Raw genomic sequence first — 114,425 nt, 5'->3', positions numbered from 1 at the left:
TCTCGCGCTTGACCGACACCTTCAGCAAGCTGAACGGCGAGCGCTCGCAAGCGTTGTGCTTGAAATGCAGATCGGCAAGACCGGGTTGCGCTTGCAGCTCGCGCTCAAAGACGCGGACCGCCTCGATCTCGCCCGCGACAGCCGCACTCAAACCCTCTTCGGCGACGAGAACCACGCCACCAAGCGCCAGCGCTGCGCCGCGCTCGCGCAGCCATTCGGCAAACCCGGTCGGGTCCGGCATCGGGGTAAAACGGTAGAAGGAGCTGTGCAGCAGGGCCATGACGGCGAATTGTCGACTCGTACACTGGCCCCGCTATGTCCCGCCTCAAAGTCCTTCCCCAATACCTGATGCCCAAAGGGGCCATGACGCGCCTGGCCGGCCGCATCGCCAGCAAGCCGCGCGGCGGCATGACGACGTCGACGATCCGCCGTTTCGTGGCGCGCTATGGCGTCAACATGGACGAGGCCGCGGAGCCCAGCATCGCGGCCTACGCGACCTTCAACGACTTCTTCACCCGGGCGCTGAAGCCCGGTGCACGGCCGCTGGCCCAGGCGCCGCTGATCAGCCCGGTGGACGGCGCCATCAGCCAGGTCGGCCGCATCCAGGGCCACCAGGTCTATCAGGCCAAGGGCCAAGCCTTCACGACGACCGCGCTCGTGGGCGGCGACGCCAAACTGGCGGCGCAGTTCCAGGACGGCCTGTTCGCCAACCTCTACCTCAGCCCCAAGGACTACCACCGCATCCACATGCCCGCCGACGGCAGGCTGGTGCGCATGGTGCATGTGCCGGGTGCGCTGTTCTCGGTGAACCCGACGACGGCGCGCGGCGTGCCGGGGCTGTTCGCGCGCAACGAGCGCGTGGTGTGCGTGTTCGACAGCGACACCCTGGGCCGCTGGGTGCTGGTGCTGGTGGGCGCCACCATCGTCGGCAGCATGGCCACCGTCTGGCATGGCGGCATCAGCCGCAAGGGCCCCGTGCGTGAATGGGACTACGAGCCGGGCCAGGTCAGCCTGAAGCAGGGCGACGAGATGGGCCGCTTCCTGCTGGGCTCCACCGTGGTCATGCTGTTCCCCAAGAGCGACCTGCAGTTCAACCCGGCCTGGCAGCCGGGCGGCACCATCCGCATGGGCGAACTCATGGCGCGCTGAGCAAGGCGCCGGCGGCGTCCGCGCTCAGCGCGCGCGACAGCAGCCAGCCCTGCAGATGCGTGCAGCCCAGCCGCTCGACCTCGGCGGCCTGAGCCTCGGTCTCCACCCCCTCGGCGACGATGGCCAGGCCCAGCGCCTCGGCCACCACGCAGGCCGCGCGCACGACGGCACCGGCCGAGGGTTCGGGCAGCGGGTCGACCATGCTGCGGTCCAGCTTGAGCGTCGTGATGGGCAGGCGGCGCAGCAGCGTCAGTGAGCTCTGGCCGGTGCCGAAGTCATCGAACGCCACGCCCGCGCCGGCCTCGCGCAGCCGCGCCAGTTGCGGCAGCACGCGGTCCAGGTGGCTCATCGCGGCGGTCTCGGTGATCTCGACCTCGATGAGCGCCGGGTCCACACCATGCGCGCGCACCAGGTCCAGCAGCCAATCCGCGAAGCCGGCGTCCTCGAACTGCAGCGGCGACACGTTGACGGCCACCGGCAGCACCGCCAGGCCTTGCCGCTGCCAGGCGCGCAGCTGCTGGGCGGCTTCGCGCAGCACCAGCGCGCCCAGCGGCACGATCTGGCCCGTGCGCTCGGCGGCGGGGATGAAGTCCGCCGGGCTGACGCGGCCGCGGCCGGGCCGCTGCCAGCGCACCAAGGCCTCGAAGCCGGCGACGCGCCGGCTGCCGGATTCGAACTTGGGCTGGTAGTCGAGCTGAAACTCCTGTTGCTCGATGGCGGCGGCCAGCGCCTGCTCGATCTCCAGCAGGCCGCCGGCGCTGGCCGCCATGCCTGGACGGTAGATGACGACCGCCGCACCGGCCTGCTGCTTGGCCTGGTGCATGGCCATGTCGGCCGCGCGCAGCAGCGCCGCGCCGCCCAGGCCATGGGCCGGGAAGCGTGCGATGCCGACCGACAGATGCACGTACAGCTCGCGGTGCGCCACGACGAAGGGCGCGTTCATCAGCGCCAGCAGACGCTGGCCGGCGAGCTGCGCACCGGCGTCGTCGTCGACGCCGGGCTGCAGCAGCAGGAACTGGTCTTCCCCCAGCCGGGCGAGCAAGGCCTCGGGCGCCAGCGCCTCGCGCAGCCGCGCGGCGATGGCCTGCAGCAAGGCGTCACCGGTCTCGTGGCCCAGGCTCTCGTTGACGAGCTGGAAGCGGTCCAGGTCCGCCGACAGCAGCACGAAGCCGGGACTGCCGGGCGCGGTCAGCTCGGCCAGGCGGGCCAGCGCCGCGTGGCGGTTGGGGAGGTCGGTCAGCTCGTCATGCAAGGCCTGGCGGCGCAGCGCCTCGGTGGCGCGCTGGCGCGCGGTGTCGTCCAGCATCAGCACCAGCAGCGCCGGGCCGCCCTCCCATTCGATGTAGCTGGAGCTGCCGCGCAGGTAGATGGCGCTGCCGTCGCGCCGGTAGCGCTCGCCCTCCCAGCCGATCTGGCCGCTGCCCTCCTGCAGCAGGCGCTGGTAGCGCCCGCGTGCGGCCTCGATGTCGGCCGTGGCGATCAGCGGCGCGACCGGGCCGATGTCGTCGATGCTGTCGAAACCGAACATGGCCAGCGCCGCCGGGTTGGCGTAGACGGCCTGGCCCTCACGCACAACCAGCAAACCCTGCATGGACTGCTCGTACAGCTGGCGCAGCCGCTCGCCCATGCGCTTGGCCTCGCCATGCGCGCGCCGCACGGACAGCAGGATCAGCGCCATCGCCAGCGTGCCCTGCACATAGGTGCCGACGACATGCGTGGCCGGCGAGCGCGCCAGCGGGTCCAGCAGCGGGCCGCTCAAGTGGACGAACCCCAAGCCGACAAAGCACACGGCGACGAAGCGCTCCGCCGGCTCGCCATCGCGCCACAGCCACCAGGCCGCCAGCCAGGCGCCGCCGGTCAGGATCACGGCCGCGGCCACGACGCCCAAGCGTTGCTCCACGATGGCCAGCACCAGGATGACCAGGAGCAGACCGACGAAGTACGGCACGGCGCGCCGCCAGCGCCACGGCCTGCCGCGGTAGTGGCTGGCGCCGGCCAGCTGCCAGGCCAGCGACGCGACGATGCTGGCGGTGGCCACGGTGGCCTGCACGCGGTAGTGCAAGGACTGCGTGTCCGCCGGCACCAGCGCCACGCCCAGCGCCAGGCCGAAGGCGAGAAAGATCTGGCTCCAGCCCCAGTCGCTGATGTGGCTGTGGGCCGGCTCCAGCCTGGACAACACGAGCATCGCAACCCCGAGCATCAGCAGGAGGCTGGAGCTGATCAGCAGCAGCCAGGTCATGAGGCCATCCTAGCGAGGATGGGCTGCTGACCGAGCGTCTATGCAGGCGCCGCGTCGTTAGAACTCCGGACGAATATCACGCGTGGCCAGCGGCCAGCGGTCGCTGCGCCAGGGCGAGGCGGGGAGGCCGGCGCCGTCCACGAGGTTGGCCTCCAGCGGCGTGTCGCCCCAGGCATAGCGCACGGCCACGGGCTTGGTCACCGCGTCGCTCCAGACGCGCACGCGGTCCTTGCCGACGATCTCGGCGCGCGCCGGCACGAAGCGCTGATCGGCGCCGGCCAGCGCAAAGCCCAGCAGCGGGTCGCCGCCGCGCGCGGCCAGGCCACCGGCGACATCGCTGAAGCTCAGCTCGAAGCGCCCATCGGGCAGCGCGCGGCTGACCTTGAGCGTCGGGCCCTTGAAGGCGATGGGCTTGCCGTACTGCTGCGCCAGCGCGATGCGCGCCAGCCGATCGCCGACGGTGCGCTTGTCGCGCGGGTGGATGTCGTTGGCGTCGCCCACGTCGATGCTGACGGCCATGCCGGTGGCGGGCAGGCGCAGGGTCTGGCGCTGGGCGTCGCGCAGCTCGGCGAAGGCACTGCCCTCGGGCAGCGGCGGGCGCGGGCCGAAGGAGGACAGCTGCACGAAATAGAACGGCAGGGCCCGCTGATGCCACTGCGCCCGCCAATCCTCGATGAGGCGCGGGAAGGCCTGGGCGTAGCGGGCGGCGCGCGGCGCGTTCGTCTCGCCCTGGTACCAGATGACGCCGCGCACGGCCAAGGGCGTGAACGGCTGGACCATGCCGTTGAACAACAGGCTGGGCAGGTCGTTGGGGCCGGGCTCGGTGAGGGGCTGCAGCGCCTCGACGCGGGCCTGCCAGCGGCCGGCCAGGGGCTTGGCGCCGGCCGCTGTTTCCAGCCGCAGGCCGGCCGCAGGACCATCGATGCCGCCGTCGCCGCCGGTGTCGGTCACGCGCACGGCGATGACGTTGTCGCCCGCGCGCAGCAGGCCGGCGGGCAGCGGGTAGGCGCGCGGCGTCTCCCAGCCGCAGGTCTTGCCGACGGGCTGGCCGTTGACGAAGGTCTCGTCGCAGTCGTCCACCGCGCCCAGGTGCAGCGTCGCCGCGCCCAGTTCCGCCGCCGTCAGCGTGACGTGGCGGCGCAGCCAGACCTGGCCATCGAAGCCGGCCAGGCCTTGCGTCTCCCAGACCTGGGGCGCGTTCAGCGTGGGCCAGGCCTTGTCATCCAGCGTCGGGTCGGCGCCGCCACCGGCGGGGAACGGCTCGGGCGGCCCGCCCTGCCAGGCGCGCACGCGGGCCAGCTGGGTGTCCTGGCGGCGCTGCACGAAGGCGGCGACATCGGTGGGGAAGGCCTTCATCGTCTCGGCCAGGTCAGGGTCGGTGGCCGCAGCGCGCGGGCTGGTCCAGGTCTCGACGTGGGTGCCGCCCCAGCTGAGGTTCAACAGGCCGATGGGCACGCCGACGTCGGCCTGCACGCGGCGCGCGAAGTGATAGGCCACGGCGCTGAAGTCACCGGCCGTCGCCGGGCTGCTGACGTCCCACCGCAGCGGTGGCGCGTCGGGCAGCGGCGCGACGCTGACGCGGTGCGGCATCTTGGCGTGGCGGATCTGCGCGTGGTTCGCCGCGGCAATCTCGGCGGCGGCGTTCTGCGAATCGGCCAGCCGCCATTCCATGTTGGACTGGCCGGCGGCGATCCAGACATCGCCGATCAGCACGTCGGCGAGGGCACGCTGCTCGTTGCCCGCGTTGACCTGCAGCTGGTGCGGGCCGCCGGCCTTCAGCGGTGCGAGACGGGCCAGCCAGCGGCCATCCGCACCGGCCACTGCGTCGGCATGATGGCCGCCGATCTGCACGCGCACGCGCTGCCCCGGCTCGGCGCGGCCCCAGACGCGCAGTGGCGCGTCGCGCTGCAGCACCATGTGGTCGGCGAACACGCCGGCCAGTTCCAGCGCCTGGGCGGCGCCGCTGGCGGCCATCAACGCGGCGACGAGCAGCGTGCGCATCGCGATCACCACGTGAAGGTCACGACGCCGCTGGCCGGCAGCTCGTAGCTGAAGCGCTGGCCCGGCGCCTGCACCGTGAAGCGGCGCGGCTGCTTGCCGGAGTTGGCGACGATGAGGGCCGTGCTGCCGTCCGGGTTGGTGAAGGCCACATGGTCCAGCCCCTTGGCCTCACCGTGGGAGTCCACGCGGCGTGCGCCCTGCACCACGAAGCGGCTGGCATGGCCGAAGGCGTAGTACTCGATGTTGCGCGTGACCTTGCCCGTCTTCGGGTCGATGGTGACGACGCCGCGGCAGTCCTTGCAGCCGCCCAGGTGCGGGCCGTAGGTGGGGTCCAGCGCCAGGTTCCACATCAGCACGCCGCGCGCGCCGTGGCGGGTGCTGCCGATGATGAGGTTGCGCGTGATCCAGGGCAGCGTCTCGTCCCACTGCGGTTTCCATTCGCCGCCGGAACACTCGGTGAACCAGACGTCCAGCTCGGGGAAGTGCTGCGCCACCTGCGACTGCGCGGACACGTCGCCCGCGTAGCAATGCCAGGCCACGCCCGACACGTACTGGCGCGCGGTCTTGTCGGACAGCATGGACAGCGGGCTCCAGGGCTCGTCCCAGTTGTGGTCCCACTCCAGCAGCTGCGTGGTCATGCCCTTGCGCTTCAGCAGCGGACCCAGGTGCTGGCCGACGACGGCCGCGCGCGTGGCGGGCGTCATGCGCATGCCGGGGTAGTCACCGGGCTCGAAGTGCGGCTCGTTCTGCAGCGTCAGCGCGAAGACGGGCACGCCCTCGGCCTTCATCGCGTCGACATAGCGCACCATGTAGCGCGCGAAGGCGTCGTGGAACTCCGGGCGCAGCTGGCCCTGGACCAGGCTGTCGGTGGTCTTCATCCAGCCCGGCGCGCTCCACGGCGAGGCCATGACCTGCAGCTTGGGGTTCAGCGCCAGCGCCTGCTTGACGGCCGGGATGACGTCGGCACGCTCGGGCGCCAGGGAGAACTTCTTCAGCTCCGGGTCGGTCTGGCCCGGCGGCATGTCGTCCAGGCTGTAGTGGCGGCGCGAGAAGTCCGACGCGCCGATGGTCAGCCGCGTCAGCTCGAAGCCCAGGCCCTTGCCGTCGTTGCCGTCGCGCGTGAACAGCTCGCGCATCAGCGCGTCGCGCTGGGGCTCGCTCATGCCGTTGCGGATCAGCCAAGCCGAGCCCTCGGTGATGGCGGCGCCGAAGCCGGCGATGCGCTGGTGCTGGCGCCTGGGGTCGATGCGGATGACGGCCTCCACCTTGGCGGCCGGCTTGCCGACCTCGCTGGGCGCCAGCAGATGCTGCTGGTCGGCGGTCGTCAGAAAGGCCCGTACAGGTGCGGCGTTGGCCATGCCGGCGAGCGCGGCGGTCAATGTCAGAAGCAGTGTCTTCATGGTCCTGGCTCAAGAGGCCGCGCAGTGGGCGGCGATGAAATCAGCGTGTGATGGCATGACGGCCACGCAGCGGCGCACGACGTCTCGGGTGTTGTCGACAAAGGCCTGGGCGCGCTCGCGGGCGCTCAGCTCGGCCAGCGCATGGTGCCGGCGCGGGCGCAGGCCCTGGCCGACCAGCACCTGCAGCCAGCTGGGCTCGGAGAACAACTCCTGGCCCTGGCGGTGGATGCGGCCGCTGGCGGAGAACAAGTCCATGCGCGCCTGCAGCGCGTCGGGCACGGCCATGTCGCGGCAGTGGCGCCAGAACGCCGAGTCGTCGCGGCGCGTCAGCTTGTAGTGCAGGATGACGAAGTCGCGCACGGCGTCCATCTCGGCGGCGGTCTGGCGGTTGTACTCGGCGATGTCGGCAGCGTCGGGCTCGGCATGCGGGAAGCAGTCGATCAGCCGCAGCACCGCGCTCTGGATCAGGTGGATGCTGGTCGACTCCAGCGGCTCCAGGAAACCGCTGGCCAGGCCGATGGCGACGCAGTTGCCGACCCAGGCTTCGCGGCGCCGGCCGGTGCGAAAGCGGATCAGCCGCGGCTCGGCGAGCGGCTCGGCCTCGAGGTTGCGCAGCAACGTGTCGCGCGCCGCGGCCTCGTCGACGAAGGCGCTGGCGAACACATGCCCGTTGCCGGTGCGGTGCTGCAGCGGGATGCGCCACTGCCAGCCGGCGTCGTGCGCCGTGGCGCGCGTGTACGGCAGCAGCGGGCCGACGGACGGCGTGGGCACGGCCCAGGCGCGGTCGCAGGGCAGCCAGTGCGACCAGTCCTCGAACGGCACGCCCAGCGTCTTGGCCATGAGCAGCGCGTGCAGGCCGGAGCAGTCGATGAAGAAGTCGCCGTCGATGACGGCACCGCCTTGCAGCCGCAGCCGGCGGATGCCGCCCTCGTCGCGCTCGACCTGCTCGATGCGGCCCTCAATGCGCAGCACGCCCGCTGCTGTCGCATGCCGGCGCAGCAGCGCCGCGTAGCGCGCCGCGTCGAAATGGAAGGCGTGGACGATGTCGGCCAGCGGCGAGCCGGCCATGTCGGGGCGCGGCCGCATGAAGCGGCCGGCGAGCGCCGCCTGGTTGTTGATGGAGAACTCGGCCAGCGGCGCTTGCGCACCCAGGCGCAGCCAATGCTGATGAAAAGGCAGCTCGTCCAGCGGCCGACCGATGTCGCCAAAGGCGTGCATGTAGCGCTCGCCCGGCGCGCCCCAGTTGACAAACTCGATGCCCAGCTTGAACGTGCCGCCGGTCTCGCGCAGGAACTCGTCCTCGTCCAGCCCGATCAGCGCATTGAAGCCGCGGATGGGCGGGATCGTGGCCTCGCCGACGCCGACGATGCCGATGTCGTCGGACTCGACCAGCGTGAGCTGCCAGCGAGCCTCGCCGTCCTTGCCCAGCAGGCGCGCCGCCAGCGCCGCCGCGGTCATCCAGCCGGCGCTGCCGCCGCCGACGATAACGATGCGGCGCGTGGCGTCCATCAGCCCAGGCGTTGCTCGCTGGCAGCGTCGAAGACGCTCAGCGCGGACTCGTCGATGTCGAAGGCCAGCTCGTCCCCGGCCGCGATGCGGCGGCCATCGTGCACCAGCACGGAGAAGCCTTGCTCGCCCAGCTTCATCCAGACGACCTGGTGGTTGCCCATGGGCTCGACCAGTTGCACCGTCGCGCGCCAGCGGCCGTCGGACTGCAGCCGCACATGCTCGGGGCGCACGCCCAGCACGAGGCTCTGGCCGGCCTTCACGCGGCCTTCGGCCAGCTGCAAGGGGAGCGCGCCTTGCAGCGAGCGGCCGTCGGCAGCGACCTTGGCAGGCACCATGTTGATGGCGGGCGCCCCGAGGAAGCCCGCGACGAACAGGTTGGCCGGGCGCTCGTAGACCTCGCTGGGCGTGCCGATCTGCTGGATGACGCCGCTCTTCATGACGACGATGCGCGAGGCCAGCGTCATGGCCTCGACCTGGTCGTGCGTCACGTAGATCATCGTGTTGCCCAGCGTCTGGTGCAGCAGCTTCAACTCGCGGCGCAGCTCGGCGCGCAGCTTGGCGTCCAGGTTGGACAGCGGCTCGTCGAACAGGAACACGCCAGCCTCGCGCACCAGCGCCCGGCCGATGGCGACGCGCTGGCGCTGGCCGCCGGACAGCTGTGACGGCTTGCGGCTCAAGAGCGGCGTCAGCTGCAGCATCTCGGCCGCGCGCTTGACGCGTCGCTCGATCTCAGGCTTGGGCACGCCCGCCACGCGCGGGCCGAAGGACATGTTGCGCTCCACCGTCATCGTCGGGTACAGCGCGTAGCTCTGGAAGACCATGCCGATGCCGCGCTCGGAGGGCTCGGCGTTGGTCATGTCCTGGCCGCCGATGTGGATGCTGCCGTCGCAGACGTCGATGAGGCCCGCGATGCTGTGCAGCAGCGTCGACTTGCCGCAGCCCGAGGGGCCCAGCAGCACGAGGAACTCCCCCTCGTGGACCTGCAGATCCAGCCCCTTGATGACCTCGTTGGCGCCGAAGCGGATGCTCAGGCTCTGGATGTTCACGCCACTCATTTGACTGCGCCCGCTGCAATGCCGCGGACGAACCAGCGGCCGGAAATCAGATAGACCAACAAGGGCACGGCGGACGTCAGGATCGTCGCGGCCATGTTGAGGTTGTAGAGCCGCTCGCCGGTCGTCGTGTTGATGACGTTGTTGAGCTGCACCGTCATCGGCTGGTTCTCGCGGCCGGCGAAGGTCAGGCCCAGGATGTAGTCGTTCCACACGCCGGTGATCTGCATGATGGCCGCGACGATCAGCATGGGCGTGGACATCGGCAGCACCAGCTGCACGAAGATGCGCCAGAAGCCGCCGCCGTCCACGCGCGCCGCCTTGAACAGCTCGGACGGCAGGCTCGCGTAGTAGTTGCGGAAGAGCAGCGTCATGACCGGCATCGCGAAGACGAGGTGGACCACCACGATGCCGGGCAGGCTGCTGTAGATGCCGACGGCCGCCTCCAGCTTGACGAGCGGGAAGATCATCACCTGGATGGGAATGAAGGCGCCCATCATCAGCACGGCGAACAGCCAGTCGCCGCCCCTGGGCTTCCACCAGCTCAGCGCATAGCCGTTGATGGCGCCCAGCAGGATGGGCAGGATGACCGACGGCACCATGATGGCGACCGAGTTCCAGAAGCCGCCGCGTATGCCCTCGCAGCTGACGCCCGTGCAGGCCTCGCTCCAGGCGGCGCGCCAGGCGTCCAGAGACGCCGATGACGGCAGCGCAAAGATCTGGCCGAGGCGGATCTCCTCCATGCTCTTGAACGACGTCGTCAGCATGACGTACAGCGGCAGCAGGAAGAACGCTGCGGCGAACAGCAGGAAGGCGTAGACGCCCAGGCGCGCCCAGTGGGCAGTGGCCTTGCGCTTCATGCGTGGCCTCCCTTCGCGGCCTGGCGGCTGCGCGCATAGGCCAGCGGCGCGACCAGGGCCAGCACGGTGATCAGCAGCATCACGGCGCCGGCCGAGGCGAGGGCCAGGTTGGCGCGGCCGAACAAGTGGTCCATGATGAATTTCGCGGGCACGTCGCTGGCCGTGCCGGGGCCACCCTGGGTCATCGCGACGACGGTGTCGAAGACCTTGACGACACCGGTGGCCAGCAGCGTGAAGACCGTCGCCAGCGTCGGGCCCATCATGGGCAGCACGACGGACAGGTAGACGCGCCAGGTCGGGATGCCGTCCAGCCGCGCGGCCTTCCAGATCTCCTCGTCGATGCCGCGCAGGCCGGCCAGCATCAGCGCCATCACGAGCCCTGCCCCCTGCCACGTGCCGGCGATGACGACCGTGTAGATGACCATGTCCTGGTCGACGATCCAGTCGAACTGGAAGCTGGTCCAGCCCAGCTGCTGCATCGCGTTCTGCAGGCCGCTGTCGGGGTTGAGCACCCATTGCCAGACCAGGCCCGTCGCGACGAAGGACATCGCGTAGGGGTACAGGAAGGCCGTGCGCAGCGCGCCCTCGCCGCGCACCTTCTGGTCGATGAAGACGGCGAGCAGGAAGCCGATCAGCATCGCCGCGACGATGTAGAGCACGCCGTACACGGCCAGGTTGTGGATGGCGTGCTGCCAGCGGTCGTTGTCGAGCAGGCGCTCGAACTGCTGCAGGCCGACGAAGTCGTCCTTGGGGAAGGTGCGCGAGCTGGACAGCGAGGTGCGCAAGGTCCACAGCACCGTGCCGACATAGCCGACGAGGACGATGACGGCCAGGGGCAGCAGGGCACCCCAGGCCGCGAGAGAGCGGCGCTTCATCGTCAGGACTTCAAGGCGTTGACGATGTCCTTCTGGACTTTTTCAACCGGCAGGTTGCGGTTCCAGTACGAGGTCAGCACGTCCTGCAAGGCGCCGTTCTGGTCGGGCGTGATGTAGATCTCGCCGTTGCCGAGCTGGCGCGACTTGTCCTTCATCGCCGCCACGCCCATCTGCGCGCACAAGTCCATCTTGCTGACGTCCACGTCGGTGCGGATGGGGATGGAGCCCTTCTTCATGCTGAAGGCCACCTGCGTGGCCGGCTGCGTGATGACGCTGGCCAGCAGCTGCTGGGCCTTGACCTGATCGGGCTTGTCGGTCTTGGGGAAGACCATCACGTCGCCCTGGATGACGTAGGGCGCGTTCGGGCCGAAGCCGGGCGCGCAGCCGTAGTCCTTGCCGGCCTCCTGCTTGGCCTGGGCGAACTCGCCCTTGGCCCAGTCGCCCATGATCTGCACGCCGCCGCGGCCACTGATCAGCATGGCGGTCGCATCGTTCCAGTTGCGGCCCGGCGAGCCCTTGTCGGTGTAGCTCTGCAGCTTCTTGAAGGCCAGCAGCACCTTCTTGAAGTCCTCGCCCATGATGGCCTTGGGGTCGCGGTCGCGGAAGATCTTCAGGTACAGCTCGCGGCCGCCGTAGTGCGCCAGCGTGGCGGTGAAGACGATGCCGTCCTGCCAGGGCTGGCCGCCATGGGCCAGCGGCACGACGCCGGCGGCCTTGAGCTTGTCCAGCGCGACAAAGAGCTCGTCGAAGTTCTTCGGCTCGTCGGCGATGCCGGCCTTCTTGAACGCGGCCTTGGAGAACCAGAACCACGTCATGTTGTGGATGTTCACCGGCGCGGCGTAGTAGTGGCCCTTCACGCGGATGGCCTGCAGCACGGTCTCGGGCAGGAACTTGTCCCAGCCGTCGCGCTTGGCGACGTCGTCGACGTTGTTCAGCAGGCCCTGGTCGACGATGTCGCGGAACTGCTGCGTGGTGTTGAACTGCGCGGCCGTCGGCGGGTTGCCGCCAGCAATGCGGTTGATGGCCACCGAGCGGGCCTGCTCGCCCAGGGCGATGGCCGTGTCCACCCACACGCCGCCCTGGGCGCGGTAGGCGTCGGCCAGCGTCTTGGCGGCGGCGGATTCACCGCCCGAGGTCCACCAGTGGATGACCTCGGCCTTCAGCGGCTGGGCGACGGCAGGGAAAGCGGCTGCGGCAAGCGCAGCGGCGGCCAGGGCGTGGCGGGGGAACTTCATCTTGTCTCCGGATCTTGTGGTGCGGCGAGGCGCAGTGTCCCTTGGGACGGGCGCGGCCGGCCTGAGGGACGACCCTGTAATCTTTCATTTAGAAACCGCCTGTACCCGCGGTTTTGTCACTCATATGAGGGGCCGCCTCCTTTAATCATTCATTCAGAAAGCGGCCATACCAGAGCCCGCTGTCCTTCAGCGTGCGCTGTTGCGTCGCATAGTCCACATAGGCCAGGCCGAAGCGGCGCAAGTAGCCCTCAGCCCATTCGAAGTTGTCCAGCAGGCTCCACGCGAAATAGCCCTTGACCGGCACGCCGGCGTCCATCGCCTGCCGGACCGCGCTCAGGTGGCGTTGCAGGTAGCTCAGGCGCTCGGCGTCGTGCACATGGCCGTCGGGCGTCAGCTGGTCCTCGAAGGTGGAGCCGTTCTCGGTCAGCTGGATGACCGGCGGGTTGTAGTCGCGCTGGATGCGGGTCAGCAGGTCGACCAGGCCTTGCGGCGACACCTCCCAGCCGAAGCCGGTGCGCTCCACGCCTTCGCGCTCGACGAGCTTGGCGCGCATGGGGCTGTGGGTGCCATCGGGGTCATTGCCCACCATCTCGGGGAAGTAGTAGTTCACGCCGAGGAAGTCGGTCGCGGTCGCGATGGCCGCCAGGTCGCCGGCCTGCACCTGGGGCGCGGCTTCGCCCAGCAGGGCCAGCGTATCGGCGGGGTAGCCGCGCCCAAACAGCGGGTCCAGGAACCAGCGGTTGCGCAGGCCGTCGTGGCGCTTCACGGCGGCGAGGTCTTCCGCACTGTCGGATGCCGCGGTGATGGGGTGCAGGCTCAGCGTGATGCCGACCTGCGCCCCGGGCGAGTTCTTGCGGATCACGGGAATAGCCTGGCCGTGCGACAGCAGCACGTGGTGGCAGGCCTGCATCGCGTCGGCCAGGCTCTTGCCGCCGGGGGCGTGCACGCCCTCCCAATAGCCCATCATGCAGGAGCACCACGGCTCGTTGTGCGTGATCCAGTGCTTGACGCGGTCGCCCAGGCGGCGCGTGACGATGTCGGTGTATTCGAGGAAGGCGCCCACCGTGTCCCGCGAGATCCAGCCGCCCTGCGCCTGCAGCGCCTGCGGCAGGTCCCAGTGGTACAGCGTCGCCCAGGGGTCCAGGCCGCGCTCCAGCATGCCGTCCACCAAGCGGTCATAGAAGGCCAGGCCCGCCTCGTTCACCGCACCACGCCCCGTGGGCAGGATGCGCGGCCAGGCGATGGAGAAGCGGTAGGCGTTGACGCCCAGCCGTTGGGCCATGTCCAGGTCCTGCGGCCACAGGTGGTAGTGGTCGCAGGCGACCAGCGCGTTGGAGCCGTCGCGGATGCGGCCGGGTTCGCTGCAGAAGCGGTCCCAGATGGACTCGCCCTTGCCGTCCTCGCGGCCGGCGCCTTCGATCTGGAAGGACGAGGTGGACACGCCCCAACGGAAATCGGCGGGGAAGTCTTTGCGGGTCGGGGCGTTTGAGGCGGTCATGGGGCGGATGTGGGGGCGCCGGCATGAAGCCGGCGCGGGTTCAGGAACGGGAAACGGAACTCAGAACTTGTAGGTGCCGCCCAGCAGGAACTGGCGGCCGTAGGACGTGTAGCGCTCGGGCAGGGTGGCGTTGGGGTCGGCCGAGCCGGTGGAAATGCCGACGCGGGTGCGGTAGGGGCGATCGCGCAGATTGTTGACCTGCAGCGTCAGCGACAAGCCCTTGAAGGCCCCGCTTTCGAACGAGTAGCCCACTTGCGCGTCGAGGATGGTCTCGGCCGCGATCATGCTCGGCACGTTCTCGCCGAAGGTGCCGCGCACCGTCGTCACGAAGGCCGAGCGGTGCCGGCTGCCGAGGCGGGCGGAGATGCCGTCGCGCTCGTAGTACACGGTGAAGTTGGTGGCCACGCCGGACAGGCCGTCCAACGGCTTGTTGGGGTTGTTCTCCTCATGCATCGTGCTGCGCGTGTTGGAGTAGCTCAGCGCCACGCCAATGCCGTCCAGCGCCGGGCTGAACAGCGACCCGTCGATCGACCCGCTCAGCTCGGTGCCGGCGATCATGCCGCCGGTGCCGTTGGCCGGCCTGGTCAACGTGCCGATGTTCCTGATCGGATCATTGGGCGTCGGGTTGGGGTAGCCGGTGAAGTCGAAATCGATGCCCTGGTTGTAGACGGAACTCTTGACGTTCTTGTGGAACGCCGCCGCCGCCACATAGCTGCGCTTGCTGAAGTAGTGCTCGACCGACAGATCCACGGCATCGGCGCGCCAGGGCTCCAGCGTGGGGTTGCCACTGCTGCCCGACCACTCGAAGGGCGCATTGCCGCTGACGCTGGTCGACATGCCGGCGCGCATGTCTTCCATGTTGGGGCGCGCCAGCACCTTGGCCAGACCAAAGCGCAGCACGGTGTTGGCAGTGATGTCGGCTGCCAGGTTCAGGCTGGGCAGCACATCCGTGTAGCTGGTGCCGCCGCTGACTGGATCGCCCTGCTTGGTGACGCCATTCCACAGCAGGCCGTTGCTCCACTGCTTGGCATGCACCACGCGCAGACCCAGGGTGCCGTGGATGGGCACGCCCCAGTCGAACTCCAATCCCAGCTTGGCGTGGGCTGCGGTGATCTTCTCGTGCACGGACCAGATACGGCCCGGCGCCTGGTCAAGCGCGGTCGGCACCACGTCGTACAGGCTGAGCGCGCTGGGCAGGTCGAAATTGACCATGCGGATGTTGCTGCCTGCAAAGGTCAGGTCCGTCGGTTCGCGCAGCAGCGCGGACGGGATCAGCATCGGCGCACGCGCGTTCTTGAGGTTGTAGTTCACCTCGGTGCGGTTCATGTCCTTGTCACGCTCGGAGTAGTCCACGCCGGCCTCGAAGCTGCTGAGCCAACTGTCGAAGGCGCGGCCGGCCGTGAGCTTGAGCGCCTTGATCTGATCGCGCACCTTGGGGAACTGGCTGCGGCCGTCGCGCCCCCAGTTGGCCGGGTCGGTCAGGTAGACGTTTTTCGGGTCAGAGAAATCGAACGTCGGCGCGAAGGTCGAGCGGCCGTCGCCGGTGACGATGTTGACCTGGCCCAGGCTCACGCGGCTGATCGAGCCGGCCTGCAGTTCGGCGTTCTGCTCGTCGCGTTTGGCCTTGGACCAGCTCAGGTCGCCCACCAGCTTCCAGTCGGCCAGCTTCAGCTCGTTGTTCCAGCCGACGGCGCGGATGTCGTCCTGGCGCTTGTTGTAGGTCGTCAGCGCCACCGGCGTCGTGTTGTTGACGATGCCGCTGGTGATGATCTTGTCGCCGTTGACATTGGTCGTCTGCGCATTGCTCCAGCTGGCACCCGACCAGGTCGCCATGTCGGACATCACCGTGCGGCGCGCCTCGGTCTGGTCGAACTTGGAGTAGTACAGGTCCAGCGTGCTGTGGAAGCCGGCGTTGGGCTTGTACTCCAGCACGCCCATCAGGCCGTCGCGCTTCTGGCGCGACGAGGCGGCACCCAGCTCAAAGCCTTGCAGCGCCACCGCGTCCAGCGGCGCGCCCGGCAGCGGCGCGCCCCAGTTGTTGGTGTTGGCCCACCACCAGCTCTTGTAGTGCTTCTCCTGGTTGGGCGAATCCAGGTGAGCAAAGCCCACGGCCGCGCCCCAGGTACGGTCGGCTGACTGCGTCACGTAGGAGGCGCTCAGACGGTTGCCCATGGCCGAGATCTCAGGGTTCAGCGAGCCGTTGGAATTGCGCTCCAGGCGCACACCCACAACGCCTTGCGTCTTGGAGAAATCCAGCGGCCGCAGCGTCTTCATGTTGACGGTACCGGACAGCCCCTGCGCCGACAGGCCGGCGTCCGGCGTCTTGTAAACGGTGGCCGCGTTGATCAGCTCCGACGGGAACTGGTCGTACTCCACCGAGCGGTTGTCGCCGGTGCTGACGATCTCGCGGCCGTTCAGCAGCGTCACGCCATAGCGCGGCGCCATGCCGCGGATGCTGATGACCGACGAGCGGCCGGCCACGCGCTGGGCCGTCAGGCCGGGCAGGCGCGAGATCGCATCGGCGATGGACACGTCGGGCAGCTTGCCGATGTCCTCGGCCGAGATGGCCTCGACGATGGCATCGGCATTGCGCTTGGTGCTGATCGACGACTCCAGGCTGGCGCGGAAGCCGCTGACGGTGACCGTGTCCAGCTTCTGCGCGTCGGTCGACGCCGGCGGCGTCTGCGCCATCAGTGGCGCGCTCAGCAGGCCGGCGCAGACGGCGGCGATGGGGCTCAGCCGCAGCCGCGGCGCGGCCGACCCGGGGGCACCGGCGGGAAGGGCGCGCACAGCGTCGCGCAAGATGTTGCGTTGCATTTCTTCTGTCTCCTGGTTCTGTCTTGTTCGCTCGCTGGCGGCCCTCTGCCGGCGTCGCCCCCTTGCCAGGCAAAGGGGTCGCGCCGCAAAATGGAACCGGTTCCAACCGCGGCGCAAATCTAATGCGTCACAGTTCGCGTTGTCAATCTCGCCGGCCGGGGTTGACGTTTTTTTGTGTCACCCACTACCGTCGCGCGCCCCAGCCGATCGATCACGATGACCCGCACACCCCTCTTTCTCGCCGCCCTGCTCGCCCTGACCAACCCCGCCATCGCCGCGGACACCGACCCCGTCGTGCAAGCCTGGCCCGCGCGCAAACCGGTGCGCGACGCGGCGCTGGAAGCCCGGGTCGAGGCGGCGCTGAAGACCTTGAGCCTGCGCCAGAAGATCGGCCAGATGACGCAGCCGGAGATCCGCGCGATCACGCCGGCCGAAGTGCGCGAGTACGCCATCGGCACGGTGCTGAACGGCGGCGGCGGCTGGCCCGGCGACAACCGCGCGGCCACGCCGGCGCAGTGGCGGGCGCTGTCCGATCAGTTCCAGGCCGCGGCGCTGCAGGCCACGCCGGGCATCCCGCTGATCTGGGGCACCGACGCCGTGCACGGCCACAACAACGTGCGCGGCGCGACGCTGTTCCCGCATCACATCGCGCTGGGCGCGACCGGCAATGCCGACCTAGTGCGCGACATCGGCCGCGCCACCGCACGCGCCGTGCGCGCCTCCGGCCTGCACTGGGCGTTCGCGCCGACGCTGGCCGTCGTGCAGGACGTGCGCTGGGGCCGCACCTACGAGAGCTTCGGCGTCGACCCGGCGCTGGTGCGGCGCCTGGGGCAGGCCGAGGTCGAAGGCATGCAGGAGGGAATGAAGGACGGCCGCGGCGTGCTGGCCACGGCCAAGCATTTCGTCGCCGACGGCGGCACGCGGCGCGGCATCGACCAGGGCCTGGCGCAGACGTCGCCCGCCGATCTCGCGCGCATCCACGGCGCCGGCTACCTCGGCGCGCTGGACGCCGGCGTGCTGACCGTGATGGCCTCGTTCAGCAGCTGGACCGACAGCGCCGGCTACGTCGCCCACGGCAAGATGCATGGCAACACCACGCTGCTGACCGGCGTGCTGAAGGAGCGGCTCGCCTTCGACGGCCTCATCGTCAGCGACTGGGACGGCATCGGCCAGATCCCCGGCTGCAAGGACGACGACTGCCCCGCGGCCATCAACGCCGGCATCGACGTCGTCATGGTGCCGTTCAAGTGGAAGGCCTTTTTCGACAACACCGTGCGCGCGGTGGAGCAGGGCCGCGTCCCGATGGCGCGCATCGACGACGCGGTACGCCGCATCCTGCGCGTGAAGTTCAGCATCGGCATGCAGCCCGCCGTGCCCGCCACGGTCGAGGCCATGCAGGCGCCGGCGCTGGCGCGCCAGGCGGTGCGCGAGTCGCTGGTGCTGCTGAAGCACAAGCCGGGGCTGCTGCCGCTCAAGCGCGACGCGCGCGTGCTGGTCGTCGGCACGGCGGCCGACAGCCTGGCCCACCAGAGCGGCGGCTGGAGCGTGACCTGGCAGGGCCGCGACACGAGCAACGCCGACTACCCGCAAGGCACCTCGCTGCTAGCCGCGCTGCGCCAGCGGCTGGGCCAGGCCCAAGTCACGTTTGACGCCGACGGCAGCCAGAGCGACCCGGCGCGCTTCGACGCCGTCGTCGCCGTGCTGGCGGAGACGCCTTATGCAGAGGGCGAGGGCGATGTGCGCATCACCGAGAACCTGCGCCACAGCCGCCGCCACCCCGCAGACCTGGCCGTGCTGCAGAAGGTCGCCGGCCGCGGCGCGCCGGTCATCACGCTGCTGTACTCGGGTCGGCCGCTGTACGTGAACGACCTGGCCGACAAGAGCGACGCCTTCATCGCCGCCTGGCAGCCGGGCACCGAGGGCGCGGGCCTGGCCGACCTGCTGGTGGCGCCCGCCGCGGGCGAGCCGGCCTGGCCGGGCTTCAAGGGGCGGTTGTCCTTCCCCTGGCCGGCCGGGCCCTGCCAGTTCAGCAGCCACGAGGCCAAGCCCTGGTGGCCGGTCGGCGGCGGCCTGAGCGGGCGGGAAACCACCGCCGCGACTGCGCGTTTGCCCGAGCCGGCCGATCCTCAACCCATCTGCCCCCTGTGATTCAATCCGCCCCTGTGAAAGCAGAGGGCGAATGGCAACGATCAAGGACGTAGCACGGCTGGCCGGCGTGGGCGTGGGCACCGCGTCGCGCGTCATCAGTGGGAACGGTTCCGTCGCACCGGCCACGGCCGAGCGCGTGCGCAAGGTCATCGCGCAGCTGAAGTTCCGCCCCTCGCAGACCGCGCGCTCTCTGGGCAACGGCACGTCCAAGCTGATCGGCGTCTACATCCCCTTCCTGCGCGGCACCTACTACACGCCCATCCTGCGCGCCATCGACCTGGTGCTGCGCGCGCAAGGCCTGCACATGGTGGTGGCGTTCGGCGAGGGCATCGAGGACGAGCGCGTCGAGACCAACGACGGCATGCGCTTCCTGCTGGACCGCGACTGCGACGGCCTCATCGTGCTGTCCAACGCGCTGCAGGACGAGGACATCAAGGCGCTGGGCCCCGCCGCGCGCCAGGTCGTCGTGCTGAACCGCCACTTCGACCGCATCAAGGAGCAGTGCTTCACCGCAGACCACGTGCAGGGCGGCGTGCAGGCGGCGCGCGCGCTGCTAGAGCGCAAGCACAAGGACATCGCCGTCGTCTCCGGCCCGACGACGTCGCCCGACAACGTCGCCCGCCTGGCCGGCTTCATGGGCGAGCTGGCGCTGCGCGGACTGGACACCGCCAAGATCCTGACCGTGCCCGGCGACTTCTCCAACCAGGCCGGCTGGGACGCGGCCGACGTGCTGCTGGCGCTCAAACGCCGCCCGACCGCCGTGTTCTGCGCCAACGACGAGATGGCCATCGGATTGCTGGCGCATTGCCAGGAACGCGGCGTGTCGGTGCCGCACGAGATGTCGGTGCTGGGTTACGACGACTCGCCCAGCGCCGAGTTCGCCGCGCCGCGGCTGACCTCCGTGCACATCCCCAGCCACGAGGTCACGCTGGCCGGCCTGCACTGGCTGCTGAACCGCTGCTACGGGCTGGCGCTGCCGATCTCGCGGCAGTTCGACATCACCGTCACCTGGCGCGCCTCGGTGGCCGCACCGGCGCCGCGCAAACGAAGCTGAGGCCACAATCCGGGCTGAACTCTGGCTTCAGCTCCATGTCCCAACGCGTCCTGACCGGCATCACCACGACCGGCACCCTGCACCTCGGCAATTACGTCGGCGCCATCCGCCCCGCCATCGAGGCCAGCCGTGCGCCCGGCGTGGAGAGCTTCTTCTTCATGGCCGACTTCCACGCGCTGATCAAGTGCGACGAGCCGGACCGCATCGCCCATTCCAGCCGCGCCATCGCCGCCACCTGGGTGGCCGCCGGCCTGGACACCGACCGCGTGACGCTCTACCGCCAGAGCGACATCCCCGAGATCCCCGAGCTGACGTGGCTGCTGACCTGCGTCACGGCCAAGGGCCAGATGAACCGCGCCCATGCCTACAAGGCCGCGGTGGATGCGGCCACGGCCGCCGGCGAGGAGCCGGACGCCAACGTGACGATGGGCTTGTTCAGCTACCCGGTGCTGATGGCGGCCGACATCCTGATGTTCAACGCGCACAAGGTGCCGGTGGGCAAGGACCAGGTCCAGCACATCGAGATGACGCGCGACATCGCGCAGCGCTTCAACCACCTGTTCGGCCAGGGCCAGGCCCTGTTCACGCTGCCCGAGGCCGTGACCGAGGCCGAGATGGAGCTGCTGCCCGGGCTGGACGGCCGCAAGATGAGCAAGAGCTATGACAACGTCGTCCCGCTCTTCGAGGGCGGCGCCCAGGCGCTGAAGGACGCGGTCGCGCGCATCGTCACCGACTCCAAGCTGCCCGGCGAGCCCAAGGACCCGGACGGCCAGGCGCTGGTCACCATCTACGACGCCTTTGCCACGGCCGAGCAGCGCGCCGCGTTCCGCGCGGCGCTGCGCGGCGGCCTGGGCTGGGGCGAGGCCAAGCAGCAGCTCGTGGCCCTCATCGACGGCCAGATCGGGCCGATGCGCGAGCGCTATGCCGACCTGATGGCGCACCCCGAACAGCTGGAAGCCATCCTGCAGGCGGGCGCCGCCAAGGCGCGCGCCATCGCCGTGCCGTTCCTCAAGCAGCTGCGCGCGGCGGTCGGTCTGCGCCCCTACACGACCACCGCCACGACCGCCACGGCCAAGACCGAGAAGGCCGCGCTGCCGGTGTTCAAGCAGTACCGCGAGGCCGATGGCCGCTTCTACTTCAAGCTGCTGTCGGCCGGCGGCGAGCTGCTGCTGCAGAGCAGCGGCTTCGAGCAGGGCCGCGACGCCGGCCAATGGGTGGCGCGGCTGAAGCGCGAAGGCTGGATCGCCGACGCGCCGGTGCAGCGCGAGGCCGACGACGCCGCGATTGCTTCGGCACTCGCCGCCTTCCAAGAAGACTGACGTGGTCACCACGCCCGCGATCACCGAGCTGCTCGCCGGCACGTCGCGCGGCGATGCGGCGTCGCTGCAGCAGCTCTACGCGGTGCTGTACCCGGAGATCAAGCGCGTCGCCCGCGTGCGCCTGGCGCAGAGCGGCCATGCGGCGGGGCTGAACACCACGGCGCTGGTGCACGAGGGCTTTCTGCGCATGGCCGACCAGCAAGGCCTGCAGGGCGACACGCGCGGCCAGTTCTTCGCCTACGTGGGCCGCGTGCTGCGCTCGGTCGTCATCGACCACCTGCGCACCGAAGGCCGTGACAAGCGCGGCGGCGACGCCGTCATGGTGACGCTGTCGGCCGCCAACGACGTGGCCGCCGTGCAGAGCCAGGCCGTCGACCTGATCGGCCTGGACCAGGCGCTGGAGCGCATGCGCGAGCTGGACGCCGGCCTGTACGAGCTGATCGAGATGATCGGCTTCGCGGGCCTGTCCATCGCCGAGGTCGCGGCGCTGCGCGGCCTGTCCACGCGCAGCATCAACCGCGAGCTGCTGAAGGCGCGCGCGCTGCTGCAGGAACTGCTGGGCGATCCGCCCCACACCGTCTACTGATGCAGGCCGAAGACTGGCAGCGGCTGTCGCCGCTGTTCGACGAGCTGGCCGAGCTGCCCGCGGCCGAGCGCGCCTCCCGCCTCGCGGCCCTTCAGCCCCCCGAGCTGGCCGCGCGGCTGGCCCGCATGCTGGCCTCGCTGGCCGACGCTGACGCCACAGCGACGGCCGGCGTTGGCGGCTTTGACCGCCACCTGGCCGACGCGTTGGCCGAGCCGCTCGACACGCCCCCGGCCCCCGAGGCTGGCGACCGCCTGGGCGCCTGGTGCCTGGCCGAGCTGCTGGGCGAAGGCGGCATGGGCCAGGTCTGGCGCGCCGAGCGGGCCGACGGCCTCTACCAGGGCGAGGCGGCCATCAAGCTGCTGCGCGACGACGTCGCCAGCGCCGGCCTGACGGCGCGGTTCGCCCGCGAACGCGCGCTGCTGGGCCGCCTGACCCACCCCGGCATCGCGCGGCTGCTGGACGCGGGCGAACAGCACGGCCGCGCCTTCCTGGTGCTGGAGTACGTGGCCGGCCGCACGCTGTCGGACCATGCCCGCGAAGGCGCGCTGCCGCTGACCGCACGCGTCAAGCTACTCGTGGAAGTGGCGCGCGCCGTCGAGCATGCGCACGCCCAGCTCATCGTGCACCGGGACATCAAGCCCAGCAACGTCATGGTGGACGACGCAGGGCAAACCAAGCTGCTGGACTTCGGCATCGCCGGCCTGCTGGACGACTCGGGCCACCAGTCCGACCACCAGCTGACCCAGCTCGCCGGACGGCGCCTGACGCCCGCCTACGCGGCGCCCGAGCAGATCACCGGCGACGCCGTGGGCGTGGCCAGCGACATCTACTCGCTGGGCGTCATGCTGTACGAGCTGGCCAGCGGCGAGCTGCCCTTCGGCCGCCGGGGCCTGAGCCGCACGGCGCTGGAGCATGCGGTGCTGCATGGCCAGGCGCGGCGCATCACGCGCGCGACCGGTGCGCCCGGCAACGGCGATGCGGGCAGTGGCGCCGAGGCCGGCCCCGGCAGGCCGCCCGACGCCGAGCGCGCTTTCGGCGACCTGGAGGCCGTCGCTGCCAAGGCCATGCGCCGCGACCCGGCCGAGCGCTATGCGAGCGTCGGCAGCTTCATCGACGACCTGGAGCATTGGCTGGCGCAGCGCCCGGTCAGCGTGCGCGCCGAGGACTGGCGCCACCGCGTGYGGCTGTGGGCGAGGCGCAATGCCGCGCTGGCCATCGGCGGCGGTCTGGTGTTGGCCGCGCTGAGCCTGGGCCTGGGCGTCAGCCTGTGGCAGCGCCACCAGGCCGAGGCAGCCGCGCGCCAGAGCGAGGAGGTGACGCGCTACCTGACCGAGCTGCTGGCCTCGGCCAACCCCGACAAGCATGGCGGCCACATCCCCACCATCTTCGAGGTGCTGGAGAAGAGCCGCGCCGAGCTGCGCCAGCGCTTCGCGAACGACGAGCTGACCTACGCCCGCGTGCTGGACGTGATGGTGGCGACCTACTCCGACATGAATCGGCACGACATCGCCATCCCGCTGGCCAAGGAGCTGATCGCCGTCAGCGCCCGGCAATGGGGCGAGACCGACGAGCACACGCTGATCGCCAGGCTGCGCCTGGCGCGCATCTACACGGCGCTGAACTCGCCGCTGGAGGTCATCGCGCTGGGCGAGCCCATGCTGCCCGCCTTTGCCAAGGCCAGGCCGGGCACGGTGATGGAGGACGAGTACGAGAGCCTGCTCTACCAGCTCCTCGTCGCCTACGCGGGCGCCGCGCGCTTCGCCGATGCCGAGGCCATCCACGCGCAGGCCTGGCCCATGGTGCAGCGCTTCTACAAGCCGAGCGACTACGAGTACCCCTACTACTACGCCTACATCTACCAGCTGCGCCTGGCCGAGGGCCGGCTGCTGGACGCCGAGAAAGCCATCGAGGCGACGCGCGAGTCCTGGGCCACGGCGCCGGCGCATCGTGCGCGCTTCGTGCAGCGCTCGCGCCAGCACCTGTGGAACATCCAGGCTCGGCTGGGGCGGCCCGAAGGCAGTGCCGACAACGCCCGCCAGCTGATCGCCGACATGGACGCGCTGCTGGGGCCTGGGAACTCCAGCAGCCAGCGCATGCGCGCCGACCTGGGGCGGTACTTCGTCGAACTGGGCGACTACGCGCAGGCCGTGCAGGTCTATGAAGAGCTCGAAAACCGGCTGCCGCGCGAGGCTGCCGGCCACCCGACGCTGCGCCTGCCGCGCGAAAGCGCCGCACTGCTGGCGCGCGCGCTGGCCCGGCCCGAGCGCGCGGCCGAATGGCTGCCCGCCGCGCGCCGCATGGCCGACGAACTGGCGCACAGCGACGACATCACCGGCCCGCCCTGGGCCGAGGCCGGCCTGGCGCTGGTGCGCGTGGGCCTGCGCCTGGGCGACCTGGCCCTCGCCCAGCAAGCACTGGCGCCGCTGCAGGACTTGCAGGCCCAGCCCTGGTTGTCGGTGCACCACCAGCTGCGCAGCCGCATCGAACAGGCGGCCGGCGAGCTGGACCGTGCACGCGGCCACCGCGCCGACAGCCTGCCCCGGCTGCGCCAGCGCGTCGCGCTGCTGGACAGCCTGCCGCCACCCCAGGGCCTGCCGCACTGGCGCGCTCAGCTGGACCTGGCGGCCAGCCTCGTCGGCACGCCCGACGCGGCCGCCGCGCTGCAGCGCGCCGACGCGCTGCGCCCCCAGTGGCTGACCAGCCATCCGCTGGACACGCTGCGCGCCGAACTGGGCCGCGGGCAATGGCAGCCGCACTGGGCGGGCCAGTTCTGAACTAGAGGATTGCCTCTAGGCCCACTGGGCAGCAGATCACGCTGCAAGGTGTTTTCCCGTAGCAGCCCCGGCATGACGGCCGGTTAACTTCGCGACTCACGAAGAACACCTGTTGGAGACACCGCATGGCCACCATCGCCGCCGACCAGCTTGCGCTGCAACGCCTGTATCACTGGGAACGCACGGCCGGCAGCAACGTCACGCTGACGCAGCCCATGGGCGGGACGGAGGTCAAGGACTTCACCTGGGCCCAGGTCGGCGACCAGGTGCGCCGCATGGCCGCGTTCCTGAAAGCGAAAGGCGCCGCCGAGGGCTGGCCGGCCGATGCCAAGGTGGCCGTGCTGTCCAAGAACTGCGCCTGGTGGCTGATGAGCGACCTTGCCATCTGGATGGCCGGTTATGTCTCGGTGCCGCTGTACCCCACGCTGGCGGCCGACACCATCACGCAGATCCTCACGCACAGCGAGGCGCGCTACATCTTCGTCGGCAAGCTGGACGGCTGGGAGGGCATGAAGCCCGGCGTGCTGCCCAGCCTGCCCGGCGCAAGCTATGCGCTGTCGCCCGACGACGCGAAGAAGACCTATGAAAGCTGGGACGCCATCTGCGCCCGCACCGAGCCGATGAAGGGCGAGCCCACGCGCGCCGCCGACGAACTCTGCACGCTGATCTACACCTCGGGCACGACCGGCAACCCCAAGGGCGTGATGCACAACTTCGGCGCCTTCGCCTGGGCGATCGCCGAGGGCCTGGCGCGCTTCCCGATGAGCGCGCAGGACCGCATGCTGTCCTACCTGCCGCTGGCCCATGTGGCCGAGCGGGTGCTGGTCGAGCACAGCTGGCTGAAGGTGGGTCTCAAGGTGTTCTTCGCCGAGTCGCTGGACACCTTCACGGCCGACCTGCAGCGCGCGCGGCCCACCATCTTCTTCAGCGTGCCGCGGCTGTGGGTCAAGTTCCAGCAGGGCGTGCAGGCCAAGATGCCGCCGCAGAAGATGAACAAGCTGCTGCGCCTGCCCATCATCGGCGGGCTGGTGCGCAAGAAGGTACTGAAGGCGCTGGGCCTGGACCAGTGCCGCATCGCCGTCGGCGGCGCGGCGCCCATGCCCGTCGCGCTGCTGGAGTGGTACGGCACGCTGGGCCTGCCCATCAACGAGGGCTACGGCATGACCGAGAACCTGGCGCTGTCGCACATGACCATGCCGGGCAAGAACCAGCGCGGCACCGTGGGCCCGGCCTACGGCGGCGTGCAGACCCGCATCGACCCCGCCAACGGCGAGCTGCAGATGCGCAGCCCCGCGCTGATGCTGGGCTACTTCAAGGAGCCGGGCCTGACCGCCGACGCGCTGACGGCCGACGGCTGGCTGCACACCGGCGACAAGGTCACGCAGGACGGCGACGGCTGCGTGCGCATCACCGGCCGCGTGAAGGACTTGTTCAAGACCAGCAAGGGCAAGTACGTCGCCCCGGCGCCCATCGAGGACAAGCTGGGCATGAACCCCAACGTCGAGGCCTGCTGCGTGGCAGGCGCCAACATGGGCCAGCCGCTGGGCATCGCGATGCTGTCGCCGCAAGGCCTGCAGCGCGCCAGCAGCGAGGCCGACAAGGCCGCGCTGATGGCCGAGCTGAGCAAGCACCTGGACGACGTCAACGCCCGCCTGGACCCGCACGAGCAGCTGGACGCGCTGGTGCTGATCAAGACGCCATGGACGGTGGACAACGGTTTCATCACGCCGACCTTCAAGGTCAAGCGCAACCGCATCGAAGAGGTCTATGCCGGCAAGTTCGACGCGTGGGTGGGCAAGCGGGCGAAGGTGTTGTTCGGGGATTGAGGAGCCCCTCGTCCGGTCAGGCCGCGCTGAACGCGGGCCTGCCCAGCCGGTCCCCGAGGGGACGGCGATGCTTGCGGCATGGAGCCGCAAGCACATCGCCGTGACGGGCCGGCTTGGGAGCGGCCCGGCGCTCGGCCCGAAAACCAGAGAACCGATCCGTCAGGCTGCGCCCCAGTAGTCCGCGCGGCCGTAGTGCGCACGCAAATGCTCCACCCAAAGCCTCACCCGCAATGGCAAATGGCGTGACTGAGGGAACACCGCGTAGATGCCGTTGGGCGGCGCCGCGAACGCATCCAGCACGCTGACCAGCCGCCCGCCCGCGAGGTCGGCCTCGACCTCCCAGGTGCTGCGCCAAGCCAGGCCCAGGCCTGCGACGCACCAGTCGTGCAGCACCTGGCCGTCGCTGCAGTCCAGCCGCCCGCTCGGGCGCAGGTGCTGCACGGCGCCGTCGATCTGGAAGGCCCAGCCGCGCGTCTGGCTGGCTTCCGAGCTGAGCGTCAGGCAGGCGTGGCGGCCGAGGTCGTCGGGATGCTTGGGCGTGCCGGCGCGCTTCAGATAGCCGGGCGCGGCGACGCACAGGCGCCGGTTGTCGGCCAGCCGCGTGCTGACCAGGCTGGAGTCCGGCAGGTCGCCGACGCGCACCGCGCAGTCGAAGCCCTCGTGGACGATGTCGACGACGCGGTCACTGAGGTTCAGCGACAGGCTCAGTTCGGCGTGCCCGGCCAGGAAGCCCGGCACCAGCGGCGCGACGTGACGGCGGCCAAAGCCCGCCGGCGCCGTCACGCGCAGATGGCCGCTGGCCTGCAGCCCACCGGCGCTCACCGCCGCCTCGGCGTCGGCCAGCGACGCGATGAGACGCTGGCAGTCCTCCAGGAAGGCCTGGCCCTCGGGCGTCAGCGTCAGCCGCCGCGTGGTGCGCAGCATCAGCTTGACGCCCAGGCGCGCTTCCAGGGCATCCAGTCGCCGACCCATGACAGCGGGGGCGACCCCCTCGGCCTGGGCGGCCGCCGTCAGGCTGCCCTTGCCGGCGACAAGGACGAAGGACTCCATCTGCTTGAGCTTGTCCATGCCGGGATTGTGCTGGCGCGACGACGCAAAGGCTGGCGTTTTTGCGGCGACCTTTGCGTTTTGGTCACGGATTCCCTGCGCTCGGCACAGTGAATCGCGACACGCGGGGGCGCTAGATTTGCGACATCTGTTCTTGCCAGGAGTTCCGCCATGCCGCGCACCACGCTTCACGGCCTGCAGGTCGATGCCGACCTCGCCCGCTTCATCGACACAGAGGTGCTGCCCGGCACCGGCGTCTCAGCGGACCGCTTCTGGGCCGGCTTCAGCCAGCTGGCCCATGAGCTGGCGCCGATGAACCGCGCGCTGCTGGCCGAGCGCGACCGCCTGCAGCTGGAGCTGGACGCCTGGCACGAGGCCAACCCCGGCCCCATCACCGACATGCCGGCCTACCGCGGCTTCCTGACCCGCATCGGCTATCTGGTCGAGCCGCCGGCCCAGGTGCAGGCGACCACGGCAAATGTCGACGCCGAGCTGGCATTGCAGGCCGGCCCGCAGCTGGTGGTGCCCATCCTGAACGCCCGCTACGCGCTGAACGCGGCGAACGCGCGCTGGGGCTCGCTGTACGACGCGCTGTACGGCACCGACGCCGTTCCCGAGACCGACGGCGCGACGCGTGCCGGCGCCTACAACCCGGCGCGTGGCGCCCGCGTGGTGGCCTTCGCACGCCAGGTGCTGGACCAGGCCGCACCGCTGGCCGAGGGCTCGCACGGCCAGGCCGTGGCCTACCGCATCGAGGGCAACCAGCTGTCCGTGACGCTGGCATCGGGCGACGTGACCGGCCTGGCCGACGCCGCGGCCTTCGCCGGCTACCAGGGCGCCCCCGAGTCGCCCAGCAGCGTGCTGCTGGTGCACCACGGCCTGCACCTGGACGTGCGCATCGACCGCGACACGCCCATCGGCAGCACAGACCCCGCCGGCATCAGCGATGTCATCCTGGAGTCCGCGCTGTCGACCATCCTGGACCTGGAAGACTCCGTCGCCGCCGTTGACGCCGAGGACAAGCTGCTGGCCTACCGCAACTGGCTGGGCATCCAGCAGGGCACGCTGACCGAGGAGGTCGCCAAGGGCGGCAAGAGCTTCACGCGCCGCCTGAATGCCGACCGCGTCTACACGGCGGCCGACGGCGGCACGCTGACACTGCACGGCCGCTCGCTGATGTTCGTGCGCAATGTGGGCCACCTGATGACCAACCCGGCCATCCTGCTGGCCGACGGCAGCGAGATCCCCGAAGGCATCATGGACGCGGTCGTCACGACGACCATCGCAATGCACGACCTGCAGCGCCGCGGCAACTCGCGCACCGGCTCGGTCTACATCGTCAAGCCCAAGATGCACGGCCCGGCCGAAGTGGCCTTCGCCGCCGAGCTGTTCACGCGCGTCGAGCAGCTGCTGGGCCTGCCGGACAGCACCGTCAAGCTGGGCATCATGGACGAGGAGCGCCGCACCTCGGTCAACCTGAAGGCCTGCATCGCCGCCGCGGCCAGCCGCGTGGCCTTCATCAACACCGGCTTCCTGGACCGCACCGGCGACGAGATGCACACCGCCATGCGCGCCGGCCCCATGCTGCGCAAGGGCGACATGAAGACGTCCAGCTGGATCCAGGCCTACGAGCGCAGCAACGTGTTGACGGGCCTGGCCTGCGGCCTGCGCGGCCGCGCCCAGATCGGCAAGGGCATGTGGGCCATGCCCGACCTGATGGCGGCCATGCTGGAGCAGAAGATCGCCCATCCCAAGGCCGGCGCCAACACCGCCTGGGTGCCGTCGCCCACCGCCGCGACGCTGCATGCGCTGCACTACCACCAGGTCAGCGTGAGCGCCGTGCAACAGGCGTTGGAAAAGGTCGACCTCGCCGCCGAAAGCGACAGCCTGCTGAACGCGCTGCTGACCATTCCCGTCGCCCCCAAGGCCGACTGGACGCGCGACCAGCGCCACCAGGAGCTGGACAACAACGTGCAGGGCATCCTGGGCTATGTCGTGCGCTGGGTGGACCAGGGCGTGGGCTGCTCCAAGGTGCCCGACATCAACGGCGTGGGGCTGATGGAAGACCGCGCGACGCTGCGCATCAGCAGCCAGCACATCGCCAACTGGCTGCGCCACGGCGTCGTCACGGCCGAACAGGTGCGCGAGACCTTCACTCGCATGGCCGCCGTCGTCGACGGACAGAACGCTGGCGACCCGGCCTACCGGTCACTGGCCGAGCACCCACAGGGCGCGGCGATGCAGGCGGCGCTGGACCTCGTCTTCAAGGGCGAGTCGCAGCCCAGTGGCTACACCGAACCGCTGCTGCATGCCTGGCGACTGAGAGTGAAAAGCCATTAATACCGCGCCGCAACGGCGCCACAACATTCGTTAACATTCAGTCTGCAGGGATTAAGTCGTCTCCTGACAACAGCCCACGGTCAGTTCGGGATGAACTGACCAAGCTTTCCCTCAGCTTTCATAGGGTTACAGCAACCTTGCAGGCCGCGCCCCAACTCAATTGGGGGGAACCCGAGGTATGCGTCAGGGTGGGTCGCTCAGACTACCGCCCTCGTTGCCGCGTCACCGCGGTACTGGGTCAAGCCTTGGCCACCACGCCGAGCGGGTGATCGATCCCCTTTGGAGTCTTATATGTTCAAACGAAATGCACTGAGCGCCGCGGCGCTGGCCTGCCTGACCGCGGCCGCCCTGCCGGCCCTGGCCCAGCAACAACTGGAGCGCGTCGAAGTGACGGGCAGCCGCATCCTGTCCATCAATGCCGAATCGGCAGCGCCCATCCAGGTGATGACGGCCGCCGACATCCAGGCATCAGGCACCACCAACCTGCAAGACCTGCTGCAGAAGAACCCAGCCTTCGGCACGCCGACCATCAGCCGCACGAACTCGAACTTCTCGACGTCCAGTGCTGGTGTGTCGACCATTAACCTGCGCAACCTGGGCGTCGACCGCACGCTGGTGCTGGTCAACGGCCGCCGCTACGTGTCCGGCGTCCCCGGCTCGATGGCCGTCGACCTGAACACCATCCCGACCGACTTCATCGAGCGCGTCGAGGTCATGACCGGCGGTGCTTCGTCGACCTACGGTTCCGACGCCGTGGCCGGCGTGGTCAACATCATCCTGAAGCGCAACTTCGAAGGCGTGAACCTGGATGCGTCTTACGGCCAGAGCGGCAAGCAGGACGACACGCTGAAGAAGTTCGGCATCACGTTCGGCACCAATTCGGCCAACGGCAAGGGCAACGTGATGGCGCACCTCGCCGTCAGCAAGCAAGGTGCCGTCTACTCACGTGACCGCGATTTCGCGGCGATTGACCAGAGCTCAACGGGCGCCTTGACTGGAAATGCCGCCGAGCTGTTCGACATCACACGTCCGTTCTATTCGAGCTTTGCGCCTCAAGGCCGTTTCTTCTACACGAACGGCGCGGGCACGGCGACCAGCCGCACCTTCGACGCCAACGGCAACCTGATCCCGTTCTCATCCAACGGCCCTGCCGGTGACGGTGTCGGCGCAACCGGCTACAACCGCTCGGCGGTCCGCACGATCGCGATCCCGACCACGCGCGTGCTGATGGCCACCAAGGGCGACTACGCGATCAGCGAGTCGCACAACCTGTTCTTCGAAGGCACCTACGCCAACACCAAGACCTTCACCCATCTCGAGCCCTTCCCGCTGGACTCGGACGTGCAGGTCACGCCTGGCGGCGGCCACATCGCGGCTGAAACCCTGGTCAACGGCGTCAAGGTGGCCAACCCGCTGATCCCGGCGGCCCTGCTGGCGCTGATGACGGACCGCAACGGCGATGGTCTGAAGGACTACAACTTCACCCGCCGCATGTCCGACGTGGCCGACCGCACCTCGTCCGCCAGCCGCGACACCTTCCGCGTCGTCGGCGGCTTGAAGGGTGACCTGACCAAGACCTGGTCCTATGAAACCTTCGTCGGCTACGGCTTCACGCGTGAAGGCCAGACCGGCACCGGCCAGATCAACACGCCCAACCTGTTCAACGCGCTGAACGTCGTGCCGGATGCCTTTGGCAACCCGGTCTGCGTGAGCGCCGATGCAGTCAAGCAGGGTTGCGTGCCGGCCAACATCTTCGGCGCCAACACGCTGAGCGCGGCCGCCGCCAAGTACATCAACGCCCCGAGCTCGCTGAACACCCGCGTGACGCAGAAGATGGCCGGCGCCTCGGTGTCGGGCGATGCCTTCGAACTGCCGGCAGGCCCCGTGGGCATTGCGGCCGGCTATGAATGGCGCCAGGAAGGTTCTGCCACCGAGTTCGACGCGCTGACGCAGTCCGGCCTCAACGCCGGCAATGCATTGGCCAACACGGCCGGCCGCTACACCGTCCGCGAGCTGTTCGTCGAAGCCAAGCTGCCGCTGCTGAAGAACCTGCCGTTGGTGAAGAACCTGGATGGCACCGTGGCCTACCGCCATGGCGACTACTCCAGCGTCGGCGGCACCAACAGCTGGAACCTGGGCCTGGATTGGGCTGTGAACTCGACGTTCCGCACGCGCGCCACACTGGCCCAGTCGACGCGGGCACCCAACGTGGGCGACCTGTACCAGGGCGCTTCGCAGACCTTCCCGACCGGCATCGTCGATCCTTGCGCCAACGTGCTGCAGAGCGACACCAGCGCGCTGGGTACGGCCTGCAAGAGCTACCCCGGCGTCGTCGCGAACATGGCTGCCAACGGCGGCAAGTTCACGCTGGGCCAAGCCGACGTGCAGGGCATCAGCGGCTTCGATTCGGGCAACGTGAACCTGAAGTCTGAAAAGGGCCGCTCGCTGACCGTGGGTATCGTGCTGACGCCCAAGAGCTTCGACCTGCTGAAGAACTTCACGTTCACGGCTGACTACTACGACATCAAGATCGCCAGCGCCATCAACAGCCCGGGCCGCGCCTACACGCTGGACCAGTGCTTCAACAAGGCCAACCCGCTGTACTGCGGCTTCATCACGCGCCGCACGGGCGTGCAGGGCGCCTACAGCGCCGGCTCGCTGGAGTACATCAACCAGGCTCCTGTGAACAGCGGCGGCCAGAAAGCCAAGGGCATCGACCTGACCTCCAGCTACGCCGAGCGCGTCGGCCCGGGCACCCTGTCGGCCCGCCTGACCTGGACCCACCTGCTGGACGCCTGGAACAAGCCGACCGACGATGCGGAGAAGGACACCTCGCTGAGTGAAGTCGGCAACTCGCGCAACCGCTGGATGCTGAATCTGGGCTACGCCTCGGGTCCCTGGGCCATCAACACGACGACCACCTTCATCGGCAAGGCTTACCTGGACGACCAGTTCATGAGTCAGCTTTGCAACATTGACCCGACGATCACGGATCCGGACGCTGACCCCTGCGTGCTACCTGCTCGCAAGGAGCAAGGCAAGATTGCATCCAAGACCTACTTCGACCTGCAAGGCAGCTACAAGTGGGGCAAGGCGCAGTTCTACGCCGGCATCAACAATCTGTTCGACACCAAGGCGCCTCCGATCCTCTCGAATCTGCCGGGCAACGTGACCGGTACGGAAACCGATGCGGGCACGTATGACGCCATCGGCCGCCGCTACTACGTGGGCGTGCGCTACAGCTTCTAAGGCCGTCCCCGCCTCGTGAGGAACTGATCCGTTCCTCCCCCGGCGAAACCGCCATGCTGGCAACGGCATGGCGGTTTTTTCATTGCCGGTCGTCGCGCGCCAACGACATTCGGACCCGCGTTCAGGTGGTTCCGCCCTGTCACGCCAGCGCGTTTTTCGTCAGTTTTCCGACAACCTGCGTCGCGTCCACGCCTCAGTAGGTGGCAACCCCGGGTTTCCAAAATTCACATTCCTTCACACTCCCGCCTCTTCGTGGCGCGAAGGGCGCGCCTTCGATTTCCGCGATGCCTCTCATCAGGGGGCGAGAGCGGATTCTTTTCCTTAGGAGTAGTGAATGTTCAAACGCAATGTCATCAGCGCGGCAGCGCTGATCGGCCTTGGCGCCGCCGGCTCGGCCATCGCCCAGCAGACCCTGGAGCGCGTCGAGATCACCGGGTCCGCCATCCGCCGCTCCGTGAGCGACGAAGGCGCGCTGCCCATCACCGTCGTCAAGGTCGACGATCTGCGCCAGCAGGGCGTGACCAGCGTCGAAGGCATCATGGAATTGCTGTCCGCCAGCCAGTCCAGCAGCCCCGGCACCAACTCCATCGGCTCCAGCACCGGCGGCGCCGCCTACGCCAACCTGCGCGCACTGGGCAGCAACAAGACCCTCGTGCTGCTGAACGGCCGCCGCATGACCTCGTTCGCGTTCGACGCCAACGCGGTCGACCTGAACTCCATCCCGTTCGCCGTCATCGAGCGCGTTGAAGTGCTGCGCGACGGCGCCTCGGCCGTGTACGGCACCGACGCCATCGGCGGCGTCATCAACTTCATCACCAAGTCCAACTACCGCGGCGGCCAGATCGTGGCCGAGATGACCAAGCCCAGCCAGGACGGCGGCAAGAAGGAAGGCGGCTCCGTCACGGTGGGCTTCGGCGACTTGGAGAAGGACAAGTTCAACTTCTGGGGCTCGTTCGACAGCCGCCGCCAGCAGCGCGTGCGCGCGCTGGACCGCGAATTCGCCAAGACCGGCATCATCCCCAGCCGCGGCGTGAACGGCAACTCGGGCACGACCTTCCCCGGCAACTTCACCGGCAGCTTCATCGTGCCCGTGTCGACCAACTTCCCGACCGGCCGCGAGAGCCGCGCCTACAACGTCACCGCGCCCAACTGCGCGCCGCCGCTGTCGCTGGTGAACCCGACGAACGCCAAAGCCTGCGTGTTCGACTTCAGCTCCACGATCGACATCATCCCGGACACGAAGCAGAACACCATCGCCGGCCGCGTGGCGGTCAAGCTCGCCGATGACCATGTGCTGACCTTCGAAGGCCTCGCCACCGAGAACAAGAACACGGCCCGCGTCGCGCCGGACCCGGTGACCGGCATCACGATCAACCCGGGCAACCCCGCTTACCCGACCGTTGCCATCACCGACCTGGACACGACCCGGCCGATCAACGTCGGCTGGCGCATGGTGCCGGCAGGTTCGCGCACCAACGAGTCCAACTCGGCCGCCAAGCGCGCCGTGGTCGACCTGAGCGGCGTCATCGCCAGCTGGGACTACCGCCTGGGCGCCATGCTGTCGCGCAGCACGGCCAACGATGCTGCGGTGGACGGCTATGTCAGCGCTCCCTTCGTGCGTGCCCAGGTCGCCGCCGGCAACCTGAACCCCTTCCGCGACGCCACCGCCGCTGAACTGGCCGTCATCCAGCAAGCCAAGCGCAAGGGCGTGTTCGGCTTTGCGACCGGCGAGACCAAGAGCATCGACGTCCGCGCCAGCCGTGACCTGTTCGCGATGCCCGGTGGCAATGCCGCCGTCGCCTTCGCGGCCGAATTCCGCAAGGAAAACTACCGCTTCGACACCAATGACGATGTCGTGAACAACATCCCGTCGGCAGGCCGCTCGCCCAACCACAAGGGCGGCGACCGCGACGTCAAGGCCTACGGCGCCGAGCTGCTGCTGCCGGTCTGGAAGAACGTCGAGGTCCAGCTGGCGCTGCGCACCGACGACTACTCGGACGCCGGCAAGTCGACCAACCCGAAGATCGGCATCCGCTTCCAGCCCATCAAGGAAGTCGTGCTGCGCGGCTCCTACAACACGGGCTTCCGTGCCCCGGGCCTGGACGACTTGTACGCGCCGCAAACCGTCACCTTCTCTTCCGGTGCCAAGAACGACCCGCTGCTGTGCGATGCCAACGGCAAGGCCATCGGCTCGCTGGGCGGCGTGCAAAGCCGTGACTGCGGCCTGCAACCGCAGGTGCAAAACGGCGGCGTCACGACGCTCAAGCCCGAGAAGTCCAAGACCTTCACCTTCGGTGTCGCGTTCGAGCCGCTCAAGGACCTGACGTTCTCGATCGACTACTGGAACATCAAGCTGCGCGACCAGATCAGCGTCCTGCCGCTCGACACCATCATCGCGAACCCGACCCGGTACGCGGCGAACTACGTGCGCTGCAACACGCTGCCCATCGCGGTCCAGAACACGCTGAACCGCTGCTCCGGCCTGGACAACAACAGCCCCGCCATCGGCTACATCATCCAGACCAACGACAACATCGGCAAGATCGAGACCAATGGCTTCGACCTGACCGCTGGCTACAACCTGAAGCTGGCCGGCTTCGGCTCGCTGGCGCTGGCCTACGACGGCACCTACGTCCGCAGCTACAAGTACCAGACGAACCCGGCTGACCCGTTCAAGGACAACCTGGGCATCTACAGCGACGGCAGCCCGGTCTTCAAGTGGAAGCACAACCTCAGCGCGGCCTGGAAGCTGGACAACCTGGGCGCTCGCGTCAGCATGCGCCACCAGAGCGGCTACCGCGACCAGAACGACCCGTCCACGGTCGTCGGTGGCGCGTCGTTCTATGGTGACGTCGATGCCTACACGCTGTTTGACGCGTCGGCGACGTACTCGTTCAACAAGATGACGTCGCTGACCATCGGCGTCAAGAACCTGTTCGACAAGGACCCGCCGTTCTCCAACCAGTCCAACCGCTCGCAGCGTGGCTTCGACCCGCGCTACACCGACCCGCTGGGCCGTGCGGTGTTCGTGCGCGCCGCCTACGGCTTCTAAGCCCACCGCGTCTCGCGACAAGGCCCGCTTCGGCGGGCCTTTTTTCATGGCCGCGCTGGTCGACAATCGCGGCCCGTCTGTTTCTCCGTTTGCTGCTTCGATGCTCGCTGAAGTCCTCATCATCGGCGCCGGCCCCGCCGGCAGCGCCTGCGCGCGGCTGCTGGCCCGTGCCGGCATCGACGTGCTGCTGGTCGACCAACATCCCCCGGGCCGCGACAAGATCTGTGGCGACGGCCTGATCCCGGATGCGCACAAGGCGCTGGCACGGCTGGGACTGCTGGACGACGTCATGCGCCTGGCCCAGCCCGTCGCGCATGTCGGCTGCATCGGCCCGCGCGGTGGCCGCATCGACGTGCCCGGGTCGCTGGCCGTGCTGCCGCGGCGCGAGCTGGATGCGCTGCTGTTGCAGGCCGCTCGGGACGCCGGCGCGCGCTTCGAGCAGGCGCGCTTCGACGCTCCGCTGGAAGCCGATGGCCGTGTCATCGGCGCGCGCCTCAAGCGCGGTGAGGAGATCATCGAGGTCGCCGCGCGCTGGGTCGTGCTGGCCACCGGCGCAGTGCCGAAGGCGCTGACCGCTGCCGGCATGTGCGAGCGCCACACGCCCAGCGGCGTCGCGCTGCGCGGCTACGTGAAGGCGCCGCAGATGGTCGGCAAGATCAAGGCGCTGGAAGTCGTCTGGGACAAGTCGGTGCGGCCGGGCTATGGCTGGATCTTCCCGGCGCCGGACGGCCACTTCAACATCGGCGTCGGCGTGACTGACTCGCACCGCGACCTGGGTGGCGGCAAGGGCGTCAAGAAGGACGTCAACCTGCGCGCCATCTTCGACGCCTTCGTCCAGAAGTACGCGCCGGCCGCCGAGCTGATGCGGGTCGGCGAAATGGTGGGCGAGCTGAAGGGCGCGCCGCTGCGCTGCACGCTCGCGGGCGCCAGGTGGACGCGGCCCGGCCTGCTGGTCACCGGCGAGGCGGCCGGCAGCACCTATTCCTTCACCGGCGAGGGCATCGGCAAAGCGATGGAGACCGGCATGCTGGCGGCCGACGCCATCCTGGCGCATCGCGAGGACGACACCGCCGCGCGCGCAGCGTACGAAGCCGGCCTGACGGCGTTGAAGCCCAAGTTCGAACTCTACGAACGCGCAAACCGCGTCAACGCCCACCCCTGGCTGGCCGACCTGCTGATCTGGCGCGCCAAGAAGAGCCCGCGGCTGCTCAAGCGCATGAGCGGCGTGCTCAATGAGACCAGCAACCCGGGCAACCTGGTCAGCCTGAAGGGCATCTCCAGGCTGTTCCTGGAATAGCCTGATCAGTTGGGGACAGCGCATGGCGCTGCGCGCCAAGGTCTGTCCCGCAAGGTCTTCAGGTTCGCTCGACCACCAGCGCGATGCCCTGGCCCACGCCGATGCACATCGTGCACAGCGCGTAGCGGCCGCCGGTCATTTCGAGCTGGTTGATCGCCGTCGTCACCAGCCGCGCGCCGCTGGCGCCCAGCGGGTGGCCCAGCGCGATCGCGCCGCCGTTGGGGTTCACGCGGGCATCGTCGTCCGCCAGGCCCAGGTCGCGCAGCACGGCCAGTCCTTGCGCGGCAAACGCCTCGTTCAGTTCGATGACGTCCATCTGCGCGAGCGTCAGGCCCGTCAGCGCCAGCACCTTGCGCGTCGCCGGCGCCGGGCCAATGCCCATGATGCGCGGCGCGACGCCCGCCGTGGCCATGCCGACGACGCGGGCGCGCGGCTTGAGGCCGTGGCGCGCAGCCTCGGCCTCACTGGCCAGCAGCAGCGCGCAGGCGCCGTCGTTGACACCGCTGGCATTGCCGGCCGTCACGCTGCCTTCGGGCTTGACCACGCCCTTGAGCTTGGCCAGCGCTTCCAGGCTGGTCTCGCGCGGATGCTCGTCGAGCAGCACGCGCAGCGGCTCGCCCTTCTTCTGCGGCACGTCCACCGGCACGATCTCGCGCTCGAAGAAGCCTCGCTTCTGCGCCGCAATGGCCTTCATCTGCGAGGCCAGCGCCATGCGGTCCTGCGCCTCGCGCTCGATGCCGAAATCGGCCGCGACGTTCTCGGCCGTCTCCGGCATCGCGTCGACGCCGTAAGCCGCCTTCATCTGCTTGTTGATGAAGCGCCAGCCGATGGTCGTGTCGTAGATGGCGTTGGCGCGGCTGAAGGCCGACTCGGCCTTGGGCATCACGAAGGGCGCGCGGCTCATGCTCTCCACACCGCCGGCGATCATCAGCCCGGCCTCGCCGGCGCGGATGGCGCGGGCCGCCGTGCCGACCGCGTCCAGGCCCGAGCCGCACAGGCGGTTCACGGTGCTGCCCGGCACATCCACCGGCAGGCCGGCCAGCAACGCGGCCATGCGGGCGACGTTGCGGTTGTCCTCACCGGCCTGGTTGGCGCAGCCGTAGATGACGTCGGCGACCTGGGCCCAGTCGACATTCGCGTTGCGCGCCATCAGCGCCTTGATGGGCAGTGCGCCGAGGTCATCGGTGCGGACGGAAGACAGCGCGCCGCCGTAGCGGCCGAAGGGGGTGCGGATCGCGTCGCAGATGTAGGCGTGGTTCATAGGACAGAGCTTCTCAGGTAGGGGCTGACGCGATAGCGCTCGCCGCGGTAATGGGTGTCGAGACGGTCCAACAGGGCCACGATGGGCTCGGCGCCCCACAGCGCCAGCCATTCGAACGGCCCGGCCGGGTAGTTGACGCCCAGCTTCATCGCCGCGTCGGCGCCTTCCTCTGAGCAAACGCCTTGCTGCACGGCGTCGTGCGCCTCGTTGACCAGCATGGCGATGGTGCGCGCGACGATCAGGCCGGGCACGTCGACCATCTCGCGCGGCGTGAAGCCCAGCGCCCTCAGCCAAACCACCTTGTCGGAGAGGTTGCCCGACGTGGCATAGGCCAGATCCTTGGCTTCACCCAGCGGCAGATCGAACACCACGACCGGCGCCTGGAAATCCCTCTCGGCGGCAATCTCGCGCGCGGTGCGGCCGTCGGTCATCCGGATCTGGGTGCGATCCGCCTCCAGGCCAATCCAGTCGCTGGCGTCGTCGCGCTCCGCCTCGGGCAAGGCCGCGTGGAGCCGCTCTGCCACCGGCCCGCGGCCGTGCACGACCAGCCGCTTCGCGCTGGGCTTGTCAAAGCCGGCAGGCGTCGGCAAAGCCGGCGCGCCTTCCGGATAGCGGTAGAACCCACGCCCGCTCTTGCGGCCGAGATAGCCGGCATCCACCAGCTCCTGCTGCACCAGCGACGGCGTGAAGCGGCGGTCGAAGAAGTTGGCCGCGAACACCGAGTTCGTCACCGCGAAATTGGTGTCGTGGCCGATCAGGTCCATCAGCTCGCACGGCCCCATGCGAAAGCCCGCCGCGCGCAGGCAGGCATCGATGATCTCGGGCCTGGCCGCGCCGTCCTGCAGCAGCATCAACGCCTCGGCGTAATAGGGCCGGGCGATGCGGTTGACGATGAAGCCGGGCGTGGAGCGCGTGTAGACGGCTGTCTTGCCCCAGCGGCCGGCCAGCTCGAACACGGCCTGCGCGACCTCGGGCGACGTGCCCAGGCCTCGCACGACCTCGACCAGCTTCATCAACGGCACCGGGTTGAAGAAGTGCATGCCCACCAGCCGCTCGGGCGCCTTCATGTCGCGCGCCAACGCCGTCACGGAGATGGACGAAGTGTTGGTCGCGATGACCGCGTCGGCGGGCAGCACGGCTTCCAGCTCGGCGAACAGCGCGCGCTTCACGTCGAGGTTCTCGACGATGGCCTCGATGGCGAGGTCGGCGGGCACCAGCGCGTCCACCGGCGTGATGCGCGCCAGCGTCGCCTGCACGGCGTCCGGCGTCAGCTTGCCCTTGGCGACCAGGCCGTCCAGCGTCTGCGCGAGCTTGGCCTTGGCGGCCTCGGCCGCGCCGGCGCGGGCGTCGAAGAGGGCCACGTCGTGGCCGGCCTGGGCGGCGACCTGGGCGATGCCGGCGCCCATCAGGCCGGCACCGATGACGAGGATGCGGGAGTCGTTCAAGTTCATTCGGGAGGCGTCCAGTTCGGCTTGCGTTTGGCCAGGAAGGCCGCGAAACCCTCGCGGGCCTCGGGCGTGGTGCGCACGCGGGCAATGGTTTGCGCGGTCAGCTCGCGCACCTCGGCCGTCACCGGGCCGGGCGCGAGCTGCGCGTACAGCTGCTTGATCTCCCCTTGCGCCTGCGGGCCGCAGCCCAGCAGGTCGGTGACGAGGGCGTCGACCGCCGTGTCCAGGCCCTCGGCCGGCACGACGCGCTGCACGAGGCCGATGCGCTGGGCCTCGTCCGCACCAATGCGGGCTGCCGTCAGCGCCAGGCGCCGCGCCTCGCGCAGGCCCACCGCGTTGACGAGGTGCGGGCCGATGACCGCCGGCAGGATGCCCATGCGGGCCTCGCTGACCGAGAAGCTGGCGGCCTCGGACGCGACGGCCATGTCGCAGGCCGCCACCAGCCCCACGCCCCCACCCAGCGCCGCGCCCTGCACGCGGGCGATGGTCGGCTTGGGCGCTTCGGCGATGCGCGCCAGCATGGCCGAGAAGCGACGCGCGTCGGCCAGGTTGTCGTCCTGCGACGCGGCGGCGGCGCGCTGCATCCACTGCAGGTCGGCGCCAGCGCTGAAATGCTTGCCGCTGCCGGCCAGCACGATGACGCGCACGCCGGCGTCACAGCCCAGCAGCGCGAAGGCCGCGTCCAGTTCGGCGATCAACGTCTCGTCGAAGGCGTTGAACACGGCGGGTCGGTTCATCGTCAGCACGGCGACGCCGTTGCCCCGACGATCCAGATCAAGCGCAGTCCAGGAAGGCATGCCGGGATTCTGCCTTTTCCCGACCGATCGGTCGACAAACCATCCATGCGCACCATCCTGCCGTTCGCCGCACCGGGGCGCCGGGGCCGGGCCGCCCTCCTAGACTGGCTGCCATGCGCTCCCTGCTCAACGCCTCTCACTGCCGCCAGTGGTTCTACCCCGGCCCGCTGCGCACCTTCACGCCCGCGGAGATGGCCCAGGCCGGCATGCAGCCGTGGCCGCTGGCCGTGGACAGCTATGTCGCCATCAACCTGCTGGTGCTGCTGCCCGTCGTGTTGTGGAGCGCGCACGGCAACGGCTGGGCCACGCAGGCGCTGTGGTGGGCGCTGTGCTGCGCGCTGGCCGCGGCGGCGCTGATGGCGGCGCGCTCGCTGTGGCGCCACCCCACACGCAAGCGACTCAACCTCTATTCCTATGTGGCGGCCATCGCGCTGGCGGTGACATTCGTGACGATGGCCAAGATGGGCGGGCGCGAGTGGGTGATGCGCGAGAACCCCTTCATCGTCGCCACCATGACGGGCGTGCTGAGCGCCTGGTGGATGCTGACCATCTTCCGCGTCCAGCAGATCGAGGCCCGGCTGCGCGAGCTGGCGGAACAGGACGCAGCGCTGCGCCTGTCCGCCCGGCTGGCCACGGCGCAGATCCAGCCGCACTTCCTGTTCAACACGCTGGCCTCGCTGCAGCACTGGGTGGAGACGGGCGACGCCCGCGCCGCGCCGCTGCTGCGCGACTTCACGGCCTACCTGCGCGCGACGCTGCCGATGTTCGAGCGCGAGACGCAGCCGCTGGCCGACGAGATCGAGATGGTCAGGCGCTACCTGGCCATCATGCAGGCACGGCTGGGCGCGCGGCTGGGCTTCGCCGTCGACGTGCCGGCCGACCTGCAGACCGAGCTGCCGCCCGGCCTGCTGCTGACGCTGGTCGAGAACGCGATCGCCCACGGCATCGAGCCCCAGCTGCGCGGCGGCCAAGTGGCCATCACGGCGCGGCGCGACGGCGCGCGCCTCGTGCTGACCGTGCAGGACGACGGCTCCGGCCTGGCGCCCGGCTGGCGCGAAGGCGTGGGCCTGTCCAACACGCGCCGCCGCCTGCTGCAGGCCTGCCCCGGCGCCACGCTGGCGCTGGCAGACGCCCACCCCGGCTGCATCGCCACACTCACGCTATGAACCCCATCACCGCCCTGATCGCCGACGACGAAGAAGCCCCGCGCGAGCAGCTGCGCGCCGCGCTGGCCCGCCTGTGGCCTGAGCTGCAGCTCGTCGCGGCCAGCAGCAACGGCGCCGAGGCCTGGGACGACTGCCTGGCGCACGAGCCGGCCATCGCCTTCCTGGACATCCGCATGCCCGGCCTGACCGGCCTGGAGGTGGCGCGCCGCCTGTCTGCGCTGGCCGCACCGCCGCTGATCGTCTTCGTGACGGCCTTCGACGACCATGCGCTGGCCGCCTTCGACGCCGGCGCCATCGACTACGTGCTCAAGCCCGTCGACGACGAACGCCTGGCGCAGACGCTGACCCGCCTGCGTGCGCGCCTCGCGCAGCCCACGGCGGACACGACGGCGCTGCAGCGCCTGCTCGCCGGCCTGGTGCAGCCCAGGCCCGCGGCCCGCCCCATCCAGGCCGGCGTCGGCCGCGAGGTGCAGCTGATCCCGCCTGACGAGATCCTCTACTTCGAGGCCGACGCGCGCTACACCCGGGTAGTCCACCAGGGCGGCGACGCGCTGATCCGCACGCCGCTGCGCGAGCTGCTGACGCAGCTCGACCCCGAGCAGTTCTGGCAGATCCACCGCAGCGTGCTGGTCAACAGCCGCTGCATCGCACGCGCGGTCCGCGTCGACGAGGGCACGATGGTGGTCACGCTGCGCGGCCGCGACGAGCGGTTGCCGGTGTCGCGCCAGTTCCAGGCCCTCTTCAAGGGTCAATAAGCCTTCAGCCCAGGGCAAACCCTTGCCGAACGGCCGGAGCGAGTTCCGACAATCCGCGCCACCAAAGATGCCCCTAGTTCTTGGGAGTCTCCCAGAACTTCACCCCCATGCCCTCAGCCCTGCCCAGCCCCCGCTTCGACCACTTCTACCGCTACGAGGAGCTGACGGCGCTGCTGTTCGCCTACGCCGAGGCGCGACCCAACCTGGTGTCGGTGCGCTCCATCGGCAAGAGCTACGAGGGCCGCGACATCTGGGTCGTCGTCGTGACCAACCTGGCCAGCGGCATGGACATCGACAAGCCGGCCATGTGGATAGACGGGAACATCCACGCGGCCGAGCTGACCGCGTCGACGACCTGCCTGTACTACCTGCATCAGCTGCTGAAGGAGCACGGCGGCACGACGGCCGAAGCGCAGCAGATCAACCGCCTGCTGGACACGCGCGCGCTCTACATCGTGCCGCGCCTGAACCCCGACGGCGCGGAGCTGGCGCTGGCCGACCGGCCGCGCCACATCCGCAGCTCCACGCGGCCCTACCCCTACACAGAGGAGGCCGTCGACGGCCTGACGGTGGAAGACATCGACGGCGACGGCCGCATCCTGACGATGCGCGTGCCCGACCCGCACGGCGGCTACAAGAAGCACGCCGCCGACCCGCGCCTGATGGTGGCGCGCGAGCCGGGCGAACATGGCGGCGAGTACTACCGCCTGATCCCCGAAGGCTTCGTGCGCAACCACGACGGCCTGACCGTCAAGGTCAATGCCGACCGCGAGGGGCTGGACCTGAACCGCAACTTCCCCGGCGAATGGCGCCAGGAGTTCCAGCAAGTCGGCGCCGGCCCCTACCCGACCAGCGAGCCCGAGGTGCGGGCGATGGTCGAGTTCATCACCGCCCACCCCAACATCGGCGCGGCCGTCAGCTATCACACGCACAGCGGCGTCATCCTGCGCCCCTGCGGCACGCGCCCCGACAAGGACATGACGCCCGAGGACCTGTGGACCTTCCAGCAGTTCTCGGCGCTGGGCGAGCAGCACACGGGCTACCCGGCCGTCAGCATCTATGAAGACTTCCGCTACCACCCCAAGGACGTCATCACCGGCACGCAGGACTGGGTCTACGAGCACCTGGGCGCGCTGTTCTGGGTCGTCGAGCTGTGGTCGCCCAAAAAGGAGGCCGGCATCGAGGACGGCAAGTGGATCGACTGGTACCGCGAGCATCCGGTCGAGGACGACGTCAAGCTGCTGAAGTGGAGCGACGAACGCTGCGCCGGCCAGGCCCATGTCGACTGGACGCCCTTCCAGCACCCGCAGCTGGGCGCCGTGGAGATCGGCGGCTGGGACAAGATGAACTACTGGCGCAACCCGCCGCCGGGCCTGCGCGAGCGCGAGGCCGCGCGCTTCCCGGCCTGGATGACGCAGATCGCGATGAGCCTGCCCAAGCTGGAGCTGATCCGCACGGAGGTGCGCGCGCTGGGCCCCGACATGTGGCGGGTGCGCCTGGCGGTGGCCAATGCCGGCTACCTGCCGGCCTATGTGACGCAGCGGGCGCTGGAGCGCAAGACCGTGCGCGGCGTCATGTTCGAGATCCACATGCCCTCGGGCGACCCGAGCATCAGCCTGGTCAGTGGCAAGGAGCGCATGGAAGGCCCGCAGCTGGAAGGCCATGCGCCCAAGCAGAGTCAGCTCGCTTTCCTGGGCAACAAGCATGTGACTGGCGACCGCGCCGTGGCCGAGTGGGTGGTGCGCGCGCCGGTGGGCACGCGGCTGGCATTGAGCGCCAGTGCGGAGCGGGCCGGGCTGATCAGGACCGAGGTGGTGCTGGACTGACCGGCGCGCGGCGCCTCAGCGCTTGCGCCTGTCGTCCTCGGCCGGCCAGCGCCCGGCCGGGATGTTCACGTACCGCGATGCCGCCTTGCGGCGCCGGCTCGGCCAGTCGCACCCGCCGCAGCTGCCACAGCAGTCGCTCCCCCAGCTGCATGCGCGGCTGAAACCGTTCGTGCTGCAGGCATCGCAGTCGGCAGCGCCCAGGTCGAGATCGCAGCCGGGGTCGCAGACGCCCCGCTGCGCCTGCATGCGCATCGACGCCGCGCGCCTGTGGGCCTCGCCGCACCGCCGCAGCCGAATCTTCAACACGGCCAACCCGCACCGGACGCCCCAACGCCGGATCACCCGCGCCCCCAGCGCGGAACAGCTCGCCCGCCCGGTGTGCACGCGGTAGGCGCAGCAAAAGCCCTTGTGGGGCGACACGTAGCGCTGATAGACGCCGATGGCGGCCAGCGCGAGGTCGCGCATCAGTCTGCGGCCCGTTCGCTTTCCTGCGCGGCCACGACCGCCTCGCGCCACAGCCGCGCCGGGATGAAGGTGCGCAGCTGCTCCATGGCCTTGGCGATCAGCGCCGGGTGCAGGCCATGGTCCAGGTGCGGCAGCAGGTCGGCCGTCACGTCGGCCCCCAGGTCGACCAGCGACTGCGCCGCGTCCACGACATGCCGGTACGGGAAGCGCTGGTCGGCCAGGCCGTGCAGCAGGTGCACGCAGACATCCTGCGGCGCGTGCTCGGGCCGCGACAGGTAGCCGCCGGCAAAGGCCAGCACGCGGCCCGCGAGTTCGGGTTCGGCCTGCACGGCCTCCAGCGCCAGCAGCGCGCCGTCGCCGACGCCGGCCAGCGCGACGCGCTGCCAGGGCAGGCCCAGCTTGTCGGCCTCCAGGCGCAGCCGCGCGATCAGGTGCGGCAGCGCCGCCGTCAGGCCGTCTAGGCTGGGCGCGTCCTGCGGCCACCAGCGGCAGCGGCCCTCGGCGTCGCGCAGCGGCGGGTGCAGGTTGAGCGTGACGGCATTGGGGTATTGCGCGTGCAGGGCTGCGGCCAACGGCGCCAGCGTATCGGGGCCGTCGGGCGCGATGCCGCCGTCGGTCAGCAGCGCGAACAGCAGGTCGGGTGCTGTTGCATCTTGGGGGTGACTCATGCCGGTATTTTCTGTCCAGCCCGCTATCCTGGGGCGCTGTTTCCGCCACCCGGGCCCGCCTTGATGGAACTGAAAGTGAACGGCCAGGCCGTGGCCCTGCCGGAGATCGCCAGCGACCCCGCGATGCCCTTGCTGTGGGCGCTGCGCGACGGGTTGAACCTGACCGGCACCAAGTACGGCTGCGGCATCGGCGCCTGTGGCGCCTGCACGGTGCACATCGACGGCCAGGCCGTGCGGTCCTGCGTGATGCCGCTGGCGGCCTGCCAGGGCAAGGCCGTCACGACCATTGAAGGGTTGGCCACCAAGGACCAGGCCCATGCCGTGCAGCTCGCCTGGCTGGCCGAACAGGTGCCGCAATGCGGCTACTGCCAAAGCGGCATGCTGATGGCCGCCGCGGCGCTGCTGGCCAAGAACAGCAAGCCCAGCGATGCCGACATCGACGCGGCCATGACCAACCTGTGCCGCTGCGGCACCTATCCGCGCGTGCGCGCGGCGATCAAGCAGGCCGCGAAAGGGCTGAAACGGTGAGGCGGGCCGAGCGCCGGGCCGCGCCCAAGCCGGCCCGCATCCCTTCGCGAGATCGGGTGATGACCTCATCGCCCGAGGGGACGACATGAGGCGGCGCACGTGGCTGCTCGCCGGGGCCGGGGCCGCCGGCGCACTGATCGTCGGCTGGGGCGCCATGCCACCGCGTTCGCGCCTGGGCAGCAAGCACCTGCTGGCCCATGTCGACGGCGAGGTGGGCCTGAACGGCTGGATCAAGATCGCCACCGACGGCACGGTGCTGCTGGCCATGAACCGCAGCGAGATGGGCCAGGGCGTGCACACGGCGCTGGCCCAGCTCGTGGCCGAGGAGCTGGGCGTGCCGCTGCGCAGCGTGCGCCTGACGGCGGCCGGCCATGACGCGATCTACGGCAATGTCGCCGCGGCACTGGGCAACATCCCCTTCGGCCCGCGCGACCGCGAGGCCGGTGGCCGCGCGTTCCGGCTGTCGTCCTGGGTGACCGCCAAGGTCGCGCGCGAGCTGGGCCTGAACCTGACCGGGGGCTCCTCGTCCACGGCCGACGCCTGGGACACGCTGCGCCTGGCCGCCGCCACTGCCCGCGCCCAGCTGCTGGGCGCCGCGGCGCTGAAGCACAAGCTGCCGGTGGCAGAGCTGACGGTGAAGGCCGGCGTCATCCAGCACGCCAGCGGCGCGCTCAGCCATTACGGCGAACTCGCCGCCCAGGCCGCGCTGACGCCGCCGGGCGACGTGGTGCTGAAGGACCCCAACCACTGGACGCAGATCGGCCAGGCGCTGCCGCGCATCGACCTCGCCGCCAAGGTGGACGGCAGCGCGCGCTACGGCCTGGACGTGCGCGAACACGGCCAGGTCTTCGCCGCCATCCGCCACTGCCCGATGCTGGGCGGCGGGTTGGGGCCGGCCAACCTGGACGCGGTCCGCGCACGGCCGGGTGTGCTGCGTGTCGTGGCGCTGGGGCCCGTCGCCGGCTCAACGGCCGCCTATGCCGTCGTCGCGCGCACCACCTGGCATGCCCGCGAGGCCGCCAAGGCACTGGACGTCGCCTGGCAGCCGCCACCGGGCGGCCGGCTGGACTCCAAGACCATCCTGGCCGACCTGGAGCGCCAGGCCCGCCACGCCCATGCCGCCGGCGCCGGCTTCGCCTTCCTGGCGCAAGGCGACGCGCGGGCTGCGCTGGCCTCGGCCGCGACGAAGCTGGAAGCCGTCTACAGCGCGCCCTACCTCGCTCACGCGACGATGGAGCCCATGAACTGCACGGCGCAGGTGCTGGACGGCCATGTCACCGTCTGGGCGCCGACCCAGGTGCCGGGCTTCGCACGCGACCTGGCGGCGCGCGTTGCCGGCGTGCCGCCCGAGCATGCGACCGTGCACGTCACCTACCTTGGCGGCGGCTTCGGCCGGCGGCTGGACGTGGACTTCGTCGGCCAGGCCGTGCGTGTCGCGATGGAGATGGCCGGCCTGCCGGTGCAGCTCGTTTGGTCACGCGAGGAAGACATGGCGCACGACTTCTACCGCCCCGCCGAAGTTGCCGTGCTGCAGGGCGGGCTGGACGCCGCCGGCCAGCCGGTCGCGCTGGCCGTCACGAACGCGGCAGACGCCATGCTGCCGCGCTGGGCCGAGCGCGTCATGCCCGGCGTCGCGCCCGTGCTGGACCTGCTCAACCGCAACGCCTTCCCCGACGCCCGCGCGCCGGCAGCCCTGCTGGCGCGCGGCGATGCGCCCGACAAGACGGCGTCCGAGGGCTTGTTCGACCTGGCCTACGCCATCCCCCACCTGCGCATCGCCCACCAGCCCACGCGCAGCGGCGTGCCGGTCGGCATGTGGCGCTCCGTGGGTCACTCCCACCACGCCTTCTTCAAGGAGGGCTTCATTGACGAGCTGGCCCACGCGGCCAAGGCCGACCCGGTGGCTTTCCGCCTGGGCCTGCTCGCCGGCCTGCCGCGCCACCAGGCCGTGCTCCGGCGCGCGGCCGAGGCGGCCGGCTGGAGCCAGCCGCCACCGGCCGGTGTCGCGCGCGGCGTGGCCGTGCACGAGAGCTTCGGCAGCATCGTGGCGCAGGTGGTGGAGGTGACGAAGCGGGGCGGCGAGCCGCGCGTGAACCGCGTCGTCTGCGCCATCGACTGCGGCACCGTCGTCAACCCGGGCATCGTCGTGCGCCAGGTCGAGAGCGGCATCGTCTTCGGGCTGACGGCGGCGCTGTGGGGCCGCATCGACATCGTCGGCAGCGAGGTGCAGCAGCAAAACTTCCCCGACCACCCGCTGCTGACGCTGGCGCAATGCCCCGTCATCGAGACCTATTTCGTGCCCAGCGACGGGCCGCCCAGCGGCGTCGGCGAACCCGCCACGCCTCCCGTGGCGCCCGCCGTGGCGAACGCCTGGTTTGCGCTGACCGGCGAGCGCCGGCGCCGCCTGCCGCTGAGCGGCTGATCAGCAAGCCGCAATTCGCAGGCAAAACGAGTGGGTATGCGTTGCGCATAGACCACGTTTGCGAGCGCCGCGACGCCCGCCCCAGGGGTCTTTCGCGCCTGCGCCGCCGCCCCTGGCAGGTGCCCTGTGCGCATGCTTTTGGGGCGTCATTACCCGGGCTACCCCCTAACTTGAACTGCTTTGACGCACCAGTAAAGAACTGCGAATTCCGGTGAAGCCTTGTCAAGGGGGGCATACCTGGCTTTGTCCCCAACGAAGGGGACCGTCAGACTGTCATGACGTATTTCACCCTGCCTTCACTCCATGAAATCCTTCGGACACATTCCCAAGCTCGCCGTGACGCTCACGGCTCTGGCTGCACAAGCCTATTGCGGGCAGGCCATTGCGCAGACCGGCAACCAGCTCGAGCGCGTTGAAGTCACCGGCACCAACATCAAGCGCATCTCGCGCGAGACCGAATCTCCCATCGACGTCATCACGGCCAAGGACATCCAGGCCAGCGGCGCCCGCACGGCGCTGGAAGTGATGAAGCTGATCCCGGCCATCGGCAACGACGGCTACAACGACACGGCCACGCAGAACGGCTTCTCGCGCGGCGTTGCAACGGTTTCGCTGCGCAACCAGACCGCCACGTCGACGCTGGTGCTGATCAACGGCCGTCGCATGACGCCGTCGGCCTACGCCAACCCGAACAACGGCACGACCACGCTGTACGACCTGAACTCGATCCCGGTGTCGGCGATCGACCGCATCGAAGTGCTGAAGGATGGTGCATCGGCCGTCTATGGCTCTGACGCGATGGCCGGCGTGATCAACTTCATCACGCGCAAGGACTACCAGGGCTTCGAGGTCAAGCTCCTGGCCGGCGCCAACGATGCCGGCGAATACAAGCGCCAGACGGTCAGCGCCACGGCCGGCTTCGGCGATTTCGCGACCAAGGGCTACAACGTCTTCGTGGGCATCGACTTCACCCACAAGGGTCGCAGCATGGTCGGCGACTCGACCGACGAAGACATCCAGGCGGCCGACTACCGCGCCATCAACCTGCGCCGCAACCCCTACGGCAGCTTCCTGTACAACAACCAGCCCTGGTTCATCAAGGAAAACGGCGCCAACGGCTCGCGCAGTTTCCCGCAGACGGCGGCGTTCGTCGCCAACACGGTCAACACCTCCACCTGCGCGGATTCCGAAAAGATCGTCGGCGAGACTGCCCGCTACAACATCACCACGGCTGCACTGCTGGGTCGCACGTTCTGCAACTACAACCTCGACCAGTTCGCCGAGATGCAGAGCCCGGGCGATGACCTGAACCTGTTGGGACGCGGCACCCTCAAGCTCGGCGGGACCATGGAAGGCTTCGCCGAGTTGATGTACAGCCGCAGCAAGCGCCAGTACCTCGGCGCACCCCGCACCATCAACGGCCTGAGCCCGTCGAACAACTTCAACGGCACCGGCCTGGCCGCGAGCTTCCAGCCCATCCTGGAAATCGGCCACCCCGACAACCCGTTCACCAATGCCCGCGCTGCCGTGCAGCTGCGCTTCCCCAGCGCCCCGGGCGGCTTCGACCTGACGAACACCGGCGCGCGCGCGCTGGTTGGCGTGCGTGGCACCGTCGGCGCCGACATCGACTGGGAATCCGGCCTGCTGTGGAACAAGTCGGATCGCGACGAGTACTACTACGGCTTCCTGCGCCTGCCGGTGCTGCGCCAGATGCTGGGCACCGCGTTTGGCGGCACGAACCGCTCGCTGGCCTCGATCTCGGCTGACCCGGACCTGTCGCGCCCGCTGCTCAACAGCGGCTCGGCCGAAGTGCTGCAATGGGATGCCAAGGCCAGCACCACGTTCGGCAATCTGCCTGGCGGTGCCATCGGCGTGGCAGGCGGTATCGAAATTCGCCGCGAAGCCATCGACATCAAGCCGGACCCCGAGAACGCCGCCGGCAACATCCTGGGCCTGGCCAACACGGCCGTGAAGGGCTCCCGCGTCGTCAAGTCGGCCTTCGTCGAAGTCGTCGCGCCAGTGCTCAAGGGCCTGGAGCTGAACCTCGCCGGTCGCATCGACAAGTACCCGACGCTGAAGACCAACTTCGTGCCGAAGTTCGGCGTCAAGTGGCAGGCGCTGGACACGCTGGCCTTCCGCGGCAGCTATTCGGAAGGCTTCCGCGCCCCGTCGGTGTCGCAGGTGAGCCCGGGCGGTGCCCAGTTCTTCCTGAACAACCTGCGTGACCCGGTGCGCTGCAACACGGAAGCCACACCGCCGGTGCCGAAGCCGGGCGCCGAGACCGCCGACTGCGCCAAGAGCGTGGCCGGCCTGGGCGGCGGCAACCCGACCCTGAAGCCCGAGAACTCGTACAACACCTCGGCCGGCCTGATCTTCAGCCCGACCACCGGCGTGGACTTCGTGCTCGGTTACTGGAAGATCCGCAAGAACAACGAAGTGGCCCTGACCGACGGCCAGTCCGTGATCGACCATCCGGAGGCCTATCCGCCCGGCACGGTGGTTCGTGACAGCAACCCGAACCTGCTGCTGAACGGCGTGGCCGGCACCGGCCCGCTGCTGACCGTGTCCACGCCTTGGGTCAACCAGGGCACCACGATGACCTCGGGTATCGACTTCGAGGCCCGCGTGGCGGCCACGGTGATGGACGGCGTGCGCTGGACCAACTCGTTGAACGGCCAGTACACGCTGAAGTACGAGCGCATCGAGCACCCCGGCTACGCCAAGAACAACCTGGTGGGCACCCGCGGCGGTCTGGCCGACTGGTCGACCTCGGCACCCGACGTGCCGCGCCTGAAGATGCGCTTCACGTCGGCGTTCGAAAGTGGCTCGCACACGCTGAGCGGCGCGATGAACTACGTCAGCGGCCTGTCCTTCATCCGCCAGATGGACGGCACCAACATCCCGGCCGCCGGCAACACGCCTGCTGTCGTGCCGCTGTATTACTCGGGCACGAGCTGCCATTACGGTGGTGCGTTGAACGACCAGAACCTGTTCAGCCGCGCCGTGCTGGGCGTCGCACCCACCGCCACCAACGGCCGCGACCTCTACATCAACCGCTACCCGGGTTGCTCGATGTCCAAGTGGGTCACCTTCGATGTGGGCTACACGTACCGGGGCTTCAAGGACCTGACGCTGAGCCTGAACATCCAGAACGTCACCGACGAGAAGGCACCCTACGACCCCATCGGCGCGACGGGATCGCAGCTGGGCTACAACACGGGCATGCACAACCCGTACGGCCGCTACTTCACGGTGTCGGCGAACTACAAGTTCTGGTGATCCAGACGCTGCCTGGCAGCAACCAAAAGGGCACCGCGAGGTGCCCTTTTTTTGTCTCCCGTGGCCAAACGATCCGCGAGGCCGTGGCGTGCACCGCCCAGGAAAATTGCTTCATGCGCGAGGGGTGGTAGTGCCGTTGGTGGCCGGCCTGCGTCGCCACCAGCGCTAGAAAACCCTCGCTCCATGAAAAACGGCGGCCGGATGGCCGCCGTTTGCCTTCAGGCGCCGATTACAGGCAGCAGGCGATCAGCTGCTGCATGCAGCAGGCCAGGTCGCCGCAGCAGTTCTGCGCGGCGAAGGCGACGGCCGAGACCGACAGCAGGCCGAGGGCGGCCGTGATCTTGATCAACTTGGATTTCATGGAAGTCCTTTGAAGTTTGGATGAGGGACAGGGGACGGCGCCGGCTTCTAGTCAGGCGGGGTCCAGATCTCGGCAATCCAATCGTCACAGGCGACGCTCAGCATCACGGGGCCCGTCGTCTTCGGCACGGCCATCTGAGGCAGCGGTTCGGGTGCCGGCCATGCCGCCGGGCTGGCGCACAAGGCGCAGACGCTGACGCAGGCCGGCATCGCGTCGCAGCCCTGCTCGCAGCAGGGCTGGCTGGCGCGCGCCATCGGCATCAGCACCAAGGCAGCGAGCAGCATCAGCATGAGAACCAGTCGGCGCGGCATGGGGCAACTCTAGCGGCGCGGCTTCAGACCTTGACGGAGAAGGGGTTGAAATCGGTGCCGCGGTCGTAGTGGTCCACGCCCTCGACGCGCTTGAGGAAGACCACGAAGCGCGCGGTGACCGGGTACAGCGCCGCCTCCCAGAGCAGCTTGAAGATGTACTGCGCGACGAACACGTTGAGCAATTGATCCTGTGGCCAGATGCCCCAGAAGGCGATGCTCAGGAAGAGACCGGTGTCCAGCAACTGACCCACGGCGGTGGAGCCGATGATGCGCGCCCACAGGTGTCTGCCGTTGCTGGCCACCTTCATCTTCGCCATCACGAAGCTGTTGGCGAAGCTGCCGGCAGCAAAGGCGATCATGGAACCGGCGACGACGCGCCAGGTGTTGCCGAACATCGCCTCGACGTGCAGCTGGTAGGCGTCCATGAAGCCGTTGCGCGCCGGCGGCAGGTGGACGATGACAAAGGCCATGAAGGCCGCGAACAGCAGCGCCCCGAAGCCGGCCCAGACGACGCGGCGGTCGCGGCCATAGCCGTAGACCTCGGTCAGCACGTCGCCAAAGATGTAGCTGATCGGGAAGAAGAACAGGTCCGCGCCGAAGGTGACCGTGCCGATCAGCGGCAGCTGCACCTGGGCCGCCTTGGCCGGGCCGATCAGGTTGGCGCACAGCAGCACGCAGACGCAGGCCGCCATGATCAAGTCGTAGTACTTGAAGCTGCGGGGCGCTGAAGCGTTCATGGCGGTGCGGCTCTCGGTCTCGGTTTTCAAGGCCCGCGCAGCTTACCCGCCGCCCAGCGCTATTTGACGAGGCGCAGCAGCGTCTGGTGCAGCTTGGGCGTGTCGATGGGCTTGGTCAGGAAGTCGTTCATGCCGGCGGCCAGCGCGTCATCGCGCTCCGAGACCAGCGCCGCCGCCGTCAGCGCGACGATGGGCAGCTCGGCCGGCTGGAAGTGCTTGCGCAGCTCGCGCGTCGCGTCGTGCCCGCCCATGACGGGCATCTGCACGTCCATCAGCACGATGTCGAAGGGCTTGCCGACGCTGGCGGCCGCGTGCACGGCCTCGACGGCCTGGCGGCCATCGCTGGCCTGTGCGACCTCCATGCCCCATTGCTCCAGCTGGGCCACGGCGATCAACATGTTGACCGGGTGGTCTTCGGCGATCAGCACACGCCGGCCGTGCAAGGCCTCGTGCGCGGCGCCCGGCGCGCGCGGCTCGCGCGGCTGATGCGCCATCGGCGCGGGCGCGCCGGGCAGCGGCAGCTCGGCCCAGAACACCGAGCCGTCGCCCAGCACGCTGCGCACGCCCACCTCGCCACCCATCAGCGTGGCGAGTTCGCGGCAGATGGACAGGCCCAGGCCCGTGCCGCCAAAGCGCCGCGTGGTCGATTCGTCCGCCTGCGTGAAGGGCTGGAACAGGCGCTGCTGCTGCTCAGCCGCGATGCCGGCGCCGGTGTCGCGCACCTCGATGCGCACCCACTCGCCGGCACTGCCCTGGCCGTTGACGGCCAGCGCCTTCACGCTGACGGTGATGCCGCCGTGGGACGTGAACTTCAGCGCATTGGTCAGGTAGTTGGACAGGATCTGGCGCGTGCGCAGCGGGTCACCGAAGACCCAGCCGGGCAGCGCCGGATCGATCTCGACGGCAAAGGTCAGGCCGCGTGCCTGTGCCAGCGTCAGATAGGCCAGGCGGATGGACGACAGCAGCTCGCGCAGCGAGAACGGCTGCGTCTCCAGCGTCAACCGGCCGGCCTCGATCTTGGACAGGTCCAGGATGTCGGAGATCAGGCCGGACAGGCTCTCGGCGCTGTCCATCATCTGGTTCAGGAAGTCGCGCCGCTGGGCCTCGGAGATGTCGGGCTGCTGGGCCAGCCGGCCCAGGCCCAGCAAGCCGTTCAGCGGCGTGCGGATCTCGTGGCTGGTGTTGGCCAGGAAGGCGCTCTTGGCGCGGTTGGCGGCCTGCGCCTCGTCCTTGGCGTGGGCGAGCTGGTCCTCGACGCGGCGGCGCTCGGTGACGTCTTCAATGATCCAGATCGTGCCGCCGCGGCTGGGGTGGGCCGGGTCGACGACTTGTGCCAGCAGGCGGGCCAGGAAGGTGGAGCCATCGCGGCGGCGCATCGTGCGCTCGGTCTCGACCTGCTCGCCCGCAGCCAGGCGTGGCCCGAGCTCGCGGCCGACGGCCTGCCAGTCTTCCACCGTGGGCCAGACGACGCTGCCATGCTGGCCGATCAACGCGCCGCGCTCCCAGCCGAACATGGACTCGACGCGCGGGTTGGACAGCACGAACTGCTGGTCGCGCGTCAGTGCGATGCCGATGCTCGCGTTCTCCAGGATCGCGCCGTGCACGAGGCGGGTGCGCTCGCTCTCCGACACGTCGCGGGCATACAGCACCAGGTAGTTCTGGCCGTCCATCTCGAACGGCGCGACCGACACCAGCATGGAGATCGCGCTGCCGTCCTTGCGGCGGAAGCTGATGGGCACGTTGCTGGCGATGCCGTCGCGGCGGATGGCGTCGCGGATGGCCGTGCGGTCCGACGCGTTGTGCCAGATGCCGATCTCGTCGGCCGTGCGGCCCAGGATCTCGGAGCTGGCCCAGCCGCTGAGCTGCTCGAAGGCCTTGTTGACCATCGCGTAGCGGCCGCTTTCGGCCTCGGTCAGCGTGATGACGTCGGGGCTGGTCGCGACGAGATGAGACAGCAGTCCTTCCGAGCGGCGCAGCGCGTCCTGCGCGCGGCTCTGCTCGGTCTGGTCGGTGAAGAAGGTCAGCGTGGCCGGGCCGCTCGCGGTCTCGACGCGCACGCTGGTGGCCTGCACCAGGCGGCGGCGGCGCGACAGCGTGCGCAGCCGGTACTCGGCCATGGGCTGCATCGCGCCGGGCGCCAGGCCTTCCAGCCGCGCGGCCTGCTGGCGCGCGGTCTCGTCGTCGCCGGGCTCGTAGTGGCTGAACAAGTCCTGGCCGATCATGCTGGAGCGCTGCGCGTAGCCGAACATGGCCATCGCGGCCGGGTTGGCGTCGACGACGCGGCCCCAGCGGTGCAGCACCAGCGGACTGGGCGAGCGGCGGAACAGCTCGCGGTAGCGTGTCTCGGTGGCATGCACGGTCTGCTCGGCGGCGACCTCGTGCGTCACGTCGCGGCCCACGCCCCAATAGCCGCGGAAGTTGCCCTGCGCGTCAAAGCGCGGCTCGCCGCTGATGGACACCCAGCGCGCACTGCCGTCGATGCCGGTGCGGCGCGCCACCATGCCGTGGAAGGCGCGGTGCGATTCGAGGTCGGCACGGTGGGCGTCGAGCTCGTCGTCGGACAGCCCCATGCCCTCGATCTCCCAGGGCGTCTTGCCCAGGCGCGACTCCAGGTCCAGCCCCGAGCTGCCGGCCCGCTCCTCGGCCACGTGGGTGAAGCGGAACTCGCGGTCCATCTCCCAGTACCAGTCCACCGCCATGCCCAGCAGGCCGCGAAAGCGCGCCGTGCGCTCGTCGGCCTCGGCCAGCGAGCGCTTGACCATCTTCAGCAGGCCCACGCCGGCCACCACGCCCGAGCCCAGCAGGCTGAACTGCACGATGGCGCGCAGCATCAGGCTGGACGAGGCCATCGGGTGCGTGGCCCAGCCCAGCGCCTCCCCCAGCCCCAGCCCCAGCAGGGCCAGCGCGGCCAGGCCGGCCAGCACCAGGCCCGAGAACAGGCCCAGCAGGCCGGTCGCGAAAGCGATGACCAGGCTCATCAGCGGCAGGCTCAGCGACCACAGGCCCAGGTCACGCGACACCGCGGCGGACACCGGCAGCGCCAGCACCAGCGTCATCATGCCCAGCGCGACGAAGGGCTGCTCGTGGCGGCGCGGCGTGCGCGACAGCATCACCAGCCGCAGCATGGCCAGCACGGAGATCAGCAGGGCCAGCGCTGGCGGCAGCCAGCCGTCCAGCCATTCCCTGGGCTGGCGCGTGAACCACAGCAGCACGGCCACCGGCACGAAGACCGGCCCGCAGGCCAGCAAGAACACGCGCGACGCCTGCCAGCGCATGCTGCTGTGCAGGCGCTCGCGCTGCTGCGCGGGCGGCGCCGCGTGGCCGACGAGGCTGCTGAGGTCGTCGCCGCCGCGAACCATGTCAGATGAGGCTTCTGCGCGTGGTCTCCGCCACGGCGCGGGCGCGCTCGGCGAAATCGGCGCCCCGGCTGGCGTAGAGGATGGCGCGCGAGGAGCTGACGACCAGCGGCACCTCGCGGCCCGCCGCCTGCACGACCGCCGCGGCATCACCGCCCTGGGCACCCACGCCGGGCACGAGCAGCGGCAAGCTCGGCGCGAGGGCGCGCACGCGGGCGATCTCGCCCGGGTAGGTGGCGCCCACGACCAGGCCCAGCTGGCCGTTGCGGTTCCACTGCGTCTCGGCCAGGTGCGCCAGGTGCTCGAACAGGCGCGGCTGGCCGGGCACGTCGGCCAGGCGCTGCATCTGCCAGTCGTCGCCGCCCTTGTTGGAGGTGCGGCACAGCAGGATGGCGCCCTTGCCCTCGTAGGCGAGGTAGGGCTCGATGGAATCGAAGCCCATGAACGGCGACAGCGTCACCGCATCGGCCTGGTAGCGCTCGAAGGCTTCGCGGGCGTACTGCTCGGCCGTGGAGCCGATGTCGCCGCGCTTGGCGTCCAGGATGACGGGCACGCCGGGGGCGACGTCGTGGATGTGTGAGATGAGGCGCTCGAGCTGGGCTTCCGCGCGGTGGGCGGCGAAGTAGGCAATCTGCGGCTTGAAGGCGCAGACCAGGTCCTTGGTCGCGTCGACGATGGCCGCGCAGAAGTCAAAGAACTTCGATGCATCCCCGGCCCAGGCCCCCGGCAGCTTGCTCGGCTCGGGGTCGAGACCGACGCACAGGCGCGATTGGGGTGTCAGGGCTTGGAGTTGGGCGACGAAGGTCATCAGTAGGCAGAAATGGGGGTGGTGCGGGCAACGACGAATTCTGCAAAAGCCTCGGCGGGCAGCGGCCGGCTGAACAGATAGCCCTGCACGGCCTGGCAGCCCTGGCGGCGCAGGAAGGCCAGTTGGCCCTCGGTCTCGACGCCTTCGGCCAGCGTCTCCAGGCCCAGGGCGCTGGCCATGCGGATGACGGCATCGACGATGGCGCGGTCTTCGGCGTCCTCGGTCAGGTCGCGCACGAAGGACTGGTCGATCTTGAGCTTGCTGACGCGGAACTTCTTCAGGTAGCTCAGCGACGAGTAGCCGGTGCCGAAGTCGTCGATGGACAGGCGCACGCCGCGGGCGTGCAGCTCGTTCATGACGGTGATGGCGACGGCCGGGTTGTCCATCGCCGCGCTCTCGGTCAGCTCCAGCTCCAGGCGCTCGGCGGGCATGCCCACGTCGCCCAGCACGCGCTCGACCAGCTCGGGCAGGTCGTCATGGCGGAACTGCACGGCCGACAGGTTCACGGCCATTGACAGCTCGGGCAGGCCGGCGTCGTCCCAGCGGCGCAGCTGGGACAGGGCTTCGTTCAACACCCATTCGCCGATGGGCAGGATGAGGCCGGAGGTTTCGGCGACCGGGATGAACTCGGCCGGCGACACCCAGCCCAGCTCGGGGTGGTGCCAGCGCAGCAGCGCCTCGGCGCCGACGATGCGCGACTCGCCATCGGCCTCCAGCGCGAACTGCGGCTGGTAGTGCAGGCTGAGCTGGTTGCGCTCCAGCGCGCGGCGCAGCGCGTTCTCCAGCTGCAGCGCGCGGGCCGACTGGGCCTGCATCTCGCTGGTGAAGAAGCGGTAGGCGTTGCGGCCGTCGCGCTTGGCGCGGTACATGGCGGCATCGGCGCATTTGCACAGCGTGTCGAAGTCGTCGCCGTCGGTCGGGAACATCGCGATGCCCATGGACGGCGTGACGGTCAGCTCCTGCTGCTCGACGTGGAAGGGGGCACTGGCCAGCGCCATCAGCTTGGTGGCCAGGTGGGCCGCGCCGGCGATGTCGGTCAGCGGCAGCACCAGCACGAACTCGTCGCCGCCCATGCGGGCGACCGTGTCCTGCTCGCGCACGGCGCCACGCAGCCGGCCGGCGAGCTGGGTCAGCAGGCTGTCGCCGACGCGATGGCCCAGCGAGTCGTTGACGTTCTTGAAGTGGTCCAGGTCCAGGAAGAGCACGGCCAGCGCCTCGTCGCCGCGGCGCGCGATGTCGATGGCCTGGCTGGCCCGGTCGGCCAGCAGGTGGCGGTTGGGCAGGCCGGTCAGGCCGTCGAACAGCGCCAGGCGCTCGGCGCGCGCCTCCGCGGCCTGCTGCTCGGCGATCTTGAGCTCCAGCGCCGCGACGGTCTGGCTGAGTTGCTGGGTGCGCTGCTCCACCAGCGCCTCCAGTTGCGCCTTGGCCTGCACCAGCTCCAGCTCGGCCTGCTTGCGCGCCGTGATGTCCTGCGTGATCCAGATCGAGCCGCGCGACAGGTCGCTGCGGTCGATGGCCTTGCTGCGCACCTCGCAGTAGATGGACGTGCCGTCCTTGCGGCCCAGCATCATCTCGGCGTGGAAGGATTCCCCGCGCGACAGCGGCGCGTAGCAGAGGTCGCCGGCGGCCTTCCAGTCCTCGTCGCTGAGGTACCAGGCCCGCGAGTACTGGCCGTCCAGCTCGCCGGGCTCGTAGCCGAACAATTGCTCGAAGGCGCGATTGCAGCGCGTCACGCGGCGGCCGCGCAGGAAGACGATGCCGACCATCGCGTGGTCGAAGATGAGCTGCTGCTCGGCGTGCAGGTCGGCCAGCGCCGCGTCGGCCTGCTTGCGCTCGCTGATGTCATCGACGATCCAGATCGAGCCGTCGGCCGGGTCCTCGGCATTGATGAGGCGGCCGGTCAGGTGGGCCCAGAACAGCTCGCCGCTCTGGCGGCGCATCATCTGCTCGCCGCGGAAGGTCTCGCCGGCCGCCAGCACGGGGTAGGCGCGGGCACCCAGGCCGCGGGCCTCCTCCTCGGTCTCGTAGAGCTCGTGGCTGCTCTTGCCGATGGCGGACTCGGGGGCGTCGAAGCCGAAGATCTCGGCGTAGCGCTGGTTGCAGCGCACCAGCGTGCGCGCCTTCACGAAGACGACCCCGACGCCGGCGTTGGCCAGGATGACGTCCAGCTCGCGCAAAGCCTGGCTGAGCGCGGGGTTGTCGCTGGAGTCGGGCGCGAGGCTCATGAAGCGTCTATGAGGCGGCGGTCGGGTGGGCGGCGGGAGATTTGAGCATGACCGGTTATTGTCTTGTCTCATGCACATCCTGGACACCGAACGCCTGTCGCTGCGTGAATTCACACCGCAAGACGCGCCCTTCCTGCTGCGCCTGGTCAACGAGCCCGGCTGGATCCGCAACATCAACAACCCCGGCGTACAAACGCCGGACGACGCGCTGGCCTGGGCCGAGGGACGGCTGTTCAAGGCTTACCGCGAACTGGGCCATGGCTTCTGGGCCGTCGAGCGGCGCGCGGACGGCCAGCTCGTCGGCATGTGCGGCCTGTTCAAGCGCGCCGCCTTGCCCGAGCCCGACCTGGGCTATGCGCTGCTGGCCGAACATGAGGGCCGGGGCTACGCGCTGGAAGCGGCGCGCGGCTGCGTTGCTCACGCGAAGGCGGCACTGGGTTGGACAACGCTGATGGCCATCACGGCCGTCGACAACGAGCCCAGCGTGGCGCTGCTGGGCAAGCTGGGCTTCGTCGAAGGCCCGCAGGAGCAGCTCGAGGGCTACGAAGGGCCCTCGCGGGTGTTCCGCTTGGCGCTCTAGACGCGCTTCGCGAGTTCTTGCGCCAGGCCGGTGTAGTTGGCCGGCGAGAGCTTGAGCAGGCGTGCCTTCTCGGCCTTGGGCAGGTCCAGCCCCTCGACGAAGGCCTGCAGCGACTCGCGCGTGATGGCCTTGCCGCGCGTCAGCTCCTTGAGCTGCTCGTAGGGGTTGGGCAGGCCGTAGCGGCGCATGACGGTCTGGATGGGTTCGGCCAGCACTTCCCAGGCGGCGTCGAGGTCGTCGGCCAGCGCGGCTTCATTGACCTCCAGCTTGGAGAGGCCCTTGGCCAGCGAGTCGTAGCCCAAGAGCGCATAGCCCAGGCCCACGCCCATGTTGCGCAGCACCGTGGAGTCGGTCAGGTCGCGCTGCCAGCGGCTCACCGGCAGCTTCTGCGACAGATGCGTCAGCACCGCGCTGGCCAGGCCGAAGTTGCCTTCCGCGTTCTCGAAGTCGATGGGGTTGACCTTGTGCGGCATCGTCGAGCTGCCGATCTCGCCGGCCTTGGTGCGCTGCTTGAAGTAGCCCAGCGAGATGTAGCCCCACACGTCGCGCGACCAGTCGATCAGGATGGTGTTGGCGCGCGTGAACGCGTCAAACAGCTCGGCCATGTAGTCGTGCGGCTCGATCTGGATGGTGTACGGGTTGAACGTCAGCTTGAGCTGCTTCTCGATGACCGTCTTGGAGAACTTCTCCCAGTCGTGCTTGGGCCAGGCCGACAGGTGGGCGTTGAAGTTGCCGACCGCGCCGTTCATCTTGGCCAGCGGCTTGACGGCCGCAATGCGCGCACGGGCCGTGACCAGGCGGGCGACGACGTTGGCGATCTCCTTGCCCACCGTCGTCGGGCTGGCCGTCTGGCCGTGCGTGCGGCTGAGCATGGGCACGGCGGCGAACTGGTGCGCCATCTTGCGCAGCGTCGCGACGATGCCGTCCAGCGCCGGCAGCATGACCTCGTCGCGCGCGGCCTTGAGCATCAGCGCGTGGCTGGTGTTGTTGATGTCCTCGCTGGTGCAGGCGAAGTGCACGAACTCGCTCGCCGCCAGCAACTCGGGCTGGCCTTCGAAGCTGCGCTTGATCCAGTACTCGACCGCCTTCACGTCGTGGTTGGTCGTGCGCTCGATGGCCTTGATCTCTTCCGCATCGGCCTCGCTGAACTTCTTCACCAGGCGGCGCAGGCGCGAGCGCGCGGCCGACGACAGCGGCTTGAACTCCTTGAAGCCCGCATCCGACAGCGCGATGAACCATTCCACTTCGACCTGCACGCGGCGGTGCATCAGCCCGAACTCGGACAGCAGCGGGCGCAATGCGGCCACCTTGGCGGCGTAGCGGCCGTCCAGCGGCGAGAGGGCGCTGATCGCGGAGTAGTCGGAGGTGGTCATGGCAGGCCGGCGGATCGTGGAAAACCCGCGATTCTAGTTTTTGACAGCGCCGGCGCCTTCGGCCTTGAAGAAGGCGATGCGCTCTTCGTCGGCGGGATGGCTGGAGAACGCCGCCGCGAACGCATGGTCCGCATCGCCGCGCTCCTCGTGCAGCTTCTGCATGCGCTCGAAGAAACGCACCATGACGGCGGTGTTGACGTTGGCGCCGCGCATCAGCGTGCGGGCGTAGTCGTCGGCCTCGCGCTCGAAGTCGCGCGAATAGCTTTGCTGCGCGAGCAGCGCCGGGGCACTGGCCAGCGCCACGGAGAAGTCGCCGACCAGCACCGTGGTGGCCAGGCCCACGGCGCTGGCGCGCAGCGTCAGCCGCATGCCGTGGCGGTGCTTCACATGGCCCAGCTCGTGCCCCAGCACGCCGACGAGGGCGCGGGGGTCGTCCTCCAGCAGCCGCACCATCTCGTCGGTCACGATGATGGTGCCGCCCGGCAGCGCCAGCGCGTTGGGCCCGAAGCGCGGGCCGCCCTGGCGGAACTCGAGATGGAAGGGCGTCAGCTTGGGCAGCGCGCGGCGGTCCAGCGCCATGTCGACGGCGATGGCGAAGCGGTCGAAGACGGCACGACGCTGCGCCCAGGTCAGGGTGCTGGGCTTCAGCACATGCCGGTCCAGTTCGTCCAGCACGCGGCGGCCGACCTGTTCGTCCACCGGCTCGGGGAGCCATCTGACGGCGAGGTCGGCGCCCAGCGGCACGCCCCAGCGCCAGCCCGCGAACAGCGTAGCGACGAGCAGGGCCAGCGTCAGCAGGGCCATCCAGCCGTTCTGCTGCCAGCGCGGGATGAGGCCGTGGCGGCGGCCGCTGCCGCTCAACCAGCTGTCGTAGGCCGCCGGGTCGGCGCAGGCCAGCACGCCGCCGTCGGGCAGCAGGATCTGGCGCTGGCCGTGGCGCAGCGGCTCGGGCCAGCGCAGCTTGGCCTCGGCGTAGTCGAGCAGCGCCGCGCCTTCGCCGGCCTGCACGCAGACGCGGCTCGCATCGAACCAGACCGTGGCCGCGCGGGGCACGGGATGCAGGGCGTCGAACCACTGCACGGCCAGGGTGGGGGAAGCGCTGGTGTTCATAGGCCGAGGTCGATGCCGAAGAAGTCGCCGGCGGCTTCGCCGGAGGCGTCGGCGTAGGCGGCGCTGTCGCTGCCGTCCCAGCCGTCCATGGTGCCGGTCACGTCGATGCTGATCGCCTCCAGGCGCAGCTTCCAGGTGTTGACGGCCGCGAAGGGCCGGTACAGGCCCAGCGTCAGCAGCGTCAGCAGCCAGTTCTTCGCCGTCAGCCAGGCCAGGCTGCGAAAGCGCAGCTGGCTCTCGAAGCGCAGTTGCTCGGACGCGCTGTGGTTCCAAACCAGGTTCTGCAGGCGCACATTGAAGAAGGGCCCGACCAGCACGAAGCCGATCAGGTAGACCCCACCCACCGCGGCCATCACCCCGCCGGCCAGCAGCTTGTTGCCGCCGGCGCCGAACAGCTCGCGGACCGCGGGAATGAAGAACAGCGCCGCCACGATCAGCGCCGGCACCAGCACCCAGCACAGGCTGGCGAAGGCCAGGCCGTAGAAGCGCCGCGTCTTCACCTGCATGCGCAGCCGCTGGTCGGCCAGCTGGAAGTGGTTGTGCTGGTAGGCCTTGACCTTGGCCAGCGCCAGCGGCAGCAGCACGATGTAGAGCACGGTGCCCACGCCGCCGATGACGGCCATGCTGCCGGCCACCCAGCTGGCCCACTGCAGGCTGACCGCGACGCTGCCGTTCAGGATGGCGCGGGCGAACTGCTGCACGCCGATCATCAGCACCAGCGGCCAGATGGCGATGCCGAAGGCCGAGTAGGCGTCGCTCAGGTCGCCGCGGAAGGCCATGCGCAGGCCGCGCCAGGACGTGTTGGCCAGCCGGAACTGCTGGCCGGCCCGCCACAGCGCCGGCCACAGCACGCACAGGCCCAGGAAGGCGACATAACCGGCCAGCGGCGAGAAGCGGCTGCCGATGCCGTACACGCCGAACAATGCCACCAGCACCAGGAAGCCGCGGAACATCTTCTTGGCGTCGCCATGGAAGGCCAGCGCATCGCCGTCGATCCAGGTGTTGGCATACAGGTAGCGGATGCGCCGCGCCTTGGCGAACGGCAGGTACAGGCCCAGCGTCAGCACGATGAGCAGCAGGTGCAGCAGCCAGATGCGGAAGTACTCCGCGCCGCTGCCGCTGAACTGCACGGACAGCCGCCGCTCGGCGGCCACCGGCGCTGGCGCGGTCTGCGCAGACGGCGCCTCGACCGCGGACGCCGGGTCCGCGGTCATGTCGGAATCAAGCATTCATCCTCCCTGGATGCCTCTGTCCCGGCTTCGTGGGACGCGAGCCAGGTGTCTGAGCGGGCAGAACTTTGCAGGCCCCCATGGAGACTGGCAACCCCCGTGTACGGTGGCTGTCGGCAGCAGCCGACAGGCCTTTTTCACGGCCGGTTTGTCAAGGCCCGCTCGCTAGAATCGTTTCGACTTGTGACCCCCGTATTTGCCCTATGACCGCGATGAAGTTGATCGGTTCGCTCGCCAGCCCTTACGTGCGCAAGGTGCGCATCGTGATGGCCGAGAAGAAGCTCGATTACCAATTGGTGCTGGAAGACGTCTGGGGTAGCGACGCGATCCTGAAGATGAACCCGCTGGGCAAGGTGCCCTGCCTGGTCATGGAGGGCCAGGACTCGATCACCGGCGCCGTGTTCGATTCGCGCGTCATCGTCGAGTACGTGGACACGCTGTCGCCCGTGGGCAAGCTCATCCCCGAACGCGGCCGCGAGCGCTGCGAGGTGCGCACCTGGGAGGCTCTGGCTGACGGCATCGTTGACGCCGGCATCCTCGTGCGCCTGGAGCGCACCTGGGCGCACCGCCCGCCCGAGCAGCGCAGCCAGGCCTGGATCGACCGCCACCTCGTCAAGGTCAACGCCGCGCTGGCCGCGATGAGCACGGGCCTGGGCGAAAAGGCCTGGTGCTCGGGCAACCATTTCTCGCTGGCCGACATCTCGTTGGGTTGCGCGCTCGGCTGGCTGGAGTTCCGCTTCCCGGAAATCACCTGGCGCGAGACCTACCCCAATCTGGCGCGCCACATGGACAAGCTGTCCCAGCGCCAGAGCTTCGCCGACACGGTGCCGGCGGCCTGATCAGGCGATCAGCAATTCCCTCGAACGGACGTGCAGCAGGCGCACCATGCGCCAGACGCGGCGTTCGATCTCGGCGATTTCCTGCGTCCACAGCGTCGCGATCTCGGCCAGCAACAGGCCTTGCGCCAGCAGCGTCAGCAGATGACGGCTGGCCTGGTCGATCTGGCGGCCGGCGGGCGTGGCGTCCAGTGCGGCGGCGGCCTGGCGGGCGATGGTCAGCGGGCTGCGCTCCATGCCGAACGCGGCCAGCGCCTGGCGGGCGAGCTGCGGGCTGAGCATCGCGCGACGGTCGTGCAGGCGGGCCAGCGCCTCGACGAGGCCGGTGCCGCTGCCATCGTCCACGTGATAGGCATTGGCGCCCGCGCTCAGGGCGGCAAACAGTTGCAGGTCGTCGGCCGTCGGTGCCAGCAGCAGCAGCTGCGGCCGCACCGGCAGGCGGCCCAGCTCATGGGCGACGCGCATTGCGTGGCTGTCCACCAGGCGCAGGTCGCTGGCGACGATGTCGGGCGCCAGTTTGGCAATCTCGGTCAGCGCATCCGTCAGGTGACTGCAGCTGCCGGCCAGCTCGACACCCGCGGCCCGCAGCAGCAGCGAGCGGGTGCGCTGCAGCGCATGTTCGCTGAGACGGAGGAGGTAGACGGTGGCCATGAAACGGCGAAGAAAACGCCGCGCATTGTGCGCGTTTCGGCCCTCATCCCCCTAACTTGTAGCCGTCACCCCCCGCGTCCAGGCGGGGGCGCTCCCTCAAGGTGAACGTGCGATGGCGCCCTGCGGCGCGAAGCTGTGCGCGCTGGCCAGCGGCCAGTAGATCTTGAAGGTGTTGTGCGGCATCTCGCCGCGCAGCACGGCGCCCGGTTCGACGAAGGGCAGCAGGTTGGCCAGCAGCTTGACCTCGTGCTTGTCCAGCCGGTGCACGATGTGCTGGGCCGTGATCTCCTGCGGGTGGCACAGCCCGGCGGCCTCGACGAGTTCCTTCAGCGCTTTCAGCGTGTTCTGGTGGAAGTTGGCGACGCGGGTGGCCTTGTCGGGCACGACGATGGCGCGTTGGCGCGCCGGGTCCTGGGTGGTCACCCCGGTGGGGCAGTGGCCGGTGTGGCAGGCCTGCGCCTGGATGCAGCCCAGCGCGAACATGAAGCCGCGCGCCGAGTTGCACCAGTCGGCGCCCAGCGCCATCAGGCGCACGATGTCGAAGGCCGACGTGATCTTGCCGGCGCAGCCGATCTTGATCTTGTCGCGCAGGTTCAGGCCCACCAGCGAGTTGTGCACCAGCAGCAGCCCCTCCTGCACCGGCGCGCCGACGTGATTGGTGAACTCCAGCGGCGCCGCGCCCGTGCCGCCCTCCGCGCCGTCGACGACGATGAAGTCCGGCGTGATGCCGGTCTCCAGCATGGCCTTGCAGACGGCGAACCATTCCCACGGGTGGCCGATGCAGAGCTTGAAGCCGGTGGGCTTGCCGCCAGACAGGTTTCGCAGCTGCTCGATGAACTGCATCATCTCGACCGGCGTCGAGAACGCGCTGTGGCGGGCCGGCGAGATGCAGTCCACGCCCACCGGCACGCCGCGCGCGGCGGCGATCTCGGCCGTCACCTTGGGGCCCGGCAGCACGCCGCCGTGGCCCGGCTTGGCGCCCTGGCTGAGCTTGAGCTCGATCATCTTGACCTGCGGATCCAGCGCGCCGGCCTGGAACTTCTCGGCGCTGAACGAGCCGTCGTCGTTGCGGCAGCCGAAATAACCCGAGCCGATCTCCCAGATCAGGTCGCCGCCGTGCTGGCGGTGATGCACGCTGATCGAGCCCTCGCCGGTGTCATGCGCAAAGCCGCCCTGCCTGGCGCCCTTGTTCAGCGCCAGGATGGCGTTAGCGGAGAGCGCGCCGAAGCTCATCGCCGAGATGTTGAAGACGCTGGCCGAATAGGGCTGTGGCCGGCCGGCGCCGATGGTGATGCGGAAGTCGTGGCTGGTGAGATGAGTCGGCGCCAGCGAGTGGTTGATCCACTCGTAGCCGCGCGCGCTGGTGTCCAGCTGCGTGCCGAAGGGGCGCTGGTCGGGGTCGCCCTTGGCGCGCTGGTAGACGATGGAGCGCTGCGCGCGCGAGAACGGCGCGGCGTCGTTGTCGCCCTCCAGGAAGTACTGGCGGATCTCCGGGCGGATGAACTCCAGCAGGAAGCGCAGGTGGCCGATGACCGGGTAGTTGCGCAGGATGGAGTGGCGCGGCTGGCGCACATCGCGCAGGCCCAGCAGGGTCAGGCCCAGGAAGACCAGCACCAGCACGCCATCCGTGAGCCCGCCCATCCAGCCGATGGCGAACAGCAGCGCCAGCAGGCCGCACAGCATCCAGATCAGGTAGCGCAGCGGGAAGTGCTCGTTGATGCGTCGCGTCCAGCGCGGCCAGGCAAGCATAGTGATTCCTCACAGACGGGACCGGCGCATGCTAAAGCCGGCGGCCCTCACAATCGCCACGCATCAACCCTCAAGGTAGCTGTCGATGAAGTCCCTGTTCTCCAAGCTCGGCTGGCTGTTCTCCAAGGCCTGGTGGCTGCTCGACGGCACGCGCCGCGCGCTGATGAACCTGTTCGTGCTGCTGCTCATCGTCATCGTCGTCACGGCGCTGCTGACGCGTGGCCCCAAGCCGCTGGCCGACAAGACCACGTTGGTGCTCAAGCTCGACGGCAACCTGGTCGAGCAGTTCTCGGGCAGCCCGCGCGATCAGCTGATGGCGCAGGCCCAGGGCCGCGGCAGCCCGAAGCAGACGCGGCTGCGCGATGTGCTGGCCGTGCTGGACGCCGCCGCCAAGGACGACAAGATCGGCGCGCTGCTGCTGGACGTCGACGAGCTGCAGGGCGCGGGCCTGGCGGGCCTGCACGAGGTCGCGGCCGGTGTGCAGCGCTTCAAGAAGGCCAGCGGCAAGCCCGTGCTGGCCTACGCCGACAGCTACAGCCAGCGCAGCTACTTCCTGGCGGCCCAGGCCGACGAGGTCTACCTGCACCCGATGGGCATGGTCATGCTGGAGGGCTTCGGCCGCTGGCGCACCTATTACAAGGACGCGCTGGACCGCGTGGGCGTGACGCCGCACGTCATCAAGGTCGGCACTTACAAGAGCTTTGCCGAGCCCTACACGGCCACCGGCCCCAGCCCCGCCACGGTGGAGGCCGAGGGCCTGGTCTACGGCGAGCTGTGGAGCGGCTTCACAGGCGCCATCGAGGCGGCGCGCAAGCTGGAAGCCGGCAGCATCGCCAAGGGCATCGACGAGCTGCCGCAGCGGCTGGCGGCGCTGAAGGGTGACACGGCGCAGCTGGCGCTGCAGGGCAAGCTCGTTGACGGGCTGAAGACGCGCGACCAGATGCGCGAGCTGCTGATCGCCAAGGGCGCCAAGGATGACGAGAGCAAGAGCTTCCGCCAGGTCTCGGCGACCGATTACCAGGGCTATGTGAAGGACGCCGGTGCACCGAACAAGCTGCAGCCGGGCGTGGGCATCGTTGTGGCCGAGGGCGAGATCGTCGACGGCGACGCCGGCCCGGGCCGCATCGGCGGCGATTCGACCGCGCGGCTGATCCGCAAGGCGCGCGAGGACGAGGCCATCAAGGCCGTCGTGCTGCGCGTGAACTCGCCGGGCGGCAGCGCCTTCGCGTCCGAGGTCGTGCGCCGCGAGCTGGAGCTGACCCGTCAGGCCGGCAAGCCGGTCGTCGTGTCCATGGGCGACGTGGCGGCCTCGGGCGGCTACTGGATCTCCATGGCCAGCGACGCCGTCATCGCCGACGCCGGCACCATCACCGGCAGCATCGGCGTGTTCGGCATCCTGCCGACGGCCGAGGGGCTGATGGACAAGCTGTCGCTGCACACCGGCGGCGTGCGCACGACCTGGCTGGCCGGCGGCTACGACCCGCGCCGGCCGCTGGACCCGCGCATGCAGGCGGCCGTGCAGTCGGGCATCGACAACGTCTACGCCCGATTCACGGGCCTGGCGGCGCAGGCGCGCAAGAGCACGCCGGAGCAGATCGACACCGTCGCGCAGGGACGCATCTGGACCGGCGCACAGGCCAAGGCGCGCGGGCTGCTGGACCGCATCGGCAGCTTCGACGATGCGCTGCAGACGGCCGTCCAGCTGGCCAAGCTGGAGGTCAAGGACGGCGAGAAGGCGCGTGTCGTCTACGTCGAGCGCGACCTCAGCCGCAGCGAGCGGCTGCTGGCGTCGCTGACCGATGTGATGGCGCCCTCGCTGGCGCAGGCTGTGGGCCAGACGCTGGGGCTGGACGCGCTGCCGGCGCCGGTCGTCGAGGAGCTGGCCGCGCTGAAGGAGCTGGCCCGGCTGTCGGCACAGGGTCGCTGGGAGCGCGCCGCGGCCGTGCACTGCCTGTGCGGAGCGCCCTGACGATTCACCCGGCGCGGCGCCGCCGCACCGCACTCGCCACCAGGCCCAGCCCCGCCACAACCAAGCCCAGGCTGGCCGGCTCGGGCACGGCCGTGGTGCTGAAGGTATCCAGCGCAAAGCCCGCGCCACCGGGGCCGGAGATGAAGACGCTGATGGCGTCGATGTCGCCCCAGTTCACCGGGCTGGGGTTGCCGGCGTCGTTCACGAAGGCGCTGAAGGGGATGAGCAGGGTCTGCGCCTGCGAGGCGCCGAGACCGGTGGCGAAGTCCGCCACGCTGCTGAACGTGCCGGGGCCGTGGGCGGTGATGACGGAAACCGTCAGTGACACCGGCGCGGACACGTAGCGGAAGTCGAGCCGGAAGGCGGCCTCGCTGCGCAGGTCGATGGACAGGTCCTGCCCCAGCAGGTTGGCCACGCCGTAGGTGAGGTTGGTGACCAGCGGCACGGCCGCGTCGGCCAGCGTGAAGTAGGCGCCGGCCTGGATCGCGGCAAAGCTGAACTTGCCGGCCTGCGCCACGCCCGCCTCGATGCTGTTGGCGATGTAGCGCCCGCCGCCCGGCGCTTGCGCCGAGGGCAGATAGGTCTCGGCATATGGCGCAGCGTCGGTCTGGATCAGGCCGGTGCCGTCGCTGAAGGTGTCCAGGATGGCGGCGGCCTGGGCGCTGCCCAGGGCGAAGGCGGCAGCAGCGCCGACGATGCAGGCGGCAATGGGAAGGCGGTTCATGCGGGGTTCTCCTCGGAGTGGTGGGGAAGGAAGGCCGTCGACAAGCTCGACGCATTCCCACCAACGCAAACCACCGCCGGACCCGGCCAGAACGCGCCTCCACGAACGTGGGGGGCCTGCGCCGGTTCAGTACACCGGGTCGGCCAGCTTTTCCTTCGCCACCACGCGCTGCGTCGCCGCGCGCTCGAACACCCGCTTCAGGTAGGCGCCCAGCGCCGGCCGCGTCTTGGCCGGGTTGGCCTGCATGCGCGTCCAGCGGCACAACATGAAGGCCAGCGGGTCGACGGCCGTGTAGCGCTCGCCCAGGAACCAGGGGCCGCCATGGCGGGCCAGCTCGGCGTCCAGCTGGTCCAGCATGGGCGCGACCTGCGCCTCGGCGCGGGCCTTCACCTCGTCGGCGTCGGCGGCCATGCGGTCCGGGTAGAAGTAGTGGATCAGCATGGCCTGCAGCGTGTTCGTCAGCCAGACCATCCACTTGTAGTACTGGGCCCGCTCGGCCGTGCCGGGCGCCGGCGCGAAGCCGGGGTGGCAGTCGGCCAGGTGCATCAGGATGGCGGCCGTCTCGTAGAGGACGAGATCGCCGTCGACCAGCGTCGGGATCAGGCCATTCGGGTTCAGCTTCAGGTAGGCCGGCGACTTGTGTTCGTTGTTGGCCCGGTCCAGCTGGCGCAGCGTGAAGGGGATGCCCATCTCTTCGAGCAGGATGTGCGGCGCGAAGCTGGCGTTGCTGGGGAAGTAGTGCAGTTCGATCATGGCGGCGGGCGGCAACAGGAAGCGGCGAACTTTACGTGGCCGCAATACCGTCGCAGTAGACGCCGCGCAGGCTGTTGGCGTTGGATTCCCACCTCGGCCTTTTGCAACCGACGACCATGAAGTCCCTGCTCTGCTCCGTCTCGCTGGCGCTGCTCACGCTGTCCGCCGCGCCGGCCCACGCCGACGTGCGCGCCCGCGTCAACATCGGCATGGTGTTCGACAACCGCTATCACCACGACCACTACTACCCGGCGCCCGGCTACGTCGCGCGGCAGGTGCCTTACGGCTCGGTCGTCGTGGGTGCGGGCCCCAGCCGCTACTGGTTCCACGGCGGCGTCTGGTACCGCCCCTATGGCGGCAGCTACCGCGTCGTGCAGCCGGCCGTCGGCATCGTCATCCCGCTGCTGCCGCCGGCCTATGTGACGCTGACGCTGGGCGGCCTGCCCTACTACTACGCCAACGGCGTGTACTACCGGCCGGTGCCGGAGGGCTATGTCGTCACCACGCCGCCGCCCGAGGCCGCGACGGCCCAGGTCATGCCCGCCCCGCCACCGCCCCCGCCGCCCCGGGCCGAGCCCATCATCTACCCGCGCAACGGCCAGCCGCCCGAGCAGCTGGAGAACGACCGCCGCGATTGCAACCGCTGGGCGACGACGCAGCCGAACGCGCAGGCCGACACCAGCGTGTTCAACCGCGCCGTGGAGGCCTGCATGGACGGGCGCGGCTACACGATGAAGTGATCGCCGGGCCGCGCGTCAAGGCATCTGCGCGGCCGCCGCGCGGATGGCCTCGCGGATGCGGCCGTAGGTGCCGCAGCGGCACATGTTCTCGATCGCGTCGATGTCGGCATCGGTGGGCGCGCGGGTGCGCTGCAGCAGGTCCACCGCGGCCATGATCTGGCCGGGCTGGCAGAAGCCGCACTGCGCCACGTCGCGGTCCAACCAGGCCTGCTGCACCGGGTGCAGTTGCTCGCCCTTGGCCAGGCCCTCGATGGTGACGATGGGCTTGCCGCCCACATCGGCGACGCGGATGGAGCACACGGTCGCGGCCTTGCCGCCGACCAGGCAGGTGCAGGCCTTGCAGGCGTTGATGCCGCAGCCGTACTTGGGGCCGGTGATGCCGAGCTTGTCGCGCAGCACCCACAGCAGCGCCATGTCGGCGGGCGCGTCGACCTGGGTGGGCTGGCCGTTCACGTTCAGGGTGTAGTTGGGCATGACGGGCTCCTTGATCAAAGGAAGACGGGCTCGGCCAGCTTGCCGGGCGCCACGGGCGTGTAGGCAGGCTGGGCGTTGAGCGGGAACTTGCGCGGCTTGATGCCGGTGGCGCGCGCGTACGCGTTGGCGATGGCGCCGGACGCTGCCGACAGGCCCACCTCGCCCAGGCCGCCGGTCGCCTCGCCCACGTTGGGCATGACGATGACCTGCACGTTCTTCGGGTAGTCGCGCATCTTGGTGAAGCGGTAGCTCGTGTAGCTGCTCTCCAGCGGCAGGCCGTTGCTGAAGGTGAGCCCGGCGTTGAGCACCAACGCGATGGCTTCGGAGAAGGCGCCCGTGACCTGGGCTTGGATGCCGGTGATGTTGATGGGCTTGCCCACGTCGATGGCGATGACGGCCTTGACCACCTTGACGTTCTTCGGGTCGCGCCCGTCCACCTCGACCAGGCAGGCCGTGAACGAGCGCGTCTCCTGGTGCACGGCCACGCCCTGCGCGAAGCCGGCCGGCATGGTGCGGCCCCACTGGCCCGCGCCCACCACCGCCTGCAGCACCGCGCGGGCGCGCGGCAGGCGCAGGTACTCCATGCGAAAGGCGACAGGGTCGCGGCCCAGCTTGGCGGCGATCTCGTCGACGATGATTTCCTCGACGCTGCGCGCCGGCTGGATGTGCACCGAGCGGTAGGACACCGTGGGCAGGTCGATGGCCACCGGCGTCAGCACCTTGGTGCAGACGCCGAAGTTGTAGGGCGAGGCCACCATGGTCTTGAAGAAGAACTGCTCGTAGCCCAGGTTGCCCACGGTCTGCTGCACGATGGGCGGCAGCGCACCGGCGGCGGCCGTCGTGATCTCGCCGAAGCCGTGGCGCGCGTCCAGCCGCACCGCGGCGATGCGCTGCTCGTAGCTGATCACCTGGCCGAGCAGCAACGTGGCACGCACCTTGTGGAACTGCGGCGGGCGCATGCGCGCATGCCGCGTGTCGTCGGTGCGGTGCACCATCAGCTTGCAAGGCCGCCCGGTCAGGCGCGACACCTGCGTGGCCACCTGCACCGGGTCCCAGAACAGGCGCCGCCCGAACGAGCCGCCCGAGGGCACCACATGCACCTTGACGCGGTCCTGAGGCAGGCCCAGGTCCAGCGCGATGGACTGCTGCGTGATGATGGGTGACTGCAGGCCGGCCCAGATCTCCGCGCGGTCGGCGCGCACGTCGGCGATGGCGCAGTCCACCTCCAGCGGGCAGTGCGACGCGGCCGAGAACTCGAAGTCCGCGTCCACCGTCAGCGCGCCCAGCGGCGGCAGCGCCAGCGGGGCGATGGCCTGCTTCAGCTGCGCCTGCAGGCTGGCGTTGGACTGGCCCTTGACCGGCCCGTCGCCCCAGACCACGTCCAGCGCATTGACGGCGGCCCAGGCCTGGCCGAAGGTCTCGGCCATCACGGCCACGCCCAGCGGCGTGGGCACGATGCTGCCGCCCTTGGGCACGATGACCACCTCGATGACGCCCGGCATCGCCTTCACGGCGCTGAGGTTGTTGATCGCCAGCACCGTGCCCTTGACCTGCGCCGGCATGCGGAACATCGTCGGCTTGGCCCCCGGCACGTCCAGGTCCATCGTGAACTTCTTCTTGCCGGTGACGATGTCGCGCGCGTCCAGCCGCCCGGCCCCGGTGCCGATGATGCGGTACTGCGACGGCGGCTTGGGCCGCACGTTCAGCGGCGGCGGCACCAGCGCGGCGGCGGCGCTGAGCACGCCGTAGGCCAGGCTGCGGCCGTCCGGCGCGTAGACCACGCCGGCCGTCACCGTCAGGTTGCCGGGCGGCACGCCCAGCTGCAGCGACGCCGCGGCCAGCAGCCGCGCGCGGGCCGTGGCGGCGATCAGCGGCAGCGCCGCATCGAAGCAGCGCACCGCGGACGACCCGCCCGAGATCTGGTTGAAGACCAGCTCCGGCCGGGCGTCGGACGAAGTCACGTCCACCAGGCTCAGCGGCACGTCCATCTCCTCGGCCACCATCATTCCGCAGGCCGTGGCGATGCCCTGGCCGGACTCCAGCCGCGGCAGGTCCAGCCGCACGCGGCCGTCGCTGCCGACCGTGAGGCTGAGCAGCGGCATGGTGGGCAGCGAGGTCTGCACCAGCGAGTCGGCCAGGTCGTAGCTGTCCACGGTGTCGGCCGGTGTCAGCGGCAGGGCCGCGTGTGCGGGGCGCGGCGCAAGTCCGGCGGCCAGCGTCAGCAGCGGCCCGGAGACCGCGCAGGTCAGCAGGCTGCGGCGGCTCAGGCCGGCGGCGTCGGGAGGGGCGTCGTCGGTCGGACCCGACCGGGCATCGGTCGTGGGGGCGTTGGTCATCGTTGTCTCCTCAAGGGCGATTGGCACGCTGGACGAGAATCGTGGACGCCGCGGGGTGTCGGGGTTGTCCGGACCACGACAACTTGCGCTGGTGTTTGCCCGCCGCATCCAGACGGCTCGCGCGCGCGTACAGAGCGGCGCTGCCACGCCGGCGGTGACATCGGGTTACGAAACGGGATCGCGCATGCCTCGACAGAAATCAAGCTCGCTGACGCTGCAGGCGATGCTCACGGCCAGCCCGTGGTTCGAGACGCTGGGGCCGGGCGAGCGCGCGCAGGTGCTGCAAGACAGCTACGAGCGCCACCTGCTGCCGGGCGCCTACGCGATGCGCTGCGGCGAGCCGGCCGACTGCTGGATCGGCGTCATCGAGGGGCTTGTGAAGATGTCCATCTCGCAGGCCGACGGGCGGCACGCGACGCTGACCGGCGTCACGCATGGCGGCTGGGCCGGCGAGGGCTCGCTGCTCAAGCCGGGCCCCTGGCGCTACGACGGCGTGGCGCTGCGCACCACGCGGCTGGCCTGCGTGCCGCGCTACCTGTTCGAGGAGCTTGTGGCCACCAACCTGGCCTTCAACCATTTCCTGCTGGCCCAGCTCAATGCGCGGCTCAGCTTGTTCGTCGGGCTGGTGGAGAACGACCGCCTGCTGCGCTCCGACGCCCGCGTGGCCCGCTGCCTCGCCAGCCTCTTCCACCCCACGCTGTACCCGCAGGCGGCGCCCTTCGTGCAGCTCAGCCAGGAGGAGATCGGTCTGCTGTCGGCGATGTCACGCCAGCGCGCCAACGAGGCCTTGCACCAGCTGGAGCGCGCCGGCCTGCTGCGCGTGGAATTCCGCGGCGTGACCGTGCTGGACCTGCCCGGCCTGCGCGACTACCAGGGCAGCGAGGACACCGGCGCCACGACGCAACCCGGCGCGCTGGCCGCGCATTGATCGCGAAACCTCAGAGCGCGCAGCCGGCCTCCAGCGCCGGGCCGCCGGCGCGATAGCGCACGGCCGTCATCTCCGCCAGGATGCTCAGCGCGATCTCCGGCGGCGTGCGGGCGCCGATGTCCAGGCCCACGGGGCCGTGCAGGCGGTCGAGCTGGGGCTCGGTCAGGTCGAAGTGCTCGGCCAGCCGCGCGCGGCGCTTGGCCTGGTTGACGCGCGAGCCGATGGCGCCGACGTAGAAGGCCGCGCCCTTCAGCGCCTCCATCAGCGCCAGGTCGTCCAGCTTGGGGTCGTGCGTCAGCGCGACGATGGCCGTCGCGCCGTCGGGCTTGAAGGCGGTGACGACGTCGTCGGGCATGTCGCGCGTCAGCGTGACGCCGGGCAGGTTGAAGCCGTCGGCGTACTCCTCGCGCGGGTCGCAGACGGTCACGCCATAGCCCAATGCCAGCGCCATCTGCGCCAGATAGTCGGTCATCTGGCCGGCACCGATGACCAGCAGCCGCCATTGCGGGCCGTGGTGGCTGACGAGCTGGGTGTCGGTCAACACCAAGGTGTCGGCGCCAGGCTCGGCGGCGGACAACCGGGCCGTGCCGGTCGGCAAATCCAGCGTGCGGCGCACGCGCTCGCCACGCTCCAGCTTCGCAAGCAACTCATCCAGGCCGGACTGTGGCCCCAACGGCTCCAGCATCAGCTCCAGCGTGCCGCCGCAGGGCAGGCCGAAGCGGCGCGCCTCTTCGGCGCCAACGCCGTAACGCAGCGGCGTGGGCCGGGCCAGTTGCAGGCTGCCGGCGCGCAGCTGGGCGACCAGGTCGTCCTCGATGCAGCCGCCGGACACCGAGCCGGCGATCTGTCCGTCGTCGCGCACGGCCACCAGCGACCCCACGGGCCGCGGCGCCGAGCCCCAGGTGCGCGTGATGGTGCCCAGCACCACGCCGCGCGACTCGGCACGCCAGCCGGCGGCCGTGCGCAGCACGCTTAGGTCGAGGTTGTCCATCGCTCGCTTGTCCCCAGCTTGTATTTCCACTAGGGTAATCGGCAATCACAAGCGCTGCAGGCAGGAACAGCATCGTCCCCACAACGATGGAGACAAGCGATGAAGATCCAGATCACGGTCAATGGCCGTGCCGTCAGCCGCGACGTGCCCGCCGACCAGCTGCTGGTGCAGTGGCTGCGTGAAGACCTGGCCCTGACCGGCACCCATGTCGGCTGCGACACCGCGCAATGCGGCGCCTGCACCGTGCACCTGAACGGCCGCGCCGTGAAGGCCTGCAGCATGCTGGCCGTGCAGGCCGACGGCGCCGCCATCACCACCATCGAAGGCCTGGCCGCCACCGACGGCACGCTGCACCCGATGCAGGCCGCGTTCAAGGAGTGCCACGGCCTGCAGTGCGGCTTCTGCACGCCGGGCATGGTCATGAGCGCCATCGACCTGGTGCAGCACCACGACTGCTCCAGCGAGACCGCGATCCGCGAGGGGCTGGAGGGCAACATCTGCCGCTGCACCGGCTACCAGAACATCGTGCGCGCCGTGCAGGTCGGTGCAAGCTCGATGGGCTTGGGGGCGGACCGCCCGAGCGCAGCGAGTAGCTCGGCCCCCAACTGATCAAGGAGCCTGACATGAATGCACCTCAAGAAGGCTTCATCGGCCAGAGCGTCAAGCGCCGCGAGGACGCGCGCTTCCTGACGGGCCGCGGCCAGTACACCGACGACATCGTGCTGCCACGCCAGACGTTCGGCGTCTTCGTGCGCAGCAGCTACGCGCATGCACGGCTCAAGCGCGTGGACACCGCCGCGGCGCTGGCCGCCGACGGCGTGCTGGGCGTCTACACGGGCGAGCATTTCCGCGCCGTCGGTGGCCTGCCTTGCGGCTGGCTGATCAACAGCCTTGACGGCAGCCCGATGAAGGAGCCCAAGCACCCCATCCTGGCGGACGGCAAGGTGCGCTACGTGGGCGACGCGCTGGCGCTGGTCGTGGCCGAGACCTTGGCCGAGGCCAAGGCCGCCGCGGCGCTGGTGGAGGTGGATTACGAGGAACTGCCCGCCGTCGCCGACACGGCCACCGCGGCCGGCCATGCCGGCTCGGTGCACGACGAAGCGCCGGATAACCGCTGCTACACCTGGGGCTGCGGCGACAAGGCCGCCACCGACGCGGCCTTCGGCCAGGCCAGCCACGTGACGACGCTGGAGTTCCGCAACAACCGGCTGATCCCCAACGCCATCGAGCCGCGCGCCGCCAACGCCAGCTACGACCCCAGCAGCGACCACTACACGCTGTACGTTGCCAACCAGAACCCGCATGTGGAGCGCCTGTTGATGTGCGCCTTCGTGCTGGGCATTCCCGAGCACAAGCTGCGCGTCGTCGCGCCCGACGTGGGCGGCGGCTTCGGCTCCAAGATCTTCCTGTACGCCGAGGAGACGGCGCTGGTCTGGGCCAGCAAGCAGCTGGGCCGGCCCATCAAGTGGACGGCCGAGCGCAGCGAGAGCTTCCTGTCCGACGCCCACGGCCGCGACCATGTCACCAAGGCCGAGCTGGCCACCGACAAGGACGGCCGCTTCCTGGCCATGCGCGTGGCCACGACAGCCAACCTGGGCGCCTACCTGTCCACCTTCGCGTCCTGCGTGCCGACCATCCTGTACGCGACGCTGCTGGCCGGCCAGTACAAGACACCCAGCATCTATGCCGAGGTCACCGGCGTGTTCACCAACACCGCGCCGGTGGACGCCTACCGCGGCGCCGGCCGGCCCGAGGCGACCTATGTCGTCGAGCGGCTGGTGGAAACGGCGGCCCATGAGCTGGGCATCGACCCCGCGGAGATCCGCCGGCGCAACTTCATCACCGAGTTCCCGTACGCGACGCCGGTGGGCCTGACCTACGACATCGGCGACTACGACGCGACGCTGACGCAGGTCGAGCAACTCGCCGACGTGGCCGGGTATGCGGCGCGCAAGGCGGTCAGCGAGGCCAAGGGCCTGAAGCGCGGCATCGGCTATTCGACCTACATCGAGGCCTGCGGGCTGGCGCCATCGAATGTGGCCGGCGCCCTGGGCGCCCGTGCCGGCCTGTTCGAGGCCGGCGAAGTGCGTGTGCATCCGACCGGCAAGGTCACCGTGTTCACCGGCAGCCATTCCCACGGCCAGGGCCACGAAACGACCTTCGCGCAGGTCGTCGCCGACCGGTTGGGCATCCCGCTGGACGACATCGACATCCAGCATGGCGACACCGGCAAGGTGTTGTTCGGCATGGGCACCTACGGCAGCCGGTCCCTCGCCGTGGGCGGCACGGCCATCGTCAAGGCGGTGGACAAGGTCATCGCCAAGGGCAAGAAGATCGCCGCCCACCTGCTGGAGGCCGGCGAGGGCGACATCGAGTTCAAGAACGGCGAGTACCGCATCGCCGGAACCGACCGTGCCGTGCCCTTCGCGCAGGTGTCGCTGACGGCCTATGTGCCGCACAACTACCCGCTCGACAAGCTGGAACCCGGCCTCAACGAGAACGCCTTCTACGACCCCAGCAACTTCACCTACCCGGCCGGCAGCTATGTCTGCGAGGTCGAGGTCGACCCGGCCACCGGCGTCACACGCATAGCCCGCTTCAGCGCGGTGGACGACTTCGGCAACATCGTCAACCCGATGATCGTCGAGGGCCAGGTGCACGGCGGGCTGGCGCAGGGCATCGGCCAGGCGCTGCTGGAGCATGGCCAGTACGACGCCGACAGCGGCCAGCTGCTGACCGGCAGCTACATGGACTACGCGATGCCGCGCGCCGACGACCTGCCCAGCTTCAACGTGCAGACTGCCAAGGGCACGCCTTGCACGCACAACCCGCTGGGCGTGAAGGGCTGCGGCGAGGCGGGCGCCATCGGCTCGCCGGCGGCGGTCATCAACGCCATCTGCGACGCCATCGGCGTCAAGGACATCGCGATGCCGGCCACGCCCTGCACCGTGTGGACGGCCATGCAGGCCCAGGCCTGAGGAGATGACAACGATGAACTACCAAGCCGCATCCTCCGTCGCCGCCGCCCGCCTGGGCGCGGACGACAAGTTCCTGGCCGGTGGCCAGTCCTTGCTCGCCGCCATCAAGCTGGGCCTGGCCGCACCCGAGGGGCTGGTGGACGTGCGCCGCCTGCCCGAGCTGCAAGGCATCAGCGTCGACGGCAAGACGGTGCGCATCGGCGCCGCAACGACGCACGCGATGGTCGCCGCCTCCAGCGATGTGCAGCGCGCCATTCCCGCGCTGGCCGACCTCGCCGGCCGCATCGGCGACCGCCAGGTGCGCAACGTCGGCACGCTGGGCGGCAGCCTCGCCAACAACGACCCCGCCGCCTGCTACCCCGCCGCCGTGCTGGCGCTGGGCGCCACCATCCACACCAGCAGCCGCGCCATCGCCGCCGACGACTTCTTCCAGGGCCTGTTCACGACCGCGCTGCAGGATGGCGAGCTGATCACGGCGGTCAGCTTCCCCATCCCGAAGTCGGCAGCCTGGCAGAAGTTCAAGCAGCCCGCCTCCAGGTTCTCGCTGGTGGGCGTGTTCGTGGCCCGCTTCGACAACGGCGTGCGCGTCGCTGTCACGGGCGCGGGGCCGGGCGTGTTCCGCAGCAGCGAGCTGGAGCAGGCCTTGGCCCGCGACTGGAGCGCGGCCGCCGCCCGCGCCGTCAAGGTCAGTGCCGACGGCTTGAACAGCGACCTGCACGGCACGGCCGCCTACCGCGCCGCGCTGATCCCCGAGCTGGCCGCGCGGGCCGTCGGCGCGACCTGAGTGCGCAACCAGCGCAGCTGCAGCACCAGGCCCACGACCAGCAGCAACAGCAGCACGCCGGTGATCGCCTTCAGCGCCGGCGCATCGGCGTTGGGCAGCAGCGGCGCGCCCAGCGGCAGCCGCGTCAGCGTCTCGGTGAAGCCCGGGATCAGGTGGAAGAACAGCGTCGTCGAGAAGCTGACCGCCTGCACATAGCGCGACCAGCTGCCGAACAGCTGCGTCAGCGCTGCTGCGCCGCCAACAGCCAGCGCCAGCAGCGTCAGGAGGGACAGCACATGCGGCGGGCCGAAGCCGCCATGCTGGAAGATGCCCAGCCCCGTCGCCGCCGTCAGCGCCGTCGTGACCACATAGGTGCGCCCCAGCGTGCTGCGCACCGAAATCTCGCGCTCGCGCGCCACGGCCCAGAAGCCGCTGGCCAGCGCGACAAGGCTGATGGCCGTGTGGATGACACCGAGGTTGGTCAAACCGAGCATGCGAATCTCCCTGGGTTGAGTGACGTTAGGCCCGCCAGGAGAAGCATGAAGCGCGCCCGCGGCCGGCGCGACGGGTCTGACCCTAGGGGAAGTGCGTGACGGTCGCCGTGTTGGACCCGCCCTTGCAGCGCGCCGGCTCGCCGCGGTCGTTGACGACGCGCTCGATGCTGCCCTTGTCGACCAGGCAGACGGTGATCAGGCTGTGCAGGCGCACGCCGGGTTTCTCGGGCACCTCGAAAGCGCGGTCCAGCACCACGTCCGGCTTCAGGAAGACGCTGTAGGCGCCCAGCCCCCAGGCCTCGTGGCGCGTCACCGAGTCCGCCACCTTGTAGGCCGGGAAACCACGGCCCGAGGCGCTGCGCCATTGGGCTTGCGTGGGCGGGTCGTAGGGGATCTCGGACTGGTAGAAGTAGACCCGCCCGCCATTGCCGCGCCAGACGACCTGCTCCTGCTGGAAATGCTCGACGAACAGGCCGTAGATGGTCACGTCCTCGCCGTCCACCCACAGGCCGTGGGCGGACGGGTTGCTGGTCCAGCCGACGCCTTCGCCATGGTCGGCGCGCCAGATCCAGGTGTGGTCGACCAGCGTGTCGTGCGCGTGGATGCGCAGCGCCGTGTGCACCTGCCCGGCCGCCGCGCCGCCGATGCGGAAGAACAGGTCGTGCAGCACGATGGGGTCGGCCCTGTGGCGCTTCTTGGCCCCTGCCGGTGCGACCTCCATCAGCACGCCCGAGTCCTGCTTGCCGGCGTCCAGGAACAGCCCGGAGATCGTCAGCCCATCGACGTCCGCCGTCTTCACCAGCGGCTGGCCGTTGTCCGAGCGCAGCGTCGGGAAGCCGATGCCCAGCACCACGGTGCCGGGGCGATTGACCTGCAGCGCCTGCGTCAGCAGGTACTCGCCCGGCGTGAACAGCAGATGCTTGCCGGCGGCGAGCTGGGCGTTGAGGGTCGCCGCCGTGTCGCCGGGCCTGGCGATGAAGAAGCGGCTGAGCGGCAGCGTCTTGCCGGGCGCGGTCGCGCCGCTGGCCCAGGAGATGCCCGCGCTGTCACGCCGCAGCGCCGGCACGCGCACGGCATAGCCGCCATCGGTATCGATGAAGAGATAGGGCTTCTCGCGCACCAGCGGCGTCTTGTCGACCTTGGTGTAGCGCTGGCCCGGCGTCGGGAACTCACCCGCCGGCGGGTTGGGCACGCCGACGAACACCATGTTCCAGTTCGAGCCCGTCCAGCTGCCCCACTGGCTGTTGCGCGAGATCCATTGCTGCTGCGTGGCCGAGTTGACCTGGCCGTCCACCAGCACGTCCGAGAACCAGCCGCCGCTGGCCCAGCCGTTGTTCTGGTTCAGCTTGATGTTGCCGCGCACATGCATGCGCCGGAACGGGATGGCCTGGGACACGGCCCACTGCATCGTGTTGTCGCCGATGCCCAGCGTGGGCGTGACCGCGAAGTTCTCGGCGCCGCGCCAGAAGTTCTGCGTCGCGTTGTCGCCGTCCAGCAAGGCGTTGGCGCGCAGCTCGCCGATGACGTGCACGTCGCCCGGCTGCCGCCCCAGCCCCAGCACCTGCGTGTAGAAGCCGACGGGGATGCGCAGGTTCTCGTAGGTGCCCGGCAGCAGCAGGATGGCGTCGCGGCGCGGGCCGAAGTGGTTGGGCTGCTGGGCCTCGTAGATGTCCAGGATGCGCTGCTGCAGGCCTGGCGTGGCCGGGCTGAGGACGTGGACGTTGGGGCCGAAGTCCGGCGGCGGCGGTGGCGCGGCCGCGGCTGCCAGCGGGGCAGCCAGGGCGGCCGCCGCCAGCAGGCGGCTCAGCGTGGGTGCGGTCGCGCGCGAACGCGCGGGGTCGGTCTTGCGTGGCATGTCTCGTCCTCGCCAGCGGCCTGGCTGTCGTTGTGCTGATCCTGCCGTGGCAGGAATTGGAATCGGTTCCAATTCCCGGATTGGATCATGACTTGCCGACGGCCGGCCTGAGGACGAATCCGGAGCGGGGCGGTAAAAGGCCTAGAAGGCCGAGCCCGGCTGCTTCAGGAACTCCAACTCCTCGGGCGTGGACGTGCGCCCCAGGATGGCGTTGCGGTGCGGGTAGCGGCCGAAGCGCTCGACGATGGCCTTGTGCTTGAGTTCGAAGTCGTGCGTGTGCTGCGGCGCCCGCTCCTTCATCAGCGGCTCGCCCGCCGCGTGGATGGCGGCGGACTCGCTGTGCATGTAGGGCATGTAGAGGAAGGCCCGCTGCTCGACCTGCAGCTGCAGGTCGGCGCCAGCGGCGACGGCCTCCTGCGCGAGGGCCAGCGCCAGCGGATCGGCGGCAAAGGCCTGCGGCGTGCCGCGGTGGATGTTGCGTGCGAACTGGTCCAGCGCGATGACCTCGGCGAGCCGCCCCTCGGGGGTGGCCCGCCAGCCGAACAGCTCGCAGCGTTTGGCCTGCTCGTGCAGCGCGCCGAAGCGGCTGCGGATCAGCGCGTCAAAGCCGGCGTCGACCTGCCACCACTGCGCGGGTTGGATCTCTTGGAACCAGAAGTTGAGGACGGTGTTGGGCATGATGGCGCACACCATAGCCCGCCTGGCGCTCGGCTGCGAGACCCTGGTCTCTCACTTGCGGCCGAACGCGAGCAGCAGCCCGCCAATCGCGATCGCGCCCACGCCCAGCCACACCGGCAGGTTCACCTGCTCCTTCTCCTTGGCCGACACCTCCAGCGGCCCCAGCTTCACGACGGTGGTGTCCTTGGTGTAGCTGAAGCCGCCCATGGCAAGGCTGGCGGCGCCGGCGACGAGGAGGAGCACGCCAACGATCTTGGTGAAGTTCATGTCAGGCCTTCCGAGTGGGTTGAGGCGCCCAGCTTAAGGGCCTCACCACGCGTAGCTGGCCCCCAGCAACCCGTAGTTCACGCCCTCGCCCTGCGGCCCGCGGCTGCGGCCGATGCCAGGCGTGACCGTCCAGCCCGCGCCGGCGGCAATCGCCGCCTTCATCTGCACGCTGCGCAGGCTGCCACCGTCGTGCAGGCGGTCCTGCATGACCTCGCTGTTCAGCGCCACGTGCTCGCTGACGCGGTAGGTGGCGCCCAGCTGGTGGCTGCGGTCCAGTGCGGCCTCGTCGCGGTTGATGGCCGACACGCGGCTTGGCTGCAGCAGCGGCACGCCAGCCAGCAAGCCGCCGTTGCTGCCAGCGCTCTGCTGCGTGGCGGTCGTCGTCCGGTAGTGGTTGCGCATCGTCGCGCCGTAGACACTCAGGCGCGGTGTGACCTGCACGGCGCCATGCACACCGACGCCATGCCCCCTGACGCGCTGTTCCACCGGCGTGGCCGCGCCGCCGCCGCTCGCGGCCAGGCTGCCGCGCGCACGGGCGTTGCGGTGGGTCGCGTCCAGCCCGACGTTGACGGTGTCGGTCGGCTTCCAATCCACGGCGGCCGCCACATCGGTCTGGCGCAGGGCGCTGCCGTCGCGGCGCTGGCTGGCGTTGACGCCGGCCTGCCAGACCTTGCCGGCCACACCACCGCCGACCGACACCTGCCTGGGCTTGTAGCTCGTGCCGCTGACGGCATCGCGGCTGCGCGACTGGCCCACGCCGGCCTGCACCCAGGCGCTCTCGCCCAAAGGCAGGGTGACGGCCGCCGCCGCGCTCTGGTTGTGCTGGGCGTCGCGCTGCACGGCCAGGTTCAGCGCGCGCTTGTCGGCATTGGGTGCGGGCTCGTCGGCGTGGGCGATGCCGGCCAGCAGCAGCGTGGTGGCGATGAGGGTGGGCTTGAGGCGGTTCATGAGGGGCTCCGGGTTCTGCGGGTCTTGGCGACCCTTTCAACCCGACAACGCCGCCCGCGCCGCCATCCTTCCCGCGCAGATGTAACCAGGCGCAGCCCGCCGCATACTAGCGCCCACCCACCACCGCGAGGCCCGCCGTGCTCGACCCCACCCCGGACAGCATCGACGCCACTGCCGCCGCCCTGCAGGCGCAGGCCTATCTGCCCTCGCGCGAGCTGGCCACGGCGGCCTTCCTCGCGCTGCGCCTGTCGCGCCCGCTGCTGCTGGAAGGCGCGCCCGGCACCGGCAAGACGGCCATCGCCGCGGCGCTGGCGGCCGCGCTGCAGCGGCCGCTGATCCGCCTGCAGTGCTACGAAGGCCTGGACCTCGCCGCGGCGGCCTACGAATGGAACTACGCGCGACAGATGATGGAGATCCGGCTCGCGCAGGCGCACGAAAGTCAACGCACGGCCGACGAGCTGTTCGCGCGCCGCTTCCTCATCGAGCGCCCGCTGCTGCAGGCCCTGACGACGACACCCCCGCCGGTGCTGCTGATCGACGAGCTGGACCGCGCCGACGCGCCCTTCGAGGCCTTCCTGCTGGAGTTCCTGGCCGACTTCCAGATCACCATCCCCGAGCTGGGCACCGTCACCGCCGCGGCGGCGCCGCTGGTCATCCTGACCAGCAACCGCAGCCGCGAGATCCACGACGCGGTCAAGCGCCGCTGCCTGTACCACTGGGTGGACTTCCCCGACGCCACGCGCGAGCTGGCCATCGTGCAGGCCCGGCTGCCGCAAATCGATGCGCGCCTGGCCGAGCAGGTCGTCGCCTTCGTGCAAGGCCTGCGCCGTCTCGACCTCTACAAGCTGCCGGGCCTCGCCGAAACGCTGGACTGGTCGCGCGCGCTCGTGGAGCTGAACGCCGTCAGTCTGGACCCGGCCACGGTGCAGTCCACACTGGGTGTGCTGCTGAAGTACCAGGACGACATCGCCCGCGTGCAGGGCAGCGAGGCAGCACGGCTGCTGGCCGAGATGCGGGCCACCGTACAGGCCTGAGCGATGGACCACCTGGCCGAGAACCTCGTGCACTTCGGCCGCGTGCTGCGCACGGCCGGCCTGCCCGTGGGCACGGACCGGCTGCTGCTCGCCGCGCAGGCGCTGCAGGCCGGCGGCCTGGCGTCGCGGGCCGACTTCAGGGCCACGCTGGCCACCTGCCTGGTCGACCGGCCCGAGCATCGGCCGCTGTTCGAGCAGGCCTTCCACGTCTTCTGGCGCGAACCCGACCTGCTGGGCCGCATCATGGCCTTGCTGCTGCCGCAGGCGCAGGGCCGCACGGCCGCGCCGCCGCCGCCCGAGAACCGCCGGCTGGCCGACGCGCTGTTCCCGGCGCCGGCGCGCGAGGCCCGGCCGCGTGAGGAGCAGGTCGACATCGAGGCGCGCCTGGACGCCGGCAACCGCGAGCTGCTGCAGCGGCGCGACTTCGACACCATGACCGCCGCCGAATGGGCCGCCGCGCGCCGAGCGCTGACCGAGCTGCAGCCCCTGCTCGCGCAGCGCCTGACGCGCCGCCCCGCAGCGGCGGTGCGTGGCCGCATCGCCTGGCGCGCGACGCTGCGCGCCGAAGCCCGCCGCGACCTCGCGCTGCCCGAGCGCGAACGTGCCCGCCGCCGCTCCGCGCCGCTGGTGCTGCTGGCCGACATTTCCGGCTCCATGGGCCGCTGCTCGCGCGTGCTGCTGCACCTGGCCCAGGGCCTGCTGAGCCCGGCACAGGCCGGTGGTGAGCGGCCCGTCGTCGAGGCCTTCGTGTTCGGCACGAGGCTGACGCGCATCACCCGCCAGCTGAAGGACCGCGACCCCGACGCCGCGCTGGCGGCCGTGTCCGCCGCGGTCCCCGACTGGGCCGGCGGCACCCGCATCAGCGCCAGCCTGCACGCCTTCAACCGCGACTGGGCGCGCCGCGTGCTGGGCTCGGGCACGGCCACCGTGCTGCTCGTCACCGACGGGCTGGAACGCGGCGACGCCGAGCGCGACGGCAACGCGACGGCCGACGACCTCGGCCGGGAGGCCGAGCGGCTGCGCCTGTCCTGCCGCGAGCTGGTCTGGCTCAACCCGCTGCTGCGCTTTGATGGCTTCGAGCCCCGCGCCGCGGGCGTGCAGGCGCTGCTGCCCCAGGTCAGTCGTCACCTGCCCGTGCACAACCTCGACAGCATCAGCCGCTTGCTGGGCGCGTTAGGCCGGCGCTGACCGGCTGCGTCCTACAAGCCGGCGGCGCACCGTCCGCTGCGCCAGGCCCGGTCGATTCCTTAGATTTGGGTTTCGGCGGTGCGCATCGGGTGCTACCGCTTCCGATGAAAGGAACTGCAATGAAGATCTCGAAAATTGCCTCGCTGATCGTGGTCGGTGCCCTGGTTGCGCCGCTGGCCAGCTACGCCGCCGACAGCAAGCCCGCCGGCACCGCCAAGGTCTGGGTCAAGGACTCGGTCATCACGACCAAGGTCAAGGCCGAGCTGGCCGCCAGCAAGGTCTCGTCGCTGGCCAAGGTCCACGTCGACACCGACGCCGACGGCTGGGTGCAGCTGACCGGCAAGGTCAAGACGCAAGCCGACAAGGACAAGGCCGAGAGCGTGGCCAAGGCCATCGACGGCGTGAAGTCCGTCGACAACCAGCTGGTCGTGACCGCCAAGTAATCAACGCCGCCCCCCGGCCACACGGCCCGCCGCGCTCACTGCGGCGGGCCGTGCCTTTTTGGCGGCCCGCCGTCAGAATCCACCGATGAACCTTGCCGGCCAGCAAACCCTGCCCGTGACCCAGGCCCAGGCCTGGGCCGCACTCAACGACACCACGATGCTGCAGGCTGCCGTGCCGGGCTGCGAGTCCATCACGCCGGCCGGCGACAACGCCTTCGACGTGTTGATGGCCGTGTCCATCGGCCCCGTGAAGGCCAAGTTCAAGGGCCGCTTGCAGCTGTCGGACTTGGACCCGCCCAGCGGCTATCGGCTGGGCTTCGAAGGCTCCGGCGGTGCGGCCGGCCACGGCAAGGGCCAGGCCGCCGTCACGCTGCAGGCGCTGTCGCCGCACGAAACCCGGCTCAGCTACGAAGTGACGGCCAGCGTGGGTGGCAAGCTCGCGCAGATCGGCTCGCGCCTGGTCGACATGGCGGCGCAAAAGCTGGCCGAGGACTTCTTCGCCCGCTTCCAGGCGGCCCTCGTCGAACGCCACCCGGCCGCGGCAGCGCCGCCCGCGCCCGCCCCCAAAACGGAGCGCGCCAGCCGCCGGCGGCGCCTGCTGGCGTGGCTGCGGCGGCTGCTCGGGTGAGCGCCAGGTCCAGCGCCGTTTTGCAACTCCGCCGACCCGCTTCGTGACAGCCTGAAACCAAGGCGGGTTTTCCCAGGGTCGAGCCCGGTACAATTGCACATGTCCGAGACAACGGGCCTGCCCTGCGCAGGCCCGTTCCTTTTGTACAGACCATCTGCCTCGACGCCCGCTCCGCTTGCTGCCCCCCCGACGGGGCGTGTCAGCGTTTTCGGGCGGCCGGGCACCGCTGACCATGACCACGTCTTCCCGCCGCCTGCCCCACATCGACGCCCTCAAGGCCGTCGCTGCGCAAGCCATCGTGTTGCACCACCTCGTCAGTTACGGCCCCATCGCCCGCGCGGCGCACGAGGCGCTGCCGCTGTTGGCCGGCTTCATGCATCAGTACGGCCGCATGGCGGTGCAGGTCTTCCTCGTCGTCGGGGGTTATCTCAGTGCGCGCGGTCTGTCGCCGCGCGGCAAGGCGCTGCAGGCCGGCGTGCCCGAGCTGCTGTGGCGGCGCTACCTGCGCCTGGTGCTGCCCTTCCTGGCCGCGCTGGCGCTGACGCTGGGCGCCTGCGGGCTGATCGCGTCGTCCTGGCCCGAGCTGGTGCCCACCGACATCGGCCTGGGCCAGCTGTTCGCCCACGCGCTGCTGCTGCACGACGTGCTGGGCTATGAAGCGCTGACCGTGGGGGCCTGGTATGTGGCCATCGACCTGCAGCTGTTCGCGCTCCTGGTGGGCCTGCTGTGGCTGGCGCGGCGCGGCTGGCGCCACCCCAGCCGCCTGGTCGTCGGCCCGGTGCTGGTCGCTGCCGTCGCGCTGGGCTCGGCCTTTGTCTTCAACCGCCAGCCGGAGCTGGACGCCTACGCGCCCTACTTCTTCGCGGCCTATGGTCTCGGCGCTCTGGTGCACTGGCTGGGCCTGTGGCGCCATGGCCGCGCCGGCCTGCTGCTGCTGGCGGTGGGCGTCGGTGCTGCGCTGACGATGGAGTGGCGCGGCCGCCTCGCGCTGGCCTTGGCCACGGCGCTGTGGCTGGCCTGGGCCGAAGCGCGCCAGTCCGCCGGCAAGCCGTCGCTGCCCACGGCCTGGGCGCCGGCGCTGGCACGCTGGGCGACGCCGTCGTATGCCCTCTTCCTGCTGCACTTCCCGGTGCTGCTGCTGACCAACGCGTTGCTGGCCCAGCTGCCCGACGCGTCGCCGGCCACGGGCCTGCTGCTGCTGGGCACGACCTGGGTGCTGGCCAACTGCCTGGCCGTGCCCTTCCACCGCTGGGTGGAGGCGCCGGCCGCGCGCTTCGACCCGCTGGCCTGGCTGCCACAACTGGCCCCTCGCCTGCTCTCGCGGCGCTGACGCGCGCGAGTCCGGTCGGCTCCGCGAGGGGACGGCGCTGCTTGCGGCAGCGAGCCGCAAGCACCTCGCCATGGCGCGCCGGCTTGGGGCCGCCCGGCGCTCGGCCCACGAGCGCTTGAAAACCGCCACGCTTGACCCACGGGCTGCGTGCTAATGTCACGCGCAGTCAGCCCTAGGACGCGCCCCCATGACGAGCCCACCCACCGCCGCGGCGCCCAGCCGCGAGCAGCTGCTGCACAGCCTCTACGAGGCCGCCGAGCTTGAGCACAACCTGATGTGCACCTACCTCTATGCGGCCTTCAGCCTGAAGCGCGGCGAGGCCGAGGGGCTGCAACCGCACGAGGCCGAGGCGACCGAGCGCTGGCGGCGCGAGATCACCGCCGTGGCCATCGAGGAGATGGGCCACCTGGTCGCGGTCTGGAACATCACGGCGGCGCTGGGCGGCGCGCCGCGCATGGGTCGCGGCAACTTCCCGCTCGACCCCGGCAACCTGCCGGCACGCGTGGTCGTCAGGCTGGCGCCCTTCAACGACGCGACGCTGCAGCACTTCATCTACCTGGAGCGGCCCGAAGGCAGCGCCGAGGAGGACGGCGAGGGCTTCGCGGCCGAGCGGCTGTTCACGCGCGGCTCGACCGCGCCGCGCATCACGCCGATGGCGCGCGACTACGACACCGTGGGTCATTTCTACGCGACGCTGAGCGCCGACCTGCGCGCCTTCGTCGACGCGCGCGGCGAGGCGGCAGCCTTCTGCGGCGACCGCTTCCTGCAGCTGGGCCCCGAAGAGCTGAACCTGTGCGGCGCGCGCCATGTGCTGTGCTCCAAGACGGCGCTGGCCGCGTTCGACGCCATCGTGCGCCAGGGCGAGGGCGCGCCCAGCGACAGCGAGCGCTCCCACTACCACCGCTTCGCCGACATCCGCACCGAGCTGGGCGCGCTGCGCAAGGCCAACCCGGCCTTCGACCCCGCCTGGCCGGCCGCGACCAACCCGGTGCTGCGCCGCCCGCCACGGCCCGAAGGCCGGGTGTGGCTGGAGAACCCCGCAGCCGCCGCGACAGTGGACGTCGCCAACGCCAGCTACGGCCTGATGCTGCGCCTGCTGGCCCAGAGCTATCTGCTGCCCGGCCCATCGGCCGAGAAGAGCCTGACCGTCGACCTGGCGCTGGGCCTGATGCGCGCCTTCACGCCGCTGGCCGAACAGGCCGCGCGGCTGCCCGCCGGGCCCAGCAACCCGGGCTGTCATGCCGGCGCCAGCTTCACGGCGCTGCGCGACGCGGCCGCGATGCCGCCCGGCCCGGCCGCACGGCGCTTCGCGCGCGAGCGCCTGGCCGAGCTGGCGCAGGCCGCCGCCCAGCTGCATGCCGAGCTAGACACCGAGGCCACCGGCCGCGCGGCGCGCCAGCTGCAGGCCCTGCGCGAGCGCGCGGACCGCGGGCTGGACCTGGACGCCCCGGTCGCCGCGCCGGCACCGGCTGCCGCGCCTGCCGCCACGCCGGCCGCGCCGCCGCCGCCGCCCACCGAGGTCGTCGGCGGCATCGAGATCGTGCAGGGCGACAAGCTGGAGCTGCGCTTCGAGGCGCAACGCTGCATCCACGCGCGTTTCTGCGTGACGGGCGCGCCCAAGGTCTTCCTGGCCAATGTGCAGGGGCCCTGGCTGCATCCGGACGCGATGCCGGTCGAGCGCCTCGTCGACATCGCCCACGCCTGCCCGTCCGGCGCCATCCAGTACCGCCGCAAGGACGGCGAGGCCGACGAGGCGGCGCCGCCCGTCAACCTGCTGTCGGTGCGCGAGTCCGGGCCCTACGCCATCCGCGGCGCGCTGACGCTGCGCGGCCAGCCCATCGGCACGCGCGCCACGCTGTGCCGCTGCGGCGCCAGCAAGAACAAGCCCTTCTGCGACGGCAGCCACCACGACGCCCGCTTTGCCGCCACCGGCGAGCCCGAGACCGGCCTGCTGGGCCTGCCGACCGACATGCCGCCCGTGCGCGACGGCACCATCGCCATCGAGCCCGAGCCCAACGGGCCGCTGCAGCTGCGCGGCCACATCGAGGTGCTGAGCGGCACCGGCCGCATGGTCTGCCGCGTCAGCCAGGCGCGGCTGTGCCGATGCGGCGGCAGCCAGACCAAACCCTTCTGCGACGGCAGCCACGCGCGCAATGGCTTCAGTGCCGACTAGCCCGCCCGAGCCGACCTCGGGCGCTGCGGCGGCGCAGGCGCGCGAGTCGCCGCACGAACTCGCGGCCCGCATCCTCGTCACCGTGCTGGCCTGCCTGGGCGCCGCGATGACGGCACTGGCTGCGTTCGAGTTCATCAGCGGCCGCGTGACCGCGCTGTCCGGCCAGCGGCTGATGATCGCGCTGGGCATGCTGACCGCCGCCGGCGTGGGCTACGGCCTGCGCCGCGCCGGCCGGCCCGGCGCGGCCTGCGTCGTGACGCTGGCCTTCGCGATGCTGACGCTGGCCTGCCACGCGATGGAGGTGGGCCTGGGCGTGCACACGCTGTCCCTGGCCGCCGCCTGCCTGACGATCACGCTGGGTGGCGGCTTGGCCGGCGGCCGCGCGGCGTGGCTGTTGGCCGCGCTCTACCTCGGCGCGGTCGGCGTGCTGGCGCTGATGGAGGCACGCGGCCTCATCCCCGGCCAAGCGGCGCCGCTGCGCGTGACGCTGGGCGACCGCGTCGTCGCCCACGCGCTGTACGCCACGACGGCCTTGCTCGCGGCGCTGCTGATCAACCGCGTGCTGGGCGCCGCGCTGCGCAAGGCGCTGGAGGAGGAAGAGCGCCTCGCCCGCCTCGTGCAGGCGGCCAACAACTGGGCCTGGGAGGCGGACGCGCGCTTTCGCGTCACGTCGCTGTCGGACGAGTTCGAGGCGCTGTCAGGCCACAAGCGCGAGGACTTCCTGCGCCTGGGCGAGCCGGACGGCGCGAAGCTGGTGCGCGACGCCGACTACCACGCGCTGCTGGAGGACATCCACGCCCGACGCGCCTACCGCGACCGCGTCAACGGCTTTCGCACGCCGGGCGGCCGGCTGCTGTGGACGCTGAGCTCGGGTGAGCCGGTGTTCGACGCCGACGGCCGCCACACCGGCTGGCGCGGCGTCAGCCACAACATCACCGGCGAGCGCCTGGCGCTGCAGCAGCACCAGCGCACCGCCGGCATGCTGGACAAGCTGCTGCGCGCCAGCCCCGACGCCATCTGCGTGGCGGGCATCGACGACGGCCGCATCCGCTTTGTGAACTCGGGGTTTTGCACGTTGGTGGGCCGCAGCCGCGACGAGATGATCGGCCGCTCCGGCCGCGAGCTGGGCCTGTGGCCCGACAGCGACGAGCCCAAGCGGCTGGCGGCCGAGCTGGCCGCGACCGGCATCGTGCGCGACTTCCGCTCCGCCGTGCTGGTGCATGGCCAGTGGCGCGACCTGCTGGTGTCGGCCGCGTCGCTGGACTGGGACGGCGAGCTGGCGACCATGCTGATCGCGCGCGACATCACCGAACGCGAGCGCGCCCGCATCGAGGCCGACGCCATCCTGGACAACGCCAGCGTGGGCATCGCGCTGACGCGCGGCGAGCGTTTCGAGCGCGTCAACCGGCACTGGCAGGAGATCTTCGGCGGCACCGAGCCGCAGCTGGCCGCGGGCAGCCCGGCGCTGCCGGCGGCGCACGAGATCGCCAACGCCGCCCAGGCCTTCGAGCGCGAGTTCCTGCGCCCCGGCGGCCAGCGCATCACGGTGCGCTTCAACGCGCGCGGCCTGCCGGGCACGCTGGCCGGCCATGGCGATCAGCACGCCGACGCCGACCGCGCGACGCTGTGGGTGGCCGAGGACGTCACCGAGCACCGCCGCCAGCAGCAGGAGCTGCAGGCCGCCAAGCAGCAGGCCGAGACGGCCAACCACGCCAAGAGCGCCTTCCTGGCGACCATGAGCCACGAGATCCGCACGCCGCTGAACGGCGTGCTGGGCCTGGCGCGGCTGCTGCAGCAGGCCGGGCCCGACGAGCGCCGGCCGCAATACCTGGCCCATCTCGTCACCGCGGCCGAGTCGCTCAACGAGATCGTCTCCAACGTGCTGGACCTGTCCAAGATCGAGGCCGGCCACCTGGAGCTGGAGCAGATCGAGTTCGACCTGCACGCGCTGGCCCAGGCCAGCTTTGAAGGCTGCGCGGCGCTGGGCCGCGAGCGCGGGCTGGACATGCAGATCAAGCTCGCCGCCGGCCTGCCCCGCCTGGTCATCGGCGACCCGCTGCGCGTGCGCCAGATCCTCGCCAACTTCCTGGTCAACGCGCTCAAGTTCACCGAGCGCGGCGGCATCCGCCTCAGCCTCGAAGCAGTGGGCGACGGACGCGTCTACATGGCCGTGCGCGACAGCGGCATCGGCGTACCGCCCGACCTGCAGCAGCGCCTGTTCCGCCCGTTCGCCCAGGCCGACGACTCGACGACGCGGCGCTTCGGCGGCACGGGCCTGGGGCTGTCCATCTGCCGCGAACTGGCGCTGCGCATGGACGGCCGCGTCGGCGTGGAAAGCGATGGCGCGAGCGGTTCCACCTTCTGGGCCGAGCTGGCCTTGCCGACCGCGCTGACCATCGACGACACGGCCACGCGCATGCGCATCCCGCTGCCGCCGCGCTACCCGCTGGCCGGCCAGCGCCTGCTGGTCGCCGAGGACAACCCGGTCAACCGCCTCATCATCACGGCGTTGCTGCAACGCCTGGGCGCCGAGGTCGTCGAGGCCGAGGACGGCGAGGAGGCCGTGACCATCGCGCGCGCCCAGGCGCAGCGGCTGGACGCCGTGCTGATGGACTTGCACATGCCCAAGATCGACGGCCTCAAGGCCACCGCGCTGTTGCGCGCCGACCCGACGACGGCCCACCTGCCCATCCACGCCTTCAGCGCCGCCGTGCTGGACCAGGAACGCCAGGCCGCGCTGGATGCCGGCATGAACGGCTTCATCGCCAAGCCCGTGGCCGAGGCCGAGGTCATCCGCGTCCTCGGGCGCCAGTGACAGAGGAGACCGCGACATGGCCATCCGCATCGTCCAGCTCGGCAGCCCGCGCGCCAAGGATGAAGGCACGCGCATCGGCACGGTGCGCCGCCCGCCACGCGGCGTGCAGAAGGCGGCGTTCGCGACGCGCGATTTCTACGATGTCTGGTTCCCCAACCTCGCCCCCAGCGTCGAGACGATGAAGCTGGGGCAGTCGGCTGAAACGGCTGCGGAGTGGGCGGCGTTCACGAAGCGATACCGCGCCGAGATGGCCGCACCGGAGGCCCAGCACGCGCTGGCGCTGCTGGCCACGCTGTCGGCGCAGACGAACTTCTCGGTGGGCTGCTACTGCGAGGACGAGACACGCTGCCACCGCTCGGTGCTGCGCGCGCTGCTGGATGAGAAGGGCGCGCGCATCGGCGGCTAGGCTCCGCCGTGCTCCTGCGCCTCGCGCCGGCGGTTCATGTCCGCCAGCGTCTTGCCCGGCTCGTCGCGGAAGGTCTCCAGCGGCTCCAGCGTCTCGACACGGTCGACGCGGAAGCTGCGGAAGTCGTTGCGCAGCTCGCACCAGGCCGCCACGGTCCAGACCGGGCCCCAGAACATGCAGGCCAGCGGCCGCACAATGCGCTCGCTCTTCACGCCGCCCAGGTCCAGGTAGCCCAGCCTGAGCTTGCGCCTGGCCTCGGTGGCCTCGCGCAGCGTCGTCAGGTGGGCGCTGGTGGCCGGGTCCAGCGCCGGCAGCGGCGCATACAAGGCCAGGCTCTCGGCCGCGGCACGCGCGTCCAGCGGCAGCACGGCGAGGATTTTGGACAACGCGTTCTCGGCCTGGCGGGCCAGCGCCGCGTCCAGGCGCGACTCGGCCATGCGCACGGTGGCGACCAGGGCCTGGGCTTCCTGTTTGCTGAACATCAGCGGCGGCAGGTCAAAGCCTGCCCGCATGCGGTAGCCCACGCCGGCCTCGCCCTCGATGGGCACGCCCTGCTGGCCCAGCGCGGCGATGTCGCGGTAGACGGTGCGCATGGACACCTCCAGCCGCTGGGCGAGGTAGTCCGCCGTCGTGAGGCGGCGGCCGCGGATGAGCTGGACGATCTGGAAAAGGCGGTCTGCACGGCGCATGGGCCGGCATTGTGAAGTAGCGGGCACGCCCCTTGCAGAAGACACGGTTCACCGACAACGACGTCGAACATCATCATGGCCCTCTACGCCTCCCATGCCCGCGGTACCCAGCGGGTCGACCTGGCCACGCTGGGCGCCATCAGCGCCCCGCTGCAGTCACTCGCCCACGACCAGCTCTTCGTCGCCCGCGCCGCGGCGGGGCGACGCCGCCCTTCGAAAGGGCAGGTTCAGCCCATCGCCGTGCAGAGCTCCACCAGCGTGCCGTCCGGGCAGCGCACATAGGCCACCGTCTGGCCCCAGGGCTTGGTGACGGGGGCCGCCAGCGCCCGCGCACCGGCGGCCACGGCGCGCTCATAGGCGGCCGGCACATCGGTGACCGTGAAGCCGATCTCCATGCCCAGCGGCTGCGGGCTGGCGTCGGCGGCCACGTAGTCGTGCTGCACGCTGTCGCGCGCGGTGGCGTGGTCGACGAAGGCCAGCGCGGTGCCGCCCGTGCCGGTGTCGACCTCGCCATAGGCGCCGCTCTCGTGCAGGAAGCGCGCCTTCAGGCCGAAGGCCCGGTCGAAGAAGGCGAGTGACGCGGCGACATCGGCCACGTAGACGAGGGTGTAGGCGAAGTTCATGAGCGCTCCTGCGGTTGAATGCCCGCATGCTGCGCCCGCTGGCCTGTCAGCCCATGTCAGCAGCACCGCGGAAAATGCCTGCCAATGCAAGCCTTCCTCATCGCCACCGGCCTGGTGGCACTCGCCGAGATTGGCGACAAGACCCAGCTCCTGGCCTTCATGCTCGCGGCGCGCTTCAAGCGGCCCTGGCCCATCGTGCTGGGCATCTTCGTCGCGACCGTCTTCAACCATGCCGCCGCCGGTGCCTTGGGCAGCTGGCTGACCAGCCTGATCAGCCCGACGGCGCTGCGCTGGGGCCTGGGGCTGTCCTTCATCGCGATGGCCGGCTGGATGCTGATCCCCGACAAGCTCGACGAGGACGATGCGCCCAAACCCGGCCATGGGGTCTTCGTGACGACGGTGATCGCCTTCTTCCTGGCCGAGATGGGCGACAAGACGCAGATCGCGACCGTCGCGCTGGCGGCGCGCTTCCCGGCGGACTTCATCGGCGTCGTCGCCGGCACGACGGCCGGCATGATGCTGGCCAACGTGCCCGCGGTGCTGGTGGGCGGCAAGCTCGCCGAGAAACTGCCGGTGAAGCTGGTGCACACGGTCGCCGCGGTCATCTTTGCCGTGCTGGGCGTGGCCACGCTGGTGGCGGGCGGGGCGCTACTGGGCGAGTGAACGCGCCACGGCGATGAAGGCGCGCAGCTTGGGCGCCATGGCCGCACGACGCGGGAAGTACAGGAACAGCCCCGGCTCCTCGAAGGCCGCCTCGGGCAGCAGCCGCTGCAGCCGGCCGCTGCGCAGCTCTTCGCGCACCAGCGGCTCGAAGATGTAGGCCAGGCCCACGCCGGCCAGCGCCAGCTCGCGCGCAAAGGTCGCGTCCGTGATGACGACGCTGCCCGCCGTGCGCACGGCCACCGTCTCGCCCGCCTCGCGCAGCTCCCAGTCGTACAGGCTGCCGGCCGCCAGCAGCCGGAAGCCGATGCAGTTGTGCGCCGCCAGCGCCTGCACATTCGCCGGCGCGCCGTGGCGGGCGACGTAGTCCGGCGACGCGACGACGATGGCCTTGAAGGGCGGCGTCAGGCGCACGCTGACCATGTCCTGCTGCACCTGCTCGCCCAGCCGGATGCCGGCGTCGAAGCCCTGGGCCACGATGTCCACCAGCGCGTCGTTGTTGTGCACCTCCACGGTCAGCAGCGGGTGCAGCGCAGCCAGGCGCGCCAGCAGCGGCGGCAAGGCCATCTGCGAGGCCACGGCCGACGCATTGAGCCGGAGCAGGCCGCTGACCTCGCCGCGCGCGGCGCTCAGGTGTTCGACGGCCTGCGTGATGTCGTCCAGCGCCGGCGCGACGCCGGCCAGGAAACGCTGGCCGGCCTCGGTCAGCGCGACGCTGCGCGTCGTGCGCGCGAACAGCGGCTCGCCGAGTTGGTCCTCCACGACCCGCACCGCGTGGCTGACGGCCGACGCGCTCAGCCCCAGCGCCTGGGCCGCCGCCGCAAAGCCGCGCTTCTCGGCCACGGCGACGACGATGGGCAGGTGGGCCAGCAGCTCACGATTCATTCATGAACCATATCGCACAACGCATGCGATGAAAGCCTCTTTATCCAGTCACATCGTTTGCAGACACTGGACTCCGTCGCAACCCAACCCACCGGAGCCCGCCATGACCGCCACCCAAACCACCACCCGCCCCACCTGGTTCATCACCGGCGCCTCGTCCGGTTTCGGCCTGTCCTTCGCCAGGTACGCGCTGGGCCAGGGCTACAACGTCGTCGCCACGGCCCGCCAGCCGGCCCGCCTGGCCGCGCTGGCCGACAGCGCGCCGGACCGCGTGCTCGTGCTGCCGCTGGACGTGACTGCTGCTGGCGACGCCGAGCGCGCCACGGCCGCCGCGCTGGCCCACTTCGGCCGCATCGACGTGCTGATCAACAACGCCGGCTACGGCATCGTCGGTGCCGTCGAGGAGACGCCGGACGCCGAACTGCGCGCGCAGATGGAGACCAACTTCTTCGGCGCCGTCGCCGTGACCCGCGCCGTGCTGCCGGCCATGCGCGCCCAGCGCAGCGGCGCCATCGTCAACCTGTCCAGCATGGGCGGGCAGATGTCCTTTGGCGGCTTTGGCGCCTACTCGGCGTCCAAGTTCGCGCTGGAGGGTTTGTCCGAAGCGCTGGCCCAGGAAGTCGCGCCCTTCGGCATCAAGGTGCTGATCGTGGAGCCGGGTGCCTTCCGCACCGGCTTCGCCGGCGCCGACGTGCTGCGCCAGATGCCCGTGCTGGCGGCCTACGACGACATCGTCGGCGGCACGCGCAGCTTTGCGAAGGGCATGGACGGCACGCAGGCGGGGGACCCGGACAAGGCCGCGGCCGCAATTGATGCGGCGCTGCGGGCGGCGGTCACGCCGCTGCGGTTGCAGCTGGGTGGCGACGCCATCGACGCGATCCGCGCGCACAGCGAGCAGTTGCTGAAGGATCTGGCGGCGTGGGAGGCCCTCGGGCGAGCGACGGCCATGGACGAGCAGGGCGCGTGAGCGTTGCCGCTTAGTTGTTTGACCGAAGACGTCACCCGGCCTGCCGGATGACGTCCATCAGGATGAATGGGTTCAGGCTCTCAGATGAGACGGAAATCGTCGTGACCAAGCCAGTAGTCCATGACATCAGGACTGATGACATCGGAACCCAAAGAAGTCTGTACTCGGCCAACGGCCCCGTCATAAGTAAGAACCGATAGATTGCCGGTCGCTCGGGCCAGCGCGCCATCGAGCGCAATCCAACCATCGAACATGCGCGCGAGCCTCGAGGACAGAACACCAAGCATGACGTGGTTGATTGTTGACCCGCCATAGGTGCTGAGCCGCAGCGCCCCAGCGGGAGACCAACCTTGAATGACGAGTTCAAACTCCTCCTGCTCCAGCGCGGGGAATTCAAAGTCGAACGGCTGCCCGCAAATCCAGAAGTCGTTCTCGACGATCCCATCAGAGAGTGCCTGAATGAAGTTGCAGACGCGCTCTTTGTCTGAGTCTGAGAAGGAAAGCGGCGCAAGCACTGTCACGGTGTAGAAAGACATAAAGGCCTAACGAATTCTTAGGAATCCGTGCCACAGCAGCACAGGTCTTGATTCACTGCCGCACGACGCAAACCTAAAGTCAATCAACCCGCCAACACCTGCCGCACCGCCTTGTCCCACTGCGCCAGCCGCGCGCCCGCCTCGTCGCGCGACATGCGCGGCTCAAACGCGCGGTCGAGTTGCCAGATGGCACCGATCTCTTCAGTCGATGCGTAGAGGCCGCTGCCCAGCCCTGCCAGCAGCGCCGCGCCCAAGGCCGTCGTCTCGATGACCTGGGGCCGCAGCACCGGGATGCCCAGCAGGTCGGCCTGGAACTGCATCAAGAGGTCGTTGGCGCTCGCGCCGCCGTCCACGCGCAACTCGGTCAGCCGCTCGGCGGCGCCCACGTCGGCATTCATCGCCGTCAGCACGGCCGCGCTCTGGAAGGCGATGCTCTCCAGCGCCGCGCGGGCGATGTGGGCCTGCGTGGTGCCGCGCGTGAGGCCCAGCAGCGCACCGCGCGCATCGGGCCGCCAGTAAGGCGCGCCCAGGCCGGCGAAGGCGGGCACGAACATGACGCCGCCGGCATCCGGCACGCTCAGCGCGAGGGCTTGCACCTCGCGGCTGGCGCCAATCGCATGCAGGCCGTCGCGCAGCCATTGCACGACGGCGCCGCCGACGAAGACGCTGCCCTCCAGCGCGTACTGCGCCGTCGCGTCGACCTGCGCGGCGCGCGTCGTCACCAGCCCTTGCGTGGACGGGCGCGCCTGCGTGCCGGTGTGCATCAGCAGAAAGCAGCCGGTGCCGTAGGTGTTCTTGGCCTGACCCGGGGTCAGCGCTGCCTGGCCGAACAGCGCGGCCTGCTGGTCGCCCGCGATGCCGGCGATGGGCACGCCGAACTCCATCGCCTGGCCATAGACGCAGGCCGAGGGTCGCACCTCGGGCAGCAGGCTCCTGGGGATGTCGAAGGCATCCAGCAGCTCGTCGTCCCACACGCCGCGATGGATGTCCAGCAGCAGCGTGCGCGACGCGTTGCTGGCGTCGGTCGCGTGGACCTTGCCATCGGTCAGCTTCCACAGCAGCCAGCTGTCGACGGTGCCGAAGGCCAGCTCGCCGCGGGCCGCGCGTTCGCGCGCACCGGCCACGTGGTCCAGCAGCCAGCGCAACTTGGTGGCCGAGAAATACGGGTCCAGCAGCAGGCCGGTGCGCTCACGGACCAGCGGCTCCAGGCCCTGGGCCTTCAACTGCTCGCACAGTGACGCGGTGCGGCGGTCCTGCCAGACCAGCGCCTTGTGCAGCGGCTTCCCCGTCTCGCGGTCCCACAGCACCACCGTTTCACGCTGGTTGGTGATGCCGATGGCGGCCACCTTCACGCCCGCTTTGGCCAGCGCCTCGCGGGCGCAGTCGAGCTGGCCGGCCCAGATCTCCTCGGCGTCGTGCTCCACCCAGCCGGGCTGCGGGAAGTATTGCGTCAGCTCGCGCTGCGCCGTCGCAAGCAAGCGGCCCGAACGGTCGAAGACCAGGGCGCGCGAACTGGACGTGCCCTGGTCCAACGCGAGCAAAGCATCCATGGCGGTCATCTGGAGTGGTTGCATGACTGATTCTGACGTCGGCCCGCAGTGCCGACGATGTGCTGTGGCGGCGCAGCAAGCTGGGCCTGCACCACACGGCCGCACAGTGCGCGGCCGTGGCGGCCTGGTTCGCCGCGCGCTGAGTCCACAAGTCTGGTGATGCCGGGCGCTGCAGCGGCGCCCACACTGGTGGCATCTCACGGAGGAGACCGCCATGAACAGACTCTGGATTCCCCTGTCGGTCTGCGTCGCACTGAGCGGCTGCGCCAGCGGCACGAACTGGCTCTACAAGGGCTATGGTGCGGCGCCGGTGGACACTGATGTCGTCAAGCCGTACGGCGATCTGGTCGGCATCCTGACCAGGAGCACAGACAACACGCCGGCTCTGGTCGACGCCGCCTGCTTCGGCCTGGCCGGCGCGGACGAGGGCGACCGCTGCAGGCGCCAGCGCAACAACGCCGTCGCCGCGCTGATGCTGGGCTCGGAGAACGCCTGCCTGCTGCACCGCAAGACCATGTATGGCAACGAGGCCAGCTACAACATCGCCTTCGGCAGCGCCACCAGCCTGTTCGCCGGCATGGCTTCGGTGGTCAGCGACGTGCATCGCAAGTCCATCCTCGCGGCGCTGGCGCTGTTCTCCAACTCCGAGCGCTCGCTGATCAACGAGACCGTCTACAAGACGATGCTGGTGCATGCCGTGGACAAGAAGATCCTCGAACTCCGCGACACCAAGGCGCAGGCCATGCAGACGCGGCTGAGGACCTCGGTGGCCGACTACAGCGTCAACGAGGCGCTGTCGGACTGGACCAACTTCCACTCGGCCTGCTCCTTCATGACGGGCCTGCAGAAGGCGCTGGACGAGGGCATCCAGGGCGGCAACGCGCAGAAGATGCTGAGGCTGAAGGCCAATCTGCGCAGCGTCGAGGTGGAGCTGGCCCGCTGTGCCGCACCCAAGCCCCCGGCCGCGCCGGCCTCGGGCGCATCAGCGGCCGCTCCCGCGGCACCCGCCTCCGCCGCCTCGGCGCCGGGCGATGGCTGCGCGCTGCTGGCCCAGCGGCAGAAGAAGCTGCACGACGAGCTGATGGCCATCGAGACCCAGTGAAGGCCGAGCCATGCGCATCGCTCACACCTCCTGCTTCAGCCCCACGGTCTTCCCGCACCAGCCCGTGTGGCGGCAGATCCTGGCCGCCAAGCCCGACCTGCTGGTGCTGACCGGCGACTCGGTCTACATCGACGAGAACCCCGTCCCCGAGCACCCGAAGACGCTGGCCGACTTCGAGTTCCTCAGCGTCGTCGCCGCCAAGTACCGCCGTCAGCTGGCCCAGCCCGACTTCGCGGCCGTCATCGCCCAGGTGCCCACCGTCGCGATCTGGGACGACCACGACTTCCTGTGGAACGAGCACTACGCCGAGAAGGCCATCAAGCGCAAGGTCTACGCCGGCCTGATCCGTGCGTCGCGCGCCCTCTTCAACGCTTTCTGCGAGCACCTGGAGGGCCGCCAGACCTTCCCGGACAGCGACAGCGACGCGCGGCTGTGGCGCACCGTCGAGCCGCCGCCCGGCTACCGCCGCCTGGAGTTCAACCCCGCCGGCCAGCCGCCCCTGCACCTGCACCTCACCGACGGCCGCAGCTGGCGCATCGAGCGCACGCTGCTGGGCGCCGCGCAGCGCACGCAGATCGAGGCGGCGATGGACGCGGCGCCGGCCGACACCGTGCACCTGCTCGCCAGCGGCTCGGTCATCGAGGCCCACAAGGGCGAGAGCTGGGTGGGCTTCGAGGACCTGAGCTGGCTGCGCACGCTGGCCGGCCGGCACCGCATCGCCTGCCTCAGCGGCGACGTGCACGCCATCGACTTCCATGCGATGCCGCTGGACGGCGGCCGCTGGCTGTTCGACCTCACCGCCTCCGGCGCAGCCATCCGACGCGCGATCTCGGTCGGCTCGGAATGCCAGAACTTCGGCCTGGTCGACATCGACGCCCAGCAGCTCACCGCCAGCTGGCAGCAGTTCGGCCAGCCGGCTGCGCTGGGGCCGGTGGTCATCGACCGCGCCGCCTGGCGAACGCTGCCCTGACACCCGCGGCTTAGCCCCCCGCCGCGGCGGCTGGGCGCCATCGGGGATGATGGCGCCATGCTGTTAGGTTTGCTGTTCGCCCTCATCGCCGGGCTGATGTGGGGCTTGGTGTTCGTCGCGCCCGTGATGCTGCCGGGCTATGCGCCCGCCCTGCTGACGGTGGGCCGCTACCTGGCCTTCGGGCTGATCGCGCTGCCGCTGGCACTGCTGCTGGACCGGCGCGCGTTGCGCGAACTGCAGCGCGCCGACTGGTGGGAGGCCGCCAAGCTGAGCCTGGTGGGCAACTTCCTGTACTACCTGTTCCTGTCGGCCGCCATCCAGCGCGCCGGCGCGCCGCTGCCGACCATGATCATCGGCACGCTGCCGGTCGTCATCGCCGTCTGCGCCAACCACCGCAACCGCGTGCGCGACGGCCACCTGCCGTGGGCGCGGCTGGCGCCGTCGCTGGCGCTGATCGCCGCCGGGCTGGGCTTCGTCAACCACGACGAACTGGCCGTGCTGCAGGCCGGCGCCGGTGACCCACGGCGTTATGCCGAAGGCGCCGCGCTGGCCGTGCTGGCCGTGGCCTGCTGGACCTGGTACCCCATCCGCAATGCCGACTGGCTGCGCGCCCATGCGGACCGCAGCCCGCGCGCGTGGGCCACGGCGCAGGGCCTGGTCACGCTGCCGATGGCGCTGCTCGGCGCCCTGCTGCTGGGTGCCGTCCACCTGGCCGCACCGGGCACGCTGATGCCCGCGGATTACGCCTTCCCGCTCGGTGAACGGCCGCTGGCCTACGTGGGACTGATGGTGGCCATCGGCCTGTGCTCGTCGTGGCTGGGCACGCTGTGCTGGAACGAGGCCAGTCAGCGGCTGCCGACGTCGCTGTCGGGCCAGCTCATCGTCTTCGAGACACTGGCCGCGCTGGCCTACGCGTTCGCGTGGAACCAGCGCGTGCCACCGCCCGCCACGCTGGTGGGCGTGGTACTGCTGATCGCGGGCGTGGTGTGGGCGCTGCGCATCAAGCCGGTGAAGCACACGACCTGAAGCCCCTCGTCCAAGGCGTACCTTGGCCGGCCCGCGAGGGGGGGGCGATGCTTGCGGCATCGAGCCGCAAGCACATCGCCAAGGCGGGCCGGCGCTCGGCCCGCAAATCCAGATCAGAACCCGGAGTTGCCGGCGCCTCGCGTCACCGTCATGCCCCCGGTGTTGCTGAGCCCGCCTTGCGCCGCGCCGCTGACCGTCACGTTCTGCACCGTGATGCTGCCGCCGGACTTGATCTGGATGCCGTAGGTGCCGGCCCCGCTGATCGTCACGCCGTCGAACAGCGCGCCCTGCACCTGGTTGGGCCCGCTGATGTACAGGCCCGAGTAGGTGCTGTCCTGGATGAGCAGGTCCTTGACGATGACGGGTGCCGTGATGCTCGAGGTGTCCGCGAACAGCCACAGCGCGCCGAACTGGTCGTTCCAGTTGGGCTCGAAGCCGCCCGTGCGCACGAGCGTGTTGCCGGTGAGGCGCGTGGTGCCGCTGAACGGCACGGGGCTGAAGCGCGAGCTGACCGTGATGCCGGCCGAGCCGACCACCGTGTCCTGGATCAGGTTGTACTCGGCACGGTTGCCGTTGCCGCCGTAGATGCCGATGCCGTTGGCCAGCACGGGCGACTGCACGGTGTTGCGCAGGTAGGCGCTGTTGGTCACCGCCGCACCTTCCGAGAACATCGCCAGCGCGTCGTCACCGGTGTTGCGCACGACGCTCTGGTCCATCCATGTGTTCTGCACGTTGGCGTGGATGTTGACGCCGTCGGCAAAGGTGTTGCGGATGCGCAGGCCGGTGGCGTACAGGCCGTTGGTGCCGGAATCGATCCACAGGCCGACCTTGGTGTGCTCGAGCCACAGGTTCTGGAACAGCGAACCGGTGCCGAAGTTGCCCTCCAGCGGCGCGTCGGTCAGCACTTGGCCGTCGGGGTCGCGCAGCGTGACCTTGCCCAGCATCAGGAAGTCGGCCATCTTCACGTTGCTGCCCGTGCCGTAGAAGCCGCCGCGGCCGTCGTCGCCCAGCTGCACCGTGGAGTACCAGGGGCCGGCACCGCGGATGGTGACGCCCGACACGTTGAGGCGCGAGGTCAGCCGGTAGGTGCCGGCCGGGATCCACACGACACCGCCCGTGGGCTGGGCCGCGGCGATGGCCTGCTGGAAGGCCGAGGTCGCATCCGACCCGTTGGGCTGCGCGCCGTAGCTGGCGATGGAGAAGGCGCCGGCCGGTGCGCCGTAGGCGGCGGGCACGACCTCGGTCTCGATGAAGTCGATGTCGTAGTAAGCGGCGGTGTTGCCGCCGTCCTTCTGCAGCTTGAACACGGTGCCCGCGGGGTAGCTGGCCAGCGGCACGTGGATCTCGTCGTAGAAGTGGCGCGGTGTGCCGTCCGATGGCACGCCGCGGAAGGGGTAGCCACCGTAGACCCAGGCGTAGGTGGACGTCAGCGCCAGGTCCTGCACCTTGGTCCCGTTGGCGTACAGCGCCAGCGTGGCCGACTGGCCGCCACCGCCCGGCGCGTCGGGGATGGAGTAGCGCAGCACCAGCGAGTTGGTGGGCTGCGTCAGCGTGAAGCTGACCTGGTGACCGGTGCTGGACAGGCGCACCAGGCTGCGGCCGCTGGACTCCGACTGCACCGTGAACGGCGTGCGGTTGGCGGCCAGCACGGCGGCGTTGGTGGACGCCGTCTCGGCCTCGTACAGCGTCGTGCGCACGGTGGCACCGCGCGCGGCCTGCGTCACCTCGCCGGGCACCGTGAGGCTGTCGACACCGACATCGGCGCCGGTGGTGGCGCTCTGCAACGCGACGGTGTTCAAGCCCGTGCGCAGCGTCAGCGGCAGGCTGACCGTGGCCCAGCCCGACGAAGCGGGCAGGCTGACGGTGCCCACCTTGGCGGCGTTGACGATGACGTCCAGCGTGCGCGCGCTGCCGCTGCTGTTGACGTAGCGCAGGCTGGCCGTGGCGCCGCCGTCGGCGCTCATGAACACCGAGCGGATGGCGCGCGCGCCCGAGCCCGAGAAGCCGGCCGCATAGCCGCTGCCGTTGAAGCCGCTCACGGCTGTGGACACCGCGGCACCGCCGGACATGAACCAGGTCTCGGCCTCGGCCGGCGTGACGGCCGGGTTGCCGCCACCGCCGCCGCCACCCCCGGTGATGAAGGCCACGTCCAACGCGTCGAGATTGATGTTGCCGCTGTCGGCCGCGGTGAACTTGTAGGCCACGGTGTGGGCGCCGGCCGTCAACGTGACCGTGGAGGTCTGCGTGGCCCACGCGTCCCAGTTGGCCGTCGCCGGCAGGCTGACCTGGCCGGCAGGGGCGCCGTCGACCACCACGGTCAAGGTCTTGGCCGCGCCGGTGCCGTTGGCATAGCGCAGCGCCAGCGAGTGGCTGCCGGCCTGCGCGGCCGTGACGCTGAAGGCCACCTGGGCATTGCCCTTGTTGCCGTCGGTGAAGCCGCCGACGAAGCCACTGCCGGAGTAGCCGGTGTGGTCGGTCGCCACGACGGCGCCGCCGCTCAGCGTGGCGTTCTCCGCCTCCCGGCCGCCGGTGGCGGCAACGACGGCGTCGACGTCCAGCTTGTCCAGGTTGACATTGCCGCTGTCCGCAGCGGTGAATTTGTAGGCCACCGTGTGGTTGCCGGCGGTCAGCGCCACCGTGGATGTCTGCACCAGCCAGTCGTCCCAGTTGGCCGTGCTGCCCAGGCTCACCTGGCCTTTGGACACGCCGTCCACGTACAGCGTCAGCGTCTTGGCCGAGCCGGTGCCGTTGGCGTAGCGCAGCTTCAGCGTGTAGTTGCCGGCCTGCGCGGCGCTGACGGTGAAGCTGGTCTGCGCGTTGCCCTTGTTGCCGTCGGTGAAGCCGCCGACGAAGCCGCTGCCGGTGTAGCCCGTGTGGTCGGTCGCCGGGGTGGCACCGCCGCTGAGCGCGGCGCTCTCAGCCTGGAAGGTGGCTGCGTGGAGGGTGGTTGCCAGCATCAAGAACGGCAGGCAGGAAATCAGGCGACGCAGCGCCGGGGTCGTGTGCATGGGGTTGTCTCCGTAGTAGTCGTCACGAGACCCGTCTAGCGCGGGCCGAAAACCACTCTAGGGACGACGGCGGCGTCGTTCGCGATGCCCCGGCAGGGCGCAAGGGCTGATTCTTCAAAGCCTTGGGAACGCTTCAGGCTGGCTTCAGATTCGCCATAGGCCGCGGATGTTTCGCGGCTCTCGCCCCGTCGCGCAAGGACGTTTGGTAACGCGACCCCAGGACATTCACCGATGCGGTCACATCGGCCCGGATGCTGGGGCTCAGGCCACTCCGCCCGCGAACACCTCGATGACACGCTGGCCGTCGAAGCCATCGGCCTCGCCACGCTTCATGTGGCCACGCGCGTTACTGGCGATGCGCGTGTCGCCGATGCGGTAGTCGTGGCGGCAGTGCAGGTGGCCGTGCAGCCACAGCTGCGCGCCCGGCAGCAGGTCTTCGTCGTTGTTGCAGAAGCTGGCCGTGCCCGGCTGGCGGCCGTAGCGTGGGTCGGCGCTCTTCAGGCTGGGGGCGAAGTGGGTGATGACGACGGTGGCGTCCCAGTCGCCGGTGCTGGCAAGCTCGGAGGCTAGCCAGGCGCGGCTCTCCAGCGCCAGCGCGCGCACGGCGTCCACGCCGAAGACGTCGCCATGGCGCGTGGCCTGCATGACGTTCTGGAAATAGCCGCCGGCGCGCATCGCCCGCGCGCGGCCGGCAGGGCCGAAGGCGTCGAAGTCGCACCAGCGCGTGCTGCCGATGAAGCGCACGCGCCGGCCTTGCGCGTCCGCCACGACGACCGATTCGTCATCCAGCATGCGCATGCCCAGCGCGACGACATGTGCGCGCAGCGCGTCGCGCGCCTCGTCCACGTCGCGGCGGTCGAACTCATGGTTGCCCGGCACGAACAGGATGGGCACCGGCCAGCCACGGAACAGCTCGAAGCTGCGCCAGGTCGTGTCGATGTCGCCGGCCAGGATCAGCAGTTCGGCGTCTGGCGCCGGCCTGGGTTGGTAGCTCTCGGTCTCCATGTGGAGGTCCGAGAGCAGCTGCAACCTCACAAGCCGGTTGAGGACAGAGCTCGGCGCTGCGCGCCTTCGGCCTGTCCCTCAAGGTCATCAGTTGCTGCCATGACAGACCTTGTACTTGCGACCGGACCCGCAAGGGCACGGGTCGTTGCGGCCCACCTTGGGCGTGTCGCGGCGGATGGTCTCCACGCGGTAGCGCTCGGCCTCGGTCAGGTCGGACAAGTCCGCGACCGTGGCGACCATCTCCTCGATGGCGTCGTCCAGGTCCTTCAGCGGATGCTCGCGGTTCAGCGTCGCGACGACTTCCTTCTCCTCGTCCGTCTCGGCCGGCAGGTGGCGGTACAGGCGCGCCAGCGCCGCGGAGACGTCGTCGTTGGGCATGTCGGCCAGCTCGGGGAAGCACAGCGCCGCATGCTGGAAGCCGGCCACCCAGGGCATCAGCGAGCGGGAGATGGAGCCCAGCGCGTCGTAGCTGGCGCGCGCCGAGCGCTCTTCCTCGCTGGCGTCCTCGGGCAGCGGGTCGGGCTCCTGGCCGTCTTCGACGTCCAGGACGACGGGATCGAACCAGCCGTCCTCGGCCAGGCCACGGCTCAAGGCGGCGTGGCGGCGTTCGACGAGCTGCGTGAGCCGGTCCAGCCAGCCGGCATCGACCGTCTCCGGCAGCAGGCCGCCGTCGTAGTCGAAGATGTTGGGCAGCCACTCGTCCGCCTCGATGAGACGCGGCTGCACGATGACGCCACACAGGTAGCCGTCCAGCATGGACGCGTCCAGCGGCTGCAGCGGCTCGGGCGTCGCGGCGAGGAGTTCGTCGAGTTCGGCGAACTCGGCGTCGGTGAGGTCTTGGGTGGTGCTCATGCGGGCATTGTCCGCCCAGCCGGCCTCAGGTCGCCCGCACGACCAGCTCGGTCGGCATGATCTCGCTGGCCGCGCCCTGGCCCGCGATCAGGTCCAGCACCTTGCGCGCCAGCAGCACGCCGCCGTGGTGCCAGTCCTGGCGCACGCTGGTCAGCGGCGGCGCGAAGCTCTGCGCGGCGGGCGAGTCGTCATAGCCGATGACGGAGACCGCGTCGGGCACGGCGAGGCCGGCGTCCGTGAAGGCGCGCACGGCGCCCATGGCCAGCAGGTCGCTGGCGGCGAACAGGCCGTCGGGCGGCCTGCCGCCTTTGGTCAGATGCGCCAGATGCGCCTTCACGGCCGTGAAGCCGGCGCCGAAGGTGAAGGCCGCGGGCGTCAGCGTCTGCGTCTTCAGCCCGGCCTTCTTCAGCGCCTTGGCAAAGCCCTGCTGGCGATCGCGGATCTCGGCGTGGCGCACGTCGCCGAGGAAGAACAGCTCGCGCCGGCCCAAGGCGATGAGGCGCTCGGCCGCGCTGGCGCCGCCGTGCGCGTTGTCGCCACCGACGACGACCGAGTCGCTGCGGCCATGCTCGGCACCCCAGACCACCAGCGGCAGGCCCATGGCCGCGGCCGACTTGACGGCCGAGCCGTTGGCGCCCTGGCCCAGCAGGATGACGCCGTCGGCCGACGCGGCCATGCCCTGGCCGGGGCCTTGCAGCGCTGACAGCAGCACGCTGTAGCCGCGCGAGGTCAGCTCCTGCGTGATGCCGCCCAGCAGCTGCAGCGGGTAGGCGTCCGTCATGGGCCGGTCGGTGTCGGGCTGCATCTCCAGCATGACGGCCACCATGTGGCTGCGGCGCAGCCGCAGGTTGCGCGCATGGTGGTTGAAGCGGTAGCCGGCGGCCTCGGCCAGCGTCTTGATGCGCTCGCGCGTGGCCGGCGTGACGGAGGGGCTGTCGCGCAGCGCGCGCGAGACCGTGATGGTGCTGACGCCGGCGAGCGCGGCGATCTGCTCCATCGTGACCGGCTTGCTCTCCGTCATGCCGCCTTCTGCTCCAGCACGTAGTTGGCCCCGTCGTACTGGCCCAGGCGCTCCACCAGCACCGGCAGGCATTCGGCCAGCTCGTCGTGCAGCGTGAACGGCGGGTTGACGACCAGAATGCCGCTGCCCAGCATGCCGTAGCCGCGCTCGTCCGCCTGTGCGACGGTCAGGCGGGCGTGCAGCCAGCCCTTCTTGGCGCCGGCATCGGCGCTGGCCTTCAGGCGCGCCGCGAGCTGCGTGGACTCCAGCAGCTGCAGCTGCGGGTACCAGATCATGACCACCGTGTCGGCGGCGCGCTCCAGCGCCTCGCGCAGCGCGGTCAGCACCTTGCCGTAGTCGGTCTTGATCTCGTAGGACGGGTCCATCAGCAGCGCTGCGCGGCGCGTGGGCGAGGGCAGCTCGGCCTTGATCGCCGAGAAACCGTCGCGGTCGCTGACCTGGGTGTTGGGGCGGCTCTCCAGGTAGCTGGCCAGGATGCGGTGGTCGGTCGAGTGCAGCTCGTAGACGCGCAGCCGGTCGGTCTCGCGCAGCAGGAAGTTGGCGATGGCCGGCGAGCCCGGGTACTGGCGCAGCTGGCCGTCGGGGTTGAAGGCGCGCACCAGGCTCATGTAGTCGGCCAGCGGCGCGGGCAAGTCCTTGCGGTCGTAGAGCTTGGCGACGCCCTCGCCGTACTCGCCCTTCTTCTGCGCGTAGCGGCCCTCCATCGAATAGCCGCCGGCGCCGGCGTGGGTGTCGATCAAGGTGTAGGGCTTGTCCTTTTCACCCATGTAGCGCAGCACGCGGGTCAGCACCAGGTGCTTGAGGACGTCGGCATGGTTGCCGGCATGGAAGGCGTGGCGGTAGGCGAGCATGGGTGGATTGTCGCTAACACACCCCCATCAACCGCGCTGAACCGGGGAAAGCGGTGAGGGGGCTAGCCTTGCGGCCATCGATTCCATCCCCATTTCGCCCGTCATGCCTACCCTTTTCGACCCCCTCCGCCTCGGCGACATCCAGCTGGCCAACCGCGTCGTCATGGCACCGCTGACGCGCAACCGCGCCCGCCAGCAGACGCCCCACGACCTGCATGTCGAGTACTACCGCCAGCGCGCCAGCGCCGGCCTCTTGATCACCGAGGCGACGCAGATCCGCCCCGATGGCCAGGGCTATTTCGACACGCCCGGCATCCACACGCCCGAGCAGATCGCCGCCTGGAAGCAGGTGACCGACGCCGTGCACGCCGAAGGCGGCAAGATCGTCGTGCAGCTGTGGCACGTGGGCCGCATCTCGCTGAACAGCCTGCAGCCGGGCGGCCAGCAGCCGGTGTCGTCCACCAACCGCGCGGCCAAGACCAAGACCTACGCCGCCCATGGCGAGCTGGTGCCCACCGACGTGCCGCGCGCGCTGGCCACGCACGAGATCCCGCAGCTGATCGCCGACTACGTGCAGGCGGCCAAGAACGCCATCGCGGCCGGCTTCGACGGCGTCGAGATCCACAGCGCCAACGGCTATCTGCTGGACCAGTTCCTGCGCGACAGCGCCAACGACCGCACGGACGAGTATGGCGGTTCCATCGAGAACCGCGCCCGCCTGCTGATCGAGGTCATGACGGCCGTGGCCAACACCATCGGCGCGGGCCGCACGGCGCTGCGCCTGTCGCCGGTGACGCCCAGCAACGACATCGGCCAGGACAGCAACCCGCAGGCCTTGTTCAACCACGTGGCGGAGCAGCTCGCGCCGCTGAAGCTGGCCTTCCTGGAGGTGGTGGAAGGCGCGACCGGCGGCGCACGCGACGTGGCACCGTTCGACTACGCCGAGCTGCGCCGCCGCTTCAACGGCCCGTGGATCGTCAACAACGGCTACGACCGCACGATGGCGCTGGACGCCGTGGCCAGCGGCCATGCCGACGCGGTGGCCATCGGCCGGCCCTTCATCTCCAACCCCGACCTGGTCGAGCGCCTGAAACACGACCTGCCCTGGACGCCCTTCCAGAAGGAAACCTTCTACGGCGGCGGCGCCGAGGGATACACGGACTATCCGGTCGCCACGCCCGAGCTCAAGCGGGCCTGAGTCCGCCCGCAAGCCTGTCGAATCTCCATATGCAATCCATATCGAGATTCGACCTTGGCGATATTTGACGACTGAAGGCGCCGTCTCTACTGTTCGGACCGTCGCGCGACGACCCAGAACAAATTGGAGACAACCCATGAACAAGCGCCTTCTGGCGCTGGCCTTGACGACGTCACTGGCCAGCCTTGCCGCGCCCGCCCTCGCGGCCGACCCCATCAAGATTCTCTTCGTCGGCAACAGCTACACCTTCGGCCGCGTGGACCCGGTGATGAGCTACAACGCCGCCGCCGTGCACGACCTGACGGCCGGCTTCAACGCCATCAACCCGACCGGCACCAACAGCTACCCGGCCGGCACCGTGGGCTTTGGCAGCTTCGAGCCCCACCCCTGGGGCGGCGTGCCGGGCATCTTCAAGAAGATGACCGACCAGGCCGGCCTGGCCTATGACGTGTCGCTGTCCACCCGCAACGCGGCCTCGCTGCGCGGCCAGTTCCTGAACACGGCCAACAGCGACTGGAACCTGCGCGGCAACGTCGCCAGCCAGACCTGGGACACCGTCGTGCTGCAGGAGCAGAGCGACGCCGCCCTGCCTGTAGGCAAGGGCAAGAACGCCAACCTGGCGACCTTCAACGCCTACGCCGATCAGTTTGAGCGCTTCATCCACAACGGCGCGGCGCAGAGCTACAAGGAGGCCGACCTGTTCGGCGGCCTCTCGGCTTGCATGGCCACCGGGCTGAGCCAGGCCAGCTGCAACACCACGCGCAACATTGCCGCCAACGCGCACGCCAGCGCGGCCACCAAGGTCTACCTGGAGCAGAGCTGGGCGCGGCCCGACATGGTGGAGGCGCACAAGATCACCAAGCCCGACCTGACGACCGCCGACGGCCGCCCCATCGTCGACACCGGCAGCGCCGGCGGCGCGGCCACGCTGTACTACGACGCGCTGGCCGGCATGACGACCGACCTGCACAGCTCGTTCTACGGCAAGGCCATGTCCAACACCGGCTTTGCCGGCGTGGTGCCTGTGGGCGACGCCTTCCAGCGCGCGGTGGACCAGGGTCTGGCCCAGGGCAGCGGCTTCTACGGCGCGGACGGCACCTTCGCCGAGACGGCCGGCGCGCTCAACCTGTGGTGGCTGGACCGCACGCATGCCAGCAAGTACGGCTCGTACCTGAGCGCGCTGACCTTGTTCGGCAGCATCACCGGCCACGACCCGCTGACGCTGGGCGTGGGCGAGCAGGCGGCCATCGACCTGGGCATCAACGCGAGCACGGCGCGCGCGCTGCAGCTGGTAGCCAGCCAGCAGCTGGGCTTCGCGCCGGCCGTGCCGGAGCCGCAGACGCTGGCGATGCTGCTGGCCGGGCTGGGCGTCGTCGTCTCGCGCGTTCGCCGTGCCCGCGGCGCGTGAAACCTGCGGGGCGAGCGCCGGGCCGCTCCCAAGCCGCCCCCTCGGGGGCGGAGGCCGGACACAGGGCGTCCAGTGGACGGGCTGTGCCTGACGAAGCTCTGCGGCCGCTGGCCGCGGAACGGTCCCGGCCGAGGCATTCCTTGGCCGAGGGGTTCCATTTCAGGACTGGAAAGCGCCGGGGTGCCGCGCCGGCCCGCTGATGGCCACGCTGCCATGCGGATGCCTGTACTCGCGTGAGGGGCTGAGCTTCAGCCCCTCGGCCTCGCCCATGTCCTGCGCCTTGCCGCGCAGGCTGGAGTCGGGCCTGAGGCGGAAGTCCTCGCGCGCCGCGCGCACGAACTCGTCCCAGTCGGCCGCGAAGTTGGCGCGCCGCGTCCAGTGGCCCTCGGCCGCCAGCTTCGGGCTGCCGACGAGCAGGTTGTTGGCCAGCACCACCTCGGTCTGCGGCGGCGTCACGCGCAGCCAGATGCCGCCGCTGGGCTTCTGGTCCACCAGCGTGTTGTGCACGAGATGGAGCGCCTGCTTGGCCCATTTCGCGCCCTCCACGCCGAAGGAGATCACGTGCGGGTTCTCCGTCGTGGAGCTCTGCATGATGAGATTGCCCATGACGACGGCCACGCCGCCGTTGGGAAACTCCAGCTCGTAGCTGGCGCGCCCGCCGATTTCGTCGGTCAGGCGGTTGTAGAGGATGTGGTTGACGGCCGCACGGCTCTTCAGCAGGTGGCCCAGCACGCCGTTGTGGAAGTAGCTGCCCGTCACGGCCAGCCGCTTGATGGCGCCCACGTAGAGGTTGTGCGTGAGGCCGCTGCGCAGCGCGATGGCGCCGAAGTCGCAATCGACGATGTCCAGCTCGACGGCCTCGTCGTTGGACGTCAGCACGCCGTTCTCGTTGTCGCGGAAGCCACAGTCCACGAGCGTCAATGAGCCGGCCTCGACACGGATGCCGGCGCCGTTGCGGTCGGGCACCGCGGCGCCGATGAAGTCCAAGCCCTCGATGCGCATGCGCTGGCCGGTCGTCACGAACGTGCCCTTGCCCTGGGCATGCGCGCCGGCCGCGATGGCGCGCACGCGGCCCCCCACGGCACGCAGCGTCAGCCCGTGCTGCGGCCAGGTGGCCACGTCGGCCACGTAGTCACCGGCGTCGACCTCGATCAGCGTGCCGTCCCTGGCCTGGCGCGCCGCCGCGGCCAGCGACTTGACGGCGCGCTGCGGGCCCACCTGCAGCACCGGTCCGGCATGGGCCGGTCGCAGCGACAAGGGCATCAGCCCCGCCGCGACCAGCAAACTGCGGCGGCGCGTCATGCCTGCTTCTTCATCTTCGCCTTGAACAGCTCGACGATGCCGACCTCGCGCGGGCCCGGCAGCAGCTCGAAGGTCTCGCCCGCGGCGATCGTGCCCTCGCGCTTCACGGCCAGATAGAAGCCGCAGTAGGCGCTCTGCGCCATCAGCTTGGCGGCCTGGCCAAAGCCCATGTGGGCGCTGAACTTGAAGCAGGGGTAGCGCGGCTCGGAGACGACCAGCTCGCAGTCCGGGAAGCGCAGCACATCGCCGATCCAGGCCTGGCTCTCCAGCAGGCCGGAGATGGTCAGGTTCTCGCCGATGTCGCCCGGTTGCAGCGCACCCGCGACCTTGGCCTGGCCGCGCACGGTGCCCCAGAACGCGTAGTGCTCCTGCGGGTAGGCATAGACGGCCTTGGCGAGGCCGCCGTGCACGGTGGGGTCGGCCTGCTCGTCGCCGTCCAGGCCCAGCGGACCGACGGCGATGCGGCTGTCGCGAGCGCGTTTTCGGATCGCGGAATCGAGCTGCTGGCCCGAGGTCGCAACAAAGTGTTCGACGCGGGCGGTGTTGACGCTGAGCAGGTGCATGGCGGCATTGTCCAAGAGGCGCGGTG

Annotated in this window: 90 protein-coding genes (1 of these 90 only partly in view); 40 read left to right on the top strand and 50 right to left on the bottom strand. The window is 70.1% G+C overall.

Annotation, left to right across the window (positions count from 1 at the left end):
* Window positions 1–280 carry the start of an oxygen-dependent tRNA uridine(34) hydroxylase TrhO gene (trhO, locus tag AC1D29_RS16680; RefSeq protein WP_477899362.1) on the bottom strand. It extends 521 nt beyond the left edge of the window, so only the first 280 of its 801 coding nucleotides appear in the window; it begins with the start codon at window positions 278–280; its stop codon lies off the left edge, out of view.
* A 35-nt stretch (window positions 281–315) separates the two neighbouring features.
* Here trhO and asd point away from each other — a divergent pair, with 35 nt between their 5' ends.
* Window positions 316–1,149, top strand: coding sequence for an archaetidylserine decarboxylase (gene asd, locus AC1D29_RS16675; RefSeq protein ID WP_477899360.1), 834 nt, complete (start codon window positions 316–318; stop codon window positions 1,147–1,149).
* Here the strand turns inward: asd and AC1D29_RS16670 are convergent.
* From AC1D29_RS16670 to AC1D29_RS16625, 10 genes are all read right to left on the bottom strand, one after another.
* Window positions 1,136–3,388 (bottom strand): putative bifunctional diguanylate cyclase/phosphodiesterase, encoded by a 2,253-nt coding sequence (locus tag AC1D29_RS16670; protein ID WP_477899358.1) that lies wholly within the window; start codon window positions 3,386–3,388, stop codon window positions 1,136–1,138. The two genes, asd and AC1D29_RS16670, sit on opposite strands and share 14 nt — an antisense overlap.
* 57 nt (window positions 3,389–3,445) lie before the next feature.
* The gene (locus AC1D29_RS16665; RefSeq protein ID WP_477899356.1) at window positions 3,446–5,389 is read right to left on the bottom strand and encodes a sialate O-acetylesterase; all 1,944 of its coding nucleotides are present in this window, start codon (window positions 5,387–5,389) and stop codon (window positions 3,446–3,448) included.
* Window positions 5,390–5,394: 5 nt separating this feature from the next.
* Window positions 5,395–6,789, bottom strand: coding sequence for a glycoside hydrolase family 30 protein (locus tag AC1D29_RS16660; RefSeq protein WP_477899354.1), 1,395 nt, complete (start codon window positions 6,787–6,789; stop codon window positions 5,395–5,397).
* Between the two features lie 9 nt (window positions 6,790–6,798).
* Window positions 6,799–8,298, bottom strand: a complete 1,500-nt coding sequence (locus AC1D29_RS16655) for a tryptophan halogenase family protein (protein WP_477899352.1) — start codon at window positions 8,296–8,298, stop codon at window positions 6,799–6,801.
* Window positions 8,298–9,353 carry an ABC transporter ATP-binding protein gene (locus tag AC1D29_RS16650; protein ID WP_477899350.1) on the bottom strand — a complete coding sequence of 352 codons (1,056 nt, stop codon included), beginning with the start codon at window positions 9,351–9,353 and terminating at the stop codon, window positions 8,298–8,300. Before AC1D29_RS16650 ends, AC1D29_RS16655 begins: the two co-directional genes overlap by 1 nt.
* A complete protein-coding gene (locus tag AC1D29_RS16645) occupies window positions 9,350–10,210 on the bottom strand; it encodes a carbohydrate ABC transporter permease (protein ID WP_477899348.1) in 861 nt (286 codons plus the stop codon). Before AC1D29_RS16645 ends, AC1D29_RS16650 begins: the two co-directional genes overlap by 4 nt.
* Window positions 10,207–11,085 (bottom strand): carbohydrate ABC transporter permease, encoded by an 879-nt coding sequence (locus tag AC1D29_RS16640; RefSeq protein ID WP_477899346.1) that lies wholly within the window; start codon window positions 11,083–11,085, stop codon window positions 10,207–10,209. The genes AC1D29_RS16645 and AC1D29_RS16640 overlap by 4 nt, the downstream gene beginning before the upstream one ends.
* 2 nt (window positions 11,086–11,087) lie before the next feature.
* Complete coding sequence (locus AC1D29_RS16635; protein ID WP_477899344.1) at window positions 11,088–12,320, bottom strand: ABC transporter substrate-binding protein; 1,233 nt, start codon at window positions 12,318–12,320, stop codon at window positions 11,088–11,090.
* 145 nt (window positions 12,321–12,465) lie between these two features.
* Entirely contained in the window at window positions 12,466–13,818 is a 1,353-nt protein-coding gene (locus AC1D29_RS16630) for a GH1 family beta-glucosidase (protein ID WP_477899342.1), read from the bottom strand.
* 60 nt (window positions 13,819–13,878) lie between these two features.
* The gene (locus tag AC1D29_RS16625) at window positions 13,879–16,635 is read right to left on the bottom strand and encodes a TonB-dependent receptor (protein WP_477899340.1); all 2,757 of its coding nucleotides are present in this window, start codon (window positions 16,633–16,635) and stop codon (window positions 13,879–13,881) included.
* A gap of 216 nt (window positions 16,636–16,851) precedes the next feature.
* On the opposite strand from AC1D29_RS16625, the gene AC1D29_RS16620 reads away from it, so the two are divergent.
* The 6 genes from AC1D29_RS16620 (at window position 16,852) to AC1D29_RS16595 (ending at window position 26,342) form a co-directional block, all read left to right on the top strand.
* Window positions 16,852–18,783, top strand: coding sequence for a glycoside hydrolase family 3 protein (locus AC1D29_RS16620; RefSeq protein ID WP_477899338.1), 1,932 nt, complete (start codon window positions 16,852–16,854; stop codon window positions 18,781–18,783).
* 31 nt (window positions 18,784–18,814) lie between these two features.
* The gene (locus AC1D29_RS16615) at window positions 18,815–19,837 is read left to right on the top strand and encodes a LacI family DNA-binding transcriptional regulator (RefSeq protein ID WP_477899336.1); all 1,023 of its coding nucleotides are present in this window, start codon (window positions 18,815–18,817) and stop codon (window positions 19,835–19,837) included.
* A 35-nt stretch (window positions 19,838–19,872) separates the two neighbouring features.
* Window positions 19,873–21,156, top strand: a complete 1,284-nt coding sequence (locus AC1D29_RS16610) for a tryptophan--tRNA ligase (protein WP_477899334.1) — start codon at window positions 19,873–19,875, stop codon at window positions 21,154–21,156.
* A 1-nt stretch (window position 21,157) separates the two neighbouring features.
* Window positions 21,158–21,742, top strand: coding sequence for an ECF-type sigma factor (locus AC1D29_RS16605; RefSeq protein ID WP_477899332.1), 585 nt, complete (start codon window positions 21,158–21,160; stop codon window positions 21,740–21,742).
* Window positions 21,742–24,516, top strand: coding sequence for a serine/threonine-protein kinase (locus AC1D29_RS16600; RefSeq protein WP_477899330.1), 2,775 nt, complete (start codon window positions 21,742–21,744; stop codon window positions 24,514–24,516). Before AC1D29_RS16605 ends, AC1D29_RS16600 begins: the two co-directional genes overlap by 1 nt.
* Before the next feature lie 125 nt (window positions 24,517–24,641).
* On the top strand, window positions 24,642–26,342 hold the full coding sequence (locus tag AC1D29_RS16595) for an AMP-binding protein (protein WP_477899328.1): 1,701 nt from the start codon (window positions 24,642–24,644) through the stop codon (window positions 26,340–26,342).
* Between the two features lie 159 nt (window positions 26,343–26,501).
* Here AC1D29_RS16595 and AC1D29_RS16590 read toward each other — a convergent pair whose 3' ends face one another.
* Window positions 26,502–27,410 (bottom strand): LysR family transcriptional regulator, encoded by a 909-nt coding sequence (locus AC1D29_RS16590; RefSeq protein ID WP_477899326.1) that lies wholly within the window; start codon window positions 27,408–27,410, stop codon window positions 26,502–26,504.
* Between the two features lie 150 nt (window positions 27,411–27,560).
* On the opposite strand from AC1D29_RS16590, the gene AC1D29_RS16585 reads away from it, so the two are divergent.
* The 4 genes from AC1D29_RS16585 (at window position 27,561) to AC1D29_RS16570 (ending at window position 37,327) form a co-directional block, all read left to right on the top strand.
* On the top strand, window positions 27,561–29,729 hold the full coding sequence (locus tag AC1D29_RS16585) for a malate synthase G (protein WP_477899324.1): 2,169 nt from the start codon (window positions 27,561–27,563) through the stop codon (window positions 29,727–29,729).
* 291 nt (window positions 29,730–30,020) lie between these two features.
* On the top strand, window positions 30,021–32,978 hold the full coding sequence (locus tag AC1D29_RS16580) for a TonB-dependent receptor domain-containing protein (RefSeq protein WP_477899322.1): 2,958 nt from the start codon (window positions 30,021–30,023) through the stop codon (window positions 32,976–32,978).
* 334 nt (window positions 32,979–33,312) lie between these two features.
* On the top strand, window positions 33,313–36,030 hold the full coding sequence (locus tag AC1D29_RS16575; RefSeq protein ID WP_477899320.1) for a TonB-dependent receptor: 2,718 nt from the start codon (window positions 33,313–33,315) through the stop codon (window positions 36,028–36,030).
* Between the two features lie 100 nt (window positions 36,031–36,130).
* Window positions 36,131–37,327: an NAD(P)/FAD-dependent oxidoreductase gene (locus AC1D29_RS16570; RefSeq protein ID WP_477899318.1), complete on the top strand. Its 1,197-nt coding sequence runs from the start codon at window positions 36,131–36,133 to the stop codon at window positions 37,325–37,327.
* A gap of 58 nt (window positions 37,328–37,385) precedes the next feature.
* On the opposite strand, the gene pcaF is transcribed toward AC1D29_RS16570, so the two are convergent.
* From pcaF to AC1D29_RS16555, 3 genes are read right to left on the bottom strand one after another with little or no spacing between them, the layout of a single operon-like run.
* Window positions 37,386–38,588, bottom strand: coding sequence for a 3-oxoadipyl-CoA thiolase (pcaF, locus tag AC1D29_RS16565; RefSeq protein WP_477899316.1), 1,203 nt, complete (start codon window positions 38,586–38,588; stop codon window positions 37,386–37,388).
* The gene (locus AC1D29_RS16560) at window positions 38,585–40,039 is read right to left on the bottom strand and encodes a 3-hydroxyacyl-CoA dehydrogenase (RefSeq protein WP_477899314.1); all 1,455 of its coding nucleotides are present in this window, start codon (window positions 40,037–40,039) and stop codon (window positions 38,585–38,587) included. Before AC1D29_RS16560 ends, pcaF begins: the two co-directional genes overlap by 4 nt.
* Window positions 40,036–40,833, bottom strand: coding sequence for an enoyl-CoA hydratase-related protein (locus AC1D29_RS16555; protein WP_477899312.1), 798 nt, complete (start codon window positions 40,831–40,833; stop codon window positions 40,036–40,038). Before AC1D29_RS16555 ends, AC1D29_RS16560 begins: the two co-directional genes overlap by 4 nt.
* A gap of 113 nt (window positions 40,834–40,946) precedes the next feature.
* Between AC1D29_RS16555 and AC1D29_RS16550 the strand changes: the two genes are divergently transcribed.
* The 3 genes from AC1D29_RS16550 to AC1D29_RS16540 all read left to right on the top strand — a co-directional run bounded on the left by AC1D29_RS16550 (window position 40,947) and on the right by AC1D29_RS16540 (window position 44,580).
* The gene (locus AC1D29_RS16550) at window positions 40,947–41,999 is read left to right on the top strand and encodes a sensor histidine kinase (protein WP_477899310.1); all 1,053 of its coding nucleotides are present in this window, start codon (window positions 40,947–40,949) and stop codon (window positions 41,997–41,999) included.
* The gene (locus tag AC1D29_RS16545; protein WP_477899307.1) at window positions 41,996–42,754 is read left to right on the top strand and encodes a LytR/AlgR family response regulator transcription factor; all 759 of its coding nucleotides are present in this window, start codon (window positions 41,996–41,998) and stop codon (window positions 42,752–42,754) included. The genes AC1D29_RS16550 and AC1D29_RS16545 overlap by 4 nt, the downstream gene beginning before the upstream one ends.
* Before the next feature lie 107 nt (window positions 42,755–42,861).
* Complete coding sequence (locus tag AC1D29_RS16540) at window positions 42,862–44,580, top strand: M14 family metallopeptidase (RefSeq protein WP_477899305.1); 1,719 nt, start codon at window positions 42,862–42,864, stop codon at window positions 44,578–44,580.
* A 15-nt stretch (window positions 44,581–44,595) separates the two neighbouring features.
* Here AC1D29_RS16540 and yidD read toward each other — a convergent pair whose 3' ends face one another.
* Window positions 44,596–45,045, bottom strand: coding sequence for a membrane protein insertion efficiency factor YidD (gene yidD / locus AC1D29_RS16535; protein ID WP_477899303.1), 450 nt, complete (start codon window positions 45,043–45,045; stop codon window positions 44,596–44,598).
* The gene (locus tag AC1D29_RS16530; protein WP_477899301.1) at window positions 45,045–45,713 is read right to left on the bottom strand and encodes an alpha/beta hydrolase family protein; all 669 of its coding nucleotides are present in this window, start codon (window positions 45,711–45,713) and stop codon (window positions 45,045–45,047) included. Before AC1D29_RS16530 ends, yidD begins: the two co-directional genes overlap by 1 nt.
* A 63-nt stretch (window positions 45,714–45,776) precedes the next feature.
* On the opposite strand from AC1D29_RS16530, the gene AC1D29_RS16525 reads away from it, so the two are divergent.
* From AC1D29_RS16525 to AC1D29_RS16515, 3 genes are all read left to right on the top strand, one after another.
* Window positions 45,777–46,241, top strand: a complete 465-nt coding sequence (locus tag AC1D29_RS16525) for a (2Fe-2S)-binding protein (RefSeq protein WP_477899839.1) — start codon at window positions 45,777–45,779, stop codon at window positions 46,239–46,241.
* A gap of 85 nt (window positions 46,242–46,326) precedes the next feature.
* Complete coding sequence (locus AC1D29_RS16520; RefSeq protein WP_477899299.1) at window positions 46,327–48,663, top strand: xanthine dehydrogenase family protein molybdopterin-binding subunit; 2,337 nt, start codon at window positions 46,327–46,329, stop codon at window positions 48,661–48,663.
* Between the two features lie 303 nt (window positions 48,664–48,966).
* Window positions 48,967–51,942 (top strand): TonB-dependent receptor plug domain-containing protein, encoded by a 2,976-nt coding sequence (locus AC1D29_RS16515; RefSeq protein ID WP_477899297.1) that lies wholly within the window; start codon window positions 48,967–48,969, stop codon window positions 51,940–51,942.
* 229 nt (window positions 51,943–52,171) lie between these two features.
* On the opposite strand, the gene AC1D29_RS16510 is transcribed toward AC1D29_RS16515, so the two are convergent.
* The 6 genes from AC1D29_RS16510 to AC1D29_RS16485 are packed head-to-tail and all read right to left on the bottom strand — an operon-like array spanning window position 52,172 to window position 59,740.
* Window positions 52,172–52,303, bottom strand: coding sequence for a hypothetical protein (locus AC1D29_RS16510; RefSeq protein WP_477899295.1), 132 nt, complete (start codon window positions 52,301–52,303; stop codon window positions 52,172–52,174).
* Window positions 52,304–52,350: 47 nt separating this feature from the next.
* Complete coding sequence (locus AC1D29_RS16505; RefSeq protein ID WP_477899293.1) at window positions 52,351–52,614, bottom strand: hypothetical protein; 264 nt, start codon at window positions 52,612–52,614, stop codon at window positions 52,351–52,353.
* Between the two features lie 23 nt (window positions 52,615–52,637).
* Complete coding sequence (locus tag AC1D29_RS16500; RefSeq protein ID WP_477899291.1) at window positions 52,638–53,351, bottom strand: queuosine precursor transporter; 714 nt, start codon at window positions 53,349–53,351, stop codon at window positions 52,638–52,640.
* 59 nt (window positions 53,352–53,410) lie between these two features.
* Complete coding sequence (locus tag AC1D29_RS16495) at window positions 53,411–56,710, bottom strand: PAS domain S-box protein (RefSeq protein ID WP_477899289.1); 3,300 nt, start codon at window positions 56,708–56,710, stop codon at window positions 53,411–53,413.
* 1 nt (window position 56,711) lies between these two features.
* A complete protein-coding gene (gene pyrF, locus AC1D29_RS16490) occupies window positions 56,712–57,515 on the bottom strand; it encodes an orotidine-5'-phosphate decarboxylase (RefSeq protein ID WP_477899287.1) in 804 nt (267 codons plus the stop codon).
* A complete protein-coding gene (locus AC1D29_RS16485) occupies window positions 57,515–59,740 on the bottom strand; it encodes a putative bifunctional diguanylate cyclase/phosphodiesterase (RefSeq protein WP_477899285.1) in 2,226 nt (741 codons plus the stop codon). Before AC1D29_RS16485 ends, pyrF begins: the two co-directional genes overlap by 1 nt.
* A 70-nt stretch (window positions 59,741–59,810) precedes the next feature.
* Between AC1D29_RS16485 and AC1D29_RS16480 the strand changes: the two genes are divergently transcribed.
* Complete coding sequence (locus AC1D29_RS16480) at window positions 59,811–60,320, top strand: GNAT family N-acetyltransferase (protein WP_477899283.1); 510 nt, start codon at window positions 59,811–59,813, stop codon at window positions 60,318–60,320.
* On the opposite strand, the gene purB is transcribed toward AC1D29_RS16480, so the two are convergent.
* Genes purB through AC1D29_RS16465 form a run of 3 tightly spaced genes read right to left on the bottom strand, consistent with a single transcriptional unit; the run spans window position 60,317 to window position 64,032 of the window.
* Window positions 60,317–61,693 (bottom strand): adenylosuccinate lyase, encoded by a 1,377-nt coding sequence (gene purB, locus AC1D29_RS16475; RefSeq protein ID WP_477899281.1) that lies wholly within the window; start codon window positions 61,691–61,693, stop codon window positions 60,317–60,319. The genes AC1D29_RS16480 and purB overlap by 4 nt on opposite strands.
* Before the next feature lie 33 nt (window positions 61,694–61,726).
* On the bottom strand, window positions 61,727–62,803 hold the full coding sequence (locus AC1D29_RS16470; RefSeq protein ID WP_477899279.1) for a M48 family metallopeptidase: 1,077 nt from the start codon (window positions 62,801–62,803) through the stop codon (window positions 61,727–61,729).
* Entirely contained in the window at window positions 62,800–64,032 is a 1,233-nt protein-coding gene (locus AC1D29_RS16465) for a YjgN family protein (RefSeq protein ID WP_477899277.1), read from the bottom strand. Before AC1D29_RS16465 ends, AC1D29_RS16470 begins: the two co-directional genes overlap by 4 nt.
* A gap of 212 nt (window positions 64,033–64,244) precedes the next feature.
* Here AC1D29_RS16465 and AC1D29_RS16460 point away from each other — a divergent pair, with 212 nt between their 5' ends.
* Window positions 64,245–64,871: a glutathione S-transferase family protein gene (locus AC1D29_RS16460; RefSeq protein ID WP_477899275.1), complete on the top strand. Its 627-nt coding sequence runs from the start codon at window positions 64,245–64,247 to the stop codon at window positions 64,869–64,871.
* On the opposite strand, the gene AC1D29_RS16455 is transcribed toward AC1D29_RS16460, so the two are convergent.
* Both AC1D29_RS16455 and AC1D29_RS16450 read right to left on the bottom strand, forming a co-directional pair.
* Window positions 64,872–65,519: a response regulator gene (locus AC1D29_RS16455; protein ID WP_477899273.1), complete on the bottom strand. Its 648-nt coding sequence runs from the start codon at window positions 65,517–65,519 to the stop codon at window positions 64,872–64,874. It lies immediately after the preceding gene.
* 96 nt (window positions 65,520–65,615) lie between these two features.
* A complete protein-coding gene (locus AC1D29_RS16450; RefSeq protein WP_477899271.1) occupies window positions 65,616–67,268 on the bottom strand; it encodes an FMN-binding glutamate synthase family protein in 1,653 nt (550 codons plus the stop codon).
* A gap of 85 nt (window positions 67,269–67,353) precedes the next feature.
* Here AC1D29_RS16450 and sppA point away from each other — a divergent pair, with 85 nt between their 5' ends.
* Window positions 67,354–69,237: a signal peptide peptidase SppA gene (sppA, locus tag AC1D29_RS16445; RefSeq protein WP_477899269.1), complete on the top strand. Its 1,884-nt coding sequence runs from the start codon at window positions 67,354–67,356 to the stop codon at window positions 69,235–69,237.
* A gap of 4 nt (window positions 69,238–69,241) precedes the next feature.
* On the opposite strand, the gene AC1D29_RS16440 is transcribed toward sppA, so the two are convergent.
* Window positions 69,242–69,961, bottom strand: a complete 720-nt coding sequence (locus tag AC1D29_RS16440; RefSeq protein ID WP_477899267.1) for a PEP-CTERM sorting domain-containing protein — start codon at window positions 69,959–69,961, stop codon at window positions 69,242–69,244.
* A 126-nt stretch (window positions 69,962–70,087) separates the two neighbouring features.
* Entirely contained in the window at window positions 70,088–70,714 is a 627-nt protein-coding gene (locus AC1D29_RS16435) for a glutathione S-transferase family protein (RefSeq protein ID WP_477899265.1), read from the bottom strand.
* Window positions 70,715–70,830: 116 nt separating this feature from the next.
* On the opposite strand from AC1D29_RS16435, the gene AC1D29_RS16430 reads away from it, so the two are divergent.
* Window positions 70,831–71,454 (top strand): DUF6515 family protein, encoded by a 624-nt coding sequence (locus tag AC1D29_RS16430; protein WP_477899263.1) that lies wholly within the window; start codon window positions 70,831–70,833, stop codon window positions 71,452–71,454.
* Between the two features lie 15 nt (window positions 71,455–71,469).
* On the opposite strand, the gene AC1D29_RS16425 is transcribed toward AC1D29_RS16430, so the two are convergent.
* Both AC1D29_RS16425 and AC1D29_RS16420 read right to left on the bottom strand, forming a co-directional pair.
* Complete coding sequence (locus AC1D29_RS16425) at window positions 71,470–71,928, bottom strand: (2Fe-2S)-binding protein (RefSeq protein WP_477899261.1); 459 nt, start codon at window positions 71,926–71,928, stop codon at window positions 71,470–71,472.
* Between the two features lie 14 nt (window positions 71,929–71,942).
* Window positions 71,943–74,264, bottom strand: a complete 2,322-nt coding sequence (locus AC1D29_RS16420) for a xanthine dehydrogenase family protein molybdopterin-binding subunit (RefSeq protein ID WP_477899259.1) — start codon at window positions 74,262–74,264, stop codon at window positions 71,943–71,945.
* Window positions 74,265–74,448: 184 nt separating this feature from the next.
* On the opposite strand from AC1D29_RS16420, the gene AC1D29_RS16415 reads away from it, so the two are divergent.
* Window positions 74,449–75,192, top strand: a complete 744-nt coding sequence (locus AC1D29_RS16415; RefSeq protein ID WP_477899257.1) for a Crp/Fnr family transcriptional regulator — start codon at window positions 74,449–74,451, stop codon at window positions 75,190–75,192.
* Window positions 75,193–75,202: 10 nt separating this feature from the next.
* Here the strand turns inward: AC1D29_RS16415 and AC1D29_RS16410 are convergent, their stop codons facing one another.
* The gene (locus tag AC1D29_RS16410; protein WP_477899255.1) at window positions 75,203–76,183 is read right to left on the bottom strand and encodes an XdhC family protein; all 981 of its coding nucleotides are present in this window, start codon (window positions 76,181–76,183) and stop codon (window positions 75,203–75,205) included.
* A 99-nt stretch (window positions 76,184–76,282) separates the two neighbouring features.
* On the opposite strand from AC1D29_RS16410, the gene AC1D29_RS16405 reads away from it, so the two are divergent.
* The 3 genes from AC1D29_RS16405 to AC1D29_RS16395 are packed head-to-tail and all read left to right on the top strand — an operon-like array spanning window position 76,283 to window position 79,945.
* Window positions 76,283–76,792 carry a (2Fe-2S)-binding protein gene (locus tag AC1D29_RS16405; RefSeq protein ID WP_477899253.1) on the top strand — a complete coding sequence of 170 codons (510 nt, stop codon included), beginning with the start codon at window positions 76,283–76,285 and terminating at the stop codon, window positions 76,790–76,792.
* A 14-nt stretch (window positions 76,793–76,806) separates the two neighbouring features.
* Window positions 76,807–79,161, top strand: a complete 2,355-nt coding sequence (locus tag AC1D29_RS16400) for a xanthine dehydrogenase family protein molybdopterin-binding subunit (RefSeq protein WP_477899251.1) — start codon at window positions 76,807–76,809, stop codon at window positions 79,159–79,161.
* Window positions 79,162–79,165: 4 nt separating this feature from the next.
* Window positions 79,166–79,945, top strand: coding sequence for an FAD binding domain-containing protein (locus AC1D29_RS16395; RefSeq protein ID WP_477899249.1), 780 nt, complete (start codon window positions 79,166–79,168; stop codon window positions 79,943–79,945).
* Here the strand turns inward: AC1D29_RS16395 and AC1D29_RS16390 are convergent.
* From AC1D29_RS16390 to AC1D29_RS16370, 5 genes are all read right to left on the bottom strand, one after another.
* Window positions 79,891–80,418 (bottom strand): hypothetical protein, encoded by a 528-nt coding sequence (locus tag AC1D29_RS16390; protein WP_477899247.1) that lies wholly within the window; start codon window positions 80,416–80,418, stop codon window positions 79,891–79,893. The two genes, AC1D29_RS16395 and AC1D29_RS16390, sit on opposite strands and share 55 nt — an antisense overlap.
* An 82-nt stretch (window positions 80,419–80,500) precedes the next feature.
* Window positions 80,501–82,273: a hypothetical protein gene (locus AC1D29_RS16385; protein WP_477899245.1), complete on the bottom strand. Its 1,773-nt coding sequence runs from the start codon at window positions 82,271–82,273 to the stop codon at window positions 80,501–80,503.
* Window positions 82,274–82,414: 141 nt separating this feature from the next.
* The gene (locus AC1D29_RS16380; protein WP_477899243.1) at window positions 82,415–82,951 is read right to left on the bottom strand and encodes a DUF924 family protein; all 537 of its coding nucleotides are present in this window, start codon (window positions 82,949–82,951) and stop codon (window positions 82,415–82,417) included.
* Between the two features lie 51 nt (window positions 82,952–83,002).
* Window positions 83,003–83,218: a hypothetical protein gene (locus AC1D29_RS16375; RefSeq protein ID WP_477899241.1), complete on the bottom strand. Its 216-nt coding sequence runs from the start codon at window positions 83,216–83,218 to the stop codon at window positions 83,003–83,005.
* Window positions 83,219–83,260: 42 nt separating this feature from the next.
* Window positions 83,261–84,166 (bottom strand): hypothetical protein, encoded by a 906-nt coding sequence (locus AC1D29_RS16370; RefSeq protein WP_477899239.1) that lies wholly within the window; start codon window positions 84,164–84,166, stop codon window positions 83,261–83,263.
* A gap of 137 nt (window positions 84,167–84,303) precedes the next feature.
* Between AC1D29_RS16370 and AC1D29_RS16365 the strand changes: the two genes are divergently transcribed.
* The 8 genes from AC1D29_RS16365 (at window position 84,304) to AC1D29_RS16330 (ending at window position 94,183) form a co-directional block, all read left to right on the top strand.
* A complete protein-coding gene (locus AC1D29_RS16365; RefSeq protein WP_477899237.1) occupies window positions 84,304–85,200 on the top strand; it encodes an AAA family ATPase in 897 nt (298 codons plus the stop codon).
* 3 nt (window positions 85,201–85,203) lie between these two features.
* The gene (locus AC1D29_RS16360; RefSeq protein ID WP_477899235.1) at window positions 85,204–86,388 is read left to right on the top strand and encodes a vWA domain-containing protein; all 1,185 of its coding nucleotides are present in this window, start codon (window positions 85,204–85,206) and stop codon (window positions 86,386–86,388) included.
* A 119-nt stretch (window positions 86,389–86,507) separates the two neighbouring features.
* On the top strand, window positions 86,508–86,831 hold the full coding sequence (locus AC1D29_RS16355) for a BON domain-containing protein (protein ID WP_477899233.1): 324 nt from the start codon (window positions 86,508–86,510) through the stop codon (window positions 86,829–86,831).
* Between the two features lie 85 nt (window positions 86,832–86,916).
* A complete protein-coding gene (locus tag AC1D29_RS16350; protein WP_477899231.1) occupies window positions 86,917–87,459 on the top strand; it encodes a CoxG family protein in 543 nt (180 codons plus the stop codon).
* Between the two features lie 232 nt (window positions 87,460–87,691).
* Window positions 87,692–88,789 (top strand): acyltransferase family protein, encoded by a 1,098-nt coding sequence (locus AC1D29_RS16345; RefSeq protein ID WP_477899229.1) that lies wholly within the window; start codon window positions 87,692–87,694, stop codon window positions 88,787–88,789.
* 187 nt (window positions 88,790–88,976) lie between these two features.
* A complete protein-coding gene (locus tag AC1D29_RS16340; protein WP_477899227.1) occupies window positions 88,977–90,962 on the top strand; it encodes a ferritin-like domain-containing protein in 1,986 nt (661 codons plus the stop codon).
* Window positions 90,952–93,777, top strand: a complete 2,826-nt coding sequence (locus tag AC1D29_RS16335) for a PAS domain S-box protein (protein WP_477899225.1) — start codon at window positions 90,952–90,954, stop codon at window positions 93,775–93,777. Before AC1D29_RS16340 ends, AC1D29_RS16335 begins: the two co-directional genes overlap by 11 nt.
* 16 nt (window positions 93,778–93,793) lie before the next feature.
* Entirely contained in the window at window positions 93,794–94,183 is a 390-nt protein-coding gene (locus AC1D29_RS16330) for a DUF488 domain-containing protein (RefSeq protein ID WP_477899223.1), read from the top strand.
* Here the strand turns inward: AC1D29_RS16330 and AC1D29_RS16325 are convergent.
* Together AC1D29_RS16325 and AC1D29_RS16320 are read right to left on the bottom strand one after the other, a co-directional pair.
* Entirely contained in the window at window positions 94,180–94,872 is a 693-nt protein-coding gene (locus AC1D29_RS16325) for a helix-turn-helix transcriptional regulator (protein ID WP_477899221.1), read from the bottom strand. The genes AC1D29_RS16330 and AC1D29_RS16325 overlap by 4 nt on opposite strands.
* Before the next feature lie 227 nt (window positions 94,873–95,099).
* Entirely contained in the window at window positions 95,100–95,495 is a 396-nt protein-coding gene (locus AC1D29_RS16320; protein WP_477899219.1) for a VOC family protein, read from the bottom strand.
* An 84-nt stretch (window positions 95,496–95,579) separates the two neighbouring features.
* Here AC1D29_RS16320 and AC1D29_RS16315 point away from each other — a divergent pair, with 84 nt between their 5' ends.
* Complete coding sequence (locus AC1D29_RS16315) at window positions 95,580–96,158, top strand: TMEM165/GDT1 family protein (protein WP_477899217.1); 579 nt, start codon at window positions 95,580–95,582, stop codon at window positions 96,156–96,158.
* On the opposite strand, the gene AC1D29_RS16310 is transcribed toward AC1D29_RS16315, so the two are convergent.
* Window positions 96,144–97,040 (bottom strand): LysR family transcriptional regulator, encoded by an 897-nt coding sequence (locus tag AC1D29_RS16310; RefSeq protein WP_477899215.1) that lies wholly within the window; start codon window positions 97,038–97,040, stop codon window positions 96,144–96,146. The genes AC1D29_RS16315 and AC1D29_RS16310 overlap by 15 nt on opposite strands.
* Window positions 97,041–97,143: 103 nt before the next feature.
* On the opposite strand from AC1D29_RS16310, the gene AC1D29_RS16305 reads away from it, so the two are divergent.
* Entirely contained in the window at window positions 97,144–98,007 is an 864-nt protein-coding gene (locus AC1D29_RS16305; RefSeq protein ID WP_477899213.1) for an oxidoreductase, read from the top strand.
* An 80-nt stretch (window positions 98,008–98,087) separates the two neighbouring features.
* Here the strand turns inward: AC1D29_RS16305 and AC1D29_RS16300 are convergent, their stop codons facing one another.
* Both AC1D29_RS16300 and glpK read right to left on the bottom strand, forming a co-directional pair.
* Window positions 98,088–98,543 carry a DUF6368 family protein gene (locus AC1D29_RS16300; protein WP_477899211.1) on the bottom strand — a complete coding sequence of 152 codons (456 nt, stop codon included), beginning with the start codon at window positions 98,541–98,543 and terminating at the stop codon, window positions 98,088–98,090.
* An 83-nt stretch (window positions 98,544–98,626) separates the two neighbouring features.
* Entirely contained in the window at window positions 98,627–100,093 is a 1,467-nt protein-coding gene (gene glpK / locus AC1D29_RS16295; protein WP_477899209.1) for a glycerol kinase GlpK, read from the bottom strand.
* A 214-nt stretch (window positions 100,094–100,307) separates the two neighbouring features.
* Between glpK and AC1D29_RS16290 the strand changes: the two genes are divergently transcribed.
* The 3 genes from AC1D29_RS16290 to AC1D29_RS16280 are packed head-to-tail and all read left to right on the top strand — an operon-like array spanning window position 100,308 to window position 103,191.
* Complete coding sequence (locus AC1D29_RS16290; RefSeq protein WP_477899207.1) at window positions 100,308–101,195, top strand: hypothetical protein; 888 nt, start codon at window positions 100,308–100,310, stop codon at window positions 101,193–101,195.
* Between the two features lie 10 nt (window positions 101,196–101,205).
* Window positions 101,206–102,165, top strand: a complete 960-nt coding sequence (locus AC1D29_RS16285) for an alkaline phosphatase D family protein (protein WP_477899205.1) — start codon at window positions 101,206–101,208, stop codon at window positions 102,163–102,165.
* Window positions 102,166–102,222: 57 nt separating this feature from the next.
* Complete coding sequence (locus tag AC1D29_RS16280; protein WP_477899203.1) at window positions 102,223–103,191, top strand: DMT family transporter; 969 nt, start codon at window positions 102,223–102,225, stop codon at window positions 103,189–103,191.
* Window positions 103,192–103,304: 113 nt separating this feature from the next.
* Here the strand turns inward: AC1D29_RS16280 and AC1D29_RS16275 are convergent, their stop codons facing one another.
* The 5 genes from AC1D29_RS16275 to AC1D29_RS16255 form a co-directional block, all read right to left on the bottom strand.
* A complete protein-coding gene (locus AC1D29_RS16275) occupies window positions 103,305–106,199 on the bottom strand; it encodes a CBM35 domain-containing protein (protein ID WP_477899201.1) in 2,895 nt (964 codons plus the stop codon).
* A gap of 261 nt (window positions 106,200–106,460) precedes the next feature.
* Window positions 106,461–107,204: a metallophosphoesterase gene (locus tag AC1D29_RS16270; protein ID WP_477899199.1), complete on the bottom strand. Its 744-nt coding sequence runs from the start codon at window positions 107,202–107,204 to the stop codon at window positions 106,461–106,463.
* Window positions 107,205–107,291: 87 nt separating this feature from the next.
* Window positions 107,292–108,056 (bottom strand): UPF0149 family protein, encoded by a 765-nt coding sequence (locus tag AC1D29_RS16265; RefSeq protein ID WP_477899197.1) that lies wholly within the window; start codon window positions 108,054–108,056, stop codon window positions 107,292–107,294.
* 25 nt (window positions 108,057–108,081) lie between these two features.
* The gene (locus AC1D29_RS16260) at window positions 108,082–109,077 is read right to left on the bottom strand and encodes a substrate-binding domain-containing protein (RefSeq protein WP_477899195.1); all 996 of its coding nucleotides are present in this window, start codon (window positions 109,075–109,077) and stop codon (window positions 108,082–108,084) included.
* Entirely contained in the window at window positions 109,074–109,928 is an 855-nt protein-coding gene (locus tag AC1D29_RS16255; protein ID WP_477899193.1) for a 23S rRNA (adenine(2030)-N(6))-methyltransferase RlmJ, read from the bottom strand. Before AC1D29_RS16255 ends, AC1D29_RS16260 begins: the two co-directional genes overlap by 4 nt.
* A 103-nt stretch (window positions 109,929–110,031) precedes the next feature.
* Between AC1D29_RS16255 and AC1D29_RS16250 the strand changes: the two genes are divergently transcribed.
* Complete coding sequence (locus AC1D29_RS16250) at window positions 110,032–111,126, top strand: alkene reductase (protein WP_477899191.1); 1,095 nt, start codon at window positions 110,032–110,034, stop codon at window positions 111,124–111,126.
* 136 nt (window positions 111,127–111,262) lie between these two features.
* Window positions 111,263–112,534 (top strand): PEP-CTERM sorting domain-containing protein, encoded by a 1,272-nt coding sequence (locus tag AC1D29_RS16245; RefSeq protein WP_477899189.1) that lies wholly within the window; start codon window positions 111,263–111,265, stop codon window positions 112,532–112,534.
* 159 nt (window positions 112,535–112,693) lie between these two features.
* Here AC1D29_RS16245 and AC1D29_RS16240 read toward each other — a convergent pair whose 3' ends face one another.
* Window positions 112,694–113,836 (bottom strand): right-handed parallel beta-helix repeat-containing protein, encoded by a 1,143-nt coding sequence (locus AC1D29_RS16240; protein WP_477899187.1) that lies wholly within the window; start codon window positions 113,834–113,836, stop codon window positions 112,694–112,696.
* Window positions 113,833–114,399 carry an MOSC domain-containing protein gene (locus AC1D29_RS16235; RefSeq protein WP_477899185.1) on the bottom strand — a complete coding sequence of 189 codons (567 nt, stop codon included), beginning with the start codon at window positions 114,397–114,399 and terminating at the stop codon, window positions 113,833–113,835. Before AC1D29_RS16235 ends, AC1D29_RS16240 begins: the two co-directional genes overlap by 4 nt.
* Window positions 114,400–114,425 lie beyond the last annotated feature (26 nt).

Source organism: Roseateles sp. P1_C6 (assembly GCF_056406315.1).
This window is presented reverse-complemented; position numbering and strand designations above follow the sequence as displayed.

Excerpts from the sequence above, each read along its gene's own strand:
- asd (WP_477899360.1), top strand. The coding sequence starts at position 316 with ATGTCCCGCCTCAAAGTCCTTCCCCAATACCTGATGCCCAAAGGGGCC.
- AC1D29_RS16670 (WP_477899358.1), bottom strand. The coding sequence starts at position 3,388 with ATGACCTGGCTGCTGCTGATCAGCTCCAGCCTCCTGCTGATGCTCGGG.
- AC1D29_RS16665 (WP_477899356.1), bottom strand. The coding sequence starts at position 5,389 with ATGCGCACGCTGCTCGTCGCCGCGTTGATGGCCGCCAGCGGCGCCGCC.
- AC1D29_RS16660 (WP_477899354.1), bottom strand. The coding sequence starts at position 6,789 with ATGAAGACACTGCTTCTGACATTGACCGCCGCGCTCGCCGGCATGGCC.
- AC1D29_RS16655 (WP_477899352.1), bottom strand. The coding sequence starts at position 8,298 with ATGGACGCCACGCGCCGCATCGTTATCGTCGGCGGCGGCAGCGCCGGC.
- AC1D29_RS16650 (WP_477899350.1), bottom strand. The coding sequence starts at position 9,353 with ATGAGTGGCGTGAACATCCAGAGCCTGAGCATCCGCTTCGGCGCCAAC.
- AC1D29_RS16645 (WP_477899348.1), bottom strand. The coding sequence starts at position 10,210 with ATGAAGCGCAAGGCCACTGCCCACTGGGCGCGCCTGGGCGTCTACGCC.
- AC1D29_RS16640 (WP_477899346.1), bottom strand. The coding sequence starts at position 11,085 with ATGAAGCGCCGCTCTCTCGCGGCCTGGGGTGCCCTGCTGCCCCTGGCC.
- AC1D29_RS16635 (WP_477899344.1), bottom strand. The coding sequence starts at position 12,320 with ATGAAGTTCCCCCGCCACGCCCTGGCCGCCGCTGCGCTTGCCGCAGCC.
- AC1D29_RS16630 (WP_477899342.1), bottom strand. The coding sequence starts at position 13,818 with ATGACCGCCTCAAACGCCCCGACCCGCAAAGACTTCCCCGCCGATTTC.
- AC1D29_RS16625 (WP_477899340.1), bottom strand. The coding sequence starts at position 16,635 with ATGCAACGCAACATCTTGCGCGACGCTGTGCGCGCCCTTCCCGCCGGT.
- AC1D29_RS16620 (WP_477899338.1), top strand. The coding sequence starts at position 16,852 with ATGACCCGCACACCCCTCTTTCTCGCCGCCCTGCTCGCCCTGACCAAC.
- AC1D29_RS16615 (WP_477899336.1), top strand. The coding sequence starts at position 18,815 with ATGGCAACGATCAAGGACGTAGCACGGCTGGCCGGCGTGGGCGTGGGC.
- AC1D29_RS16610 (WP_477899334.1), top strand. The coding sequence starts at position 19,873 with ATGTCCCAACGCGTCCTGACCGGCATCACCACGACCGGCACCCTGCAC.
- AC1D29_RS16595 (WP_477899328.1), top strand. The coding sequence starts at position 24,642 with ATGGCCACCATCGCCGCCGACCAGCTTGCGCTGCAACGCCTGTATCAC.
- AC1D29_RS16590 (WP_477899326.1), bottom strand. The coding sequence starts at position 27,410 with ATGGACAAGCTCAAGCAGATGGAGTCCTTCGTCCTTGTCGCCGGCAAG.
- AC1D29_RS16585 (WP_477899324.1), top strand. The coding sequence starts at position 27,561 with ATGCCGCGCACCACGCTTCACGGCCTGCAGGTCGATGCCGACCTCGCC.
- AC1D29_RS16580 (WP_477899322.1), top strand. The coding sequence starts at position 30,021 with ATGTTCAAACGAAATGCACTGAGCGCCGCGGCGCTGGCCTGCCTGACC.
- AC1D29_RS16575 (WP_477899320.1), top strand. The coding sequence starts at position 33,313 with ATGTTCAAACGCAATGTCATCAGCGCGGCAGCGCTGATCGGCCTTGGC.
- AC1D29_RS16570 (WP_477899318.1), top strand. The coding sequence starts at position 36,131 with ATGCTCGCTGAAGTCCTCATCATCGGCGCCGGCCCCGCCGGCAGCGCC.
- pcaF (WP_477899316.1), bottom strand. The coding sequence starts at position 38,588 with ATGAACCACGCCTACATCTGCGACGCGATCCGCACCCCCTTCGGCCGC.
- AC1D29_RS16560 (WP_477899314.1), bottom strand. The coding sequence starts at position 40,039 with ATGAACTTGAACGACTCCCGCATCCTCGTCATCGGTGCCGGCCTGATG.
- AC1D29_RS16555 (WP_477899312.1), bottom strand. The coding sequence starts at position 40,833 with ATGCCTTCCTGGACTGCGCTTGATCTGGATCGTCGGGGCAACGGCGTC.
- AC1D29_RS16550 (WP_477899310.1), top strand. The coding sequence starts at position 40,947 with ATGCGCTCCCTGCTCAACGCCTCTCACTGCCGCCAGTGGTTCTACCCC.
- AC1D29_RS16545 (WP_477899307.1), top strand. The coding sequence starts at position 41,996 with ATGAACCCCATCACCGCCCTGATCGCCGACGACGAAGAAGCCCCGCGC.
- AC1D29_RS16540 (WP_477899305.1), top strand. The coding sequence starts at position 42,862 with ATGCCCTCAGCCCTGCCCAGCCCCCGCTTCGACCACTTCTACCGCTAC.
- yidD (WP_477899303.1), bottom strand. The coding sequence starts at position 45,045 with ATGCGCGACCTCGCGCTGGCCGCCATCGGCGTCTATCAGCGCTACGTG.
- AC1D29_RS16530 (WP_477899301.1), bottom strand. The coding sequence starts at position 45,713 with ATGAGTCACCCCCAAGATGCAACAGCACCCGACCTGCTGTTCGCGCTG.
- AC1D29_RS16525 (WP_477899839.1), top strand. The coding sequence starts at position 45,777 with ATGGAACTGAAAGTGAACGGCCAGGCCGTGGCCCTGCCGGAGATCGCC.
- AC1D29_RS16520 (WP_477899299.1), top strand. The coding sequence starts at position 46,327 with ATGAGGCGGCGCACGTGGCTGCTCGCCGGGGCCGGGGCCGCCGGCGCA.
- AC1D29_RS16515 (WP_477899297.1), top strand. The coding sequence starts at position 48,967 with ATGAAATCCTTCGGACACATTCCCAAGCTCGCCGTGACGCTCACGGCT.
- AC1D29_RS16510 (WP_477899295.1), bottom strand. The coding sequence starts at position 52,303 with ATGAAATCCAAGTTGATCAAGATCACGGCCGCCCTCGGCCTGCTGTCG.
- AC1D29_RS16505 (WP_477899293.1), bottom strand. The coding sequence starts at position 52,614 with ATGCCGCGCCGACTGGTTCTCATGCTGATGCTGCTCGCTGCCTTGGTG.
- AC1D29_RS16500 (WP_477899291.1), bottom strand. The coding sequence starts at position 53,351 with ATGAACGCTTCAGCGCCCCGCAGCTTCAAGTACTACGACTTGATCATG.
- AC1D29_RS16495 (WP_477899289.1), bottom strand. The coding sequence starts at position 56,710 with ATGGTTCGCGGCGGCGACGACCTCAGCAGCCTCGTCGGCCACGCGGCG.
- pyrF (WP_477899287.1), bottom strand. The coding sequence starts at position 57,515 with ATGACCTTCGTCGCCCAACTCCAAGCCCTGACACCCCAATCGCGCCTG.
- AC1D29_RS16485 (WP_477899285.1), bottom strand. The coding sequence starts at position 59,740 with ATGAGCCTCGCGCCCGACTCCAGCGACAACCCCGCGCTCAGCCAGGCT.
- AC1D29_RS16480 (WP_477899283.1), top strand. The coding sequence starts at position 59,811 with ATGCACATCCTGGACACCGAACGCCTGTCGCTGCGTGAATTCACACCG.
- purB (WP_477899281.1), bottom strand. The coding sequence starts at position 61,693 with ATGACCACCTCCGACTACTCCGCGATCAGCGCCCTCTCGCCGCTGGAC.
- AC1D29_RS16470 (WP_477899279.1), bottom strand. The coding sequence starts at position 62,803 with ATGAACACCAGCGCTTCCCCCACCCTGGCCGTGCAGTGGTTCGACGCC.
- AC1D29_RS16465 (WP_477899277.1), bottom strand. The coding sequence starts at position 64,032 with ATGCTTGATTCCGACATGACCGCGGACCCGGCGTCCGCGGTCGAGGCG.
- AC1D29_RS16460 (WP_477899275.1), top strand. The coding sequence starts at position 64,245 with ATGAAGTTGATCGGTTCGCTCGCCAGCCCTTACGTGCGCAAGGTGCGC.
- AC1D29_RS16455 (WP_477899273.1), bottom strand. The coding sequence starts at position 65,519 with ATGGCCACCGTCTACCTCCTCCGTCTCAGCGAACATGCGCTGCAGCGC.
- AC1D29_RS16450 (WP_477899271.1), bottom strand. The coding sequence starts at position 67,268 with ATGCTTGCCTGGCCGCGCTGGACGCGACGCATCAACGAGCACTTCCCG.
- sppA (WP_477899269.1), top strand. The coding sequence starts at position 67,354 with ATGAAGTCCCTGTTCTCCAAGCTCGGCTGGCTGTTCTCCAAGGCCTGG.
- AC1D29_RS16440 (WP_477899267.1), bottom strand. The coding sequence starts at position 69,961 with ATGAACCGCCTTCCCATTGCCGCCTGCATCGTCGGCGCTGCTGCCGCC.
- AC1D29_RS16435 (WP_477899265.1), bottom strand. The coding sequence starts at position 70,714 with ATGATCGAACTGCACTACTTCCCCAGCAACGCCAGCTTCGCGCCGCAC.
- AC1D29_RS16430 (WP_477899263.1), top strand. The coding sequence starts at position 70,831 with ATGAAGTCCCTGCTCTGCTCCGTCTCGCTGGCGCTGCTCACGCTGTCC.
- AC1D29_RS16425 (WP_477899261.1), bottom strand. The coding sequence starts at position 71,928 with ATGCCCAACTACACCCTGAACGTGAACGGCCAGCCCACCCAGGTCGAC.
- AC1D29_RS16420 (WP_477899259.1), bottom strand. The coding sequence starts at position 74,264 with ATGACCAACGCCCCCACGACCGATGCCCGGTCGGGTCCGACCGACGAC.
- AC1D29_RS16415 (WP_477899257.1), top strand. The coding sequence starts at position 74,449 with ATGCCTCGACAGAAATCAAGCTCGCTGACGCTGCAGGCGATGCTCACG.
- AC1D29_RS16410 (WP_477899255.1), bottom strand. The coding sequence starts at position 76,183 with ATGGACAACCTCGACCTAAGCGTGCTGCGCACGGCCGCCGGCTGGCGT.
- AC1D29_RS16405 (WP_477899253.1), top strand. The coding sequence starts at position 76,283 with ATGAAGATCCAGATCACGGTCAATGGCCGTGCCGTCAGCCGCGACGTG.
- AC1D29_RS16400 (WP_477899251.1), top strand. The coding sequence starts at position 76,807 with ATGAATGCACCTCAAGAAGGCTTCATCGGCCAGAGCGTCAAGCGCCGC.
- AC1D29_RS16395 (WP_477899249.1), top strand. The coding sequence starts at position 79,166 with ATGACAACGATGAACTACCAAGCCGCATCCTCCGTCGCCGCCGCCCGC.
- AC1D29_RS16390 (WP_477899247.1), bottom strand. The coding sequence starts at position 80,418 with ATGCTCGGTTTGACCAACCTCGGTGTCATCCACACGGCCATCAGCCTT.
- AC1D29_RS16385 (WP_477899245.1), bottom strand. The coding sequence starts at position 82,273 with ATGCCACGCAAGACCGACCCCGCGCGTTCGCGCGCGACCGCACCCACG.
- AC1D29_RS16380 (WP_477899243.1), bottom strand. The coding sequence starts at position 82,951 with ATGCCCAACACCGTCCTCAACTTCTGGTTCCAAGAGATCCAACCCGCG.
- AC1D29_RS16375 (WP_477899241.1), bottom strand. The coding sequence starts at position 83,218 with ATGAACTTCACCAAGATCGTTGGCGTGCTCCTCCTCGTCGCCGGCGCC.
- AC1D29_RS16370 (WP_477899239.1), bottom strand. The coding sequence starts at position 84,166 with ATGAACCGCCTCAAGCCCACCCTCATCGCCACCACGCTGCTGCTGGCC.
- AC1D29_RS16360 (WP_477899235.1), top strand. The coding sequence starts at position 85,204 with ATGGACCACCTGGCCGAGAACCTCGTGCACTTCGGCCGCGTGCTGCGC.
- AC1D29_RS16355 (WP_477899233.1), top strand. The coding sequence starts at position 86,508 with ATGAAGATCTCGAAAATTGCCTCGCTGATCGTGGTCGGTGCCCTGGTT.
- AC1D29_RS16350 (WP_477899231.1), top strand. The coding sequence starts at position 86,917 with ATGAACCTTGCCGGCCAGCAAACCCTGCCCGTGACCCAGGCCCAGGCC.
- AC1D29_RS16345 (WP_477899229.1), top strand. The coding sequence starts at position 87,692 with ATGACCACGTCTTCCCGCCGCCTGCCCCACATCGACGCCCTCAAGGCC.
- AC1D29_RS16340 (WP_477899227.1), top strand. The coding sequence starts at position 88,977 with ATGACGAGCCCACCCACCGCCGCGGCGCCCAGCCGCGAGCAGCTGCTG.
- AC1D29_RS16330 (WP_477899223.1), top strand. The coding sequence starts at position 93,794 with ATGGCCATCCGCATCGTCCAGCTCGGCAGCCCGCGCGCCAAGGATGAA.
- AC1D29_RS16325 (WP_477899221.1), bottom strand. The coding sequence starts at position 94,872 with ATGCGCCGTGCAGACCGCCTTTTCCAGATCGTCCAGCTCATCCGCGGC.
- AC1D29_RS16320 (WP_477899219.1), bottom strand. The coding sequence starts at position 95,495 with ATGAACTTCGCCTACACCCTCGTCTACGTGGCCGATGTCGCCGCGTCA.
- AC1D29_RS16315 (WP_477899217.1), top strand. The coding sequence starts at position 95,580 with ATGCAAGCCTTCCTCATCGCCACCGGCCTGGTGGCACTCGCCGAGATT.
- AC1D29_RS16310 (WP_477899215.1), bottom strand. The coding sequence starts at position 97,040 with ATGAATCGTGAGCTGCTGGCCCACCTGCCCATCGTCGTCGCCGTGGCC.
- AC1D29_RS16305 (WP_477899213.1), top strand. The coding sequence starts at position 97,144 with ATGACCGCCACCCAAACCACCACCCGCCCCACCTGGTTCATCACCGGC.
- AC1D29_RS16300 (WP_477899211.1), bottom strand. The coding sequence starts at position 98,543 with ATGTCTTTCTACACCGTGACAGTGCTTGCGCCGCTTTCCTTCTCAGAC.
- glpK (WP_477899209.1), bottom strand. The coding sequence starts at position 100,093 with ATGGATGCTTTGCTCGCGTTGGACCAGGGCACGTCCAGTTCGCGCGCC.
- AC1D29_RS16290 (WP_477899207.1), top strand. The coding sequence starts at position 100,308 with ATGAACAGACTCTGGATTCCCCTGTCGGTCTGCGTCGCACTGAGCGGC.
- AC1D29_RS16285 (WP_477899205.1), top strand. The coding sequence starts at position 101,206 with ATGCGCATCGCTCACACCTCCTGCTTCAGCCCCACGGTCTTCCCGCAC.
- AC1D29_RS16280 (WP_477899203.1), top strand. The coding sequence starts at position 102,223 with ATGCTGTTAGGTTTGCTGTTCGCCCTCATCGCCGGGCTGATGTGGGGC.
- AC1D29_RS16275 (WP_477899201.1), bottom strand. The coding sequence starts at position 106,199 with ATGCACACGACCCCGGCGCTGCGTCGCCTGATTTCCTGCCTGCCGTTC.
- AC1D29_RS16270 (WP_477899199.1), bottom strand. The coding sequence starts at position 107,204 with ATGGAGACCGAGAGCTACCAACCCAGGCCGGCGCCAGACGCCGAACTG.
- AC1D29_RS16265 (WP_477899197.1), bottom strand. The coding sequence starts at position 108,056 with ATGAGCACCACCCAAGACCTCACCGACGCCGAGTTCGCCGAACTCGAC.
- AC1D29_RS16260 (WP_477899195.1), bottom strand. The coding sequence starts at position 109,077 with ATGACGGAGAGCAAGCCGGTCACGATGGAGCAGATCGCCGCGCTCGCC.
- AC1D29_RS16255 (WP_477899193.1), bottom strand. The coding sequence starts at position 109,928 with ATGCTCGCCTACCGCCACGCCTTCCATGCCGGCAACCATGCCGACGTC.
- AC1D29_RS16250 (WP_477899191.1), top strand. The coding sequence starts at position 110,032 with ATGCCTACCCTTTTCGACCCCCTCCGCCTCGGCGACATCCAGCTGGCC.
- AC1D29_RS16245 (WP_477899189.1), top strand. The coding sequence starts at position 111,263 with ATGAACAAGCGCCTTCTGGCGCTGGCCTTGACGACGTCACTGGCCAGC.
- AC1D29_RS16240 (WP_477899187.1), bottom strand. The coding sequence starts at position 113,836 with ATGACGCGCCGCCGCAGTTTGCTGGTCGCGGCGGGGCTGATGCCCTTG.
- AC1D29_RS16235 (WP_477899185.1), bottom strand. The coding sequence starts at position 114,399 with ATGCACCTGCTCAGCGTCAACACCGCCCGCGTCGAACACTTTGTTGCG.